Source organism: Halorubrum salsamenti (genome assembly GCF_007671685.1).
Classification (GTDB): domain Archaea; phylum Halobacteriota; class Halobacteria; order Halobacteriales; family Haloferacaceae; genus Halorubrum; species Halorubrum salsamenti.
This window is the reverse complement of sequence record NZ_VCNL01000003.1, coordinates 55,110-165,036: the sequence shown is the minus strand read 5'-3', so window position 1 is coordinate 165,036 and position 109,927 is coordinate 55,110. Positions and strand designations below refer to the sequence as shown.

The following is a 109,927-nucleotide window of genomic DNA, read 5'->3' as shown; positions in this document are numbered from 1 at the left end:
CTACGCCGTCGGCGCGATCCTGATCGGACTCTCGATGGAGTTCGTCAGCGCCGAGGCGGCGTTCTATCTGACCGCCATCCTGATGTTCCTCTCCGGCGCGGTTGTGTACGTCTGGATGGAAGAGACGCATCCCGAGTTCGGAACCCACGAGCCGCCCGCTCCAGTGCCGGAGCCGTCGTCGGACCCGATCGCACAGGACTAGCTGACGGCGGGATCCTTCGCGACCGCCGCCGATTCGACGTCTGTCGAACCTCAAAAACGACGACTGTAGGTCCTCTCCCGGCCGATCAGCGGCGAGAGATAGCAAGAACGTTAACGGCCGAGTTCGTTTCGGGGAGTGAGAGCTTTCACCACGCATGTCCGAGAACACTGATCTGATCATCGTCGGCGGGGGAATTAGCGGGGCGTCGCTGCTGTACACGGTCGCGAAGTTCACCGACATCGACGACGTAACGCTGATCGAGAAGGAGCGGGAGATCGCGGCGATCAACTCCCACCGGACGAACAACTCCCAGACGCTGCATTTCGGCGACATCGAGACGAACTACACCCTCGAGAAGGCCGAGGAGGTCAAGGAGGGCGCCGAGCTGCTCGCGGGCTACCTCGAAGGGACCGACCCGGACCGAGAGATGCACAGCAAGCGCAGCAAGATGGTGCTCGGTGTCGGCGACGAGGAGGTCGCCAAGCTGGAGGAGCGCTACCACGAGAACGGGTTCGGCGACCTCTTCCCCAAGCTGCGCGAGATCGGCCGCGAGGAGATCGAGGAGCTGGAGCCGAAGGTCGTCGAGGGCCGCGACCCGGGCACGGAGCTCAAGGCGCTCCAGACGCCCGACGGCTACGTCGTCGACTACGGCGCGGTCGCGAAGTCGTTCGTCGACGCCGCCCGCGACGAGGAGGGCGTCGGCGTCCACCTCGGCACCGCGGTCGAGAACGTCGACGAGGGCCGTGACGGGTTCACCGTCGAGACCGACGACGGCGACTTCGAGGCCGACGCGGTCGCCGTCGCCGCCGGCTCCCACAGCCTCCAGTTCGCGAAGGAGATGGGATACGGCGAGCACATGTCGCTGCTCCCGGTCGCGGGGAGTTTCTTCCTCGCCGACGACCTGCTGAACGGGAAGGTGTACACGCTTCAGATGAAGAAGCTCCCGTTCGCCGCGGTCCACGGCGACGCCGACGTCCACGACGACGGGATCACGCGCTTCGGTCCCACCGCGAAGCTCGTCCCGACGCTCGAACGCGGCCGGCTCTCCACCGTGGGCGACTTCGCCGACGTGTTCGGCTTCTCGCCGTCGTCGGTCCTGAGCTACGTCAACATCCTCTCGGACCGGATCCTGTTCCCCTACGTCGTGCGCAACCTCGTGTACGACCTCCCCGAGGTCGGCAAGCGCGCGTTCCTCCCGAACGTCCAGAAGGTCGTGCCGACGGTCGACGTCGACGACATCGAGCGCGCCAAGGGGTACGGCGGCGTGCGCCCGCAGATCGTCGACACGGAGAACAAGGAGCTCGACATGGGCGAGGCGAAGATCACCGGTGACGGGATCCTGTTCAACATCACGCCCTCGCCGGGGGCCTCGACCGCGCTGAAGAACGCGATGACCGACGTGCAGACGGTCCTCGACTTCTTCGACGAGGACCACGAGTTCGACGAGGAGGCCTTCCGCGAGGCGACGATCGAGAACTTCCCGCGGGTCGACGATGAGGGCGCCGAGTCCGAGGCTGAGGACGACGACGACTCCGACGATCGCGTCCCCGCCGAAGCCGACGACTGACCCGGTCGGGTCGACCCGCAGTTGTTGCTCGACGCGCGGATCGTCGTGCGACGCGCGGGACCAGTCGATCGTCGTGCGACGCGCGGATCGTCGTGCGACGCGCGGGACCAGTCGATCGTCGTGCGACGCGCGGAACAGCCCGGACCGTCGCTCGATATCGGTCACTGCCGGGCGCGACGCCGCTATCCGAGTTGAGCCGGATGTGACCGGCTTAACTCGGTTGAAATCGCACCTAACCGGGTGCAGGGCCATCCTCCCTTTTATTCAATCACCCGCTACGACGAGTTGCAATGTTCGAAGCAGATCCGGTCACGATGGCAACGCTCGCAACGGACGCGGCCCAGACGGTCCTGCAGGTTGGCCCGCCCGCGGACGCCGCCGGGCAGCCCCCCGCGTTCGTTCAAGACATCCTCGCCGAGGTCGGGTCCTCGGCCGGCGACGCGGCCGGCGGGATCGGCGAGACCGTCAGCGACCTGACGCCCGGCGGGAGCGACGTCGCTGCGGGCGCAAGCGACGCTTCCGAGGGCGCAGGCGACGCCGCCAACGGTGCCGCAGGCAATGCCCCCGGTCGATAACGCCGGCGCCCTGACCGGGAACCGTCACCCGATCTCCGATAGCGCCCTCCCCCGCCCAACGGGGTCTGATCGCTAACCGATTGCCGATCGCCGACGGAGGCTCGTCGATCCGCTTTGGCGTCGAGTGCAGCGTACGTCGCCCGTCGTGTCGCTCGACCATGTGAATATCGAGCAGTCGGCGGAACGCCCGTCCCGGATCAAGCCCCCGTCTCTTCGCCGACCTCCCGCTCGAACGCCTCACGAAGCACGCGGATCGCCCGCCGCTTCGCCCCGTCGGGGACGAACACGAAGGGGATCGGCACGTCGAACGCGCGGTCGCCGTACAGCCCCCAATCGCCGACGGACCGCGTCGTCCCGCCGTAGGCGATGGGGATGTCCTCCAGCTCGTCGGGGTCGTAGGCGGGCACGTACGAGCGGTCGATCCACACCTCGTGGACCGGCACGTCGAGGGCGTCGGCGAGGAGCCGCTCCAGCCGGTCGTCGCCCTCGGTGAGCCACGCCGTGAACTCGTCGAGGCGCCCGCCGTCGCTCTCCTCGCCGTCCCCACCGCCGTCTCCGCCGAGATCGCCGCCAACCCGGTCTGCCAGCGCGATCCGGTGTTTCCAGCAGGTGGCCGGGAAGCGCCGCCCGCGGAAGCGGTCGTACATCGACGCCAGCGTCGAGTCGGGGTTCTCGCGTGCGGCGATTCGGAGGCGTTCGAGCACCGCGTTGTCGTCGAGTTCTCGGTCGAGTATTCCGTCGACTGTGACGGGGCTTTCACCCGTCTCGGCCGCGTACTCGCCGAGCATCGCCTGTAGGAGCCGGTTGGCGTACACCGACTTGTGGTGTTGGGTGACCCACATGTACAGCGCGATCCGCCCTTCGAGGTAGTTGCCGATGGTCGACAGCGCCTTCTCGGTGAGCGCCAGCCCCTCCTCGGGGTGAGCGGTGTAGGCGTCGACCATGCGGTCGACGTCGAAGCTCAACACGCCGGCACCGGTCATGTAGTTGTCCCGGGTGATGTAGTCGAGCCGGTCCACGTCGATGGGGGAGTGGAGCAGCTGAGCGCCGACACCGTACTGCCACGGCTCACCGCGCTCGTACGCGAGGCTGTAGCCGAGCACGTACGCGCACACCTCGAAGGGGTCCACGCCGAACGCGCGGAGCGCGTCGCCGTACTCCTCGACGACGATCACGCAGCCGAGCAGCTCGTGCGGGCTCGCGGAGCGGAGCGGGGCGCCGCCGACGCCGGCCGAATCGAAGGCGTCGACCAGTCCGGTCTCCGCGACGCGCTCTCGGAGGACCCCCTCGTCGAGGAACCCCTCGGAGAGGTGCGAGAAGGGCGGGTGGCCGACGTCGTGGAGCAGGCAGGCGCACTCCAGCGTGCGCTGGATCTCCTCCAACTCGTCGGTCGTCGCGTCCCGCGCGAAGTACGACTGTCGGCGGAGGTTCTCGAAGACGGTTCGGCCGAGGTGGTAGACGCCGAGCGAGTGCTCGAACCGGGTGTGGTTCGCGCCCGGATACACGAGGTGCGTCGCCGAGAGCTGGCGGACGTACCGCAGCCGCTGGAACGGCCGGGTGTCGACGACGCCCTCGACGAGCGCGTCCGGCAGCTCGACGTAGCCGTGGACGGGGTCTTTGATCTGGGTGGTGGGCATCGACTGTGGACACGACACCGCCCCGAAACCTGCCTCTTTCGGTCCCCCTCTGGACGCAACCACGCTCCCTCTCTCCGAAACGCCCGATTCCGTCCTTATATATAGCGAGCGCGGCGATCCTTACGCATGGTATCGGACGCCGCCGACGGGACCGGATCCCCGGTCGTCGATCGGTGGACCGCGCTCGATCGCGGCTGGCAGGCGCTCGCGCTCGGACTCGGGATCGTCGCCGTTCACGCCGCGGGACAGGCCGCGGGCCTCTTCTGATGGGGGTCGTCGCCGCCGCTCGGCCGTACCTCCCCGGCCTCGCGCTGCTGGCCGTCGGCGCGCTCCTCTCGCACCTCGTCGCCGGCGCGGTCGACGGGCTCCAGCCGCTCGTCGTCGCGGTCGCGGTCGGCGTGCTCGTCGGCAACACCGTCGGGACGCCCGACGCGGCCGAGCCCGGCGTCGGCGTCGACAAGCTGTTCTTGGAGACCGGGATCGTCCTGCTGGGCGCGGCGGTCGTCGTCGAGGAGTTCCTCGCCGCGGGGCCGACCGTGCTCGGGCTCGTCGTCGCGACGGTCGCCGGCGGGATCCTGCTCGCGGAGCTGATCGCTCGGGGGCTGTTCCGGCTCGACGGGACGACGCCCTCGCTCCTGGCGGCGGGCGCGAGTATCTGCGGCGTCTCCGCGGTCGTCGCGATCGGGCGCGTGCTCGACTCCCGCGGGTCGGCGATCACGTTCGCCGCGGCGACGGTCCTCCTCTTCGACGCCGTCACGCTCGTCGCGTTCCCGGTCGCCGGCGAGTGGCTCGGGCTCACCGGCCGGCAGTTCGGCGTCTGGGCCGGCGTGAGCATGTTCTCGACCGGCCCCGTCGCGGCCGCGGGGTTCGCGCACTCGCCGGAGGCGGGACAGTGGGCGACCGTGACCAAGCTCGCGCGCAACTCCCTTTTAGGGGGCGTCGCGGTCGCCTACTCGCTGGCGTACACCGCGCGGTCGGCGACCGACCCGGGCGTGCGGCGGCTGTGGGCGGAGTTCCCGAAGTTCCTCCTCGGGTTCATCGCGGTCGCCGCGATCGCGAACAGCGGACTCCTCTCGCCGGCCGCGCTGGAGTCGATCGGGCGCGTCTCGGACGCCCTCTTCACGCTCGCGTTCGTCGGTCTCGGGCTCTCGATCCGGCTCCGGGAGATGCGTGAGGTCGGCGGGGCCGCCGTCGGCGCCGTCCTCGTCCACCTGCTCGTCGTGAGCGCGCTCGCGCTGGCGGCGGTGCGGTGGCTGCTGTAGCCCCCTTTTCACTCCTTATAAGTAGCGAGCGGGCGCAGTCCGGGTATGAGCACCATCGGCTTCATCGGCGGCAGCGGTATCTACGAGGCGCTCCCGCTCAACGACGTGCGCGAGGTCGAGTACGACACGCCCTACGGCGAGCCCAGCGACGCGATCACGATCGGCGAGTTCGCCGACACCGGGAAGGAGGTCGCGTTCCTCCCGCGTCACGGCTCGAACCACGGCGTCTCGCCCACCGACCTCCCGTACCGCGCGAACATGTACGCTTTAAAAAAGGCTGGCGTCACCCACGTCTTCGCGTCGAACGCGGTCGGAAGCCTGAAGGAGGAACTGGAGCCCGGCACCCTCGTCGTCCCCGACCAGATCTACGACCGGACGAAACACCGCGACCTCTCCTTCTACGGCGACGGCGTCGTCGTCCACCAGCCGTTCGCGGACCCCTACAGTCCGGAACTGGTCGATCACCTCACCGAGGCCGCGGAGTCGGCCGTGGACGGCGACGAGGGGGATGACGGCGACGACACGAAGGTCGTGAAGGGCGGCACCTACGTCTGCATCGAGGGCCCCCAGTACTCGACCCGCGCGGAGTCGGAGTTCTACAAGAGCCAGGGATGGGATCTCGTCGGCATGACCGCGATCCCGGAGGCGAAGCTCGCCCGCGAGGCCGAGATCGCGTACGCGACGATCGCCGGCGTCACCGACTACGACGTCTGGAAGGAGGACAGCGAGGTGACGCTCGAAGAGGTCCTCGAAAACGCCGAGCAGAACCAGAAAGCGATCAAGGCCGCCGTCGAGGAGGCCGTTCGGTCGCTTCCCGACGACCTCGAGTGCGAGGCGCACACCTCCCTCGAAGGCACCGTCAACACGCCGACCGAGGCGATTCCGGAGGACACCCGCGAGCGCGTCGATCCGCTGCTGGGCGACTACTTATAAACAGCCCCCGGTGCGGTGGCGCGTGCCGCCGAGCGCCCGCAGGGCGCGAGGTGCACGCGCGAGGGAGTCGGACCGGCACAACAGCGCCGGTCCGACGAGGCTGGGGTTTGGAGAATTTCACCACCGCTCTGCGGTATCCATTTATAAAAGGGAGAACTGGGCTCCGGTCTCGAACGCGTCTCAGTCCGCGATCGCTTCCGACTCCCCGGTCATCGCCGCCGGGTCCTTCACCCACAGGTCGCCGAACAGGTCGTCCTGCTGGAGCCGGACGGAACCGCGGTGGGCCATGAACAGCAGCGCGAGGTACGTCATGAAGGGCCGTCCACCGGCGCTCTCGATCTCGCCGAACAGCACCTCCGTGCGCCCGCGGTCGAAGTGGGTCCGGAGAGCGTTGTCGATCTCCACGATCACCTCCTCGATGTCCTCGTCGTGGGTGCGGTCGGTCGCCTCGCCCGCTGTCGGCTCGCCGTCCTGTCGGAACTCGTCGCCGGCGTGGTAATCGAGCGTCTGCGTGCCGCGGGCGTGCCCGTGCGGCGACTCCGAGGTGTCGTACTCGCGGGAGTCCTTCCACCACGAGCCGCGCTCGGCCTCGCGGAGCTCCCGGACCAGTTCGTCGAGCGTCTCCGGAGACCCTCGGGTGTTCTTCCGTTCGAGGCGGCGGTCCATCTCGGCCTCCAGCTCGTCGATGGGGTCGAAGTCGCCGTCGGCGGGGTCGGGCGCGCCGCCCTCCATCGCGACCTCCCACGGCTCCGGCTCGGGCTCCTCGTCGTCGTCGTCGTCGGCCAGCATCCCGTCGCTCTTCATCCGGAGCAGGACGCTGGCGTAGAACAGCGCCCGCCCGGTCGTCCGGAGGTCCGTCTCGTCGAGCTTCTCTAAGAACGCGTCGGTCACCTGCACGATGTCGATGTCCCACGGCTCGATCTCGCCCTCCTCGGCGAGCTGGACGAGGAGCTCGACGGGCTCGACCTCGTCGTCGTCGGTCTCGTCCGGAGGTGAGACGCCGGTCACGTCCGGTCCGGATTCGTCGGTCGAGTCGGGGTCGTCGTCCGGGGCGTCGTCGGCGAACGGGTCCGCCCCGTCGCGCTCGCTCGTCAGGTCGAGGTCCGGGACCCCGCCCGCAGACTCCGGGGGCTCAGTCATCCGCGGTCACCTCCCCGTCTCCGTCGTCGCCGAACTGCATCCCCGTTACCGCCGAGAGGTTGTCGCCCTGCATCGTGACGCCGATGGCGCGGTCGGAGCGCTCCAGCAGCGCCGACCGGTGGCCGACGACGACGAACTGGGCGTCCCCGGCCAGCTCCTCGATCATCTCGCCGACGCGCTCGGCGTTGACGGCGTCGAGGAACGCGTCGATCTCGTCGAGCGCGTAGAACGGCGCGGGGTTGTGCCGCTGGATCGCGAAGATGAAGGAGAGCGCGGTCAGCGACTTCTCGCCGCCGCTCATCGCGTCGAGCCGCTGGACCGGTTTGTCCGCGGGCTGGGCCTTCATCGTCAGCCCCTCCTCGAACGGGTCCTCGGGGTTCTCCAAGAGGAGCTCTCCGCTGCCGGCCGAGAGGCGCGCGAAGATGTCCTCGAAGTGGTCGTTGATCGACTCGAACGTCTCCATGAACGTCTCCTTCTTCGCCGCCTCGTACCCCTCGATGCGCTCCTCGATCGCGTCGCGCTCCTCGACGAGCACGTCCCGGCGCTCTTGGAGCGTGTCCAGCGCCTCCTCGACCTCGTCGTACTCGTCGATCGCGAGCATGTTGACGGGTTCGAGCGCCTCCATCTCCGCCTCCAGCTCCTCGATCCGCGACTCGACTTCGTCGAGGTCCGGAATCTCGTCGGCGTCGTACTCGCCGACCTGCGACTCCAGCTCGTCGATCTCCCACGCCAGCCGGTCGCGGCGGTCGGTGAGGCCCTCCAGGTCGGACTCCGCCTCCGAGACGAGCGAGCGCTGCTCGTCGCGCTCGCGGGTCGCCTCGGTGATCTCCTCGCGGAGGTCCTCGCGGTCCGCCTTCAGCTCCGTCAGCTCCTCCTCGAGCTCCGCGATCGCCTCGCGTTTCGACTCCAGCGTCTCCTCTTTCTCCTCGATCGCGGCCTCGTGCTCGGCCGCCGCCTCCTCGGCCTCCGCCTTCCGGTTCTGCGCCGTCTCGACGGTGTCGTGGAGGTCGTCGACCGCGTCCTCGGCGTACCCCTTCTCCAGCTCGAGCTCGTTGCGCCGCCCGTCGAGCGAGCTCATCCGGTCTTCCAGGTCCGAGATCTCTCCCCGGATCTCGTCGGCGCGCTCCGAGAGCTCCGGGATCTTCGAGTCGGCCAGCTCCGCCTCGATCTCGTCGATATCGGCGTCGAGTTCGTCTATCTCCGCGTTCAGCTCGTCGATCTCGGCGTCGAGTTCGCTCATCTCCGCGTCGACCGACTCGCGTTCAGCCTCCAGCTCTTCGAGCTCGGCCTCTAACTCCTCGATGCGGTCCTCGGCGTCGGTCAGCTCGTCTTCGGCGCGTTCGACGTCGGCCTCCAGCGACCGGACGCGCTCGGCCGCGTCGGCCTTCCGGTCGCGCGCGTCGTCGATGTCGGCTTCCAGCTCGTCGATCTCCGCCTGTAGCGCCTGCCGTTCGTCCTCCAGGTCCGAGATCTCGGTCGCGAGCCGTTCGAGCTTCCCCCCGCCGGACTTCGTGAACGCGTACCGGGAACCGCCGCCCGATCCGCCGGTCATCGCGCCGGACTTCTCGACGAGGTCGCCGTCGAGCGTCACCATCCGGTAGTCGCCCATCAGGTCGCGGGCGGTGTCCATGTCCTCGACGACCAGCGTGGAGCCGAGCACGTACGAGAAGATCCCCTCGTACTCGCCGTCGTAGTCGACGAGGTTGCGCGCGAAGTCGACGACGCCCGGCACCGAGGGCTTCCGCGGGAGGCTCCGGTCGTCCATCTCGGTGATCGGAAGGAACGTCGCCCGGCCCGCGTTGCGCCGCTTGAGGTAGTCGATACACGTCGAGCCCACGCCGTCGTCGTCGACGACGACGTTCGCGAGCCGACCGCCGGCCGCGGTCTCACACGCCTCGGCGTACTCGGCCTCGACGGAACCGAGTTCGCCGACCGCGCCGTGAACGCCGTCGATCCCGCCGTTCTTCACTTCGGTCACCGCGCGGGGCCACGAGGCGTCGCCGCGCTCGTCGGCCGCGGCCTCCAGCTTCGCGTACTCGTTCTGCTTCTCGCGGAGGTCCTCCTCGATCGCCTCCAGCCGCTCGCTCTTCTCGGCCTTCTCCGCGAACAGGTCGGCGACCGCGTCCTCGATCGTCTCCTCGTTCTTTTCCGCCTTGTCGAGCTCGCTGTGTAGCTCGGAGATCCGGGCTTTGTGCTCGGGGAGCGACTCGCGGGCCTCCTCCAGATCGTCCCGAGCCTCGCTCACCGCGTTCGAGCGTCGGCGGGCCTCGTCGAGCAGGCGGTCCTTCTCGCGCTGGAGTTCATTTTTCTCCTCGCGCAGCGACTCGATCGCCTCCTTCTTCTCCGCGAGCTCCGCTTTCAGCTCGTCGAATTCGGTGTCTGCGCCCTCGATCTCGGCCTCCACGTCGGCGAGCTCGGAGCGCTTCGTGGCGATCTCGGATTTCACCGAGGCCTTCTCGACTTTCACCTCGCGGATATCTTCGTCGAGCTCCTCGATCGTCTCCTCCTTGCGGTCGATCTGGACGAACGCGTCGCGGCGCTCGGTCTCGGCCTCCGCGGCGCGCTCCTCGGCGGCCTCGATCTTGTCCTCCAGCCGCGAGATCTCGCCTTTCACCTCCTCGATCTCCGAGCGGATCTCGATCTGCTCGTCCTCGCCTTTCGTCTCGATCTCGTGGTTGAGGTCGGCTAAGTCCTCTTCCAGCCGCGTGAGCTTCCCCTGTCTGGCGTCGAGCTCGGCGCGAAGGTCCTCGAGTTCGTCTTCGGCCTCGTCGATGTCGTCCTCGACGCCCGCGAGCGTCTCGCGCTTCTCCTCCAGCTCGGAGGCCTTGAGGAAGCCGCGGTACTCCTCGAGCTCGTCGCGGTACTCCTGATACCGGAGGGCGGTCTCGCGCTCGTCGGACAGCTGATCGAGCCGGTCCTGCTTCTCGCCGATCCGGAGATCGGCCTCCTCGATCCGGTCTTCGACCGTCTCCAACTCCTCGTAGGCGGCTTCCTTCTTCTCGTCGAACTCGGCGACGCCCGCGATCTCGTCGATGATTCCCCGGCGCTGGTAGGGAGTCATGTTGATGATCTCGGTCACGTCGCCCTGCATCACGACGTTGTACCCCTCCGGCGTGACGCCGGCGGCCGCGAGCAGGTCCTGCACGTCCGAGAGGTTCACCGAGCGCCCGTTGAGGTAGTAGTAGGAGTAGTAGTTGTCCTCGGTCTCCTTCACGCGGCGCTTGATCGTGATCTCGGAGACGTCGCCGACGTTCTCCGTGCCCGCCGCGGAGACGACCTGCGACCGGTCGAGTGTCCCGTCCTCGTTGGACAACACCACGGTCACCGACGCCTCGTTCGGGCCGTCCGAGCCCTCGCCGCCGTCGTGGCCGGGGTTGTAGATCAGGTCCGTGAGCTTCTTCGCCCGGATCCCCCGGGTGCGGGCCAGCCCGAGCGCAAAGAGGATCCCGTCGATGATGTTCGACTTCCCGGAGCCGTTCGGCCCAGTGACGACCGTGAAGTCGTCGTAAAAGGGGATCCTCGTCGTTCGTCCGAAGCTCTTGAACCCGTCTAAAACCACTTCTGTGATATGCATGTGCGCGGAGGGTGGGCGGCGGGTTACGCGACGATGATGTCGCTGTCGGACTCCTCGTCGCTCTCCGCGTCAGACCCCTCGGCGGCCTCGGCGTCGGGCGTCGTCGCCTCCTGTTCGGGGACGATCACGTCGTCGCCCGCGGACCCATCCGAGTCACCCTCGTCCGTCCCGGCGTCGTCGGCCGCGGGTCCGTCGTCGGTCCGTTCGACGACCTCGACGTGGTCGTCGGAGTGGGTCCGGCGCTCGCCGTCCGCCGCTTCGGACCCCTCTGCGGCTTCGTTCGGTGACCCGTCGTCCGTCGGTTCCGTTGACTCCGCCGACTCGGTCGCGTCGGTTGCGACGGCTACCTCCTGAGCGTCTTCCACCTGTCGGACGCGCTCTTTCATCTCGACGAGCTCCTCGGTGAGCCCGTTGACCGCCGCCTGTAGCTCCGCGACCTGTCGTTCGAGGTCCTCCACGCGGTTACTCATTATACACACGTATGCCCACGCGGGCCGTATAAATCTGCGTCAGACATGTGTGTCCATGTCGCATGATCCTCCATGTAAACCGCGGGATCCTGAACGATGGCGGGTGCGTACATTTCGAACCGCTGAAACGTGTCTGTCGATCGTCGGACACGAGGAGAAGATACTTGTAGTGAGAGTTGATATCGGTTCTGTATGAGCAAGATCACCTTCCGGGCCGACGACGACCTCGTCGAGCGGCTGGAAGCGTGTGACGCCTCCAAAAGCGAGGTGATGCGAGAGGCCCTCCGGACCCACCTCGACGGCGCGATCGAGGGGGACGAAGACGGCGGCGATACGGCCGCGTCGGACGCGTCGATCGACGCCGCGCTGGCCGAGCGGATCGACGACCTCATCGCCGATCGGCTCGACGCCGCGTTGGACGAGCGGCTCGGCGATCGATCGGCCGCTCCGTCGGCACCTCATACGGCGTATACGCCCGGAAGCGCCGGGGATATCAACGTAAACGTCTCGCTCGACGCTCCGGGTGCCGACGAGGACGACGCGAGTGTGACGCGTGAGACGACCGAGGACGCCGACGCGCAGACTCGTAAGACGCCCGGGGATCCGGACGTGCAAACGCGCGAAAATACCTGTGGCGGATGTGGTGAAAACGTTCCCTCTGACCATGTATACTGCCCGAACTGCGGTGAAAAGCAGTCGCATCGAGCGTTCTGCGAATGCGGTGACGAGCTCCGGACCGACTGGGCGTTCTGTCCCGGGTGCGGGCGCCGAACTCCCGCTGCCGACGTACTGAAGGATCGTTGATAGTCGCTTAAGGCCGCGTATCTCCCGCTGCCGACGTACTGAAGGATCGTTGATAGTCGCTTAAGGCCGCGTATACGTTCGAATTATGGCGTTTTCACGATCTGTCTTACACCCTCCGGTAGTTTTATAATGGTAGCCTCGGTGACTTCAATTGCGTAAGACGGTCGTCTTACAGCGACCGTCCGAGTCGGGGTGACCCTCCGTCGTCGGGCGATTCGTCGCTGTAAGACACGCGCGTCGCGTGGTCGCCGTCTTACCGGGGGAATACAATGGAGCGTGTGACACTACGAATCCCGAAACAGCAGATCGACGAAGTCGAACAGATGGTCGAGACGGGCGAGTTTCCGAACCGGAGCGAGGCGATCCGGTCGGCCGTCCGCGACATGTTAAACGAACAGGACGGCGAGCGCGACGAGCGCGGCCGCAACCGCAATTGGGCGAAGGTGTAAACTGATGCAAGATCTCGTTCAGGACGCCCTCGACAACGCGGAAGCGGAGAAGCGCGACATGGATGTCGACATGGACGACGACGAGTTCGGGGACCCCCGGATCGTCATCGTCGGTGCCGGCGGCGCCGGTAACAACACGGTCAACCGGCTGTACAACATCGGCGTCGACGGCGCCGACACCGTCGCGATCAACACGGACAAACAGCACCTCAAGATGGTCGAGGCCGACACCAAGATCCTCGTGGGCAAGTCGCTCACGCAGGGGCTCGGCGCCGGCGGCGACCCCAAGATGGGCGAGCGCGCCACCGAGATGGCCCAAGGGACGATCAAAGAGGTGCTCGGCGACGCCGACCTCGTCTTCGTCACCGCCGGGATGGGCGGCGGCACCGGTACCGGCGCCGCGCCCGTCGTCTCGAAGATCGCCAAGGATCAGGGCGCCATCGTCGTCGGGATGGTCTCGACCCCGTTCAACGTCGAGCGCGCCCGGACTGTGAAGGCTGAAGAGGGGTTAGAGGACCTCCGCAACGAGGCCGACTCGATCATCGTCCTCGACAACAACCGGCTGCTCGACTACGTGCCGAACCTGCCGATCGGGAAGGCGTTCTCCGTGATGGACCAGATCATCGCGGAGACGGTCAAGGGGATCTCCGAGACGATCACCCAGCCGAGCCTCATCAACCTCGACTACGCCGACATGTCGACGATCATGAACCAGGGCGGGGTCGCCGTCATGCTCGTCGGCGAGACCCAGGACAAGAACAAGACCCAAGAGGTGGTCAACGACGCGATGAACCACCCTCTCTTAGATGTCGATTACCGCGGTGCGTCCGGCGGGCTCGTCCACATCACGGGCGGTCCGGACCTCACGCTCAAAGAGGCCGAGGGCATCGCGAACAACATCACCGAACGGCTGGAGGCGAGCGCCAACGTGATCTGGGGCGCCCGCATTCAGGACGAGTACAAGGGGAAGGTCCGCGTCATGGCGATCATGACGGGTGTCCAGAGCGCGCAGGTCCTCGGCCCCTCCACCCAGAAGCAGGCCGACAAATCCCGCGCCGCGGTGGACGCTGACGACCTCGGCGACTCGCGCTCGCGGGCGGCCGAGACGAACGGCACAGCCGGCAACGCGGCGGTCTCGGGCAGTACCGAGGGCGGCGCGTGGGAGTCCGACGGTGGCAGCGAGCCGACCGAGAAGAACAACGGACTCGACGTCATCCGCTGACGCTCGCTCCGACCGATTCCGGCGTCGTCACCGGCCCCGGCGTCGTCGCATCGATCTGCTGACCGCGGTTTTTCCGTCCGACCGACTCTCCAGCTCTCCGCCTGCCGAGTTACGCCGCCTCGATCGAGTCGAGTAGCCGACACTTCCGGCAGACGTCGCGGCTCGTCTTCGAGCCGCAGCGATCGCACTCGCCGAGGTCGGGCGAGTCGGCGGCGGCGTCGCCGCCCTCGCGGTACGCCTCGGCGGCGAGCGCGGACAGCTCCTCGTAGCCGGCCATGATCGAGTGGCGGGCGCCGGGGTGGTTCTCCTCCAGCTCGTGGATCGTCGACTGGATCTCGCCGCGGTAGGCCTCCGAGGAGTGCGGACACTCCGCCATGTGGGTCGGGAGGTCGCGGACGTGACAGTAGAGGGCGATCTCCTTCTCGGGCACGTCCCGCAGCGGCTTGGCGCGCGGGACGAACGCGTCGGTTCCCTCCCGCTCGTCGAAGGGGCCGAGCGAGGCGTCGAAGTGTTTCGCCACCTGCCGCACGTCGCCCTCCAGGAAGTTCATCATCGCCGTCTGGGCCTCGTCGTCGAGGTTGTGGCCGGTGAGCAGCTTGTCGGCGTCGAACTCGGCGGCGTACTTCTCCAAGAGGTCGCGCCGGAACACGCCGCAGTACGCGCAGGCGGCCATGTTCTCCGGGTCGCTCTCGACTACGTCGTCCATCTGCACGTCGAACTCCTCCTCGTAGGAGACGACCTCGTGGCGGAGCGAGAGGTCCTCGGCGAGCTCGATCGTGGCGTCGATGCTCTCGTCGCGGTACCCCTCGATCCCCTCGTGGATCGTTAGCGCGAGCATCTCGACGCGCGGGTCCTTTCCGAACACGTCGTCTAAGATCTGCGTCAGCGCGACGCTGTCTTTCCCGCCCGAGAGGCCGATCACCCAGCGGTCGGGGTCGTCCGGCGTCGCGTCCGGGTCGAGGAGGCTGTCCTCGCGGACGCGGCGTTTCACGCGCTTCTCGACCGACCGGCGGAGGTGGTCGCCACAGAGGTGCGCCCCGGAGTAGGCGGCGTGGTGGATCGCGTCGTCTCCGCACCTGTCACACTCCATCGGTGTCGGATTGCGGTCGCGCGCGGATACCCGTTTCGGGCCGTGACGGGAACGCGTCTCTGTGATGACGAGAACGCGTCTCTGTGACTGAGTCCGTTCGTATCGACCCCGAACGCCGTCGAAGCCCCAATCGATCGCTTATAAACCGTTGCCAGCAACTCCGCGGCAAAGACCTCCAAAGCCCCAGTCGCGAGGGGATCGCGGCCTACCGGCCGCTCGCCAGTCGAGGGCTCCCTTCGGTCGTCCTCGCTCCTCGCGCGACTCGTTGCGCTCCTCGCGCGACTCGTTGCGCTCCTCGCTCGGTCGCTGGCGCTCCCTCGCTGCGGTGCTAACGTCGTCGTGCTTCGTCCTTCCGGGAGACTCCGTCTCCCGTCTTGCCGCTCGCTTCGCTCACGGAAATCGCGACTGCCCCTTCGAGTCCCAGCCGACCGCACCTCACGCCTCCCCAACCTCGTCGGTGGTCCTCCGCGTCGCTCCGGACCACCGACTCCCTCGCGCGCGCTGTTCGCGCCCGAAGGGCGCTCACAGGCGCGCGCCACCGCAGCCGGTGTGAGTGGACATCCGACATCGACAACCGCCCGCGCGTTGTCGCCGGTTCCGATACGGGTTTGACCGGGGCGCCGTCTCCTGTTGACGTGACCGAGTCCCCGACCGGCGTCGACCGCGATCCCGACCCGCGCCCCCTCCGAGAGGACCCGCCGGCGGAGAGCCTCCGCACCCGGCTGTGGCGCCACGGGTTCAACCTCTTACCGGCCTACCGCGGCACCGGCGCCCGAGTCGACCACATCGGCGCGGACTGGCGGTACGTCCGGATCCGGGTCCCGTTCAACTGGCGGACGCGCAACGCGGTCGGCACGATCTTCGGCGGGAGCCTCTACGCCGCTATCGACCCCGTTTACATGACGATGCTCCGCCGGACCCTCGGCGACGGGTTCACCGTCTGGGACAAGTCGGCCGCGATCGAGTTCCTCGAACCCGGCCGCGACACGCTGTACGCGGAGTTCTCGCTCACGGACGAGGAGATAGCGACGCTCCGCGAGGAGCTCGCGCCCGGCGAGTCGACCGACCGTCGGTACCGCGTCTCGCTGGTCGATGAGGCGGGGACGGTCCACGCGGCCTGCGAGAAGACGCTGTACGTCCGTCGGGACGAGTGAGCGACGTGGTCGAAGGTCGGCCACCGAGGTCCGCTTACGCCGTCGCGCCCGCGACGAGGGTCTCCTCGACGGTCTCGACGAACCGGTCCGGGTGTTCGACGTGCGGAAGCAGCTTGGCGCGGTCGAAGACGACGAGGCGAGCGCCGGACGCGTCGGCGAGCTCGCGCCCGTCGGCCAGCGGACTCACATCGGCCTCGCGGCCCCACACGATCGTCGGCGCCGCGTCCATCTCCGCGAGCGCCGCCGCGAGATCGAGGTCGCTGTTGAGGTACCCCGAGACGAACGACGCGGGCGCGAACCGCGCGTTCTCGACGTGGCTCGTCCGCCACTCGTAGTCGGTCCACTCGTCGCTCGGGTTCGTCGGGTCGTCGTAGCCGTGGTCGGCGTTGAAGTACCGGATCGACGGCTTCGAGGCGATCACGTTGAACAGCGCGTCGCCGACGAGCGGCGCCCGGATCAGCTCGCGCAGCCACGACTTCGGCGGGCTCGGTCCGGCGACGGTCGTCGGACAGACGCCGACGAACCCGCGGGTCTCGACGCCGTCCGCCGCCGAGCCGTCGACCGCCGCGGCCGCGTACGCCGCCGACAGCGACGAGGCGACGACTGCGGGCCGATCGAACTCGGCGAGGAAGTCGCGGACGAAGTCCTCGTACAGCGCCGCGGAGTAGCGCAGCGGCGGGCGGTCGGAGCGGCCGAATCCCGGCAGGTCGGGGGCGACGACGTGGTGCTCCGCGGCCAAATCGTCGAACACTTCGCGCCACTCGCCCGCGGAGCCGGCGGCGTTGACGCCGTGGAGGCACACGAGGTCGGGGTCGTCGGGGTCGCCCGCCTCGGTGTACGCCACGTCCATCCCGCGCCAGCGGAACGTGCCGTCGTCGCCGTCGAGCGGCGACTCTAACTCCCCTTCGTACCGGAGCCCGGTGTTGAGGGCGGCGATCGCGCCGACGCCGAGGAGGGCGGTCCCGGCGAGGTTCCTGAGCTTCATGGAAACCTGTTGGTCCGCGGGCGACTTATACCTCGTGGGCTCGCTAACCGGTCACGATCCACGGTATCGCGTCACGTCGCATCGCGGTCGACGCACTCCGCGATCGGCTCGACGATCTCCGCGGCGAGGCTGTACGGGTCCGTCTCCCGCCGTCGGACCGAGTCGGCGAGCGCGTCGATCCCGCCTCGGCGCTCGATCTCCGCGGTCGCGAGCGCGCCCACGTCCGAGCGAACCAGCGTGCGGATCTCCTCGGCGTAGCGCCGGCGCTCCGCCGACTCGATCGCGCCCGACTCGCGGAGGTGGATCGCGTGCGCGTCGAACGTCTCGATCAGCTCCGGGACGCCCTCGCCGGTGTTCGCGACGGTTCGGAGGACCGCCGGGGTCCACGTGGTCTCGTCGTCTCCACCGTCTCCGTCGTCCTGTCTCTCCTCGTCGTCCGGGTGGTCCGGGACCTCGAACCCGTGATGGCCGCCGTCGAGCCCCTTCGTCGGGCTCTCGCGTCGGTGGACCATCTCCTCTAGCTCGGCGAGGGTGCGCTCCGCGCCGTCCATGTCGGCCTTGTTGACGACGAACACGTCGCCGATCTCCAGGATGCCGGCCTTCAGGGTCTGCACGTCGTCGCCGGAGCCGGGCTGGACCAACACCGCGACGGTGTCCGCGGTGCGGACCACGTCGACCTCGTTCTGGCCGGCGCCGACCGTCTCGATGATGACGACATCTTTCCCGAAGGCGTCGAGCGCCTTCACGGCGTCCGCGGTCGCCATCGACAGCCCGCCGAGCTGTCCGCGCGCGCTCATCGATCGGAAGAACACGTCCATGTCACCGACGTTCGACGCCATCCGGATCCGATCGCCGAGCACCGCGCCGCCGGTGTACGGCGAGGAGGGGTCGACCGCGACCACGCCGACGGTGTCGCCGCGGTCGCGGTAGGCGGCCGCGAGCTTGTCGACGAGCGTCGACTTCCCGGCGCCGGGCGCTCCGGTGATCCCGATCACGTCGGCGTCGCCGGTGTGCTCGTGGAGCGCGGCGACGATCCCGCGGTAGCCGGCCGCCCGGTTCTCGATGCGGGTGATGACGCGGGCGAGGGCCCGGTGGCTCCCGGCGAGGAGGTCCTCGACGAGTTCGGCGTCGCCGTCGCCGAGCGCGGTTGCGTCCGTCCCGCCCATCTACGCTCGCTCCGGGAGGTTGTTCCGGATGAACTCGATCGTCTCCTCCATCGGCGTGCCCGGGCCGAACACCTCGGCGACGCCCAGCTCCTTGAGCTCCGTCTCGTCGTCGTCGGGGATGATCCCGCCGACCAACACGAGGGTGTCCTCGAACGCGTCGTACTCTTTGAGTCCCTCGATCACCTTCGGGACGAGCGTGTTGTGCGCCCCCGAGAGGATGGAGATACCAAGCACGTCCACGTCCTCTTGGACCGCCGCCTGTACGATCTCCTCGGGCGCGCGGTGGAGCCCGGAGTAGACGACCTCGAACCCGGCGTCCCGGAACGCCCGCGCGATCACGTGTGCTCCCCGGTCGTGGCCGTCGAGTCCCACCTTCGCGACCAGACAGCGGACGGCTCGCGTCTCCTGTTCGGCGCTCATGTCTGCCTCTCCGTCGCGTGACCGTTTGATTCTAACGGACGTTCAGGATGGTTCGGGTGAGCGGGAAGTGATGGATCCGAATCCTTCCGGGACCGACGCGTTCAACGCGCCGGCGACGGTACTGACCCGCATGGACATCGACGCCCCCGACCCTTCCGACGACCGACTCCCCGCTGAGACGCGGATCGGTCGCGCCGCGCTCCGGGTCGCCGACCTCGACGAGACGACCGCGTTCTACCGGGACGTGGTCGGCCTCGCGGTGATCGACCGCGACGACGACCGAGCGGCCCTCGGCGTCGACGGGACCACCCTGCTCGTCTTGGAGCGCGACAGCGACCGCCCGGAGCGGGGCCGGACCGACGCCGGCCTCTTTCACACCGCGTTCCGCGTCCCCTCTCGCGCCGCGCTCGGCGAGGCGCTGGCCCGCGTGCGGGACCGGTGGCGGCTCGACGGCGCCTCCGATCACCTCGTCAGCGAGGCGCTGTACCTCGACGACCCGGAGGGTAACGGCGTGGAGATCTACCGCGACCGCTCCCGCGAGGAGTGGCCCGTCGCCGACGACGGGACGGTGCAGATGGCGACCGAACCGCTCGACGTCGAGGGTGTCGTCGCGGCGGCGGATGAGTCGGGCCCCACCGACCACGCGCCGCCCGGCACCGACGTGGGTCACATGCACCTCGAAGTCACCTCGCTGTCGGCGTTCGAGGCCGTCTACGTCGACGGGCTCGGCTTCGAGGTCGGGATGACCGGGCCGAACGTCCGGTTCGTCGCGGCCGGCGGCTACCACCACCACCTCGGCGCGAACACGTGGCAGGGACGGACGACCCCGTCCGCGGGACGCGGCCTCGCGTGGTTCGAGGTGGTCGTCCCGGACGCGGCCGCGCTGGCGGCCGTCCGAGAGCGGCTCGACCGCGTCGAGGCGGCGGGCGAGGTCGATCTCGCCGTCGACGAGCGGGACGACGGGATCGCGGTCACCGACGCTGACGGGATCGAGGTTCGCGTCCGGACGGGATCGGAGTGAACTACCCCACCCTACCGCTCGGGCTGACGCCCTCGCGCTTGAGGGTGGGGCTTCCTGTTTCCACGACGCGCTTTGCATCCACAACCGAGGACACAGGGAGCGCAGTCTCCACAGGCGTTGATTCGGAGCGTCCCGATCCTAACCGCTTCCTGATACCGCGAGAAAGAATGTTCCACGCCGCGTTCGCGTCTCTGTCCGCCTCGAACCCACACGCCGGGCAGGAGTGTTTGCGCATCCACAACGGTTTCTCGGTCGAAACGCCGCAGGACGCACACTCTTTCGTCGTTCCGCGCGGATTCACAGCAACGAAGTGCGTTCCTTCGCGTTCGCACTTGTATTTGAGCATCCGCAGGAACGTCCCCCACGCCGCACCTGCCCGGTTCCGCGAATTGCCCGGTAGTTCGACCAACCCCTTCGCGTCCAAGTCCTCGACGGCCACGAAGTCGTACTCCCGAGCGTAGTAGTTCGAGAGTTTGTGAAGGAAGTCGCGGCGCTTGTTCTTCAACTCGGCGTGGCGTTCTGCCACGACCCGACGCTGTTTCTCCCAATTGTCCGACCCGTGCTGTTTCCGCGAGAGGTCGCGCTGTGCGCGTTCCAAACGTTCGCGTTCGTCGGACAGCTCGAGGGATTCGACGGCGGTTCCGTTGGTGTCGTGGGCGTACTTGAGAATCCCCACGTCGATACCGACGCAGTTCTCGGGATTCTCCGGCTTCTCCGGCGGGTCGTCGGGCGTCTCGATGCCGAGAATGGCGTACCACTTCCCGGTAGGTTCTTGCTTGACCGTGACGGTCTTAATGTCGGCGTCGGCGGGGATGTCGCGGTGGAAGGTGAGCGGGATTTCTCCGAGTTTCGAGAGCCACAGTCGGGTCCGACCGCCCGTGTTCTTGAGCTTGAAGCCGGATTGACTGTAGGTGAAACTGCGGTACTCGCCCGGTGCCTTCCACTTGAGCGTCCCGACGCGGTAGCCGTTCTCTTTGTGCCCTCGTAGTGTCGAGAGGTTGTCGTACAGCCGTTGCACGACCTTCTGTAGTACCTTCGAGTGAACGCCTTTCAGGTCGCTCCACCACTTCTTGAGACTCGGCAGGAGCTTCTGCTCGGAGTATGCCGCGGTGTCGTCGGTGCGGTTGAGTCGGTGGAGAAAGTGGTTGTAGACCTGTCTACAGGTATCGACAGTCCACGCTAACTGTTTTTCGAGAGCGTCGGACGGTCGGAGTCGATACCTGTAGTTGTAGTTCACGAGCGTTCTTCGATGAGTTCGTCAAGTTGTCCGCGAACGAACGACGAGAGGTTGAGGTGGTTCTCCTCGACCCACTCGGCTTGGTCTTCGCGGATGGTGATGTTCTTCCGCCTCACTACATACGCACTATGCGTATCTGTGCGCATAGTTGTTTCGATTGCGTGGGCCTGTGGACCGAGCGTCGAACGTGTTTGAGAACCGTGCGGCGCTGTATCCCCTCCCTACTCACTCGCTTCGCTCGTTCGTTGAGGAAGGGGCCTTAGCGCCTCAATTCAGGTAAAGAGAAGCAGCGGTCAGGCTTTCGCGTCCGAGGCCGTCATCGTCTCGAGCGGCGCGCCGTTACGCGAGCGCCGGTTCGGCGTCGTTTCCGACCCGTACGTTGGTCAGCGCCTCGACGTCCGCCCGGAGCGTCGTCTCGTCGTCGTCGAATCCGTACTGTTCGAGGGACGCGGGCTCCCCGGTCCGCAGCGCCTCGGCGCTCGGTGGGAGCGCGGCTCGGACCGCGCCGGCCGCGCGCTCGTTGACGACGGTCGGTCGGTCGCTGTCGGGATCGATCCCGATGCGGAGCTCGGCGAGCGGTTTCAGTTCGTCGTTCCGTTCCGCGGCGTCCACGACGCCGTGGAACCAGCGGGCGGCGAGGCGTTCGTTCGGCAGAACGACCAAGCCGGTCTCGCGATCGAAGCTCGTGTTGTGGCGTCGAATGCGACGCTCTAAGGTCTTGTTCATCTGCGATCAAGTAGGGCCTCTGTTCCGTTAAACGTTGGCCTTCAGGGTCTCTATCCGTCGATATTGATGATGTACGTTTAGTGCGCCGGTTCCGACCGGTCGGGGCGCGGTGAGGTCGCCTTCCCTTCGTCGTCCGCGCCGGTCGCGTTCGCGCTCCGCGAAGGCGGTCGCCATCTGGCTGCGTCCGGCGTTGCGGACGCAGACGAACGCGAGGGGGGTCCCAATCAGTAGATCAGCTCGTCGTCGTTCTCGACCATGTACAGGGTGCGCGCCGCCACGTTGACCGCGTGGTCGGCGACGCGTTCGAGGTCGCGCACCGCGAGCAGCGCGCGGGAGACCTCGTCGAGCGAGGCCTCCAGCGCCTCGGCATCGGCGTCGGCGTCGGTCTCGGCATCGGAGCCGCTCTCTGCGGCCGCCTCGTTGCGGGCGCGGTCGGCCTCCAACAGCTCGCGGACGACCGCCTCGCTCGCCTGCCGGCACCGCTCGTCGAACTCGTCGTCGCGGGCCGCGATCTCGCGGCAGGCCGCGGCGTCGCCCGCCTCGTAGGCGGCGACCGCGTCGGCCACCATCTCGCCGGCGTCCTCGCCCAGTTCGCGGAACGCCACGGCCGGGTGGACGCCCCCGTCGGGCCCGCCGTACCCCGCGAGGTTGGTCGCCAGATCGGCGACGCGTTCGAGGTCGGTGATCACCTTGAACGAGGCGGTCACTAACCGGAGGTCGCCCGCGACGGGCTGTTGGAGCGCGAGCAGCTCCGTGCAGTCGTCCTCCAGGGCGAGGTACGTCTCGTTCACCTCGTAGTCGCCCTCGATGACCTCGTCGGCGAGTTCGTCGTCGCCGGTCGCGGCCGCCTCGATCGCGGACGCGTACCGCTCGCCCACCAGCTCGCCCATCGCCACCACGTCGGCTCGAAGCTCGTCGAGCTTCTCCTGGTAGTTCTCGCGAGGCATTTACCCGAACTTCCCCGTGATGTAGTCCTCGACGCGCTGTTCTTCGGGGTCCTCGAATATCTTGGTCGTGTCGTCGTACTCGACGAGCCGACCGCCGGTGAGGAACACCGCGGTCCGGTCGGAGATACGCGCCGCCTGCTGCATGTTGTGAGTGACGATGATGACGGTGTACTCCTCCGCCAGATCGTCGATGAGGTCCTCGATCTTCGAGGCCGCGACGGGGTCGAGCGCCGAGGTCGGCTCGTCCATCAGGATGACCTCCGGGTCGGGCGCGATGGCCCGGGCGATACAGAGCCGCTGTTGCTGGCCGCCCGACAGCTCGAGCCCCGAGGAGCCGAGCTGGTCTTTCACCTCGTCCCAGAGGGCGGCCCCTTTCAGCGACTCCTCGACGCGCTCGTCGACATCGCCGTCGAACCCCTGTATCTTCAGGCCGTACGCGACGTTGTCGCGGATGGACTTCGGGAACGGATTGGGCTTCTGGAACACCATCCCGATCTTCCGGCGGAGGGCGACCGGGTCCACGTCGGCGTCGTACACGTTCTTGCCGCCGAACTCGACGTCTCCCTCGACCCGACAGATCTCGATCATGTCGTTCATCCGGTTAATACACCGGAGGAACGTGGACTTGCCGCAGCCGGAGGGACCGATCAGCGCGGTCACCCGATTTTCGGGGATCTCCATCGACACGCCGTCGATCGCCTGTTCGTCGCCGTAGTAGACGTCCAGGTCGCGCGCGGCGACCGCGGTCGCGTCCGTCGTCGCGCTCCGTTCGTTCGCTCCGGTCTCTACGTCCGTCGTGATGAGTGAGTCGCTTGTCTCTGTGTTACTCATGTTAGTTCCCCCGCTCCGCGCGGTTCCGCAGCAGTATCGCCGTGCCGTTCATGCCGACAAGAATGACTAGAAGCGTGATCACGCCGGCCGCGACGACACCGTACCGGAACTCCGCCTGCGGGAAGCCGGCCCACGCGTAGATCTGCATCGGCATCGCGCTGAATTTGCTAAAGAGGCTGTCCGGCGCGCTGAACACCGTCGTCGCCGCACCGATCATGATGAGCGGCGCGGTCTCGCCGATCGCTCGCCCGAGTGCGAGGATCGTCCCGGTCAGGATTCCGGGCAACGCCTCGGGGAGGACGACGTTTTTCGTCGTTTGCCAGCGCGTCGCACCCATCGCGTCCGAGCCCCGCCGGAGGTCCTCCGGCACCGACCGGATCGCCTCCTGTGCGGAGATGATCGTGATCGGTAGGATGAGAAGCGACAGCGTCAGCGACGCGGTCACCGCGGTCCCGAAGCCCAGCCCGAGGAGGTTCGCGAACAGTCCCAGCCCGAGCAGCCCGTAGACCACCGACGGGATCGCTGCGAGGTTCGCGATGTTGACCTGCAGCAGCCGCGTTAGCGATCCGATGAGGCCGCTCTCGGCCGTGTACTCCTCCAGGAAGATAGAGGTACCGACTCCGAGGACGAACGACAGCACGGCGACGAGCGCGATGATGATCACGGACCCGACGATCGCGGGATACAGCCCCGCATCCGCCGCGGTCCGCGAGGGAGACCCCGTGACGAATCCGACGTCGAGCCACGGGTCTGGCGCGGGGACGCCCCACGCCTCGACGACGAGCGCGCCGACGAGGGCGCCGACGACGAGCAGGAACGGCAGCCCGAGACCGATCAGTCCGTCGCCTTCGTCGATCGCCCGATGAACGTAGACCGCCGTCGGTACGCCGACCGCGATGAGGACGATCAGCGCGGTGGGGCCCGGGACGCCGAAGCCGCCGGCGAGGAACCCGCCGGCGGTCGCAACTGCGAGCGGAACGCCGCCGGCCGCGGCCGCCGCGATCCGGCTTCCGCGCCCGTCGACGACGACCGCGCCGACGACTGCGATCGGAACCGCGAGCGTCCAGATGTAGATGAGGAGGTCCGACGGGTACGTGGCGATAACGCCGCGAAGGAACACCGCGGCGACGATCCCGACGAGTCCGACGGGAGCCGCTGCGGTCATCGCTCGGCCGGCCGAGCGCCAGCGGCCGTACGCGTACAGCACCGCGGCCGGAAAGACACCCAGCGTGTACGCGAGGAACCACACCAGCTCGTCGAACACTAAGAACAGGGTCCCGACGGCGAGGCCGATCGCAGCCCCGCCGACGAGTCGGCCCACCAGTCCGAAGCCGACCGCGCCGACGCGCCCGCGGCTCCCGACGTACGCGAGGTACGCCGTGACCGGGGCGGCGACGACGAAGAGGTACGTGAGCTGCCAGGAGAGCCGCGGAATCTCCACGACGAACGCCTCGACCGCGGTGAAAAGCGCCGCGACGGCGACGAGGCCGCCGCCGAGGACGCCGAGCGCCCGTCGGGTCACCGCTCGATCGCCCGCGCTGTACAGGCAGAAGGCGAGGAACGGGACGACGAGCGTGAGGAAGTACGTCAACAGCCACTCCGGGCTGGCGTCCGCCAGATCGAAGGCGTCGATCGCGACGTACACTAAGAGGACGCCGAGCGCGACGAGGCCGGCGACGCTCGCGCCGAGCGAGAGGTACTCGAAGACGATCCCCCGGACCCGACTCACTTCGCCGAATCCGCCGTCGGTCGCGTTGTCCGTCGCCATCAGTACTCCTCCCGGTAGCGTTCCGCGATGATGTCACTTATCACGTTCATTACGAGCGTCACCACGAACAGCGAGAGACCGAGCGCGAACATCGAATCGTACGGGATCGTCCCGCCGGTGAGGTCGCTCTGGGCGATCTGTACCATCGCGACGGTGATCGTCATCCCCGACTCCAGGAGGATGTCCGCGGGGTTGATGTACGGGATCCCGAAAATCGCCTCTTGGACTGCGGGCATCCGCGCCTGTGCGCCCATCGCGACGACGACGATCATCGTCTCGCCGATGGCGCGCGAGACGGCGAGGATGTACGAGGAGGCGATCCCGGAGATCGACGCGGGGACGACGATCCCGGTCGACACCTCGAACTTGGTCGCGCCGAGCCCGTAGCCGGCCTGCCGCAGCTCGTCGGGCACCGCGCTCATCGCGTCCTCGGAGATCGACGACACCATCGGGATGGTCATGATCCCGACCATGATCGACGCCGACAGCGCGTTGAAGGTGCTCATCTCCGGGAACACCGTCGCCTTCAGCGCCGGCGTGATGTACACCAGCGCGAAGTACCCGTACACGACCGTCGGGATACCGGCGAGGACCTCCAACAGCGGCTTGAGTATCGAGCGCGCGTTCGGGCTCGCGTACTCGCTGAGGTAGATCGCCGTCAGCGTCCCGATGGGAAGAGCGATGCACGCCGCCGTGATGGTCACGGTGAGCGTCCCGATCAGAAGCGGGATGATTCCGAACGCCTGCCCGCCGCCCGCCGGATTCGGGCTCCAGTTGGTGCCGGTCAGGAACTCGGCGATCGCTATCTCTTGGAAAAAGACCACTGCGTCCGACAGCAGCGTCACGAAGATCGCGACTGTCGTGAGCAGGGTGACCGCCGCGCACGCGGCGAAGAACCCGCCGTAAGTTCCCTCTTTCAGTCGTCTGAGCCCGCTCCGCCGCTGGAGATCGGGACTCTCGGTACTATCTGTCACAACCGGTCGGGTATCGCACGCTGTCGTAAATCAATACACCGGTTCATCGCGCTCAGTCACCCCTGCGCCTGCTCGATCGCGTCCTCGAGGATCTCCATCTGCTCCTCTTGGGTCTCCTCGGTCACCGGGACGTACCCCACGTCGCCGGCGACGAGGTCCTCGTTCGTCGTCTGCCTGACGAAGTACCGGGCGAACTCCGCGATGTGCTCCTCGCCGAGCGACTCGATCGAGGGGTAGGTGTACAGCGACCGCGAGAGCGGGCTGTACTCGCCGCTCGACGCCGTATCGAGGCTCGGCTTGACCGGGCCGTTGCCGTCGTCGATTCCGAGCGCCTTGAGCTGGTCGGGGTTCTGGTAGTAGTACGCGAAGCCGAAGTAGCCGATCGCGTACTCGCTTCCCATGACGCCCTGGGCGATGCTGTTGTCCTGCTCGGTCGCCTGGTAGTCGCTGGTGTGGCCGCGCTCGCCCATGACGTTCTCGATGAAGTAATCGTACGTGCCCGAGGTGTCGGCCGCGCCGAACCGGTTGATCTCCTCGTTCGGGAACTCGTCGCGGACCTCGTCCCACGTCTCGACGGCGTCGGACTCCCAGATCGTCGCAAGCTCCTCGACGGTGAGCGAGTCGATCCAGTCCGCCTCGGGGTTGACGACGACCGTGAGGGCGTCGGTCGCCGCGATCAGCTCGATGTACTCGACGCCGTTGTCCGCACAGAGCTGCTCTTCTTCCTCCTGAATCTGCCGGCTCGCGTTGTTGAAGTCGGTCTCGCCGACACAGAAGTAGTTCGAGAAGCCGCCGCCCGACCCGGTCGAGCTGATATCGGGGTCCACGTCGGGGTGTTGTTCGCTGAAGTCCTCCGCGATCGCGCTCATCAGCGGGAAGACGGTCGAGGAGCCGGCGATGTTGATCGGGCCGGACAACGAGCCGTCGCCGCCCTCTCCGCCGTCTCCCGTGCTCTGCGTACAGCCCGCGAGCGCCAGCGCGCCCGCCCCGGCGATCGTCGCGAGCGATTTCCGACGAGTGATCCCCTCGGTATCCGCGTCGTGGCTTGATGCCATCACCTGACCGTGGGCGTTTTCCAGTTAAGTAGTATGCTATGAGCGGTACGACCGACCCAGTATCGCTCCCCGGTGCTATATACTCTATATAGATCGGCGAGCGGCACTCCCCGCGCGCCGCCGATCGACGGTCCGGGCGTATTTTTAAGCCCCTCCGTGCGAAGACCCGGACGATGACTCCACCGACGACCGGGGACCCAATCCCGCTCTCGCTCTCCCGCGAGGAGGCGTGGGTCGCCCATGCCGCGCTCCTCGACGCGGGCGCGGCCGCGGTCGACGCCGGCGACGACGCTCCCGCGCAGTGCCGACCGATCCGCCGCGTCGAGCGCGAGCGTCCGTTCGCGCCCGGCGACGCCGTCGTCCTCCGCGACGCGCTGATCGACTACCTCGGCGACGCGCCCGTGCGCGACCGAGCGCCGGGGCGGGCGCTGCTGCGCCGGGTCGACGACGCGGTCGAGTCGTCGTCGCCCCCCCGAGACGCGCATCGCGGCGCCTGACGCCGCTCGGTTTCCGCCGGTTCGTTCCGCCCGCGACTACGACCGCGCCTCCACCGCCTCGATCAACAGCTCCGCGACGTCGACGATCTCCACGTCCTCCTCGAAGTCGCCCGTCTTCCGGCCGTCCTCGAACATCGTCGTACACATCGGGCAGGCGACGACGAACTTCTCGATCGCCGCGCCCGCGTCGGTGTCTTCGACCGCCTCGCGGAGGCGCTCCTCGCTCGGCTTCACCGCCTCGTCGTGTTCGGTCCAGAGGCCGCCGCCGCCGCCGCCACAGCAGAACGACTCGTCCCGCGAGCGCGGCATCTCGTGGAGGTCCGCGCCGGTCGCGCGGATCAGCTCGCGGGGCGCCTCGTACTCGTCGTTGTACCGCCCGAGGTGACAGGGGTCGTGGTAGGTGACGGTGTAGTCGAGCTCGTCGCCGGACAGGCCGAGCCGCCCCTCGTCGACCAGTTCCTCCACCACCTGCGTCCAGTGGAACACGTCGACTGCGCCGTCGGCGTTCCACGGCTCCTCGCGGTCGAACGGCATCATCGGGTCGTCCGCGAACTCCGCGAAGTCGACCTCGGGGTACTCGTTTTCGATGGTGTTGTACGAGTGCGGGTCCGTACAGACGATCGAGTCGAACTCGCAGTCGGCGAACGTCTCGACGTGGTGGCCCGCGAGTTCGAGGTAGAGGAACTCCTCGCCGATCCGCCTGATGTCGTTGCCGTCGGTCTTCTCGTCGTCGAACAGGATTCCGAACGACACGTCGGCCTCGTCGAACAGGCGAGCGAGCGCGCGAGCGACCTTCTTGTTCCGGTCGTCGAAGCTCGGATAGTCGCCGACGTACCAGAGATACTCCACCTCGCGCTCGCGGGCATCCGGGACCTCCACGTCGTCGAGCTCGTCCGCCCAGTCGCCGCGGGCCGACTGCGACTCGCCGAAGGTGTTCCCCTTCTGCATCACGTCCTGGAACACGTCTTGGAGGTTCGAGTCGACCGCCCCCTCGTCGACGAGCTGGCGGTTCAGTTTCGTGAACGACGTGAGGTGTTCGATGTCGACGGGGCAGGCGTCCATGCAGGCCATACACGACATGCACGACTCCATCGACTCGCTGGCGATGACGCCGCCCTCGTCGGCGACGATGGGGACGGTGCCGCCGTCTGTTGCGATTCTGTCGCCGCGTCCGGCCACCGGGTCGTCGCTCACGGACTCGCGGTACGCCTTCAGGTCTAAGATCACGTCCCGCGGGTCGAGGTTCCGGCCGACGGTGTCGGCGGGGCAGGCGTCGGTACACCGCCCGCACTTCGTACAGGCGTCGCCGTCCATCAGCTCTTTCCACGTGAAGTCCTCGATGGATTCGGCGTTCGTGTGATCGAGGTCGGCGGGGACGTTGGGGAGCCGCGCGCCCGCCTTTTCGTCGCGGGCGACGACGTTCGCGAACGAGGAGATCATGTGGAACGGCTTCGCGTACGGGATCCACGCGATGAACGCGAAGGCGAGCAGCGAGTGGCTCCACCAGACGACGCCGTAGACCGCCTCCGCGCCGCCGGCCGTCAGCCCCAGCCACCGGAAGCCGGCCGCCATCGCCATCCCGACGAAGCTCACCGTCTCGTCGGCGCGGGCGGGCTGACCGACGATGCCGAGCGCCTGCACGACGAAGCCGCCGACGCCGAGGAGGAAGAGGGTCCAGACGAACGCGTCGTCCTCCAGCGAGGTGTGTTTCCCCCACAGCCGCCCGTCGCGGTCGCGGTACCGGCGGTACGCGGCCATGCCGACGCCGACGACGAACAGCAGGCCGAACGCGTCGACGACGAACTGGTAGGCTAAGTAGAACTCTCCCACCCAGAACGACTCGCCCGCGATCGGGCGGTACACGTCGATGTCGAACCCGAGGATCGTCGTCGCGACCAGCAGGGTGAGGAAGCCCCACAGCACGAACGTGTGCATCACGCCGGCGTACAGGTCCCGGTCGAACTGGTTCTCGTTCGAGAGCACCGTCTTCGTCGCCGCGACCGTCCGGGCGGGGAGGTTCGACAGGCGGTCGCGCGGGTCCTCACTCCCGCGCGCGTACGCCGCGAACCGGGCGTATACCCCGTACAGGAACACGAGGATCGCGACCGCGGCGAGCCAGTAGAACGCGGCCTTCCCGACCGGACCGATCGTCCAGAACGTCTCCCGGGTGGCCGCCTGCAAGGGAGTCATGATCGATCAGGCGGATACTGCGGGGTTAAAACTTGCCACAACGCGGGGCGCGTCGTCTGGCGTTTCCGTGAGGGCGACACGGCGGTCGCCGCTCGGACGCCCGGACTGCGGTCGCCGCTCGGGGCTACACCACGCTCGCCACGGCCGCCGCCGCCAGCCCCCCACCGACCGCGAGCGCCGGGTAGTCGGCGGGCCCGAGCGCGAGCCGCGGGAGCGTCGGATTCCACGCGAAACACCGAGCGTTCAGCGCGGTTCCCAGCCGGTCGGCCCGCCCGAACGCCCGGTTGATCCCCGCGACGGCGACGAGCCGCACGCGCTCGCGGACCGGGAGCGCACCGCCGCCGCGCGCCCGAACCGCCTCGCGGGCCGTCAGCAGGTCCCGCTTCAGGAGCGGGAGGAACCGGAACACGAGCGCGACTCCGGTTCCGAGGAACTGCCCGGGCTTGCCGGGGACCGCGCGCTGGATCGCCGCCCGCGAGTCGCGGACCGGCGTCGACCGCACGTAGCCGGCGGCGACGACGAGGATCAGCAGGACGCGGTAGCTCGCGAGCCCCGTGGTCGCGGCGCGCTCGACCCGGAACCACGGCGCCCCGAGCGTCGCGCCGGCGACGAGGGGAGCGAGGAGGAGCACCGGGAACGCGGCTCGGTAGGTCCACAGGTCGCGGGGGCCGCCGCCGGCGAGGGACAGGCAGGCGACGGCGAGGAGGGTGAGCGCGGCGAGCCCGCGGGGGGCCGTGTGCGCGTACGCCGCGGCCGCGAACCCGACCTGCACGAGGAGCTTCGACCGCGGATCGAGCCGGTGGGCGAGGGAGTCGCCGGGGACGTACGAGAGGGTCACGGGTCGTCGGCACCGCCGGTTCTGGCCGGCGGCGAGCCGTCCGTCTCGAACGACGCGGGCACTCGAACGTCGAGCCCCGGCAGCTCCGCGGCCGCCTCCCGAGGCGCGTCGTCGACGGCGACTCGTCCCGCCGACAGCCCCACCACCCGGTCCGCGAGCCCGAGCAGTTCGCGGAGGTCGTGGGTGACGACGATCACGCTCGTTCCGGCTGTGCGAAGTTCGCGCAGCCGATCGAGCACCGACCGCCGAGCCGGCTCGTCGAGGCCGGTGAACGGCTCGTCCAAGACGAGGTGGGCGGGCTCCATCGCGAGCGCGCCCGCGATCGCGACGCGCTCGCGCTCGCCCCCGGAGAGGCTCGCGATCCGGTCGGCCTCGCGGCCGTCCATGTTCACAGCGTCGAGCGCCGCCGCGACCCGCCGGTCGATCTCGGCGTGCGAGAGTCCGAGGTTCTCCGGGCCGAACGCCACGTCCGCGCCGACGGTGGCGGCGACCAGCTGGTCGCGGGGGTCCTGAAACACCATCCCGACCGCCGAGCGCGCGGCGACGAGGTCGTCGCTCACGGGGGTGCCGTTGACCGAGACCGTTCCGTCGTCGGGCTCGACGAGCCCGTTGAAGGTCCTGACGAGCGTGGTCTTGCCGGAGCCGTTCGCGCCGGCGACGACCAGGAGCTCGCCGTCGGGGACCGAGAGGGTCACGTCGTCGACGGCGACGACGCTGTCACCGTCGTCCGCGTCGCTCCCGCCGTCTCCGGTCCGGCCGTACCGACACGTGACGCCGTTCGCCTCGATCACGGTTTCACCTCCGAGTCCGTCACCGACCGCCTCACGCGGCCGCGACCGCGTCGGAGCGCACGATGCCGACCGCGGCGGCGACCTTCAGCACCTCCGCGGGGAGGAACGCGGCGGCACCGACGGTCACCGCCTCGACGGGACCGAGCGAGAGCACGTACGCGAGCCCGGTGACGCCGAGCGCGTAGATGACGGCGGTACCGAGGACCATCGCGCCCACGAGCGTCGGGAGCCCGACGGTGTCGAGGTCGCGGAGCGTCGCGCCGCGGTGGACGACCGCGCCGACCGCGGCGGCGGCCGGCGGGTACGACCAGAGGTAGCCCGCCGACTGGCCGACGAGCTGTCCGACCCCCGCGGATCCGCCCTGGAACACCGGGGCGCCGAGCGCGCCGGCCGCGAGGTAGAGGACGAGCGACGCGGCCCCCCACACCGGACCGAGGTAGATCCCGGCGAGGAACACGCCGAGCACCTGGAGCGTCACCGAGACGGGCGAGACGGGATTCGGGAACGTCACGTACGCGAACGCGCCGACGAGCGCGGCGAACAGCGCCGCGCGGGCGAGGTTCGTCGCGGCCTCGTCGCCGACGAGATCCACCGACTCCGTGCTGGTTGCCATGTCTCCGACACACTCGTAAACCGACTTGAAGGTACTGGTTGACGACACGGGAGAGGCTCCGACGATCTCCGTTCGACACCGCTGGAAACCGCTCAGACCGGACGCGAGGCTTATTTATCGTCGGCGCGTATCGCCCCGTCCATGGACGAGAAGACCTCCGAGCTCCGCGACATCTTCGTCGAGACCACCGGGTCCGAGACGGTCACCGAGCGGCAGGCGGAGTCGCGCGGGACGCTCACCGACCGCGACGAGGCGGCGGTCGACGAGCGGGTCCGCGAGCTCGTCGCCGCGATGCGCGACCGGTACGACTTCTCGACCGACCTCGACGACGCGACCTACGCCCGGATCGCCCGCGGCCGCTTCGAGGAGGGGGACGACGAAGCGATCGCGGCCGCGCTCGTCGAGGAGCGGGAGGCGGACGGGGACGGGGAGGGGGCGGGAGCCGGTGCTGGGGACGGCTCGGGAGTCCCGCCCGTCGTCGATCCCGCGACCGTCCGCGACGCCCGACTCGACCTCCACCTCGTCCGCGAGGCCGACCGCGAGGTCGACGACGCCTCGTTCGAGTACGACGACCTGAAGCAGCTGACCGCGGAGGGACGTTCTATCCCCGAGTGCGCCGAGGCCCTCGACGCCGACCCCGACGTCGTCGCGAAGCACGCCCGCGTCGCCCGCGTGGACCTGACCTCCACCCGCGCGAACGACCGGTTCCGCGACGAGTTCCGCGACCTCCTCACCGACGCCGAGATCGAGGACTCACACGCCGAGACAGCCCGCGACGACGGGCTCGAAGAGGCGACCGAGGATATGGAGACCGACGTTTCCTTATAAATCGTCTGCGGTGGCGCGTGCCGCCGAGCGCCCGGAGGGCGCGAGGTGCACGCGCGAGGGAGTCGGTGGTCCGGAGCGAAGCGGAGGACCACCGACAGGGCGAGAGCGAAGCTCTCGCTTGCAACCGGCGCTCCGCGCCGGTGACGAGGCTGGGGAGGCGTGAGGCTGTGCGGTGCCGTGCGGGGTGGGACTCAAAGGGGCAGTCGCCGGCGGCGCTGCCGCCGGCTGCCAGAGGCGCGAAGCGCCTCGCTGCCGTGAGGGCGAAGGCGCGGGACGTAAGGACCGCAAGGAGGGAGCGCTAGCGACTGACTGAGGACCGCAACGACCGCACCGAGCCCTCACGGCTGGGGCTTTGGAGGTCTTCACGGACGGTCCTCCGTCGACAGCTTATAAGCGAGTGACAGGGACTTTGGAGGCGTTCATCACCGATCTACCAGCAATCGCTTATAAGCGATCGACTGGAGCTTCGGAGCCGTTCCCCGTCGATCCGCCGTCAGCAACGTTCACTCATCAATACCTACCCGCGATCAACGCTTCAGAACGGCCCCTTGCCGCCGCCCATCATGTCGCCGAGGCCGCCGCCCTCGCCGCCGCCGCCCATCTTCTTCATCATGCGCTGCATGTCGCCCTCGCCCATCCCCTGGAACTGGCTGATCGTCTGCTCCATCATCGAGTGCTGCTCTAAGAGCTGCTGGACCGTCTCCTCGTCGGTGCCGGAGCCGCGCGCGATCCGCTGGGTGCGCGACTGCCCGACGACGCGGGGGTTCTCGAGTTCCTCCTCGGTCATCGAGTCCATGATGCGCTCGAACCGGCGCATCCGGTCCTGGGTCACGTCCATCGCGTCGTCGGGAAGTTGGTCCATCATCCCGCCGCCCATGCCGGGGATCATGTCCATCACCTGATCGAGGGGCCCCATCCGGTTCATCGCGTCCATCTGCTTTTTCATGTCCTTCAGGGTGAACTCGCCCTGCAGCATGTCCTCGGGGTCCCAGTCCTCGTCCTCCTCCTGAGCCTCCTGCATGGCGCGCTCGACGCGCTCCGAGAGCTGCTTGAGGTCGCCCATCCCGAGCAGCCGCGAGATGAACCCGGAGGGCTCGAACCGCTCGATGTCCTGGACCGTCTCGCCGGTCCCGAGGAAGGCGATGGAGGAGTCGGTCTCGTTGACCGCCGTCAGCGCGCCCCCGCCTTTCGCGGTCCCGTCGAGTTTGGTGATCATCACGCCCTCGATGCCGATCGACTCCTCGAACTGACGGGCCTGCTCCTTCGCGCCCTGCCCGATCGCGGCGTCGAGCACGAGGAGCGAGCGGTCGGGGTCGACCGCCGACTCGATCTCCTCGATCTCGGCGATGAGGTCGTCTTCGAGCGCGTGGCGCCCCGCCGTGTCCACGATGTGCACGTCGGCGTCCTCGGTCTCTTCGAGTCCCGTCCGCGCGATGTCGACCGGATCGTCGTTGTCGGGGTTCCCGTAGAAGTCGACCTCGGCGCGCTCGCACATCTGCTTGGCCTGGTCGTACGCGCCCGGCCGGAAGGTGTCCGTCTGGATGACGGCGGGGCGGAGCCCCTTCTTCGAGAACCACCACGCCATCTTGGCGGCGGAGGTGGTCTTCCCGGACCCCTGCAGGCCGGCGAGCAGGATCGTCTGGTTCTCGAGGGGGAGCTCGGTGGAGTCCCCGACCAGCTCGACCATCTCCTCGTAGACGATCTTGAGGACGTGGTCCTTTGCGGTCGTGCCGCCCGGCGGCTCCTCTTCGAGCGCGCGGGACTTGATCGAGTCCGACAGCTCCATCACGAGGGAGACGTCGACGTCGGCGGAGAGGAGCGAACGCTGGATCTCCTTGACGATCTCCTCGACGTCGCTCTCGGAGAGTCGGGACTTCCCCTGGAGCTTGTCGAGGCTGCTCCGGAGGGACGTACCGAGGTCGTCGAGTACCATTTGCCGGAGATAGGCGGTCGACGCGGTAAAGCTTTGTTCGTCGGCGGGCGCGGGATACGTTGCTGACTGTGGATCGAGGGTGGCCACTTTCAAAGGCCCAGCCGCTCGCTTATAAGCAGTCGACGGCGGATCGACCGTGAACACCGCCAAAGCCCCAGCCGTGAGGCGGGCGCACGCTCGTTGCGCGCTTCAGTCGCTCGCGTTGCTCGCTCCTTGCAGTGCTTACATCGCCTGCGCCCGCCTCACGGCTGCCCCTTTGAGTCCCACCCAACCGCACCTCCCCGCACCTCACGCTTCCCCAGCCTCGCCGCTCGCGCTTAAAAGCGCTCGCGGCGTCCCTCGCGCATGCACCTCGCGCCCTGGGGGCGCTCGGCGGCACGCGCCACCGCACAAGAACCTCACTGCTGCTCAACGAGCCGCGCGCCCGCGGCGTCGATCCGACAGACCTCCGGGTCGTAGCCCGCGTCGGAGAGCCCGGTGTCGAGCGCGAAGACGGTGCGGCCGAGCATCGCCATGGCGGCCTCGCCGCCGGCGGAGTTGACCGCCGCGATCGCCTCCGCGACCTCGGGAACGAGGAGGTCCGCCTCGCGGGCGAACGCGCGGGCCGCGTCCATCATCGTCGGAAGTCGGGGGTCCCCGCGGAGCCGGTCGAGGGCGTCCTCGCCGGCGGTCGAGAGGGCCGCCGTGTCCCCTCCCAACACGCCTTCGGTCGACAGCTCGCCGAACGTGACGTACTCGACGCGCGCGGTCGCCGGGATCCCGTCGAGCTCGCCGACTCCCGGGGCGCCCGGCTCCAGCCGGATCGGAACGCCGCCGCGCGCCTGCGCGACCACGTCGCCCAGCCCGGTCCCGCGACTGACCTCCGCCTCGTGGGCGATCCGGACCAGCTCGTTCTCCGAGCGCCCGCGGTCGAGGGCGTCGTTCGCGGCGAGCGCGGCCCCGAGCGCGGCCGCCCCCGACACGCCGAAGCCGGCGCCGATCGGGAGGTCCGCCTCCACCGCGACGTCGACATCCGAAGCTCCCAGTGCCGCGAGCACGTCCTCGACCGCCCCGATCGTCCCCGTCTCGCCGTCGATGGTGCGGGAGCCGGCCGGCTCGGGGGAGTCTCCGGAGTCGCCGCTCGCGTCCGCTTCGCCCGCCGCCGCCGTTACCCGGACCGTTACCCCGTCAGTGAGCGTCACCCCGACGCCACGCGAACCGGCGGCCGCGGGGCGCTCGGCCGGGTGCGCGCTGAAGAAGGCGGTGACGTGACCGGGAACGAACGCGGTCGCCCGCTGCCTGCTCATGCCGAGTCGGACGGGTGGCCGTCGATTAACGGTTGTTATCCGCGGCGGCGAGGCGGCGATCCGAATGCGGGAACCGACCGCCTCGCGGCCGGCGACGCCGACACCGCAGCCCTAAGTATCGTCCGGCCGAACCGGCGAGGTATGCGAGACCAGTTCCGCCCCCTTCTCGCCGCGCTGCTGGCGATGGCGCTGCCGGGACTCGGCCACCTCACCCTGCGCCGATGGGGGCGGGCGCTGCTGTGGCACCTGACGATCGTCGGCGGCAGCGTGGCGCTGTTCGCTCTGTACGACGTGCCCGTCGCGTCGACGATTTCACCGACGGAAGCCGTCGAGGCGGCCGCCGCGCTCCCGACGGAGGTGACACTGCCGATCGCCGTCCTGTACACGCTCTCCGCGGTCGACGCCTATCTCGTCGGACGGGCGGCTGTCGCCGAACGACGGCGTGCCGACGCGACCGCCGAGGCGATCCGACGCCGCACTGCGAGCGACGACGGCGAGAGCGGCGACGCCGACCTCTCTGGCGACTCCTCCGGCGCGAGTTCCCCGTCCCCGACGGTGACCGCTACCGGGAGCGACGCTCGGCCGGCGGAAGTGGAGTGCCCCCACTGCGGTAAAGAGACCGACGCCGATCTCGACTTCTGTCACTGGTGTACCGAGCCGCTCCCGTGGGCCGACAGCGGGTGAACCGGTCCGTTTGGGAGATCTCTTCCGATGGGGGAAGCCCGTCAGTGTGCGCTGGGGGTACGAGACCGGGACTGCCTGACGGCCAAGGTGCCTATTTGTTCTTTCGTCACGTGTGATCCGCATGGAACACGCTAGGTACGTATACACCAGCGGGATGTCCGAATCCGACATCGACGGCTACCTGCGAGCGGGCGAGTACGGCGTCCTCGGACTGGCAAATGATGACGACGCGTACGCCGTCCCGCTGAGCTATCACTACGACGGAGACCGGTTTCTCCTCCGAGTGAGCGAGCACGACGGCGAGAGCGAAAAGGTGGATTTCCTCGAAACGACCGAGACCGCCACGTTCGTGTGCTACGAGGCATCGACGAACGAGTCGTGGAGCGTCCATGTTCGCGGCCCGATCCGGAAGTGGCAGGGAGATGTCGATGAAACGACGCTCAATGAGTGGTTTCAGCCGTTTCGGCTGTTCGACGAAGCGGTCGAGAGCGTTGAATTCGACCTGTATACGCTGGAGATGGAGACCGTTGTCGGCCGGAGAACGGCCGAGTAGTTTCTCACATCTGATAACTGCGTGGTAACTATCATATATCCGTCCCCTGAGAGTATCGATACGGACGCGAACGACGGACGGAACATGAGTCTGAATCCACGGCAATACGACGTACGGGAACTGCGCCGGATCGCGGACGCACCGCGGGACGGCGTCGACGAAGCGCCTCGGGAGCGGTCGCTTCGTCAGCCGAACCGGAACCGAGCGGAGCAGGCGGCCCGCTCGGCCGCGTTCACCGAGCTGCTCCAGCGTCAGCGGGGGCTGCGGCTGTCCGGCGACGGAGACCGATCCGACGCCGGCGATCGACCGTACCTGACGGCGATTCCGGCCTCTCCGGAGGCGGAACACGAGATCGGCGAGTGGCTCGGCTACCTCGTCGACGTCGGCGGCCACGTGCGGAGCCGGGACGCGCTGTCGTACTACGCCGAGCTCGGCTGGGTCGACGACGACGCGGCCGAGGCCCTCCGACGCCGGTTAGCGGGATTCGACGCCCCGCGGTACGACCGGCCCTTCACCCCCGCGGACCACCGGATCAGCCTCGTCTCCATCGTCCGGATCGCTTCGTGTGCGAGTACATCATGAGCGACGACGACGAATCCACGGACATCAACGGTACAGACGGCCCCGAAGCGGTCGGCGTGAAACTCGGTAGCACCCGGACGGTGCTCGATCTCCCCGACGGGCGGGGCGGCCGCGAGCGACACTCGACGCTGACGTGTCTGGCGACCTACGAGGACGCCATCACGGGCGACGAGAAAGTCCTGTTCGGCCACGAGGCCGCGATCGAGTACCCCGACACGGTGCGCTTTATGCTCCGGTCGGGGCTCCCCGAGGACGACGAGAGCGTCGCCGACGCCGAGCGCTTCTTCGAGGCGCTCGTGGACGCCCACGACGTGCCCGCGGACAGCGCGGTCGTCTACGCGGTGCCCACGATCGACAACGAGGAGGGCGTGAACAACCTCAAGTCGGTGATCGAGGGATCCTCTATCGGACAGGTCGAGACGCGGAGCTACCCCGAGTCGCTGTGCGGGGCGATCCCCGCCTACGGCGACGACCTCTCCGCCATCGACGAGGTGTTCGTCTCGATCAACATGGGGTCGACGACGCTCGAGGCGTGCGCCTACCGGCGCGGCGAACAGCTCTCGCCGTTCTCGACCGGCTCGGTGACGGGTAACGAGGTCGACCGCCGGATCGTCGCCGCCGTCGAGGAGGAGAGCCAGGGCCGCGTCCACATCGACCGGACGACCGCCCGGGAATATAAAGAGGAACACGCCGACGTGGACGACTTCGAGCCGTTCACGGACGTGATCCAACAGCCCGGCGGCGGGAGCCACGAGTTCACCGTCGACCGCGGCGTGCGGGAGCCGGTCGACCGGTACATCGACGAGGCCGTCGACGCCGTCGCCAACGAGTTCCTCCCGGAGCTCGCGAACGACCACATGAAACCGTACCAGCTCGCGCTGGGCCGCCCCATCGCCGCCACCGGCGGGATGGCCTGCATCCCCGGGCTCACCGAGGAGTTCGAGACGCGGCTCTCCGCCGAACTCGACCGCGACGTCGAGGTCGTCTCCCCCGACGACCCCGCGACCGCCGCGGCCGAGGGCGCCGGTCGGATCGCCGAGCGCCTGATCTGAGCGGGCGACCGGTTTCCTGACGCCTCTCTACCCTTTAAACCTCGAACAGCCGCTCGGCGTCCTCGGCCTGTCTACGGTAGATCCCCCTGCCCTTCAGCCGCGGGACTTCGTGTCGGTGGAGCGTCTCTTCGTCGCAGTCGTACACGATCGGGAACACGTTGGTCCGGCGGTTGGCGACCGTGTACGACTTCGCCGCGTCGATGACTGACCGATCGGGGTCCGACACCGTGAAGACGACGTAGCCGAGCGGCGTCGTCGGCCCTCGTCGGTCGTCGACCTGCTCGACGAGCACGTCTCGGAACTCGTCGGCGGTCGCGGTGACGTCGTCGGGAGTGGGGTCCGACTCGTCGACGAGCGTGGCGAGCGCGACGCACTCGCCCACTGAGGGGTCGTCGTCGCGGGTCACCCACACCGGATCGAACCCCCTCGTGTACCCGTCGACCACCTCGAAGCCGTGTTCCCGCCGCTTCTCGACGACTGCGTCGCGGTACTGGTTCGGGCCCATGTCGGGATCCCACGAACTGAATGGTAAAAAATGACATACACGACGGAGGCGAAAGGGTCGGGTGAACGCGCACCGGGCGAGAGAACAGTCCCGGGCGGATATCGGACCTCGGTCACTCCGCGCCGCTCCGTTCTCTGGTTCGAATCCGCATTGCGACTGTTCGTCCTCACTTCGCTCGGAGAATAGTCCCGGGCGGATTCGAACCGCCGTCAATGGCTGACTTCGGGCATCCGACGGGCATCTCCGAAGAGACGGGCCGTGATCGCGTCTCGGCCGCTGACGCGGACGGATTCCCTCCAAAGGCCATTATGATTGGCCACTACACCACGGGACTGCACTCGACGGTTGCCCGCCCGCACTCAAGTAGGTTACTTTTCACTGACCCTCACCGACCGCCGATCGCGACGCACTCAGCGAATCGTCCGAGTGATGAGGAGTCAGTCCCCCCCGCCGAATGACCCGGAATCGCCGGCGCTGGGGTCGCGGCTGTCGCGCTCCCGACCGTCGGGCGTCGGCGTCGAACTCACGTCGGTGTCCACCCACGCCTCCCCGTCGTCGAGCGGCGACCCCGACTCGGTCCGCTCCGAGGCCGACAGTCGGTGGCCGGGGACGGTCCCCGGATCGTGTCCGGCGCGCGTCCACGCGCCGGCGAGGGTTACGTCGTCGTCGATCGCCGCGGAGCCGCCGGTCGCCTCGTCGGAGGCGGCCGCGCCGGCCGTCTCGCCGACTGCGCCGGCCGCCGCTCCTCCCCCGGCCCCCCCGCTCGTGTCACCGCGTTCGGCCGCGAGCGCCGGCGGGGTGTAGGTGTACACGAACTCGTCGGTCACGGCGTGGTACGCGTCCGTCGCCGGGTCTTCGACGACGCCGGTGTCGTTGTCGATCGCGAAGTCGACCAGATCCCGGAGGGTCGACGCTTCGGCCTCGGGGCGCTCGTGGACCGGTTCGGGGAGCCGGATCGAGGTGATCCACTCCGCGAACTCGGCGCGATCGTCCCGGTACGAGAGGTACTCGCGCTCGGCCGGCGTGAGCGCGAGGCCGACCTCGCGGCGGGCGTACGCCAGCCCGCCGGCCCCGGCGAGCCCCGCCAGGAACAGCAGCGGCCCGCCCACGGAACGGAGGGGCCCGTAGCTCCGCTCGACGGTGACCTGCTCGGACTGTTCCCGCGTGTTCGACTGGACTCCCGGCTCCGAGACGGTGTACGTGTCGCCGCCGTGTTCGATCGTCATCTCGATCGGCTGCGTGTACGAGGTCGCCTCGCCGTTGATCGTGCCCTCCACGGTCACGTCGGTCTCGACGAACGTCTCCGTCTCGCCGGGCGAGGTCCCGAGGTCCGACTCGATCTCGCTGGCCGTCGCGGCGACCTCGGAGCTGTTGAGCGCGAACGACGCGGTCGCCGGCTCTTCGGGCTCGACCCCCGAGACGGTCTCCGTCATTAGCGTCTCCCGCTCGTCCCAGTAGACGGTTTCCCCCTCGCCGCCGACGTTCTGGACGACGAGCACCGACTCGAAGGAGACGTCGACGTCGCTCGCGGCGTCGGCCGCGTAGCTCGTCTGCACGCCGACGTCGAGTACGGGCGCGATCCGCGTGAAGTACGTGTCTCGACCGTCGAGTACCGTTCCGGTGTCGAACACGGAGTTCGGCTCCGTCACCTCGGCGGAGTGGACGTACTCGGTCTCGACGGTCAGCGACGGGACGGTCCGCGTCTCGGTCTCGGTCCCCGGATCGACGTGGGTCGTGTAGACGAGCCCGCCCCCGACCGCCGCGGCGACGAGGCAGACGGCGAGGATCACGGTGAACTGTGCGTTCAGTACCGCTCGAAGGCGGAGCCGGGTTTCGCTGGGAGATGTCTGGCTCATTCGGTCACCTGTAGATCTCGCGGAGGACACGGCGGTACAGCGGGGGTTTGGCGCGTGACTCTCGAGACCGTATCCGCGCGGGCTCGCCCCGGAGCAACAGCAGTCCGAGTCCGACGATGCCGCCGCCGAGGAGCCCGTCGATCGCGACCAGCGGGGCCCACGGGTGGACCCCGTACAGCTCGTCGATCACGCCGGCCGGTAACACGGCGAGATATCGGTGCTCGGTGACGAACAGCCGGTAGTAGCCGGTCTCGTCGGGCGCCGTGAGCGTCACCGTCGTCGACGCCTCGCTCCGTCCGCCGACGGCGACGCGCTCGGGCTCGACATCGACGCCCGGGCTCTGCGGGGTGACGTACGCGTACACCGGGACCAGCCCGGCGTTGGGGACGACGTACTCCAGCTGCTGGCTCGTACCGCGCTCGATGACGGTCGGGTCCTCGGACTCGAACTCGGCGCTCACGACGCCGTACTCCTGGCTCCCGGCCGGAACGACCATCGCCGCGGTCGCCGTCGCCATCAACACCAGCGCGAGCACGCCGACGATCGCGAACACCGAGGTGCCGTCGTCGCGGGAGCGGTCGCGCTCCCGTGTTTCGCGGCTCCCCCTGTCGAGGTACCAGTCGACCGCGTACGCGACCCCGGAAAGCGCGAAGAGGATGTACGCGAGCCCCTGCGTCCCCTGCAGCGACCGGACTCCGAACGTGACCGCCAGCCACGTCTGGACGGAGTCGAGCGCCGACTGGAACCCCATCGCGACGGTGCCGAGGTGCGGAATGACGACCACGCTCCCGCCGACCGTGAGCGCCTTCGCGACGATGTCGGCCTCCTGGACGACGGGCTCCCCGCCGTCCTGATCGGTGAACGGGTTGTTGTCCCCCCGCGTGACGTACCCGCGTTCCGTCTCTTCGACGACGCGGTGGGTCGTTAGTCCGCCGCCCTCGATCTCTTGGGCGTCGAAGGTCACGACATCGCCGACGCCGATTCCGCCGGCGAGCGGCGCGGGGATCGCGATAAACCCGTCGCCCGGGTTGAGCACGGGCTGCATGCTGCCGGTCTCGACGTAGCTCAGAAGCACCGGCTGCCCGAGGTACTGCCCCACAATGAGCGAGGCGACGACGAGCACGGCCGCGACCTGTAGCGTTATCGAGAGCGTGCGTTTGAGGGACATGGGTCGTGTCTCGGTGGTCGGCCAAGCGGTTCCTCGTCGATCGGCCGCCGATCCGTTGCCGATCGATCGCCGATCAGTCGTCGATCTGTGAATGTCATCGATGCGTTATAAATTCGTGGTTCGGGGCAGCGCAGCGGTGAGGGATGCGGCGAGGTGCGCTCACCCCTCGAACGCCCCGGCCGCGAGCAGGGCGAACGGCCCGATGAACGCGAGGCAGAAGCCGAGCAGGTGGACGTACAGGTTCACCACGCTGCCCGGTCCCGTCGGATCACCGGGGAACCCGACGATCGGATAGCCGACGAGCAGGGCGACGCCGACCGCGAAGAGGTCGCCGTCACCCGGGTTCGACACCGTTGCCCGGCCCCCTCGTCGGACCGCCTGTCGGAGCCGGACCCCGGCGCTCGACGCGTACAGCAGGCCGAGCAGGACTCCCGCGACCGCGGTCGCGAGTCCGGCGACCCCGGCGCCGTCGAGGGTTCCCGGTGAGACCGGCAGCGCCAAGAGCGCCATCCACCCCACGAGCGGGAAGAAGGCCGCGGGGAGCGCGCGGACCGACGCCTCCGGGAAGAACCGTTCGCGAGCGTACACACCGAGTAAGAGCGGGAGCAGCCCGGCGAGCGCCATGTTGACCCCGGAGAAGCCGAAGCCGATCGCGTTCCGGGGGACGGCGAGGTTCAGCGCCGAGAGCGCGAACGGGAACGCCAGCAGGAACGCCGCGAGCGCGACCATGAAGAACCGCCGGTAGCCGGCCAACACCGCGAGGGCGTACCCGACGCCGGCGAGGAGGCCGTACCCGGCCACGTTGCCGGCGAGGTGGCCCGCGTCGAGATGGACGTAGTGGGCGGTGAAGGCGGTCCGCACCGTCGGGTCGGTGTACGCGAACGCGAGCGACCGTCGGATCGACTCCGGCAGCGCGAAGACGGCGCAGAGGATCGCGGGCACCGCCGCGAGTACGAGCAGGTCGACGAGCCGGACCCCCGCGACCAGCTCGCGGCGGAACCCGGCGTCGTCGGCGTCCCGCTCCGCCGCGGTCCGCTCGTCCCGCTCGTTCGAGGAAGCCGTCACGCCCCGACTCTCGCAGACCAGCGATTAAGACCTGTCGCCGGGGACATCTCACGACCGAGGTGTCCGGCGGACGAGCGCGATTCCGGCGACGACGAGCGCGACGAGCGCGAGCAGGCCGCCGAGGTCAATGAGGCCGATACTTCCCGGCTCCTCGGTCGGTCCGGCGCCCGAGTCCCCGGTTGACCTCCCGTCAGATCCCCCCGTCGCTCCGTCGCCGGTGCCGGCCGCGTCTCGAGTGTCCCCGTCGCCGTCGTCGCCCGCCGGGTCGCCGACGAGCAGGGTTCCGGCGTCCGTCCCGGCGACCGCGAGCTCGTACTCGCCGGCGCTCTCGAACGCGCTCACGAGCGCGACGGTTTCCGTCTCGTTCGGCGCCAGCGCGACGCTCTCGTTCGCGACCGGGTCGCCGTCGACCGTCAGCGTCACCGTCTCCTCGCCGGCCGCGCCGCCGCCGTTCTCCACGGTCGCTCGAACGGTCGCCTCGTCGCCGGGGTCGATCGCCTCGGGCGCAACCGTCGTCTCGGTCACGTCGAGTCGAGGGACGCGCTCCGCGACCGCGAACGTGGAGAACTCCTCGGTCGCCGCTCGGAAGTGCACCCGGTCCTCCGAGAGTCCCCGCATTCGGACCGCGTCCTCACCGACGACGGTGGCTCCCTTTTCGGTCCAGTTGCCCGCCTCCGTCTGGCGGTAGAGCGTGACGGTCTCCGGATCGATCCCGGCGTCGTCGAGCGCCTCGCGCGAGGCGCTGAAGCGGACCGTCATCGCGTCGACCCCGTCGGCGTCGAAGTCGTGGTCTACGGCGAGATACGCGATCGACCGCGGGGTCGTCGACGCGTCCAGCGCGCTCCCGTTCTCGAAGGGTTCGGGACTCCCGACCGCACTCACTGCGACGCGCTCGTTCCGGACGCCCGTCAGGTCGAGCCGGTCGAGGGTGACGTTCGCGCCGTCGAGGTGCATACCGTCGGCCCCGAAGCGGATCGTGTCGTCGTACCCGATGTCGCTCGCGTCGAACTCGCGCCGGCCGTCGCTCGGCGCGGTGACCATCGTCACCGGACCGGAGTCCCCGGTCGAAGACGAGGCGGCCGGGACCGACTCGGGCTCCGCGACCTCAGCGCGGATCGAGAACTCGTCGGCGCCGAGCCGCGTCCCGGCGACCTCGCCGCGCGCGTCGATCGCGATCCCGACCGACACCGTCTCGTTCGGGCCGAGGGTGACGTTGTTGTCCCTGTCCCCGATCGAGTCGCCGTCGGTCGTGAACGTCACCGCGTCGCCGCCGTCGTGTTCGATCCAGACGCGCGCGTACTCGTCGGCCGTGTACGTGATCTCGAACACGCCGTCCGCCGACGCGAGCGCGTCGGGGTTGACGCCCTCGAAGTCGGCCGGGAGGTTCGGGTTCGTCGGGGAGATGTCGACGACTATCTCGTCGTCGTCATTTAAATAGGCGTAGTTCCCGTTCGGCCCGTCGGCCGGCTGGACCGCGAGGTCGTCGTCCGCGAAGGTGTCGGCGTCGCCGTCGACCACCGCAGCGCCCGTGGTGAAGATGAGTGAGCCCGCGGCTATGAGGAAGAGGGCGAGGATCAGGGTGCGGCGGGCGGTGGGCATGGGTGACTTGTCAGAACCTTATGAGATATACAGGTATGGTTATGCTGTGCCTGAATTGTCTCATACTTCGCTTGATGAGGACATTCGGAACCAGACGAATGAAAATTGTGAAGATCACAATCCCAATTGCTACGATCGGTTCCATCAAGATCGATGTATACCGGAGACGAAGCGCGGGTACGCGTTCGTGTTATCAAGTGCGTCATTTCATACTAATTCGCTTGTGGGAACCCACCGACGGAGTTGAACCGCCGAACGATCAAAGTGGGTTATTCGCCGGGCTTTTCAGCGACGATGGTCAGCGTCTCGTCGAACTCACTGATGTGGGAACCGTGAGTGTCGATGTAGAGCCCGACATCGATGCTGTCGCCGACAGTGAGCGTTGGTGGGTCGTCTTTGAGGATACCGGAGTCGTTTACGAGCGCGAGATCGGAGAGACTGTCACCGTTGTAGGTACTGTATAGCTTGACTGGTTGCGTACCCTGATTGCTTACGCTGAATAGATCGTGGAACTCGTAAACTGAGTCGAGCCCAACACCTTTGCCATTCGAGTTTTCGCCATCCTCATCACCGGGAATCTCGAACGCAATCTCACTACCGTTGATGAACGACCGACCGGTGTTCTCGCCATCAATTCCTTCTTTCCCGATCTGCTCCATCCGAAGGAACGCACGGTAATCTTTGGCGACAGCGATAGAGACGCTTCGCTCGGCTTCGACGTTGGTGAAGGCCCCTGTACCAAGAGCTGCGCCCCCAGCACTGACGAGCCCGCCAACGCCTGCGAGGAATCTGCGCCGTCTCATAAATTAGTAGTCTAGTTAGTCTCTGTTCCCGCCAACACGCTCTGCGATGATCGTGACGGTGTAAGTAGTCTCACCGCTGATCGCGCTGGGATCAGTCACGTAGACGCCGATATTTTCGAGCGTCTCCCCGACACCTAGTGTGTGGTCCCAGTTGGGATCCTCAGGATAGTTACGAACAGCGAACCCTCCGCCGAGATCGTCATCAGTTCCCTGCACGTCCTCGGCGTAAATCCCGAGTTCACTGGGTTCCGTACTCAGGTCGACACCGATATTCACCTCCTGGGTTCCGTTATTCGTGACATCCACGAGGTTGTCGAAGATAGTCACTGCATCCTTGTTCACACCGGACCCACCCGTTTCACCCGTCCCAGCGGATTCATTCGTGTCGGTGAGATCGATGGCAAATGCACCATCAGTCGGGAGAGTTACATACTCTTGAGCGTTCGGAGTAACTCCCCCATCTTCTTCGGCCCTCGTAAACTGGAGGAACGCACTCGCGTCACCTGCAGTGTCTACGGTGATATCACGATCCGCACTCACACTCGTGAACGCGCCCGTACCCATTGCAGCTGCACTACCCGTAGCCAATGCGCCCAGACCGGCGATGAACTTGCGTCGGTTTGCCATTGTTGTTGACCTCGTTTAGTCCGCACGCGACCCGCGGGCCGTCGACGACGGGACGTCCCGCGTCACCCGGGGTCGCTCTACTTCACCCATGAGCCCTATCCCATATCGTTATGAATTTCCAGAAACAGTTCCGGGCGGGACTGAAGATCCGGTCGGTGGGTTCCGTCCCCGCCTGAACCCCGATCGATCGGTTCAGGCCCGGCCTGAGACCCACTCGCAACGCGTTCACGCCCGGCCTGAATCGGCAATCGTTGCTGCTGAGATGTCCCCGAAGCGAACAGAAACCTGATAAATAGTGAACGGGACATCTGAGATACTAATTCGCATAAACCCGTTTTCTTGGGGTTTCACACCAGTGAGAAAGGCGTATCGTCTGTCTTCACTGGACACTGTTTGAACGGCGAGAAAGTTTAGCTGAGTATCATAACCGCGGGATTTATGTTGGAGTATTCATATGTGTCTGACAGAAATGGCGTCGGTACAGCAGCTCGACGAGAGAGGAGCAGAACCGGCGACGGACGTGTCCGAGGACGAGTTGTTCGACGTATTGGCGAACCAGCGGCGGCGGTTCGCGGTCCATCTGCTGAAACGCGAAGCGGACGACTCGATCGCGATCGGCGATATGGCCGAGCAGATCGCGGCGTGGGAGAACGGGATCGACAGGGCGGAGATCACGGGCAACGAGCGCAAGCGCGTGTACACCGCGCTCCAGCAGTCGCACCTGCCGAAGATGGACGACGCGGGCGTCCTGGAGTTCAACAAGGACCGGGGCATCGTCGAGCCGACGCCGGCCCTAACCGACATCGACGTGTACATGGACGTGGTCGAGGGGAAGGAGATCCCTTGGAGCACCTACTATCTGGGGCTGTCGGGCGTCGCCGTCGCGCTCGTCGGCGCGGTGTGGCTCGGCGCGTGGCCGTTCACGCTCTTGCCCGACATGGCGTGGACGGTTGCGATCGTCGTCGCGTTCGCGTTCTCGGCGATCACGCACAAGTACTACACCGCGGAGATGAAGGTCGGCGAACCCGAGGAACCCCCGGAACTGACGTAAGTCAGTGGATTCAAGCGGCGCGTACCGGATTTCCGGCGCCGCATAACCTTACGGTCGGAACGCGTTGTGGCGAGTGAGCGAAGAGCGAATCCCAATTGGACATGAAACGACGAAACCTCATCCTCCTGCTCGGCGGCGCGAGTTCCGGTGCGATGAGCGTCGGCACCGGCGCGTTCAGCAGCGTCGAGGCCGAGCGCGGCGTGGAGGTGAACGTCGTCGAGGACGAGAACGCGTATCTGGGCCTGAAAGAGGACTCGGACGATGGGGTCGTACGGATCAAAAACCAGTTCGCTGGGGATCTCGAGTTGACCGTCACCGCAGCGTTGGCGTCAGGAAACGGCGCGGTTGAGGTCGAAGAGGACAGTGGCGACATCGAGATCGATATCGAGCCGGACAATCGAGAGGAAGGCGGTAACTCCTCACCCGACAACAGCGCCGATATCACGATCCCACTCGGGAATATCGCCGACGTGACCGCCGACGTGACTTCCACGTGTCACGGAGCCGGAACGGTGAGCCTCGAACTCACCTTCTCGGGTGCGGTTTCGGACACCGGAACGACCGTCGACAAGACGCGGACGTTTTCGATCGAGTACGAACCGGAAGACGACGCGACGGACCAAGTCACGAAAGTCAAGTTCCCGGGAAGCAGTAATAACGTGAAGATCCTCACGACCCAGAGCAACGGTAGTGGCGGCGGTCACAACGGCGAGGTTACTGCAAAACTGTACTGTGAGAACGGCGAGGGCGTAAGATCTAGCAGTGATTACGAGTGCGTTCCAGTGGACGAGGCGGTCGACGAGACCAATTTTGGCGGTGACTGTGAGGGGTCCATCGTCGGCGTTGGTATCAGGGATATCGGTGTCTTCGAAAAGTCCGACCGCGGTAACGGGAATACCGTCGACGAGGAGGCGGCCAGAGACGCTCCCTCTTGGGAGTAGTTCGCACCGTGCAAAACCGGCGGACCGGAGAGCGAGTACTGTTCCCGCTGTCGATTATCGCACTCCTTGACGTCGAGTCGTTCGGTCCACGCTTCGAGTCGGGCGCGGGAAAGCGCTTACCGAACCGAATGTCGCTTGAGTTCGACCGCACCGTTCAGGTGCGCTTATGTGTCCCCCGTACTGACCCTCGACTATGGACGACCACTCCCACGAGCCCGATCCGGACAAGCGCGTGACAGCCCCCATGCAGACGTTCGGCAGCCGCGAGGTCGGTATCGGCGCGGCCGTCACCCTCGTCGGTCTGCTCGTCGCGTACGTCATCCCGTTCCTGTTCACCTTCTGAGCGGCGCCGTCGCTCGCGATTTATAAACACACCGAGAACAGCGACGGCGACCCGCCTATCGCGGGTACCAGGCCAGCGGGTGAGCGGCGGTGAGTTCGAGGTTCACCGGCTCGTCGAGGTCGAACTCCTCGACGTGGTTGTGGAGGCAGTGGACGACCTCTCCGGAGTCGAGTTCGAACTCCTCGACGTGGTTGTGGAGGCAGTGGACGACCTCTCCGGAGTCGAGTTCGACCCGGTAGATGAACGAGGGACCGACGTACTGCCGCGAGACGATGGTTCCGTCGGCCAGTTCGGCGCTCGCGGGGGTCGCCCGGAGGTCGTCGGGCCGCACCAGCACGTCGACGGGCGCCCCGTCGTAGACGGTGTCGTACCCCTCCAGCGTGACGGCGTCGAACCGGCCGACTCCCGTCTCGACTTTCCCGTCGCGGAGGTGCCCCTCGAGGAACGACGCCCGTCCGAGGAAGGAGGCGACGAACTTCGACTCGGGGCGTTCGAACACCGACTCGGGACGGCCGACCTGCTCGATCTGGCCGTCGTTCATCACGGCGACGCGGTCGGAGATGGAGAGCGCCTCCTCCTGGTCGTGGGTGACGGAGACGGCGGTGACGCCGGCCGCCTTCAGGATCTGTCGGACTTCCTCGCGCATCTCGACGCGGAGCCGCACGTCGAGGTTCGAGAACGGCTCGTCGAGGAGGAGTATGTCGGGCTCGGGCGCGAGCGACCGCGCGAGCGCGACGCGCTGCTTTTGTCCCCCGGAGAGCTGGTCCGGCGTCTTCTCGCCGTGTTCGGGCAAGTCGACGAGGTCGAGCATCTCGTCGACGCGGGCCGCGTTCGCGTCGGCGCCGTCGTCGAGCCCGAACGCGATGTTCTCCCGGACGGTGAGGTGGGGGAACAGCGCGAAGTTCTGGAAGACGATCCCCACGTCGCGCTGCTCGGGCGGGACGAACGCGCCGTCGCCGGAGACGGTCTCGTCGCCGAGCGTGATCTGCCCCTCGGTCGGCTCCTCCAACCCGGCGATGGTCCGGAGCGTGGTCGTCTTCCCGCAGCCGGACGGGCCGAGGAAGGTGAGCAGCTCTCCCGGCTTGACGTCGAGGGAGACGCCGTCGACGGCGGTCTCCGGGCCGAAATCCTTCGTCACGCCGGACAGCGACAGCACGGGGTCCGCGGACGCCGCGGCGGGCGATTCGCCCGCGTCGGTACCCGATTCGTTCGTGTCCGCGGGCGACTCGCTCGCGTCCCGAGCCGACTGCGTCCGTTCGACTGATTGCGTGTGAGACATCGGTGTGTCGGGCGCCGGGCCGGCCGGCGTCCCGTAACTGGGACTACGTATTTTAGGAAAACCTAAAAACGTATCGCTCGCTCCCTCTCGGTGATAACGCGGGGGCGACGACCGCCCCGATCGTGGCGACCGGGCGATCGTCCGCGAGGTCGATTCAGGCGAGTTCGCGCTCGATGACGCCGCGGAGTTCCCGGATCGCGTCGGCGTCGAGCGCGACCGCGTCGCCGTCGACCGAGAGGGAGAGCGTCCCGTCGGTCGTCACTTCGCCGAGCCGGAGGACGGGGAGGTCGCCCGCGATCTCGGCGACCGCCTCGGGTTCGGTCGTCTGGACGACGAGGCGGCCGGGCGTCTCCTCGAAGGCCGCGACGCGGTCGGGAAGGGTCACGTCGGCGCCCGCGTCGCCGGTCACCAGCTCCGCGAGCGCGACCGCGAGCCCGCCGTCGCTCACGTCGTGGGCCGCGAGCGTCGACTCGTGGCGGGCGACCGCCGCGAGCGACGCAACGAGGTCGCCGAGACCGTCGACCCCCCCGGTGTCCGAGTCCGGGAGCGCCGGGAACCGGTCGGTTCCGCCGGTCTGCGCGAGGTACTCGGAGCCGCCGAGCGCGCCGCCGTCGGCGCCGCCGGCGCCGACTAACAGGAGTTCGGAGTCGCCCGCGCGGTCGGCGTCGAGGGCGGCGGGCGGCGCGTCGTACCCCTTCCGGGTGCCGATCACCGCGAGCGTCGGCGTCGGCGGGATCGGGCCTTCGACGCTGTCGTTGTACAGCGAGACGTTGCCGCCGACCACCGGGGCGTCGAGGTCGGCGCAGGCGTCGGCGAGCCCGTCGACGATTCCCTTGAAGCCGCCGTACACGTCGGGCTTCTCCGGGTTGCCGCCGTTGAGGCAGTCGACCGCGGCCAGCGGGACCGCGCCCTTCGCGGCGAGGTTGGTCGCGTTCTCGAGGGCGACGGCGCGAGCGCCCTCGTAGGGGGCGGTCTCGGTCCAGTTCGGGTTCGCCCCGGAGGAGAGCGCGAGGCCGACGCCTTCGGGGCGCTCACCCTCGGCACTGTCCCCGTCCGCCGCCGTCTCCCGGATCGCCATTATCGCGGCGTCGTCGCCGGGTTTCATCGCGGTGCGGACGCCGACCTCGTGGTCGTACTGGCGGTACACCCAGCGCTTGCTCGCGGTCGAGGGGGCCGAGACGACCGCCTCGACCGCCTCGTCGAGGGACGGCTCGGGCTCCGGGAGGTCCCGGTCCGGCTGGGTCGGGGCCTCGCTCGCGAGGTCGTTCATCGGGGCGCCGTCGGCGAGGTACTCGGCGTCCACGTCGACGACGACCTCGGACTCGGCGTCGGCGGCGTCCGCGTCTCCCCCCTCGCTGTCGCCCGCGAACTCGCAGACGTAGTTCCCGTCGGTCACCTCGCCGATGACGGAGCAGCCGAGGTCGAACCGCTCGGCGAGCGCCGCGACGCGGTCCACGTCCTCGGGCGCGACCTCGTAGCACATCCGCTCCTGGCTCTCGGCCAGCAGGATCTCCATCGCGTTCATGTTCGGCTCGCGCTGGTGGACGGAATCGAGGTCGATCCGGGCGCCGAGCCCGCCCTTCGCGACCAGCTCGGAGGAGGCGCCGCCGAGGCCCGCCGCGCCGAGGTCGCGGGCGGAGAGGACCAGCTCCTCGTCGATCAGCGCCTCGTTGCACTCGATCAGCCGCTTCTCGGCGTAGGGGTCGCCCACCTGCACCGCGGGACGGTCCTCGGTCTCCGCGTCCTCGGCGAGGTCCTCGCTGGCGAAGGAGGCGCCGCCGAGCCCGTCGCGGCCGGTGCCGTTGCCGACCAAGACGAGCTTGTTCCCGGGCTCCTGTGCGGTCGCGGTCACGAGACGCTCCTCGTTCGTGAGGCCGACGCAGGCGACGTTGACGAGGGGGTTCCCCTCGTAGCCGCCGTGGAAGGCGACGCTGCCGCCGACCGTGGGGACCCCGATGCAGTTGCCGTAGTGGGAGATCCCCTCGACGACGCCCTCGAAGAGGTAGCGGGAGCGCTCGCGGTCGAAGTCGCCGAAGTACAGCGAGTCGAGCAGGGCGATGGGGTACGCGCCCATCGACATGGTGTCGCGGACGATGCCGCCGACTCCCGTCGCCGCCCCGTCGAACGGATCGACGAAGGAGGGGTGGTTGTGGCTCTCGACGCCGAAGGTGACGTACTGATCGCTGTAGTCGTCGGCGTCGCGCTCCGACGCGGGCGCGTCCGCGGCGTCCGGCTCGGGCAGCGCGAGGACCGCCGCGTCGTCGCCGGGGCCGACGACGACCTGGTCGCCCTCGCTCTCGAACGCCGACAGCAGGGGCCGCGAGGAGCGGTACGCGCAGTGCTCGCTCCAGAGGTTCTCGAACAGCGCGGTCTCGGCCGCCGTCGGCTCCCGGCCGAGCTCCGCGACGACGAGCTCGTGGTCCGGCTCGGACAGACTCATTCACTTACGTGGTTATCGAGACGGTTCTAATGCTTTTCTATGTGCACGTTCGTGTGGTCAGAAGCGACTTCGACGGCGACGTGGATCGGGGTGCTGTGCGGTGGCGCGCGCCTCCGAGCGCCCACCGGGCGCGAGTAGTGAGGGACCGAAGGTCCCTCTGACAGCCGGCGGCGAAGCCGCCGGCGAGAGCGCGTGCGGGGGACGCCGCAAGCGCTTTTAAGCGCGAGTCGTCGCGGCTGGGGCTTTGGAGGTGGTCACCGCCGATCTACGACTGGACAGCCCCCTACAAAACCGCGAGCGACACGCCGTAGATCACCAGCGATCCGACCGCGCCGACGGCCAGCGACTTCGTGTTCAGCCGCACCGCGCGCCGTCGGTCCGCTTCGAGCGCTTCCTCGTTGGCCACTTCTTGGGTCCCCCCGCCGACGTCGAAGACGCCGATCCCGGCGAAGCCGACGCAGAACCGCTCGCGGTACTGGAAGTACCCCATCGCGGCGCCGTACAGCGGGAACAGCGAGGCGATCAGCGTCCAGCGCGGCCACCCCATCGCGAGGATCGCGGCGACGGTGACGGCCGCGAGCAGCAGCGACCCGACGCCGAGGAGGAGCCGCCGTCGCTGTTGGGCCGGTCCGATGTTGCACACGCCCGGTTGGTACTCCATGCGGTATCATCGGCGTGAGGCGACGAAAACACACCGGATCCGCGCGGGAATCGCGCTGTTTCCGGTGAGACGAGCGATCGAGGGACGAGCGCGCGAGCGACAGCGCGACGTCCCGTCCGGCCACGCAAGCGACGGCCACGACGGCCCATTTATTACTGCACAGTTGAAACGAACGCACAAGAGAAGCTATGACGGAACGGTCACCCCGGGACAGGGAGTTACGGCGGTACGAGACGATCCTCGACTCGCTCGACGACGCCGTCTACGCCGTGCGTCCCGACGGGACCATCGCGTACGTCAACGATCGCTACGCCGAGATGAAGGGCGTGAGCCGCGAGGAGCTGATCGGAACGGACATCTACGACTGGGTGACCGAGGAGGCCGCGGCGAAGGCCAGACGGATCCGCCGCGAGATCGAAGCCGGAGAGCGGGAGACCGGCGCGGTCGAGTACGAGTTCCTCACCGCGGACGGCGACCGATTCCCGGTGGAGATGCGGTTCAATCGGCTCGTGGACGGGCAGAACGGGGACGGGGCGTCCGACCTCGACCGCGTCGGTGTCATCCGAGACGTTCGCGAGCGAAAGCGGCGCGAGGAGGCGCTTCGAGAGAACAACGAACGGCTCGAGGAGTTCGCCAGCATCGTCTCGCACGACCTCCGGAACCCCCTCAACGTCGCGCAGGGGCGGTTGGACATCGCCCGCGAAGCGCACGACTCCGAGCACCTCGACGCCGTCGCCGACGCCCACGACCGGATGGAGACGCTCATCGACGACCTCCTGACGCTCGCCCGCGACGGCGAGGGGGTCGAGGAGACGGAGCGGGTTCCCCTCCGCGAGCTCGCGGAGGCGTGCTGGGAGGGCGTCGAGACCGCGGCGGCCTCGCTTCGGGTCGAGACCGATCGCGCGGTCAGCGCGGACCGGAGCCGGCTCAGACAGCTCTTCGAGAACCTCATGCGAAACGCGGTCGAGCACGCGGGCGACGATGTCACCGTGACCGTCGGCGGTGTCGACGGCGGCTTCTACGTCGCCGACGACGGCCCGGGAATCCCCGAGAGCGACCGCGAGACGGTGTTCGAGACGGGGTACTCCACGAACGAGGACGGGACCGGGTTCGGCCTCGAAATCGTCGAGACCGTCGCGGCGGCTCACGGCTGGGACGTTCGCGTCACCGACGCCGCGGGCGGCGGCGCCCGGTTCGAGTTCACCGGGGTCGACGCGACCGACTGAGCGCTCCCCGGGTCGACACCGTCCCCGCGCTCACCGCTCTGCCTTCCGCGGTGGCAACCCTCAAAAGGGCTCCCGACGACCCTCCCGTGTGAAACGGATCCAGCTCGGCAACACCGTCTTCGAGGGCGAGAACGACGCGTACCTGCTCGACGGCGAGACGACCGCGCTCGTCGACACCGGCGTCGCGCTCCCGGACGTGCGCGCGGAGCTGGAGGCCGGCCTCGCCGAGCACGGGGTCGCGTTCGCCGACGTCGACGCGATCGCGCTCACCCACTGGCACCCCGACCACGCGGGGCTGGCCGGCGAGATTCAGGCCGAGGGCGACGCCGACGTGTACGTCCACGAGGCGGACGTGTCGCTCGTCGACGGCACCGAGTCGCCGCTGTTCCTCGACCGCGACCTCCAGCGCGAGACGTTCGACCGGTGGGGGATGCCCGAGCCCGACCGGGAGCGGCTGACCGCCTACTTCGACGCGGTGAGCGCCGATCTCAGCGGCAGACCCGCCGACGTGACGACGTTCGCCGACGGCGACGCGATCGACGCCGGCGGCGTCGCCCTCGAAGCGGTCCATCTGCCGGGTCACACCGCCGGGCTCACCGGGTTCGCCTTCGACCCTCGCGAGGCCCCTGACCACGAGCCGGTCGGTTCCGACCGGGGTCGCGCCGGTCCCGGCGAGGAGCTGTTCGCCGGCGACGCGCTCCTCCCGAGGTACACCCCGAACGTCGGCGGCGCGGACGTTCGCGTCAAGGGGGCGCTCGCCGCCTACGCCGAGAGCCTCGCGCGGATCGTCGCACGCGACTTCGACGCGGCCCACCCGGGCCACCGCGAGCGGATCGACGACCCGAGCCGGCGGGCCGCGACGATCCTCGACCACCACCGGCACCGCACCCGACGGGTGCTCGACGTTCTCGCCGGCGGGGGACCGGCGACCGCGTGGGAGGTCTCGGCCGCGCTGTTCGGCGAGCTCTCGGAGATCCACGTCCTCCACGGTCCCGGCGAGGCGTTCGCGCACCTCGACCACCTCGCGGACGCCGGCGTCGTCGAGTCCGACGGGACCGCCTACCGACTGGTCGATCCGGAGCCGGACGTCGACGCGCTGTTCCCGACCACGCCTCTCGACGACGCGGTCGACGGCTCGGAGGGGTAGTCGGCAGGCCTGTGCGGTCCGGGGAGTCCGAGGGCTTTCGTCGCTCCCGCGTCGATCGCCTCGCCGCCGATCGCGAGTCCTTTTGTACTCCCTCGCCGACGCTTCGATATGCACACCGCAGCGACCGCAGGGACCGCACGGATCGCGGCGACCGCGACGGCTGCGTCGGCGAGGTGGTCGGCGTGACGGACCTCGTGACGTTCGGCGAGACGATGCTCCGACTCTCGCCGCCGCGCGGCGAGCGGCTGGAGACCACCGAGGCCCTCGACGTGCAGGCGGGCGGCGCGGAGAGCAACGTCGCGGTCGGCGCCGCGCGGCTCGGCGCCGACGCCGTCTGGTTCTCGAAGCTCCCGGAGTCGCCGCTCGGTCGTCGAATCGTCGGCGAGCTCCGGAGCCACGGCGTCCGGACGGGAGTGGCGTGGGCCGACCCCGAGACGAGCCGACTGGGCACGTACTACCTCGAACACGGCGGCGAGCCGCGCGGAACGAACGTGATCTACGACCGCACGGACGCCGCGATCACGACGGTCACGCCCGCGGAGCTGCCGACCGGGGCGCTGGAGGCGGCCGAGCGCTTCCACACGACCGGGATCACGCCCGCGCTCTCGGAGCGGGCCGCGGAGACGACGACGGCCCTCCTCCGCGCCGCCGGCGAGGCCGGCGCGACGCGCTCGTTCGACCTCAACTACCGGGCGAAGCTCTGGGAGCCGGAGACCGCCCGCGCCGCCTACGAGGACCTCTTCGAACACGTCGACACCCTGTTCGTCCCCCGGCGAGACGCCCGCGAGGTGCTTGGCCGCGAGGGCGACGCGGTCGAGATCGCTCACGGGCTCGCGTCCGCGTTCGGCTTCGAGACGGTGGTCGTCACCCGCGGCACGGAGGGGGCGGTCGCGCTCCGCGACGGCGAGGTGTACGAGCAGGGCGTCTTCGAGGCCGACACCTACGACGCGATCGGCACCGGCGACGCGTTCGTCGCCGGCTACCTCGCGAAGCGGATCGACGGGGGCAGCGTGGCCGATTCGCTGGAGTGGGCGGCCGCGGCCGCCGCCCTGAAGCGCACCGTCGACGGCGACCTCGCGGTGATCACGCCCGGCGACGTCGAGAGCGTCGTCGACGGCCCGAGCGGGATCGACCGGTAGCGACCCTTATAAACAACGCTGCGGTGGCGCACGCCTCCGAGTGGCCGCCCTCGGCGGCCACGAGGAGCCCGTGCGAGGGACGCCGCGAGCGCTTTTAAGCGCGAGCGGCAAGGCTGGGGAGGCGTGAGGTGCTGAGCGGTGCGGGTGGGACTCAAAGGGGCAGCCGGTGAGGCTTTGGCGGTGTTCACCGGCGATCCGCAGTCAGCTACTTATAAGCGAGTGGCTGGGACTCTAACGGTGTTCTTGACCGTCCCGTCGAGCGCGACGACTACATATAGATGGTCGATACAGGTCCCGCCCGCGTCGAACACCCACTCAAAAACCCCTTACAGCCGCTCGCCGTCGTAGTACCGCTCCTCGATACGCCGATCGAACAGTCGCGAGAGCAGCGCGGTCAGCGGCCCCTCGACGCCCTCGCCGTCGCCGTCGACCGCGATACCGTCCACCGTCTCGACCGGCCGGATCTCCCACGTCGAGTTAGTCAAAAACACCTCGTCGGCCTCGCGCACCGCGTCCGGCGCGTACGTCCCCTCCTCGACCGGAATCCCCTCCTCCCCGGCGATCTCGATCACGGTGCGACGCGTCACGCCCGGGAGGATCGGCCCGCCGAGCGAGGGCGTCTTGAGGGCGGTGCCGTCGGCGAAGAAGAGGTTCGAGGTCGCTCCCTCGGCGACGTTGCCCTCGGGATCGAGCATGAGCGCCTCGTCGGCGCCGGTCACGCGCAGCTCCAGCCGAGCGAGGATCCCGTTGAGGTAGTTGTGCGTCTTCGCGTCGGCCGGGAGCGCCCGCGAGGAGGGTTTGCGGGTCTTCGTCGTCTGGAGCGCGGCGGGGCCGTCGTGGACCGGTGCCGAGTCGACGCCGCCGCGGAGGAGCGGCTTCGCGATCACGACGACGGTGTGGTCGACCTCGGGCCCCGGGTCGAGTGTGTCGGGTTGGACCCCCCGAGTTATCGAGAGTTTCACGTACGCGTCCGCGAGGTCGTTGGCCGCGAGCGTCTCGTCGATCCGGGCCTTCAGGTCCGAATCAGCGAGCCCGTGGTCGAGCCCGAGCGTCTCGCAGGTGTCCGCGAGCCGCGCCGCGTGGTCGTCCCACCGGAACACGTCGCCGCCGTACGCGCGCAGGGTCTCGAAGGCGGCGTCGCCGTAGGCGAACCCGCGGTCCTCGACCGAAACGGTCGCGTCCGAGGCGGGGACGAGCTCGCCGTCGACGTGGTAGCGGCGTTCCTCGCCCGCGCCGTCCACGTCGCCTCCACCCCGTTCCTCACCCATCCTCGCACACCTCCACGAAGCGCTCCACCATCGCCGTCCCCCGCGGCGTCAGGACGCTCTCCGGGTGGAACTGCACGCCGATGTGGGGCCTCTCGCGGTGGCGAACCCCCATCACGACCCCGCGCTCGTCCTCGGTGCGCGCGGTCTCGACCAGCTCGTCGGGGAGGGCCTCGCGCTCGACCGGAACCCGGGCACCCGCGGGCGCCGCGGCGGCGACCTCGCGGAATCGGGCCCGGCCGGTGTGTACCGATCGCTGCATGCCTCCCGGTTCGGCGGGGTCGACGAAACAGTTGCGGTCGGCCGTCTCAGAAACAGGCGCGGTCGGCGACCTCAGAACTCCTTGGCGCGGTCGATCCACGTCGCGGCCCGCTTCTCGCCGACGCTCGCCCCCTCGGCGACCGCCTCGGCGTCGGCGGCCGCGAGGTCCGCGACGGTCTCGATCCCGATCTCGGCGAGCCGCTCCGCGTAGGCCGGCCCGATCCCCTTCAGCTCGTCGACGTCGACGCCGGTCTCGCCGTCGTCTCCGCCCGCCTCGTCGTCGTCCGCGTCCGCCTCGGTGTCGGCCTCGGCCGTTTCATCGGCGATCCCCGCGGCCTCCGCCGGCTCGGCCGCCTCGGCCGGGTCCTCTGTGGTCCCCTCCTCGTCGACCAGCGAGTCGGTCGAGGCGGCCGCCTCCGTCTCGGTAGCGACGGGCTCGTCGTCGACCGATTCCTCGCCGGCGGCGGACTCCTCGTCCGCATCCGTCTCGGCGTCGTCACCGCCGTCACCGTCGTCGTCCGCCATCTCCTCGTGAGCGATCCCCGCGGCCTCCGCCGGCTCGGCCGCCTCGGCCGGGTCCTCGGCGGCACCCTCCTCGTCGACCAGCGAGTCGGTCGAGGCGGCCGCCTCCGTCTCAGTGGCGACCGCTTCGTCGGCGTCGTCCGTCGGTTCTGATTCCGGTTCCGCCTCGGATTCCGGATCCGGTTCGTGCTCGACGGTCACTTCCGGGTCCGTTTCCTCGCGTTCGGCGGGACCGCTTCCGAACCCGAGCTTCTCTTTGATCTTCTGCAGTAGGGCCATCGACGGCAGATACGAACGTCGGATATTTAAAAGCCCTCGCCGCCGCGACATCTCGCCACTTCCAGTCGCGCCGACCGTCCTTCTCACCCGCCGACCGCGTCTCGCCGATTTATAAGGATCACCGGCGCGTACGGGAGGTATGAACGCTCTCAACCCGGTCATGTGGTCGGTCCACGTCGCCTTCGCGGTGCTGTGGACCGGCGGCGTGTTGTTCGTCGCGCTGGCGGTGCTTCCGCCCGCGCTCCGCGGCGAGATAGACGGCGGCGCCCTCGGCTCGATCGTCGGTCGACTCCGGTGGATCAGCCGGATCGCCGCGCTCGCGTTCCTCGCCTCCGGCGGCCACATGGCGGGCACGCTCTACACGTTCGAGTCGCTCACCGGGAGCGCCCGCGGGTACCTCGTGTTGACGATGATCGCCCTGTGGTTCCTGATCACCGGCCTCGTCGAGGTCGGCAGCGGGAAGATCCTCGACGGCGTCGACGCCGGGAAGCTCCGCGAGCCCGCCCGCGACGCGAAGCCGTTCCTCTACGGCGCCGCCGGGCTCTCCGTCGCGCTCATCGTCGCGGCCGGCCTGCTCGCGAGCCCGACGCTGTTCTGAGGCGCTCGCGGTCCACCGTTTTCGTCGCCCGTTTCCCTACTCCAGCTCCGCCCGCAGCGCCGCGTTCATCGCCTCCACCGGCGCGTCGGCGCCGGTCCAGATCTCGAACGCCTCGACGCCCTGGAACAGCAGCATCCACGCCCCGTCGACCGTCGTCGCGCCCGCGTCGGCCGCCTCCCGCAGGAGCCGGGTCTCGATCGGCGCGTACACCGCGTCGAGCACGGCGAGGTCGCCGTGGAGATAGTCGGCGGGCACCGGGGTCGCCTCCGGCTCGTCCATCCCGACGCTTGTCGCGTTGACCAGCACGTCGGCACCTGCGACGCGGTCGCCGAGGTCGTCGAGCCCGCCGCCGGTCGCGTCGGGGACCGCGTCGGCCAGCTCGACCGCCCGCTCCGCGGTGCGGTTCGCGACGTGGACCGCCGCGCCCGCGTCGGCCAGCGCGAACGCGGCCGCTCGCCCCGCGCCCCCCGCCCCGACGACGACCGCGTCCCGCCCGTCCAGTTCGACGCCGTGGTGAGAAAACGCGCGTTTCACTCCCGCCGCGTCGGTGTTGTGGCCGCGCGGCCGGTCGGCGTCGCCGTCGCGGACCGGCGCGAAGTCGACCGTGTTGACCGCGCCGATCCGCTTCGCGAGGGGCGCGGGGTCCACCGCCTCCAGCGCGTCCCGTTTGAACGGGACCGTGACGTTGAGCCCGGCGACCCCGAGCGCGCCGGCCCCCTCGATCGCCGCGGCGGCGTCGTCGGGGGCCGGCTCGAACGTCACGTAGCGCGCGTCGATCCCGAGCGACCCGTAGCCGGCCTCGTGCATCGGCGGCGACAGCGAGTGGCCGACCGGGTTCCCGATCAGTCCGTAAACCTGCATGGCGAGTCACGCGGCCGCGACCGACAAAAGAAGCGCGGTCGTCCGGGAGAACAGCGGGAACACCTCGGCGAGTCGTCCCCGCCTCACTCCCCGTCCGTCTCCCGGTCCGCGTCGATCACGTCCTCCAGCGTCTCCGTGCCCACGTCGCTCGCGAGCTTGACGCCCACGAGCGAGACCACGATGCCGCCGACGATGAACGCCGCGAGCTGCTGGACCGGGCTGACGGCGACGCCTCCCATCTGGAAGGGATCGATGATCGCCTCCTGCGCGAGGAAGTAGCCGGCGAACCCGCGGACGACGAGGGCGACCGCGGCGATGACGAACGGGAGGTTGAGGTAGGGCGTCCGGATCCCCTCGTCGCGGATCAGCTCGTCGAGCAGCCGCCCGACCGCCGCGGTCACGCCCGCGACCGCGAACCACGGGACCGCGGCGTAGACGAACTCGACCGCGCCCACGAGCGCCGGGGCCTCGCCCAGCTCCGACGCGGAGAGCACCCCGAAGAAGCCGCCGACCAGCGCGAGCCCCCCGGCGACGACGTACGTCACGATCGACACCTGGCCGGCGTACAGCGCCTCGCGGACGCGTTCGGGCATCCCCGCGACGAACCGGTCGATGGCGAGCCCCTTGTACAGGAGCGCGGCCCCGAGCAGCCCGGCGACGCCCGCGACCGCCTCGCCGGCGGAGAACCAGTAGAACAGCGCCGGCACCAACAGGAGGGCGATCCCGAACGGAACGAGGATCGTCGACCGGAGCTGCTCGTCGGCGAGGAACTGTTTCAGCAGGTAGTAGGTCGACTCGATGTCGCGGGCCTGCCGGACCACCACGCGGTCGACCGAGTCGACGGGCATCCGCGACTCGACGATCGGAAGCACCTGCTCGTCCTCCGCGGAGTCGACGACGACGATCGCGGCCCGGGGGTCGTACCGGTCCACGAGGTCGTCGAGCTGTGCGGCGATGGAGCGGTCGGCGCCGACCGCGCTGTCGCTCTCGGCCGACACGACCGCGACGACCGCCTCCTCGCGCTCGTCTCGGAGGTCGCGGGCGACTCGTAACGATTCGAGCAGACAGTTGACGCTGGCGTCTTCCGGGTCGCTCAGCCCGGCGTCCGTGACGAGCGAGCGGACCGCCTCCCAGCCGGCGACCGGCATGGGGACGTTGGTGGCCCGCCCGATCGCCCCGGATCGGTCGATACAGATGACCAGCGTCGTCACGTCCCGACACTCGATCCGCCCGGATAAAAAGCTCCCCGTCGCCGGGGGATCGGTCCGGCCGGGACTGGGGCCGCCGACCGCGACGACCTACCGCAGCTCGACGTCGACGTCGCCGCCCTCGCTCGCGAACACGCTCGCGACGCCGCTTCCGGCCGCGAACGCGACGCGCTCGGCCCCGATTCCGAGCCGCTCCGCGATCCCCCGGTCGGGCGTGAACTCGCGGACCTCGGGCTCCGCGTCGATCAGCGCTTCGAGCCGATCTTCCACGTCGTCTTCGGTGCCGAGCTCGTCGACGAGCCCGATCTCGGCGGCGTCGCTACCGAGGTAGACCCGGGCCTCGGTCTCCCGGATCGCCTCGGGATCCATGTCTCGGCCCTCGCTGACCGTCTCGACGAACTGCTCGTAGTACCCGTCGATGATCCCCTGGAGGTACTCCCGTTCGTCCTCCTCGATCTCCCGCAGCGGGACGCCGGCGTCCTTGTACTCGCCGGCGGTGAACTGCTCGTAGGAGACGCCGAGCTTGTCGGCGAGGCCGGCCGCGTTCGGGCGGGAGCCGACGACGCCGATCGACCCGACGAGGCTCGCGTCGCGCGCCCACAGCTCGTCGCAGCCGCTCGCGATCCAGTAGCCGCCGGACGCGCAGGTGTCGGTGGCGTACGCGAGCGTCGGGCCGTCGAACTCGGCCGCCGCGCGCCGGATGTCGTCGCTCGGGAGCACCTCGCCGCCCGGGGTGTTGAGTTCGACGACGAGCGCTTCCACGTCCTCGTCCTCGTCGGCCGCCTCGATCTGCTCCACCACGTCGTCCGCGGTCGCCCCGCCCGGTCCCGAAAGCGGGGACGGGCGGCCGGTGTCGCGGGTGATCGGTCCCGAGACCGTCACCTTCGCCGCGTTGTACTCCTCGGTCTCGCCGAACCGACCGCGGGTGAGTCGGGCGATGAGGCGCTTGCCCGCCACCGTCGCCGTCGCTCCGATCATGGCGGCCGCGAGGAGGTTCCGTCCGGTCGAACGCGCGTCGCTTGCCATACCGTCGGTAGGGCGTGCGGCCGTTTATATATACTGTCGGCGACGGAACCCGCACGTCGTCGCGGACCGGGCCGCGGGTCCGATCGCCCGAGGGCTCGACTCGCGGATTCCTCGTCGCCCGTCGGCGCCTCGGCCGGCTCGGTCCCGAATCGCGAGACCGAAGCCCTCGTCTGGCACGTCTCGAAGGCCGAATTTTTGTAGCCCTGTGTCGATGGGCGCCACAAGGATGGGAGGCAACGACGACGGAGACTCGTTCGTTCGGTACGGCATCGATGACAGACCGCCGCTCGGGAAGTCGCTCCTTCTGGGCGCTCAGCACTATCTCACGATGGTAGGCGCGAACATCGCCGTGCCCCTCCTCCTCGCCGGCGCGATGGGGATGCCCGACGAAGTCATTCCCCGTTTCGTCGGCACGTTCTTCGTCGTCTCGGGGATCGCGACTCTCGCGCAGACGACGTTCGGCAACCGCTACCCGATCGTACAGGGCGCACCGTTCTCGATGCTCGCGCCCGCGCTCGCGGTCATCGGCGTCGTGACGGCAAACCCGCCGGAGGGTATCGTCGCCTGGCGTGCGGCGCTACTCCAACTCCAGGGCGCGATCATCGTCTCCGCGCTCGCCGAGGTCGCGATCGGCTATCTCGGACTCGTCGGACGGTTGCGGAAACACCTCTCACCGGTCGTCATCGTGCCGGTCATCGTCCTCATCGGCCTGTCACTATTCAACGCGCCCGAGATCACGACGACCGATCAGAACTGGTGGATCGTCGGTCTGACGCTGGTCACCATCGTTCTGTTCTCGCAGTACTTCGGGGAGAAGTCCAAGGTCTTCCAGTTGTTTCCGGTCCTTCTCGGTATCGTGGTCGCGTGGATACTCGCCGCGGCCCTGTCGGTCCTCGGCGTCTTCGGGGCGGACGCACCCGGTTACGTCGACCTGGCGAGCGTCGCCGCGGCCGACTCGTTCCACCTCATTTATCCGCTTCAGTGGGGCGTCCCGAGCGTTACGCCCGCGTTCGTCATCGGCATGCTCGCCGGCATCGCCGCCTCGATCGTCGAATCCATCGGCGATTACCACGCCGTCGCCCGCCTCTCCGGCATGGGCGCACCCAGCAGCGAACGGATGAATCACGGGATCGGCATGGAGGGACTCATGAACGTCTTCTCCGGGGTGATGGGAACCGGCGGGTCGACCTCGTACTCCGAGAACATCGGAGCGATCGGTCTCACCGGCGTGGCCTCACGGTACGTCGTCCAGATCGGTGCCGCGCTCATGATCCTCGTCGGGTTCGTCGGCTACTTCGGACAGCTCGTCGCCACCATCCCGAACCCGATCATCGGTGGTCTCTACATCGCCATGTTCGCCCAGATCGTCGGTGTCGGTCTCTCGAACCTCAAGTACGTCGACCTCGACTCGTCGCGTAACATCTTCATCATCGGAATCGCGCTCTTCTCCGGACTCGCCGTCCCGGAGTACCTTCGGAGCGTCGGGAGCGCGACCGCCCTCCAACAGGGACTGGCCGACAGCTTCCTGCTCGGCCCCCTCCTCGGTGCCGACGTCGTCGCGAACACGCTCTACGTCATCGGGTCGACGGGTATGGCCGTCGGTGGACTCGTCGCGTTTTTCCTCGACAACTCGATCGCGGGGACGGCCGCTGAACGCGGGCTCACCGCGTGGGAGGAGGCGACCGAAGCGGACGCGGAGTTCACGTCCGCGTACGACCGCTTCGTCTCCGACGAGGAACCGACCCGCACCGACTGATCGGCTTCGAAGCGACTTCGCTCGAACGGGAACCGGTGCGATCCGTCGGCGACACGGACTCACAGCGACACGGACTCAGCGTGACCGCGCGCTGAGCCGACGCTCGGCGCGTCGCGAAAGAGCCGCAGAAACGTCTATTTACCCGAGACTTACAGCAGGCCGGTCTTCTGGAGCTTCATCAGGTCCTCGGTGTCGAGCGTCTCGCCCTCCTTGAACTTCTGGTAGATCTCCTCGGCCTCTTCCTTCTCTTCCTCGCGCTTCTCGGCGCGCTCGTCCTTGCGCTCCTCCTCCTCTTCCTTGTCGAGCTCGCGCAGGCGCTTCTGGACGCGCACGAAGTCCTCGTGGTGCTGGTCGGCGGCCTCCTGGGCCTCGACGAACAGCTCGTGCATCTCGTCGGCCTCGTCCCGGATGTCGTCGGCCTCGCGGTAGGCCTCGATCATCTGGTTGTGGTGCTCCTGGGCCTTGTCGGCGAGCTCCGTCACCTTCTGGTGGTGCTGGGACGCCTCGGAACGGACCTCCTCGGCCTCCTCGACGAGGTCGTCGAGCTCGCTGGTGTCGTCGACCTTCTCCTTCTTCTCGGCGAGCTTCTCGCGCTTCTCGTCGATCTTCTCGATGAGTTCGCGCTCGTCCTCGGCGTCGAGGACTTCCGTCTGCTGACGGAACTCGAGGTCCTCGATCTCCTCTTTGAGCTCCTCGATGGACTTGCCGGAGCCGAGCTCCATGTCCGATTTGAGCTCCTCGACCTCGTCGAACAGCTCGTTGGCCTCGGCGTTGAGCTCGTTGCGCTTGTCCTTGTGCTCCTGGACCTGCTCGTTGAGCTCGTCGCGCTTCTCGCGGTGTTCCTGGGCCTCGTCGACCTTTTCGCGCGTCTTCGCGTTGAGGTCGTCGCGCTTGGAGGCGCGCTCGGAGGCCATCTGGTTCAGCTCGTTGCGTCGGTCGCGCAGCTGACCGGCGCGTTTGATGAGCTGTCCTTTCGACCCGTTGTCAAGGTCGTCCTCAGAAAGGTCCACGTTGTCCGCCTCGTCCATCGCCTCGATATCGTACTGTTCGATGACTTCTTCTTTCGTTACCATTTTTTATCTCTCCATCACCGCTCCGGGGATAGCGAGCGCTCGCCGTCGTGCGTCGAGCCGTACACAAGAGCTCCCGTTCATTTCAGCGTGCGATCCCACCAGCGCCGGAGGCGTTCTGGTACCAGATCCTACCGCGGGCCGACATATAAATACTTCGGTGATTCGGGTGTACGACGGTAGCACGGACCGTCTACTCCTGGATCCGTGATTATCGATCACACACCAATCAATACGTATCAGCCGTCCCCGACCTCGTACGAGAGCACGATCCCGTCGTCGAGCCGTTCGGTGTCGACCAGATCGAGCCGCGGGAACGACTCCGTGAACCCCTCGCCGTCGGCGAGCGTCGGCGCGTCGCGACCGCCGATCACCATCGAGCCCACGTACACGTGGAGCTCGTCGACGAGTCCGGCGGCGAAACACGAGTGGATGATCTCGCCGCCGCCCTCGACCATCAGCCGGTCGACGCCCCGCTCCGCCAGCGCGTCGATTCCGGCCGCGAGGTCGACGTGGCCCCCGTCATCGCCCGTCTCGCCCCCCTCCGATTCGCCCTCGACCACGACGACCTCGGCGCCGGCGCCCTCGAGGGCCTCGCGGCGCTCGGCGGGCGTCGCCGGGGAGACGAGCAGGTAGGTCGTCGCCGCGTCGTCGAGGATCCGGGCGTCGGTCGGCGTCCGCCCGGTCGAGTCGACGACGACGCGGGCGGGGTTGCCGGGACGGCCGTTCCGGAGGCGTTCGACGCGCCGGTCCTCCACGTCGAGCGTGAGGTGCGGATCGTCCGCGAGGACGGTCCCGACCCCGACCAACACCGCGTCTGCGGCCGCCCTGACGCGGTCGACCCGGTCGAAGTCCTCCGGCCCCGAGATCCGGAGCTGCGTCCGGCGCCGCGTCGCGAGCTTCCCGTCGACGCTCTGGGCCGCGTTGACGACGACGTGCATACGCGAGGGTCGCCCGCGTGGGGAATGGTCGTTTCGGTTGTCCCTCCCCGGCCCTACTCGGTGACCGACAGTCCCGCCGCCACGACCGCCGCGAGCGCGAGCGCCCCGGCGAGCAGCCCGAACGCGGGCCGGAACCCGGACGCGTCGGCGACGGCGCCGACGGTCGCGGGGGCGAGCGCGCCGGCCGCCATCAACAGGGTTCGGATCGCCCCGAGCCCGCCGCCTGCGAGTCGGTCGGGAAGGGATTCGATCAGGTACGCGGCGCGGACGGGACGGAACCCGTGCGATCCGAGGCCGAACGCGACGACGAAGACGCCGAGAACGATCGGTCCGGTTTCCGCGAGGGCGACGGCGCCGACGAGTGCCGCGGCCGCGAGCGCGAGCGCAGCGACCATCACGGGGAAGCGACCGAGGCGGTCGGAGAGGTCGCCGGAGACGAGCTGGACGAAGGTGACCGCGAACAGCGCTGAGTACAGCAGGTTCGCGGTCGCGGTCGACAGCCCGGCCGCCTGCGAGAGGTACAGCGGGAGGAAGGCGACGGCCCCGTTGTACGCGAACGAGAAGGCGACCGTCACGAGCGCGAACGCCGCGAGTCGACGGTCCTCGAACAGCGCGAGGTAGTCGCGCGCGCTCGGCTCCGGCCCATCTCGTTCCGGGCCGCGGTCGGCGCCGGCCGGAAGCCGACCCGGGACGTGGAGGCGGAACGCCGCCGCCAGCGCGAGCGCGACGACGCCCGTGACGACGAACAGGGCGCGCCAGTCCGCGCCCGGGAGCCGCGAGAGGAGCGCGGCGAGCGCGGGCGGCGCGGCGACGAAGAGGGTGACCGCCGCGGGAGCCGCCACCCCGCCGAGCGCGCCGAAGGTGTCGTGGGCGCCGAGCACGCGCCCGGTCCGGAGCGGGTGAACCCGCGAGAGCAGCCGCACCGCCACCGTCTTGTGCGCGCCCGTCCCCGCGCCGATCACGAGCATCACCCCCGCCAGCACCGCGAAGGGGGTGTCGACGAGCAGCGCGAGGGCGCCGACGCCCGCCACCGCCGCGCCCGCCGCGATCACCCGGACCGCGCCGACCCGGTCGGCGATCGCCCCGCTCGGGAACTGCAGGAGGGCGTAGACGGCCATGAAGCCCGAGAACGCCGCGCCGACGGCGGCGTTGCTCACCCCGTAGCTCGCCTGCAGAGGTCCGAACAGCGGGGGGAACGCGTACCGCACGAACTTCCCGAGAAACCAGATCAGGGCCGTGAGCGCGAGCACGTCGTACTCCCGGACCCGGCCGAGGTTCATCGCCCGTTGATACCCCGGTGACGCTTAAAAACGGACGGAACCGCCCGGATGCCGCCGGTCGCCGATCGGCGGCGTTCCGGCGGCAACAGCGACTTATAAATCAGAATGCGGCGGCGCGTGCCACCGAGCGCCCGCAGGGCGCGAGGGACACGCGCGAGTCCTCGCGGCTGGGGCTTTGACGGTCTTCACCACAGAGTCACTATCAACCACTTATCAGTCTCTCACGTACGAGGGTCGACATCGTTTTCTCGCCGACCAGCGATCCACGGACCGTGTCCGATCCAACCGCTCACCACGTCGGAATCACCGTCGCCGACCTCGATCGCGCCGTCGACTTCTACACCGAGACGTTCGATCTCGACGTCCTGACCGAGTTCACGGTCGGGGGCGACGCCTTCGCCGAGGCGGTCGCCGTCGAGGGCGCGTCGGCCGAGTTCGCACATCTCGACGCCGACGGCGCCCGCATCGAACTCGTCGCGTACGACCCCGCCGCCGAGTCGGCCACTGATCCGGAACTGAACCGTCAGGGGGCGACCCACCTCGGGCTGTCCGTCGACGACGTGGAGGCCTTCTACGCCGACCTCGCTGACGACGTGGAGACGCTGAGCCCGCCCCGAACGACCGAGAGCGGGACGACGATCCTGTTCGTCAGGGACCCGGAGGGGAACCTGATCGAAGTGCTCGACGCCTAAGCGCGCGGTATCGCTCGCTTCCGTCTCACTTCACCTTCGTGCCCGGCCCGGCGTCCCCGTAGGTGGTGAGGAGGTCGGCCTCCTCCCCGGCGGCCAGCACCATGCCGTTCGACTCGACGCCGAACAGCTCCGCCTTCTCCATGTTGGCGAGCACGACGACCTTCGTTCCGGGCAGGTCGTCGACGTCGTGGAGCTGTTTGAGCCCCGCGACGATCGTCCGGGTCTCCGCGCCGAGGTCGACGCGGAGCTTCAGGAGGTCGTCGGCGCCCTCGATGCCCTCGGCCTCCTCGATCCGGCCGATCCGGATGTCCAGCTCTTGGAAGTCCTCGAAGCCGATGCGGTCGTCGCTGAGGGGTTCGATGTCGGTCATGTCGTCGGTGGTGTCGTCGTCGCTCTCGTCGGCGTCACCGCTCTCGCTCTCGTCGCCGCCATCTGCGTCGTCGCTCTCGCCGCCGTCTTCCGCCTCGGCGACGCGCGCCTCCAGCTTCTCGTTCAGCGCCTCGACGCGCTCGTCTTCGATCTGCTCGAACAGCTCCGTCGGCTCCGCGAGGTCGCCGGCGGGTCCCTCGCGGGCCGCCTCGACGGTGACCTCGTGGACCGAGCCGTCCTCGCCGAGCTGGTCCCAGAGCCGCTCGGCCTTCTCGGGCGCGATCGGCTCGAACAGGACCGCGATCGCCTTCGCGATGGCGACGCAGTCGTGGATGACCTGCGCGGCCTCCTCCGGGTCGTCGTCGACGAGCTTCCACGGCTCGCTGCGCTGGATGTACTCGTTCCCGTATCGCGCGAGGTCGGTGACGGCGTCGCCGACCGCGCGCACGGAGTAGTCGTTGACGGCGGCCTCGAACGCCTCGATCGCCTCCTCGATCGCCTCCTCGACCTCGTCGCTCGTCCCGTCCGCGATGGGCGCGTCGTCGTAGTTGCGGTGGGCGAACAGCAGCGAGCGGTAGAGGAAGTTGCCGACCGTGCCCACCAGCTCGGTGTTAACCCGGTCGCGGAACTTCTCCCACGAGAAGTCAACGTCCTGCTGGAACCCGCCGTTGGTCGCGAGGTAGTAGCGCAGCGGGTCCGGGTGGAACCCCTCGTCGAGGTACTCGTCGGCCCAGACCGCGCGGTCGCGGCTGGTGGAAAAGCCCTTCCCGCCGAGGGTGACGAAGCCGGACGCCATCACGGCGCGCGGCTCCGTGTGGTCGGTCGCCTCCAGCATCGCGGGCCAGAAGATCGTGTGGTGTTGGATGATGTCGCGACCGATCACGTGGACGATTTCGCCGCCCTCCGGCTGTTCCTCGCTCGCGCCCTCCTTCCACGCCGCCTCCCAGTCGAACTCGTCGGCGCCGACGCGGTCGGTGTACTGCTTCGTCGAGGAGATGTACTCGATCGGGGCGTCGACCCAGACGTAGAGGACCAGATCCTGCGGGTTCTCGCCGGGCAGGTCGATCCCCCAGTCCATGTCGCGGGTGATACACCAGTCCTGCAGCCCCTGCTCGATCCACTCGCGGGGCTGGTTCCGGGCGTTCGAGGTCCCCTCGAGCCGGTCGAGGAAGCCGGAGAGGTACTCCGAGAACTCGGAGACCTCGAAGAACTTGTGGGTGCGCTCGCGGTACTCCGCGGGGTTGCCCGTGATCGTCGACTCGGGGTTCTCGATCTCGCCGGGCTCGAGGTGGCGCTGGCACCCCTCGTCGCACTCGTCGCCGCGGGCGTGCGCGCCGCAGTACGGGCAGGTCCCCTCGACGTACCGGTCCGGGAGGAACTGGTCGTCGACAGGGTCGTACGCGACCATGATCTCCTTCTCGTAGAGGTGGCCGGCCTCGTCGAGATCGCGCACCAGCTGCTGGGTCAGCTCCGTGTTCGTCTCGTCGTGGGTGTGGCCGTAGTTGTCGAACTCGACGTTGAACTTCGGGAACGTCGCGGCGTACCGCTCGTGCCAGTCGAGCGCGAACCGCTCGGGGGAGACTCCCTCCTGCTCGGCGTTGACCGCGACGGGGGTGCCGTGCATGTCGGAGCCGGAGACGAACGCGGTCTCCTGTCCGAGCCGTTCGAGCGCGCGCCGGTACACGTCGCCGCCGACGTAGGTTCGGAGGTGGCCGATGTGGAGGTCGCCGTTGGCGTACGGCAGTCCACAGGTCACCACCGCCGGGTCGTCGGTGGGGAAGTCGTCGTGGCTCATGTGGTGTGTGTATCGAAGTGTCGTGGATACGGGCCTAAAGCCCGCTGATTTTCGGGTGAGATCGAGACGGACCGATCGCGTCAGCGGGAAGCCGTGCCCGATCGACAGAACGGTGTTCGCACGGCCCCTCGGCACCGGTCCCGAGGGGAGGTGACTCAGGAGTCCAACGACCGTTCGACGCGGCCGGTGAGCCGGTCCGGATCGAGCCGGTAAAACTGGAACTCCACCTGACTCGTCGGCTCGCCGAAGATGTCGACTATCGGTATCTGCTTCGTGCGTTCGAGCCCGGCGAGCGACTCCGTGGAAAGGGACTCGTCGGTCGTCGACACCAACCGACCGCTTGCCACCACGCTCTTCCACCGCCCGTCGCGTTCGCCGTAGGTGACGAACGTGGTTCCGCGGTCGGTGGGGTTCGCCTTTCCGCTCTCTCCCCCGACGGCGAGCCGGAAGTAAAACACCTCATCGACCGGGTCGTACCCGTACGACACCGGGACCGAGTGCGGGGGGTCGTCGCTGGCCGTCGACAGGGAGAGAACCCCCGTCCCGGATCGCCCGAGGAACTCGTCGCGCTCGTCGTCTTCCATCTGAACCGCGTCGGGACCGGTCATACGTGACATTGGACGGGCACGATAATGAAGACCGGCCACGGACCGCGAAGGGAGGGGAATGCGTCGGCCCGTTACGCCTCACCTATGCGTCGGCCCGTTACGACTCGCCTACACGATCGCGCGGACGATCGCGGCCGCCTCCGACGCGGTCGGTGCGAGGACGTACACGATCGGCTCGATGCCGACCGCACCGGTCTGATAGAGGACGAGCGTGTCGTTCGGATCGGCGTCGGCGACCGCGTCTGTGACCGCCTCCCGAGTGGGGCGCTCGGGGTCGAACTCCACCGTCGGATGGTCGGCGGCGAGCGCCTCGACGGTCTCGGGGGCGTACCGCACGTTCACTGCGCCGCGAGCGGTCGCGCCCGCCTCGCGCGCGGCGAGCAGGACCGTCGCGACGTGCTCGCTCACGCCGAACTCGGGCTCTCCCGGGACCATCGCCTGCCCCTTCACGTCGACGAGCCGACCGGGCACGGCCGCCACGTCGTCGATCGTCTGCGCGCCGTCGAGGCACTCAGCGACGTTGGCGCCGACGTTCGGGATGAGCCCGGCGAACCCGGAGGCGTTCGTCAGGGTCCGGAGCCCGCGCCGGACCGACGAGAGGACGCGCTCGCGCTCGCGGAGCCCGCTGTCCGGGTCGTGGACCGAGAACTCCACCTCGGCGTCGGCGAGCGCGGGCATCGCCTCCTCGTGGAGGTCCGCGAGGAGGTCGCCCTCCTCCAGCCGGCGGATCAGCACCTCGATCTCGACGAGCGCCGCGACCGGGGTCATCTCGCCCGCCGCGAGCCCCTCGCCCACGCGCTCCACGAGCTCGCGGACGCGCTCGTCGGCGACGATCCGGTCGTGGCGCGCCACGTCGCCGTGGGCGTACTTCGAGACGGCCGACTGGGAGATGCCGAGCGCGTCGGCGACCTCGCGCTGGGTGAAGCCGCGCTCGCGGAGGTCCTCCGCCAGCATCGAGCGCACGGTCGGGAGGAACTCGTCGACGACGACCTCCTCGATGAACTTCATCTGTCCTCCTCCACGTTCCTCCCGGCCTCCTCGCCGCTCTCGTCCCCGTCGAACTCCGGATCGGAGCCGATCCGGGAGGCCTGCGGGCCGTCCTGGTCCTGGTACTTCGAGCCGCGCTCGACCCCGTACGGGCGGTTCGCGGGCGACTTGAGTTCCGTGAAGATGAGCTGCGAGACGCGCATCCCGGGCGTGAGCGCGACGGGCGCGGTGCCGAGGTTCGACAGCTCCAGCGTGATCTGGCCCTTGTACCCCGGGTCGACGATCCCCGCGGTGGCGTGGATGACGATCGCGAGCCGGCCGAGCGAGGACCGGCCCTGCACGGTCGCGAGCAGGTCCGGCGGGATCTCGACGCGCTCCGTGGTGGTCCCGAGCACGAAGTCGCCCGGATGGAGGATGAACTCCTCGCCCTCTGGCACCCGCGTCTCCGTGACGTAGTCGCCGACCTCGTCGGCCTCGGTCGGGTGGATACAGGGGATGTTCGTGCGCTGGAACTCTAAGAAGCGCTCGCCGAGCCGCAGGTCGACGCTCGCGGGCTGGACCTGCTGGTCGACGTCGTCGAGCGGCTCGACCACCAGGTCCCCGTCCGCGAGGCGGTCGAGGATGTCCGCGTCCGACAGGATCATGTCGGGAGAGGGGCCCCGACCGGGTTAAAAACTCCCGAATCCGCGGACGCCCGGGGCGCCGGGGGCACCGCCGGTCGCGCGGACGCCCGTCACACCGCCGCGAGCAGGACCCCGAGCAGCGCGAAGACGCCCGCGACCGCGCCGGCGATCCCCCGATCGAGGTCGTGGTACGCCTCCAGCCCGCCGACGACCACGACCCACTGGACCGCGATCACGACCGCCGAGGCGGCCAGCAGCGGCCCCTGCATCGCGGAGATGGCCGCGACGATCTCGTTCGCGATCGCCTCCAGCGTGGTCCCGTCGACGGTCGCCGTCGAAAGCGCGTACCAGATCGCGGCGAGCCCGGCGACCAGTCGGGCCACCTCCGCCGCGATCGCCCACGCCGCGATGACGAACGAGTCGCCGAGGGAGCCGGCGCCGCCCGCGACGCGCGCCCCGCCGTGGAGCGCGAGCGCGAAGACCGCCCACCAGATCGGCACGCCGATAAGCGCGTAGCCGACGTAGCCGTTCGCCGCGCTCCGCAACTCTTCGCCCACGTCTACCTCGATCCGCTCGGGCCGGTCGCACTGCCCGGCGAAGACGGAGTCGTCGTCCTCGTCGAACGTCTCGCAGGTCGCCTCCGGTGGCCGGTCGGGGTTGTCGACCGTCACCTCGCGGTCGATCGCCGCGTCGAAGGCGGCGCCGAGCGCGACGACCCCGAGGATCGTGGCGAGGGTGACGACAACGACGACGCCGACCGCGAGTCCCTTTCCTCCCGGTTTGAGCCGACGGAAGCCGGCGCGCGAGCGATCGAGGAGGCCACCGACGAGTCCGGACAGCGGGGCGAGCGGGGAGGGCATACGCGGGGGATCCGTGAGATCCGACAAGTGTCTTGCCCATCGACGGTTCGGGACCGGGTGACTGCAGCTCTTTATAAGTCGTTCTGCGGTGGCGCGTGCCACCGAGCGCCCATCGGGCGCGAGGTGCACGCGCGAGGGATGCGGTGAGCGCTCGAAGAGCGCGAACCGCGAGGCTGGGGAGGTGTGAGGCTGTGCGGTTGCGGTGCGGGGGTGGGACTCAAAGGGGCAGCCGCGAGGGCGGCATAGGCGACGTAAGCACCACAGGGAGCGAACGGAGTGAGCGACTGAGGAGCGCAGCGAGCGTACGCCGCCCTCGCGGCTGGGGCTTTGGCGGAGTTCACCGAACGAGCGTCGATCACGTACGACCGAGCGGCTGGGGCTTTGGCGGAGTTCATCGAGGATCCGTCGTCAACAGCTATTTATAAGCGAGCGCCCGCGGCCTTGACTGTCCTCGCCGCCAACCCACCGTCGACCGCTTATAAACGACAACGATCAGACCGCGATCGATCTACCCCGATCGCTCTCACTTATTAGTACCGCGCGGTCGAACCGTCACCCAATGAGCCGTAACGACGAGGTCGCCGGTCTCTTAGAGGAGTTCGCCGACCGGCTCGAAGCGACCGGCGTCGAGTACAAGCCGACCGCCTACCGCCGCGCCGCGGAGAACGTCCGCGAGCACACCGCGCCGATCGAGAACCTCGCGGGGGAGGGCGAGGACGCGGTCGCCGAGATCGACCGCGTCGGCGACGCGATCGCGTCGAAGATCGTCGAGTACTTCGAGACCGGCGAGATCGAGGAGCTGGAGGAGCTCCGCTCGGAGCTGCCCGCCGACATCGAGGCGCTGACCGCGGTCGAGGGCGTCGGGCCGAAGACGGTCGGGAGCCTCTACGAGGCGCTCGGAATCACCACCCTCGACGAACTGGAGGAGGCGGCCGAGGCGGAGCGGATCCGCGAGGTCTCCGGCTTCGGCGCCAAGACCGAGGAGAACATCCTCGACAACATCCCGTTCGCGCGCGAGGCCCGGAAGCGCACCCGCCTCGGGGACGCCCGCCCGGTCGCGGACGCGGCCCTCGCCTACCTCGCCGACCTCGACGCGGTCGCCGAGGCGGAGGTGTGCGGCTCGATCCGGCGCTGGAAGGACACCATCGGCGACGTCGACCTGCTCGTCGCCAGCGACGTGCGCGAGCCCATCGTCGAGGCGTTCACCGACTGGCCCGAGGCGGACGCGACGATCGAGGCGGGCACCGGGAAGGCGAGCGTCCGCGCGAGCGGCACCCGGGTGGACCTCCGGATCGTCGACGGCGAGGAGTTCGGCGCCGCGCTCCAGTACTTCACCGGCTCGCGCGCCCACAACGTCGCGGTGCGCAACCGCGCGATCGACCGCGACCTGAAGCTCAACGAGTACGGGCTGTTCGATATCTCTGACGTCGCCGATCCGGACGCCGCCGACGAGACCGACGGCCAGCGGGTCGGCGAGCGCGTCGCGGGCGCGACCGAGGACGGCGTCTACGAGGCGCTCGACATGGAGCCCGTGCCGCCCGAACTCCGCGAGGACAACGGCGAGGTCGCGGCGGCCGCGGACGGCGACCTCCCCGACCTCGTGGCGACCGATGAACTCCGCGGCGACCTCCACACCCACACCGACTGGTCGGACGGCGGGTTCTCGATCGCGGAGATGATCGAGGCGGCCGCGGAGCGCAGCTACGACGCCCACGCGGTCACCGACCACGCCGCCGGCCCGGGGATCTTCGGCAACACCGGGCTCGACGAGGCCGAGATCGCGGAGCAGGCCGAGGCCGTCGCGGAGGCAATCGACGCGGTCGACGGCGCGGTCGCGGCCGGCGATGGGGACGCCGCCGCCGCCGACATCGAAGTCCTCCACGGCATCGAGGCCAACATCGACGCCGAGGGGGCGATCACCACCGACGACGAGACGCTCGCCGACCTCGACATCGTCGTCGCCTCGCCGCACTCCGCGCTGGGCCAGGACTCCGCCGCCGCCACGGAACGGCTGATCCGGGCGGTCGAACACCCGCACGTCGACGTTCTCGGCCACCCGACCGGACGGATCATCAACAGCCGGCCGGGAATCGCGCCCGACGTGAAGGCCGTGGTCGAGGCGGCCGCGGCCGCCGGCACCGCGATCGAGGTGAACGCGAACCCCGCCCGGCTCGACGCCGACGGAGATATGGTCCGGGCCGCGATCGACGCGGGCGCGACGATCGCCGTCGACACCGACGCGCACTCGCCCCGAGAGCTCGACAACGCCCGGTACGGGGTCCACACCGCTCGACGCGGCTGGGCCGAGACGGCGGACGTGCTCAACGCGCGCTCGCCCGTGGTGATCCGGGCGTTCCTCGACGACTGATGCCGACCGACGGCGGGACGGGCGCCGGCGACGACGAACCGACCGCCGCCGACGGCGACCCCCCTCGCGTCCTCCTCGACGCGATGTGCGGCAAACTCGCCACCTACCTCCGGATGTGCGGCTACGACGCCGCCTACGCGCTCGACCGCGGGATCGAGGACGACGACCGGATTCTGGCGCTCGCGGCCACCGAAGATCGGACCCTGATCACCCGCGACCGCGAACTCGCCGCCCGCGCCGACGACGCGGTCCTCCTCGCCGAGCGCGACGTGCTCGACCAGCTCCGCGAGGTCGCCGCCGCGGGATACCCCGTCGCGCTCGCCGACGAGCCGACGCGCTGTGGCGCCTGTAACGGGCGCGTCGAGCGGATCTCGGCCTCGGCCGGACCCGATCCCGACGACCGCCCCGAGTACGTCCCCGACGACGTGGGAGTGTCGCCGGCGGGCGAATCCGAATCCGACGTCGACGCCCGCCCCGCGTGGCGCTGTTGCGACTGCGGGCGCTGGTTCTGGAAGGGGAGCCACTGGGAGTCGGTCTCCGAGCGCCTCGACGCGGTCTGACCCCCCGCCCACCGAGCGAAACCGGTTTGGCCGCGACTCGCCTACGGTCCCGCAATGGATCGCGAGCAGGCCGTCGCCCGGTTAGAGACCCTCGTCGACCGCGTCGAACGCGAGACCATGCCGGTCCCCGTCCGCGAGGTGTGGGCGTTCGGCGACGTGGCGCTCGGGCTCGACCCGGTCGAGCGCCTCGACGTGTACGTCACGAAGGACGTGATCATGGGCGGCGACACCGAGGCGGCCGCCGACTTCGCGGCCGAGTACGGCGTCAAGGGCGTCGGCACCTCCGTGCGCGCCGAGTGGGCCGAGGCCCATCCCGATCGCGTGCGAGCGAGCGACAACGGGTACGCCGCGCCCGAGAAGTGCCTCGCGGCCGAGCTCGTCGCGGACGACGAGCCCATTCACCTCGAAGTGTGCAACGCGAGCTTCGAGGACAACGTGCGCCAGCGCCTGAAGGGCGCCCTCGCCCGCGACGCCTACGAGGAGGTGCTCGACCCCCGCGGGGTCTGCCTGTGGGTCGACGGCACCCGCGACGAGGAGGCGTTCGACCGGCTGCGGGAGGCCTCCCTCGCGATGCCGACGCTCCCCGCCGCGCTCGGGATGCTCGGCGCCGACGAGGACGTGGCCAACGAGGCCGCGGACGTGCTCAAGCGGCAGCGAGCCGAGCAGGAGGGGGCGTCGGTGCGCGGCGATATGGTGTGACTCGACGGGAGTAGGTGAAACAGATCGCTACCGACGGTCGCTTATAAGTGAACGATGCGGTGGCGCGTGCCGACGAGCGCCTTGGTAAGGGCGCGAGTCGCACGCGCGAGGGACGCGGCGAACGAAGTGAGCCGCGAGGCTGGGGAGGTGTGAGGCGCGGTTGCGGTGCGGTCGGGACGCAAAGGGGCAGTCGCGATTTCCGCGAGCGTAGCGAGCGGAAAGACGGGAGACGAAGTCTCCCGGAAGGACGAAGACGGGCGTTCACGAGAGCAACGCTCCCGTGAGCCAATCAGAACGCTCCGCGTTCTGATGACGACGTAAGGACCACAGGGAGCGAGCAACGCGAGCGACCGAGGACCGCAGCGAGCCCATCGAGTCGTCGCGGCTGGGGCTTTGGCGGTGTTCACCGCCGATTGTCAGTCACCCGTTTATAAGCGAGCGGCTGAGGCTTTGCAGGCCTCACCGTAGAGTCGTCAATCGCTTATAAACAGCCGCCGACAACACCTCAACTCGACTTATAAACAACCACTCGACCGATCCGCTTCACGTACTCTCTCACGCCACTCGTCCCGCGGTCACGTCGAAGGGGACGCGCTCGACGCGCTCGTACTCCTCGGCTCCGATCGCGTCGACCACCTCCCGACCCATCTCGCGCCAGCGCCGTCGGAGGTCGTCGTACGCGCGCTCGGAGGTCGCCGCGACCAGCTCCTCGCGGTGGTCGGCCAGCCCCGCGCCCGAGGCCTTCCGCGCCGCGGCGGTCAGCGCCGGCTCCGCGTACGGCGCCGCGACCCGCTTCTCGTGGACGTAGCGCCGGGTCCGAACCTCGTCCAGCCCCGCCGCCGCGAACGCCTCGCGGACGCGGTCGCCGAGCGCCACGTCGGTGTCGACTCCCCGCAGGTACGCCTCCCGCGCCTCCCGCTCCAAGCGCTCCTCGGCGTCGACGGTGGAGGCCACCGTCACGTCGGCGTTGTCGGGCTCGATCGCGGCCACCAGCTCAGAGGAAACCCGAGAAAACTCCCGGACCGCGGCGGCCGGGTCGGGGAGGTTGATGAGGAGGGCCTGACAGACGACGAGATCGACGGCGTCGTCCGGGAGGGGGAGCCGCGTCGCGTCGCCGGCGACGTACGGGAGCCCGGTCTCCTCGCGGGCGACCCCCAACAGCTCCGGGTCCGCGTCGACGCCGATCACGGTCGCGTCGGGCCCCGTCTCCGCGTCGAGGACCCGGGTCAGCTCCCCGGTGCCGCAGCCGACGTCGAGGACGCGGCGGCGGCTCGGCAGGTCGAGGTCCGTCAGCGCCTCCCGGCCGTCGGCCCACATCCCGCGACGGGTGTGTTCGAGATACTCCGCGGAGAAGCGTCGCACGCTCCCGCGTTCGACGCAGAGGAGAATAAACGTACGGAACTCGGTCGTCCGGGCAGGACCGTCCCTCACTCCGCGCCGTCCGTCTCGTCGCCGCCACCACCCTCGCCGTCGCCCCCGCCGATCCCCGCGAGGTCCGCGAGGAGAGCGGCGGTGACGCCGGCACAGTAGCCGACGAACGCCCCGCTCAACCCGACGAGCGCGAACGACATCGTCACCCCGCCCAGCGGCGCGTCGCCGCCGCCCACGCCGGGGACGCCGAACACGGTGCCGACGACTACGAGCGCGGCGAACACGAGGGCGGGCACGACGCCCACGGTCAGACACGCCGGTCCGCCGCAGCGCGCGTACGCCCCGGCGGCCGCGATCGGCGCCGGCGCGTAGAACACCAACAGCGGGACGAGTCGGTCCGTCACCGCCGCCGCGGTCTGGATGTCCGCGCGCTCGGCGAAGACCGCGACCGCCAGCGCCAGCGCCACGAGGCCGGCGAACCCCCCGACCATCGTGAGGGCCAACCGACGCCGCTGCCCGATCAGCAGCGCTTTCGTGGTGGTCATATCCGTGGATCAGGCTCTTGATATATAAAGGCGCGTCGGACGCTTTAAATGCCTCCGAACGACCCGATATTCGTCTGCTAACGGCCTACTCGCCCCAGGCTCACTCCGCCCGCAGCTCGCGGACGCGGTCGATGTTCCACGCGAAGCTCTTGCCGTTCTCGGTCGGCGTCTCCAGCGCGAGCGGCACGTCCGCCAGGTCCGGGTGATTGAGGAACCGCTCCATCCCGTCTTCGCCGATGAGCCCCTCGCCGATGTGGGCGTGCTCGTCTTTGTTGGTGCCGCAGGCGTGCTTCGAGTCGTTGAGGTGAATGTACTGAAGGTGCTCTAACCCGACCACGTCGTCGAACTCCGCGATCGTCTCGTCGACCGCTTCGGGCGTCGAGAGGTCGTAGCCCGCCGCGAACGCGTGAGCGGTGTCGACGCAGACGTCGATGTCCGTCTCCGTGCGGTCGATGATCCCGGCCAGATGCTCGAACTCGCCGCCGAGCTTCGTGCCCGCGCCCGCGTCGCTCTCGACCAGGATCGTGACCCCGTCGGGCACGTCGATGTCGTCGATCACCGACGCGGCGTTGTCGAGGCCGCCCTCGACGCCCGCTCCCGTGTGCGCGCCGAGGTGGACGTTGACGTACGGGATCCCGAGCTTGTCGGCCGCGTCGACCTCCTTCTGCATCGAGTCGAGCGACTTCTCGCGGAGCCCCTCCTTGGGCGTACAGAGGTTGACGAGGTAGGAGGTGTGGATCATCCACGGACCTTCCAGATCGCGTTCGGTGCCTTCTCGGAACCGCTCGGCCTCCTCGTCGCCGATGTTCGGGTCCTGCCACACCTGCGGGGAGTGGGTGAATATCTGTCCGCAGTTGCCGCCGACCTCCACCTGATTCTCGACCGCGTTGTCCACGCCGCCCGCGATCGAGACGTGCGCGCCGACCTTGAGGCTCATACCGTTTCCACGCGAGCGCCGGAAAAAGCCCCTTCGGAACCGGAGCGATCGCCGCCTGCGATCTGTCACGGCGGTCCTGCGTCTCCGACCCCCCGGGACGCTACGCGTGCCCGTTCCCGGGCTGTGTCCGGACCCACCCCTCGTCCCGGTACTTCGTCTCGACGAGCTCCTCCGCGCGCCGGAGTTCCGCGTCGGTCCACGAACCGTCGCGGTCGAGAGCGACGCCCTCGCGATCGTCGCCCTCCCCCGCCACCCACGCGACGAGCGCCGCCTCCACCGCCGCCACCGCGTCCGCCCGATCGATATCGGCGAGTTCGTCCATTCCGACGACCCGATCACGGAACTCGGCGGGCGTCACGGGCGGGTCTGCGAACGTCCCGAGGTGGCGCTCCGCCTCGACCGAGAACGTCAGCGAGCCGTGCTGAATGACGGCGTCTCGCTTCCGGTACTGGGCGTTGCCGGCGATCTTCCGTCGACGGTCGCCGCTGTCGACGGAGTCGCCGGAGGCGTCGGAGCCGCCGGAACCGCCGGCGACCACGTCGTGTGCCGGGTGCAGCTCCCGCAGGTAGCAGGCCGGGTGGTACAGCTCTGGCACCTCCTCCTCGACGTAGCCCGCGTCGATCCCGAGCCGATCGAAGGCGTCGAGGACGGGCTTACACAGCAGGTGGTAGCAGTCGAGCAGTTCGCCCGGCACGTCGGCGGCGGGGACGGCTATCGAGTACGCGATGTCACCGCGCCCGTCGTGGTAGATCCCGCCGCCGCCGGTCTGGCGTCGGGTCACGTCGATCCCCTCGCGCTCGCAGAACGCCCAGTCGACCGTCTCCGGGTCCTGTCGGTAGCCGAGGGAGAGACAGCTCGGGTCCCACCGGTACGTCCGCACGGTGGCCGGGCCGCCGGCGGCCGCCGTCTCCGCCGCCACCTCGTCGAGCGCCATCTGCATCGGGCCCGGCCGCGGCTCCTCCCGGATCAGCCGCCAGTCGCCCGCCGGCGCGGTCACCGTCCACCACCCGCGCTCCGCGATCGGCCACCGTCCGCGCTTCCCGATCGACTATCGCCCTCGTCCTGCGCTCCGTCCGCGTGCATACGACCCACGTCGGCGTCCCGTCCGAAAGCGGTTGCGTTCGAGGGGCCGTGATTCGATCCGCCCAGTCGATTTGATATCGTACAATATGATTTATACCGTCGCTCACCGGACGCGCGTCCCTTTTAGGAATCGCCGGAGTAGGGGCGCGTATGGTTCGAAACGTCGCCGGCGACATGGCCGAGCTCGATCCCGAGGACTTCTATCTCCTCTCGGGCGTCGAGCAGGGAATGCGCTTCTCGGAGTGGGTCCGCCGGGACAAGCTCCCCGATTACGCCGACCTGACGCGCGAGGAGGTCGACTACCGGATCGATCGGTGTCTCGACCGCGAGCTGATCGAACGGAAGACGATCCAGTACGAGGGGTACCAGCTCACCTTCGAGGGGTACGACGCGTTGGCGCTCCGGACGTTCGCCGAGCGCGAGACCATCGACGGCGTGGGCTCGCCCCTGGGGTTCGGTAAGGAGGGCGACGTGTACGAGGCGCAGTCGTTCAAACCCCTCGCTCTGAAATACCACCGCGAGGGGTACACGAACTTCCGCGAGGTGAACCGCGAGCGCGAGTACACCGCGGATCGCGACCACGTCTCCTGGCTGTACACCGCGCGCAAGGCGGCGGAACGGGAGTACGAGGCGATGGAGGCGCTGTACCCCGACGTGTCGGTGCCGCGGCCGGTCGACCACAACCGCCACGCCATCGTGATGGACAAGTTCGACGGCGTCGAGCTCGCGCGCGCGAAGCTCGATCCCGAACAGGCGATCGGCGTCCTCGACCTCGTCCTCCGAGAGCTGGTGACCGCTTACGACCTCGGGTGGGTCCACGCGGACATGTCCGAGCACAACGTCGCGGTCGCCGAGAGTGGGATCACGATCTTCGACTGGCCGCAGGCGGTCCCCGTCGACCACGAGAACGCCCGCGAGTTCCTCGAACGCGACGTGGAGAACCTCCTTCGATACTTCGGGCGGAAGTATCCCCACGAGGTGCCGCGTGGCGGGGACGTCGACGGGATAGCGGACGCGATCGTCGACGGCTCTTTTAAGTCGATTCGGGCGTTCGGCGGAGAATAAACCGCACTCGACTATATCGAATTGGTTAGCGACCGTATCGACCGTCCCGGTTGCGATCTCGTGCGAGGTGCCGCGGCACTGGTGTTCCGGATCCGTAATTGATTTATATTTTTAGGGAGACCTAAAATCATGGCGCACGTCGGCGAACCGGGCTCCACGCGGAGGGTCCGGTACCTCCTCGCGCTGTACATCGCGGAACACCGGGCGGGGACGCCGATCTCCCCCGGGCGGATCGCCGAGATGCTCGATCGTTCTCCGGCGGCGACGACGGAGATGCTCCAGCGGCTCGCGGCCGACGGGCTCGTCGCTCGCGAGCCGTACGAGGGGGTGACGCTCACCGACACCGGCCGGGAGCGCGCGAGCGATCTCCACGAGACGTACGTCGCGCTCTCGTGGTTCTTCCGCGACGTACTCGACCTCGACGCGCACGAGCGCGAGGCGATGGAGATGGCCGGACTGATCAGTCCCGAGGTCGCCGAACGGCTCGCCCACCTGCTGTTCGAGGACCTCGACGTCGACGCCGAGGGCCGTCCCGATGGCCTCGGCGTCTCGCCGAGCCGCGCGGAGTGACTCGGTGCCGACCGCATCCTTTTTATTTTAGGTCCACCTAAAGACTCTCAATGTCAGCAGGCGCCCGGTCCCGCACCGACTCTCGTCGCGAATCGGAATTCGAACAGAACCCGTCAGTCACCGTCTGTGAGGGGTGTCCCGGCCGGTCGGTGTTCATGGAGTCCGAGAACACGGACGGGTGGATCGCGAGCGACCACGTCGTCGACGTGACTCGGTGAGATGACGGACGAATCCCCCTCGGACGGGTCGGCGTCCTCGACGGACGACGACCGGACGGTCATTGCGGGTCGGAACTTCGAACAGGAGTATCGGGTTGACGCGAGCGAGGCCGGCGAGTTTCTGATCGCGCTCGGCGAGCAACTCCGCGACGGCGACGACCTCCGGATCGAGACGGAGGAGTGGGAGCTCCCCTTCGCGTTCGGCGAGCCCGTGGAACTCGACGTCGACTACGAGGGCGTCGGCGAACCGGAGTTAGAAATCGAAGTGACGCTGCCGGGTCGGACCGACCAGACGGCGCCGGACGTTCGTTAAAAGGGTAGCCGGTTTTCGGTCACTTCGTCGCGGACTCCACGACGAGCGTGTCGTCCTCGAGGTAGTGCTCGATGTGGTGCGCGTGCTCCTCGATCCCCTCCAGCTGCTCGCGGAGCATCTCCGCGGTCGCGTAGTCGCCGAGGCCCTCCGCGAGCTCGATGTGCTCCCGGTAGCTCTCGATGATGTCGCCCATCATCTCTAGGTCGTTCCCGAGCGACGTGCGGACGTCGTACACGTCCTCGTCTTCCGCCTCGACGGTGGCGTTCTCAGCGAGCGTCGTCATGCTGGCGTGCGGCACGCCGCCGAGCGCCTGCAGCCGCTCGGCGAGTTCGTCGGCGGCCGCCTCGACGTCCTCGTACACCTCTTGGAGGAACACGTGGACGTCGAGGAACTCCGCGCCCTCGACGTTCCAGTGGTGTTTGTGGAGCTGGTGGTAGAGGACGTACGCGTCCGCGAGGTCGACGTTCAGCGCCTCGATGATCTGTTCCGCCTTCTCGGGTTCGAGTCTGAGGGCGTTCTCTTCGACGGTGCCGGCGTGCTGCCGAGTCTCCTTCTGCGTGTTCATAACACTACGTCGTACGTCCTCTACCTACTTATAAGTTATCAATATTAAAACACTTTTTCGTACGACCTAAAACTCTACTACACCTCCGATAGGCGTCTTATCGGCGCCGTATTCTGACTTCTTGTCTGATCTTTTGAATTTATTCGACCGGCCGATGGCTCGGCGGGACGAGGGCAGGAACTCGCCGATCACCCTGATTTAGGCTTCCCTAAGATTCGAAAGCAATTTAATGCTTTAGGGAGGCCTAAACTATATGGGAAAGCACGCGGACCGGACCACGTCGACGCGCCGTACCACGTCGACGCGCCGTAACGCGATCAGGTACGGCGGCGCGGTCGCGGGGGCGGGACTGCTCGCGGGATGTCTCGGAGCGGGATCGGGCGCTCCCGGCTCGGACGGCGGCTCCGGCGGCCCTGACGGCACCGACGGATCGGACGACGCCGAGGCCGGAGGACCGGCCGGTTCCGACGGCGAGGGGACGGACGGCGACGGGTCCGCGGGCTCGTACTCCGTCGAGATGGCGCCGGTCGGCGAAGTGACGCTCGATACGGTTCCCGGGGACGTGATGGTCTACAGCCTCCTGTACGCGGACATGGCGGTCGCGTTCGGCCACGGCGACGCGGTGAACTCGCTCGGCTTCGACGCCGACGCCGGCGGGAACACGCTCGACGCCTACTACGCCGAGCTCGACGGCGTCGAGTTCGACCGGGAGGGGATCCGACAGCTCAACACGGGCTCCGGCGACGGGATCTCGGTCGACCGGGAGCTGCTCTACGAGCTCGACTCCGACCTCCACCTGGCGGACCCCTGCCTGTTCGCCTCCTTCGAGGGGTGGGACGAGGGCGACGTGGCGGAGGTCCGCGACAACGTCGCGCCGTGGTTCGGCAACGTGTTCAGCCGCCGGAACTCCGAGCCCCCGGAGTCGTGTCGCGACGGGTACGAGTACTACGGCCTCTGGGAGATCGCCGAGCGAGTCGCCGGCGTGTTTCGGGAGCCGGAGCGCTTCGAGGCGCTCTCGTCGGTCCACGACGGCCTGATCGAGACGGTGCAGGCGGACCTGCCGCCGGAGGGGGAGCGCCCGGCCGTCGGCACGCTCCTCTACATGGACGGGACCTACTACCCCTCGCGGCTCGACGACCCGGGGTTCGCCAACGCCCACGTGCGCCCCTTCGGCGTGGTCGACGCGTTCGGCGCCGACGACGTGACTTACGAGACCGCCTACGACCACGAACAGCTGCTGGAGGTCGACCCCGACGTAATCTTACACCAGTACGGGGTCGAGTCCTACTACGACGTGGCCGGCGTCCGCGAGGAGCTCGCCGACCACCCCGTCGCCGGCGAGCTCTCCGCGATCGAGAACGACCGGTTCTACCCCTCGGGGAACCCGGTACAGGGCCCGATCATGAACCTCTTCCAGATCGAGATGACCGCCAAACAGCTGTTCCCCGAGCGGTTCGGCGAGTGGCCGGCCTACGAACTCGGCGACGGCTACCCCGAGATCCCCGAGTCCGAGCGCCTCTTCGACCGCGGCCGAGTCGCGGAGATAGTCGCCGGTGATTCGGAATGAGCGACGACCTCGACCTCGACCTCGACGAGGCCGCCGGGGAGGTCGACTACGACGCGGTCGTGGTCGGCGGCGGTCCCGCCGGCTGCTCGGCCGCCGTCTTCCTCGCCCGCGAGGGGGGCGACGTCGCCGTGTTCGACCGCGGTCGGTCGTCGATCGCGCGCTGTGCGCACCTCGGGAACTACCTCGGTTTCCCGGCCGGGATCGACGTCGAGACGTTCTACGACCTCCTGCACGACCACGTCGACCGCGCGGGCGGCGCGCTCGTCGACGACCTCGTCGAGTCGGTCGAACGGCGGCATGAGGACGGGGAGGAGACGCGCTTCCGCGTCACCCCGCAGGAGGGCGAGCCGGTCACCGCCCGACGCGTGGTGGCGGCGACCCGGTACGACGGCGAGTACCTCCGCGGCCTCGACGACGACGCGGCGATGTTCGAGACCCACGACCACGGCGGCGAGGTCCACGAGCACTTCGACCGGGAGTACGCCGATCCCGACGGGACGACGCCGGTCGAGGGGCTCTACGTCGCCTCTCCCTCCGAGGCCGACCGACAGGCGGTCACGGCGGCCGGACGCGGCGCCCGCGTCGCCCGCCGGGTCGTCACGGACGCGCGGATCGCGGACGGCTGGTGGCCCGCGGCGGCCGAGGGCGTCGACTGGGTGCGCCGCGAGGCCGAGCGCGACGAGGAGTGGGCCGACCGCGAGCGCTGGGTCGAGTGGTTCGACGAACGACACGCCGACGCCCCCGTCGATCCGGACGCGGAGCGGTTCTCCCGTGTCCGCGAGGCGGCGATCGATTCGGCGCTGTCGGCGTACGTCGACGCCGACGAGGCGGAGGCGCGGGCGGCCGAGGGCCGGCGCGCGCTCGCCGGTCACCTCGACCCGGACGCCGTCGTCGACGCGCACGGCGCCGAGGCGCTGCTCGACGCGATGGACGACGAGGATATCGCCGCGTACGCGGAGGGGGCGCGATGAGCGGCGGGGGGTCGGTCGCCGGTGAGAGCGCCGCGCGCCGGGCGTCGGAGGGCCGGATCGGGTGGCTGTTCGATCCGAAGCTGGTCTCGGTCGCGCTCGCCAGCGTCGCGGTCGTCGTCGCCGGCGGGCTCGTGCAGGTGAGCTTCGGCGCGTACTCGATGACGGTCGGCGAGGCGTGGCGCGCCGTCCTCGATCCCGCGGTCCTCCTCGACCCCCGCTGGCTGTTGAACTTCGTCGTCGGCGAGGGACTGATGCGCTCGATCACCGGCTTTCAGGGGGAGCTGCCCGAGCTGGCGCACGGGACGCTCATCGTCTGGAACATCCGGCTCCCGCGGGTGTTCGTGGCCGCCATCGTCGGAATGAACCTCGGAATTTCGGGGGCCATCTTCCAGGCGGTCACCAGGAACGAGCTGGCGAGCCCGTTCATCCTCGGCGTCTCCTCGGGCGCGGGGCTGATGATCCTGCTGACGCTCGTGGTGTTCGGGGGGCTCTCGGCGTTCCTCCCACTGATCGCGGCGCTCGGCGGCGCGGTCGCGTTCCTGGTCGTCTACGCCATCGCGTGGAAGAACGGGACGAGCCCGGTCCGGCTCGTGCTCGCGGGCGTGATCGTCGGGACCGTCTTCAACAGCCTCCAGACGGGGCTGTTCTTCTTCGCGAACGACATCGGTGTCGTCCAGTCGGCGATCCAGTGGACGACGGGGTCGCTGACGGGGACCGACTGGGAGCAGGTCCGGATGGCGCTCCCGTGGACGGTCGCGGCGGTGGCGTTATCGCTCGCGGGGTCGCGGCAGCTGAACCTCCTCCTCCTCGGCGAGCAGACGGCGAAGTCGCTGGGGATGTCGATCGAGAGGGTCCGGTTCGCGCTCTCCGGCGTCGCCGTGCTGGCGGCGGCAGCCAGCATCGCGGTGGCGGGGATCGTCAGCTTCGTGGGGCTGATCGTCCCCCACATGGTCCGGAACCTCGTCGGCAGCGACTACAAGCGGGTGATCGTGGGCTGCCTGTTCGTCGGCCCGGCGCTGATGGTCGCGGCCGACGTGGGCGCGCGCCTCGGAATGGGCGTGATCACGGGCGCGGACTCGCAGATCCCGGTCGGGATCGTCACCGGGCTGATCGGCGGCCCGTACTTCCTGTACCTGATGCGGCGGCAGCAGAACATGGGTGAGCTCTGAATGGCAACGGAACACGTAGACACGACGCGGACGGACGCGACGGACGGACCGGACGGATCGAACGGCGCCGACGCCCCGGGGGCGGGAACTCCGGGCGAATCCGCCGAGACGGACGCGAGCGACCTCGACGGCGAGGACCTCGTCTTGGGGTACCCGAACGCCCCGGAGCCCGTCATCGACGGCGAGTCGATCGCGGCGGAGCCCGGCGCGGTAACCGCGCTCGTCGGCCCGAACGGGTCCGGGAAGAGCACCCTGCTGAAGGGGTTGGCGACGCAGCTCGCGCCGGACGACGGCTCCGTGCTGGTCGACGGCCGCGACGTGCACGCGATGGACACGAAGGCGCTCGCCCGGAAGCTCGGGCTGCTCTCGCAGGAGAGCACCTCGCCCGACAGCATCACGGTCGAGGACTTGGTGTACCACGGCCGGTACCCGCACCGCGGGTTCTTCGAGCGGACGACCGACGAGGACGCGCGCGCCGTCGAGGAGGCGATCGAACTGGCCGGCTGCGGTCACCTTCGCGAGCGCGAGGTCGGAAGCCTCAGCGGCGGGCAGAAGCAGCTGGCGTGGATCGCGATGGTGTTAGCGCAGGACACCGACGTGCTCCTCCTCGACGAGCCGACGACGTTCCTCGACCTCCACCACCAGATGGAGGTGATGGAGATCATCGAGACGCTGCGTTCGGAGAGCGACGTGACCGTCGTCGTCGTCCTCCACGACATCGAGCAGGCCGCCCGGCTCGCGGACCGGATGGTCGCGCTCAAGGACGGCGAGATCCGCGCCCGCGGCGCCCCCGAGGAGATCGTCACCGAGGAGCTGCTCGCGGACGTGTTCCGCGTCGACGCCGACGTGGCGCAGACCGAGAACGGCCCGCGCGTCACCCCGATTCGGGCGCGACACGAGGGAGCGGAGTAGAGCGCGAAATCGACCGCACACGACCCGCTCGTCGAGGGTCCGTCGGACGACGGGCGCGATCCGTCGCCCGACCGGTCGTCCGATCTATATTTTAGGCCGACCTAAAGATCGGAACGATTTTAATTGTTTAGGCTAGCCTAAAAACATGGTCAGGGACGATGCGGCACACGGGGAATCGACCCGCAGAGCGTTCGCGAAGTACGGCGGCACCGTCGCCCTCGGCGGTCTCCTCGCCGGTTGCACCGGCGGAACCGACAGCGGTAACAGTAGCGACGGCGCGGAGGAGGGTGACGGCGACGGGGACACGGAGACCGCCTCGACGACCTCGACCGAATCGGACGACGGGACCGAGGGGTCGGAGGAACTCCCGTACACCGCCGCCATGGAACCCGTCGGTGAGGTGACCTTCGAGGCGGTCCCGGAGCGGTGGGTCGCGTACGACGGCGGCTTCGCGGACATGGCCGTCGCGCTCGGGAAAGGCGACGGGTTGGCCGGCATCGGCAACGCCGATCGGTACTACACGTACGTCTACGACGAACTTCCGGGAGTCGACATCGATCGGAGCCCGATCGAGTCGCACCCGGAGGTCAGGACGAAAGAGCAGTTCTACGAGATCGACGCCGACGTCCATCTGTACGACCCCCAAATGCTCGTCAATTGGTTCGACTGGGGGGAGGCTGACGTCACGGAGATCCGTGACAACGTCGCCCCGTTCTTCGGCAACCTGATCTTTCGCCGCTCAGATGAGTGGCACGACTACCGGTACTACACGCTGTACGAGGCGTTCGAGCGGATCGCGGCGGCGTTCGACGAGCGCGAGCGCTACGAGGCGTTCGCCGAGCTCCACGAGTCGTTCATCGCCGACGTGCAGGGGCGCCTTCCCCCGGTCGACGAGCGGCCCAACGTGTTTCTGACGTTCGAGGGAACCGACGAACCGGAGACCTTCTCACCGTATCGGCTGGTCGACAAAGGGACGAGCAAGAAGCAGTGGCTCGATCTGGGCGTGACCGACGCGCTCGCGGGAACGGACGTCGAGAACCTCAGCACCACGAACCGCGGAGAGCTCGACTACGAGAACATGCTCGAAGTAGATCCGGACGTCATCCTCGTCCGCGGACACGAGCGCAAATCACCGACGGAGTTCCGCGACACGGTCCTCGCCTATATGGAGGATCACCCCGTCGGAAGCGAGCTCACGGCGGTCCAGAACGGTCGCGTGTACCGCGGCGGCTACCTCTATCAGGGACCGATCCACAACCTCTTTTTGACGGAACGGGCCGCGAAGCAGCTGTATCCGGATGAGTTCGGGCCAGTCACCGGCGACGAGGAGCTGTTCGACCGCCAGCGCGTTGCGGATATTATCAACGGGGAGTTCTGATAATGGACACCAACGACACGACTGACCGCGAGACGCCGACGCGAAGAGAGACGATCAAGTACGGCGGCACCGTCGCCCTCGGCGGTCTCCTCGCCGGGTGCACCGGCGGCGACGGCGCCGAACCCGATTCGTCCGACGACGGCGCGACCGAGAACGGCTCGGCCGACGACGCTTCGACCGACGACGGCTCGGAGGACTCACAGTCCGAAGGCGACGCGAGCTACACGGCGTCGATCTCGCCGACGGGCGAGGTGACCTTCGAGTCGCCGCCGGAGACGGTGTTCACGCGGCTCACCCACCACGCGGACATGGCGTTCGCGCTCGGGCGGGGGGACGACGTCACCGCGCTGCACGCGCCCGACTACTACGACGGGCTCTGGAACCAGTACGTCGAGCGCCTGCCGGGCGTCTCGCTCGACTGGTCCGGGCTCTACTCCTCGTGGGAGCCGGACAAGGAGAAGCTGTACGAGCTCGACAGCGATATCCACCTCGCGGATCCCGCGTGGGTGACGCAACTGGAGGGGTGGGACCGAGAAGATATCGACGAGATCGCCGAGAACGTCTCGCCGTGGTTCGGCAACTCCCTCAGCGACCGCCATCAGGAGCCCGCCGAGGAGTGGGCCGACGGCTACCAGTACTACGGGCTGTGGGAGCAGTTCGAGCGCGTCGCCGAGGCGTTCCGGGAGCGCGAGCGGTACGAGGCGCTCGCCGAGGTCCGCGAGGGCCTCCTGTCGACGATCGAGGACCGCCTACCGCCGGAGGAGGAGCGCCCGACCGCGATCATGATCGCCGCGGCCGACATCGAACAGATCTACGCGTACACCCTGAGCAACCCCGGGTTCCTCACGTCGCACACGCGCCCGCTCGGGCCGCGCGACGCGTTCGAGGGGAGCGTCGAGTCCGGGACGGTCGTCGACTTCGAGACGATACTCGAGGCCGACCCCGACGTGATCCTCTACCTCGGCGGCATGGAGCCGGGAACGGATATGGCCGGGCGGCGGGCCGCCTTCGAGGAGGACGCCGTCGGCTCGCAGGTCACGGCGGTTCAGAACGACCGCATCCACCCGCAGGGCGCCCGGTATCAGGGGCCGATACTCAACCTCTTCCAGCTGGAGATGACGGCGAAGCAGCTCTACCCCGACGAGTTCGGCGCGTGGCCGCGGTACGAGTCGGGACCGTACCCGGAGATCCCCGAGGACGAACGGCTGTTCGACCGCGGGCGCGTCGCGGACGTCATCAACGGGGACCTGTAGATGCGGGCCCGCGAGTGGACGGTCGCGGCCGCATTCGGCGACCCGACGGCGTACGACGTGCCGGATCTCCCGACGTGGCGGGTCGAACGCGGCGCCGACGGCGACCTCGCGTTCGCAGCCGCCGACAGCGACGAGCCGTTCATCGCGGCGGAACGACCGGTTCGGGTGCGGCGATGAGCGCGCGGTGCCCCCGTCCCGACGAGGCCGCGGGAGCAACCGAAGTCGAACCGGTCCCGGACCGAAGCGACTACGACGGCTCGCGCGCGCCGAGGGATATGGCGATCGACAGCGACGATCCGCGACTCGCACGGGGGATCGACCGATGAACGGTGACGAGATGTCCGCGGACGACGAGACCGACCCGCACCGCTCTCGCGACGTGGTCGTCGTCGGCGGCGGCGTCGCCGGCCTCTCCGCGGCCGTGTTCACGGCCCGGCAGGGGCTCGACACGCTCGTGGTCGATGACGGCGGGTCGCTCCTGCGCCGGAACGCGCACCTGGAGAACTTCCCCGGCTTCCCGCTCGGCGTGGACGCCCGGCGCCTGCTCGACCTCCTCGCCGAGCAGGCCGCGACCGCGGGCGCAGACCGGCTCGACGACCGAGCGACGCGCGTCTCGGCGGTCGACTCCGGCGGCGCGGGCGGTTCCGACCCGGACGACGACGCCCGGTTCGCCGTCGAAGTCGACGCTGACGGCGCGGGCGACGGCGACGGCGCGGGCGACGGCGACGACCCCCGCGCCCCGATCCGGACCCGGTACGTCGTCGCGGCGACGAAGAACGAAGTCGGCTATCTCGCGGACGTCGAGGGGGTCGGCATCCTCGACCGCGGGAAGTCGTACGTCGACACCGACGAGCGCGGGCGGACCGGCGTCGACGGGCTGTACGCGGCCGGTCGACTCGCGGAGAAGCCGCATCAGGCGGCGGTGTGCGCGGGCCACGGCGCCGAGGTCGGCGTGACGATCTTGGAGGAGGACGACCGCGGGTTCTACCACGACTGGGTCGCGCCCGAGGGGTACTTCACCGACCGGGACCGTCAGGTGCCGCCGGGCTGCGAGGAGATAGACGCGGACGAACGCCGCGAGCGCGAGGAGCAGTCGCGCGAGGCGATCCGAGAGCGGTTCGCGGCGCCGCACCCGGACCCGCAGGAGACCCACCCGAGTCTGGAGGAGTGAGCCGCGCGCGGAGGTGACACACGTGATCGGAACGACGCTACTCGAGATCAGCGACCACATCGAATCGCTCGCGAGCGAGACGGGCGAGTACTCGCTCGTCTGCGCGCGGTACGGCGACCGACCGGTCCCGGCCGCCGGGCTCCGGTTCGAGAGCCGGCCAGTCGCGCGTGCCGCGGCGCGCGCCACCGAGCAGTACCGCGACGCGCTTCGCCGGTACGACCCGCGGCTGCCGTACTACGACGTGATCGTTCGACAGGAGTTCGCGGACGACGGTTCGGCGGTCGAGTCCGCCGGCGACGCCCGCGGGCCGGACGGACCCGACGAGCCGTCCAACGACCCGCACGACGTACGCCGATTCTCGGCCGCGGAGGCGTCCGAGTGGAGCCTCTCCGACCCCGTGGTGGAGGGGGTGGAGGGAGTAGGGGGAACCGACGGTCGGGACGGTCGGGACGACCCGGGCGAGCCGAGCGGCCGCGACACCGACCGCGGGCGAGACCGCGTCGAGTTCTGCCACGAGGCGGCGGCCGCGGTGTTCGAGGCGCTGTCGGCCGGCGGTCACGCCGACGCCGAGTCGGCGGTGATGGACGCGTACTTCGACCTCGCCGAGCGCGTGAGCGATCCGGACGACCTCTGTCTGTGCCTCCTCGAAGCGATGGCCGAGGCCCTCCACCGGCGGCTTACCCCCGACGAACAGGCGGCGGTGCTGGCGGCCGCGGCGGCGGGGCTCCCGCCCGTCTCCGCGGACGATCCGGTCTCCGGCGCGTTCGAGCGCCTCGCGGGGGCCGGCGTCGTCGACGGGTACGCCCGCGATCCCGATTCGACGGCCGAGAGCGCGACCGTCCTGGTGACCGACTGCGCGCTCACGGCTCGCGACGGGCGGTTCCCGACGCTGCCGCTGGTCCTCGAACTGTACCGCAGAACGGAGCCGGACCGCCGCCACGACGCGGTCCGGATCGCCTCCGTCGACGAGGGCTGGCAGGTCAGCCTCTCCGTCGGTTCCGACGGCGAGCCGGTCGGGATCGCCAGCGCGGCGATCCGGTCGTAACCTGTGTGTGTCGCCGCCGGGCGGCGGGGCCGTCGACGGCCCTGACGCGAGTTCGCCGTTACTCGTCGTCTGCCTCGTCCGTCCCGTCCGTCTCTTCGGAGTCCTCACCGTCCGCCTCGATCCGCACGAGATCCGCCTCGATGTCCTCCACGAAGGCGCCCTGTCCCCCCACTGTGACGGTCTCGCCGTCGTCGGTCTCGACGACGAGCGAGTGTTGGACCGGGAACTCGTTGTTCGTCGGCTCCACCATCCCCTGTTTCGACTCGACGACGCGACCGCTGATCTCGGCCGGCTCGTCGGCGTCGGTCCACCGGCCGCCCACGGTGACGTGCGGCGTCTCCCCGGCTCGGAGCCGGAGCGTGGTCTGGAAGACGGTGTGCCTGAAGTTCGCGTACTCGACCGGGAGCGACGCGGGCGGCGCCGTCGCGAGCTCGTTCGCGGCCGGCCAGTAGTTCCCGAGGAACGAGCCGACGATCACGGGCGCGAGCTGCTCCTGCGAGAAGTGGATCGCCTGCCGGTCGGTGTTGGACCGGCGCAACAGCTCCGGCGGGGCGACGACGCCGGCCGCGGAGTCGACCGTGAGCAGCGTCGGCATCGCCTCGCTCCACGTCCGGACGACGCTGGCGACGCCGTCGAGCTCCCCGGCGAAACCGCCCGGAACCTCGCTCGCGTCGGAGACGATGAGCAGCACCAGCACGCCGCGGTCGACCGCCTCGACGAGGGAGTCGCGGATCTCGGCGAGGTGTTCGGCCGTGATCGACAGCGCCACCTCGTCCTCGGCTCCGGCGAGCAGCGAGCGGATCCGCTTTATCACTGTCACCCGCGATTTGATCACCTCGAACTGCTCGGTCTGTCGCTCCGCCCGCGAGAAGCGCTCTTCGAGACCGGGGCGGATCGCGTCGACGTCCGAGCGGAGCCGGTTTATCACCTCGTCCGGCGGGTTCGCGCGGATCGTCGTCGGCACGACGTGGTCGTTCACCTCGACGAAGCCGCGCTCCGCGAGCGACTCGCTCACGCTGTAGACGTAGCGTTTCGACACGCCGGCGGCGTCGGCGACGGTGCTCGCCTTCGCCTCGCCGTGCTCCAAGAGACTGAGGTACGTGTCGACCTCCTTGTCCGAGAGCCCGAACCGGCGGAGAAGATCGTTCAGCGTCCGGTCGTCCATATGACAGGGATGCGCGAGGGAATCACTTATAAGGGTCGCCTCGCCCGTCGCGGCGGCGAGCGCCTCGAAGACGATTCTCCTACCGCAGGACCGCGACGGTCTCGACCGGGACCGTCCTCCCGATCGGTGTCCCGTCGGTCGGCTCGCTATCGGTCGACTCGCCACCGACCGACCCATCGTCGTCGCCCGCGAACAGGTCGGCCTCGAACTCCGGCGGAACCGCCACGGTCGCCGGTCGGTCCGCGAAGTTGACGACGACGAGGAGGGGGTCGGCGTCCGCGACCGGGTCGTCGCCCTCGGAACCGCCGGTCGCCGGCGTGCGTTCGTACGCAGTCACGCGCTCGGGGTCGCCGTCGACGACCGACACGTCGGCGGCGCGCCCCCCGAAGTCGACGGCGCCGTCTCGGAGGATCGGCTCGTACTCCCGGAGCGCGGCGAGGTCGCGGTGGAAGTCGGTCAGGGCGTTGTCGCCGTCGTGCCACCGGATCGGCCCCCGGTACGTCTCGTTGCCGCGCTCCTGTCCGGCGTAGACCATCGGCGCCCCGGGGAGCGTGAACGTCGCCGCGGCGGCCGCCTTCAGCGCCCCTCGGCCGTACTCCGCGAGGTAGCGCTCCTCGTCGTGGTTCTCCACGTAGCGCATCTGGAGGCTCGGGTCGCCGAACCCGAGCCACTCGGCGCGAGCGAACGCGTCGGCGATCGAGTCGGCAGGCGAATCGCCCGCCCCGATATCCCGGAGCACGTCGTACAGGGAGGTGTCGTAGTGGAGGTCGAACTCTCCCTCGCCGTAGAAGGGGTCGTGCGGGAGCGTCTCGTCGAGCAGGAGGACGTCGTCGGTCACGCGCTCGCCGACCTCCTTCCAGAAGCCGTGGGGGACGCCCCACGCCACGTCGGCGCGGAAGCCGTCGACGACCGCGCTCCACTCGTCGACCACGTCGAGCAGCCACTCGCGGACCGCCGGACTGTCGAAGTTGAGGTTCGGGATCCGGCGCCAGTTGAAGTAGTACTCCGGCATGTCGCCGTCGGCGAGCTCCGCCCAGTCGGTGCCGGTCACGTCGAAGTCGCCGTCGGCCCGCCGGTAGTGGTCGGCGTATTCATCCACGCCGGCGGCGTGCATCTGGAAGGCGGGGTGGTCGCGGGAGGTGTGGTTGATGACGAGGTCGAAGATCACCCTGATCCCCGACTCGTGGCAGGTCGCGACCAGGGACTCGAACGCCTCGCGGGAACCGAGGTCGGCGGCGGTGTCGTAGTAGTCGGTGACGTGGTAGCCGTGCTCCGTCGGCGAGGCGAGCACGGGGGTGAGCCACAGCGCGTCGACGCCGAGGCTCTCGATGTAAGGAACCCGACGCTCGATCTCGCGGAACGTCGTCGGGAGGGTGTCGCCCGCGAACGACCGGACGAAGGCCTCGTAGATCGTCGGCGAGTCGGCCCACTCCGGAGGCGCGTGGGGGTCGGAAACGGTCGCGTTACCCTCTTTGTCCCGTCCGATTCGCACCGTCTCAGCCGCGCCGTACCGGTCTCCGTGCGGGACGACGTGGATCCGGACTCCGTCCGAGCGGTCGCCGGGAAGCTCCGAGACCGGGACCGAGAGAGTGCCGTCCGCGGCCAGCGACTCGATCCGCGCGACCGCCTCGGGGGACGCGTCCCGGTCGTCGACGAGGAAGTCGACGGCGACGGGCGACTCGCCGCCGTTTCGTCCGGCACCGCCTTCGCCGTCGATGTCGGGCGGCGCCGCGGCGTCGGCGGCGATCCGGACAGACGGACCATCTCCCGCTCCGCTATCGACGACGCTCGCCGACACCGAGACGCGCGGTCGGCCCGGGCCCGGCACGACCGCCTCGTCGCCGTGCTCGTTGGACGGGTCGTCGTTGGCGACGAAGCTGAACCCGTGGCGGCCGGGCGGAACGCGGACCTCGCAGACCCAGTCGTCGCCGTCGCGCTCCGGGCGGTCGCGGGCGAGCAGGCGGTCGTTGTGGGGCCACATCAGCGAGACCCGGTCCACGTCGCCGTCGTCGACCGGCAGGTCCGCGGCGGGGACGCGGAGCTCGACCGACCGCCGCTCGTCGGGGTAGGCGCGCACGCGCTGGCGGTGGGTCCCGTCCGGGGCGTCGAGCGTCAGGACGTACGTGCCGGGCGCGTCGGGACGGAGGTGAATCACCGGTGCGTCCGGGCGACTCGTCTGGCCGGGGACGAGGACGTCTCCGTCACCACTGTCCCCGCCAACCCGGCCTCCGTCGTCGCGCGCGTCGCTCTCGGTCGGTGCGTCGCGGAGCGTCCACTCGTAGGACCCGTCGGGATCGGGGCTCCGCGGAGCCAGCTCGACGGATTCGCCGACGCTCGTCGTGCGCGGCGGACCGGGTTCGTGCATACGGAGTCCCGACGGCGGCTCGGCTTGAGGGTTTCCGTTCTTCAAACGCATGAATAATAATTACACCAAAACTTCATACGCGGAGGGGTCGTTTACCCGCGTAATGCAACTCCGCGACGCGCTCGACGACTACAAGCGAAACACCGGGCACGCCACCCGGTTCCCCGGCGAACGCCGGACCGTCACCGGTCGCTTCTCGGGCGGTGAGGGGCGACTCGTCCACGTCGATGCCGGCGGTGAGATCCGCGACTTCGGCTACCCGCTGACCGGTCAGACGGGACTCGTCCGCTCGCGCCTCGGCCTCGCGGTCGGCGACGAGGTCACGTGGCTCGACGAGGTCGCGACCCGGCAGCGCTACGTCGGCGATGCGACCCTGATCGAGACCGTCCACGAGACCGGCCACGGGACGGTGACCAGACACGACGCGACGCTCGGCGACGCCCACCTCACGCGCGCGACGATCGACGTCGGCGACGACGGGCACGCGAACGTCGACCCCGCCGACCTCTCGCTCGTCGTGTACGCCCGGTTCGCGCCCGACGGGCGCGACGACCGGGTGGGGCAGCTCCGGTACGACGACGCCGTCGAGGTGTACCACGCCGACGAGCGCGACTTCCTCGCGAGCGACACCGGCTTCGCCGACCTGCGCGGCCAGCTTCCGGCGACGTTCCCCGAACTGATCGACGACGCGCCGACGGATCTCCCCCGGGACCGCGCCAGCGACCGTTACGAGGAGGAGCGCCTCTCCGGCGAGGTCATCGCCGACGTGCCCTTCGAAGGCGGCGTCGCCACGGTCGCGTCGCTGCTGACCGACCGCGAGGAGACGACGCGCGAGGCCGCTCGCGACCGACTCGACGAGCTGTTCGAGTCCCTCGACGACCCCGACGCGCTCGCCGCGGCCGCGGGCGAGACGACCCCCTCGGTCCCCGAGTCCGTTCCGGCTCGGGAGTCGATCGTCGCCGACCTCCGGGTGCTCTCGCTGCTCTCAGCCGAGTCCGGGCTCCGAATCGCCGGTCCAGACTTCGACCCCTTCTACGCGACCTCCGGCGGCTACGGCTACACGTGGTTCCGCGACGACGCCGAGATTTCGACGTTCGCGCTCGACGCCGACGACCGGCTCGGGCTCGGGCTCGACGACTGGCACGCCCGCTCGGCCGAGATGTACGTCGCCACCCAGCGCCCCGACGGCTCGTGGCCCCACCGGGTGTGGCCCCGGAACGGCGCGCTCGCGCCCGGCTGGGCGAACGCGCGCATCGAAGACGGCCCCGACGTGGACTACCAGGCGGACCAGACCGGCAGCGTCATCGCCTACCTCGCGCAGGCGCGCGCCGCGGGCGTCGACGCCGAGGGGCTCGATCGGACCCTCGTCGCCGCGCTCGCCGGGCTCGACGAGACGCTGGAGGACGACGGCCGCCCGGTCGTCTGCCAGAACGCGTGGGAGGACAGCGCGGGGCGCTTCGCGCACACGACCGCGACGTTCTTGGAGGCGTACAGCGAGCTCGCGCTCCACGGCGAGGGGCTGGGCGCGTCCGATATCGATCCCGACGGCGACCTCGATCCCCTCCCCGACGACCTCGCCGGCCACGCCCGCGATCAGGCGGCGCGGGTGTACGACGCCCTCGACGACCTGTGGGTGCCCGAGCGCGGCTGCTACGCGCTCCGCGAGACGCCCGAGGGCGCGATCGACGACCGGCTCGACTCCTCGACGCTGTCGCTGGCGAGCGCGCACCGCTCGTTCGACGCGCTCGGAGGGGACGAGGTGGCCGGCGACGGCGCCGGCGATGGGACGGCGGAGGCCGGCGCGGTCGACGCCGAGCGCCTCGACCGGCTGGTCTCGCACGTCGAGACGGTCGTGGACGGGCTCGCTCACGAGAGCGACGAGATCGCGGGGCTGATCCGGTACGAGGGCGACGGCTGGCGACGGGCCGGCCAGCGCTCCGAGAAGGTGTGGACCGTCTCGACCGCGTGGGGCGCGAACGCCTGCGCCGAACTCGCCGTCCTGCTCGCCGACCGCGACGACCCGCGCGCGGCCGAGATGGTCGAGCGCGCCCGCGAACTGCTCGCGCACGTCTCGCCCGGCGGGACGCTCTGCGAGCCGACGAGCTACCTCCCCGAGCAGTTCTTCGACGACGGGACGCCCGACAGCGCGACGCCGCTCGGATGGCCTCACGCGATCCGGCTGGCGACCGTGGCGCTGCTCGACGACGAACTCCCGCAGTTCGCCGACCGCGTCGCCGCTGACGACTGATTCGACGTGCCGTGTCTTCGCTTCGATATTCAAATCCGCCGAGCGTGTGCGATCCGGGCTTATAAGTCGAGTGCGGTGGCGCGTGTCGCCGAGCGGCCGCCGGCGAGAGCACGCGCGAGGGAGTCGGCCGGGGCTTTGGAAGTGTCCGTTATCGATCCCTCGGCAGCCAATATAAACGCACACTGGGACCTCACCGCTCACGCACACGGCGTCCCACCGACAACGCGTGAAAAACCGAGAGACACCGAACTTATCGCCACTCGTCCGCCGGCACGCAGTCCGCCGCGCGGACCGTGATCCACCGGGTCGTCCGCTCGTCGGGATCGCGGTCCCGCTCGAAGAACGTCACCTCCTCGCCGTCGGAGTCGCCGTCAGTCCGCTTACAGACGAGCTCCGACCGCTCGGCACGGACCTGCGTCGATGACGTGGACATACGTCACGATTCGTTCCCGATCAAATAATAAGTATTGGTTTTCAGTCGCGATCGACGGAACAACCGCCGTAGATATCGGAAATTAACCGGCCCTCGAGTAAAACCACAGACCGGATTCCGTCCCCCTACAACCGGACGGGCACACCGCGCTCGTCGAGGTACTCCTTCGTCTCCTCGATCGAGTAGTCGCCGAAGTGGAAGATGGAGGCCGCGAGCCCGGCGTCGGCGTTCGCCTCGGTGAACACGTCGTACATGTCCTCGGGCGAGCCGCAGCCCGAGGAGGCGATGACGGGCGTCGAGACGGCGTCGCACACCGCTTTCATCAGGGGAATGTCGTAGCCGTCCTTCGTCCCGTCCTTGTCGATGGAGTTGACGAACAGCTCGCCCGCGCCGCGCTCCTCGGCCTCTTTCGCCCACGAGACGGCGTCGATACCCGTTCCCTCGCGGCCGCCCTTCTTGGTGCACTCGAACCACACCGTCTCGCCGTCCTCGTCCTCGTAGAAGTGCTCGCCCTCGTCGTCGTACCGGCGGCGCGCGTCGACGGAGATGACGATACACTGGCTGCCGAACGCCGCGGCGCCCTCCTCGATGAGCTCGGGGCGCTCTAAGGCGCCGGTCGTGATCGACACCTTGTCCGCGCCCGCCCGGAGCGTCTCCTTGATGTCGGCTTTGGTGCGGATGCCGCCGCCGACCGTCAGCGGGATGAAACACTCGTCGGCGACCGCGTTCACCACGTCGAGCATCGTCTCGCGGCCGTCCGCGCTCGCGGTGATGTCGAGGAAGACGAACTCGTCGGCGCCCGCGGCGTTGTACTTCTTCGCCAGCTCGACCGGGTCGCCGGTGTACTCCAAGTTCTCGAAGTTGACGCCCGTGTACACCGCCGCGTCCCCGTCGTCGTCGAGGTCGACGTCGATACAGGGGATGATCCGCTTCGTGAGTCCCATTCGTTACCGGTCGTTGGCGACGGCTGGGGTTAAAAGGCGCGGGGACGGGCGGCCGGTCCGCGCCGGCGGTCGATCGCGGGCCGACTCCGGGCGGTCCGTCACTCCTCCGGCGCTCGCCGGTCGTACTTCGCGACGGCGCGGTCGGCGCGCTTCGAGATGCCGTTCGGGTTCCGAGCCGGGCTCCGGTCTCGGCTCCGCGCGACGAGCCCGTCGGAGCTCCCGCCGGCGAGCCCGAAAATCACGTCGCGGCCGGTGGCGATCCACCGCGACGGGGTCGACTCGCCGCGGATCACGTCGCCCGCGGCTCCGAGCGCGTCCGTCGCCGCGTGCGTCCCGGCCCGCGCGATGGCAGTCGGGTGGACTCCGTAGTTCTTCGAAAGTCGGTACGCGAGCGCCCGGTACTTCCACCCCCACTCGCGGGCGCTGCGCCCGCCGTCGGCCGCCGTCGGGCTCGGGAGCGCCTTGGCGACCGCCATGCCCTCGCGCCACGCCACGGTTCGGCCCATCTGCGCCAACCGGTGGGCTGCGTCCCGTGCGCCGCCGGTGTGGAGGTACTCGTCGAAGCCGTCCAGGTCCCGAAGCGCCTCGCGCCGGAAGGCGACGTTGCCGCCCTCGAAGTAGGTCACCTCGGTGCCCGCGATGCTCCGGCGCTCCGGGCCGTCGCGGGGCTCGTCGGCGTCGACTTCCCTGTCGTGTTCCCTCTCTTCCGGCTCGATCGGCGTCACCGGCCCCGTCACGGCGTCCGCGACGTCGAGTCCGGTGCGGACGGCGTCGAGCCAGCCCGCTTCGATCCGGTTATCGTAGTCTACGAGGGCGACCACCTCGCCCGTCGCGACCTCGACGCCGGCGTTGCGGGCGACGTTGACTGTGCGGTCCGATATCTCCACTAACACGTCCACGTCGTCGCGGTCTCGTACCATCCCGGTGGTGCCGTCGGCGGAGGGGCCGTTGGCGACGACCACCTCCGCGTCGGGGGCGTGGGCCGCCAGCGCGTCGAGGCAGGCGGCCAACCGGTCTCGCCCGTTAAGGGTGGGAACGACGACCGAGAGGTCCATACGGTCAGCTATCGGGGCCAAGGATTAAAAAGGGCTCCGTGCGGGGCCGACCGTGCGGCCGAGCCGAGAATCGGTCGGCGAGCGTTCGGACTGTCAGGTCGGCGAGCGTTCAGACCGTCAGGTAGTACACCTGCTTGCGCGCGTCCTTGAAGCTGTAGCGAGAGTCGACGAGGCCCTCCTCCTCGAGGCGGTTGAGCGCGTAGCGGACGGTCCGGTCGGGGAGCAGCGACTCGTCGGCGAGGCCGCCCTGCGAGAGGGGGGCGTCACCCTCTAACACCTTCGCGACGAGCTTAGCGCTCGGGGGGAGTTCGCGTAAGCGGTCGCGGTACTCCGACTCCGACAAACGATCCTGGTCAGCGGTCTCCGCGGGACTGGTACTCATGTCTCATGTGCAGTCCGCGCCTATTGGTAAAGGTTGGCTACATATAGGGCAATTCGATTGCAATAATATAATGTGTTAATATCACATCTCGGAGAACCATCAATCTTGATCGATCAGGCAGATTTTGACGCGGTGGCGCGTACGGTCCACCGCGGTCCCCGAGTCTCACGTCGACGTCCCCGAGTCCGAATCGTACGCTCACTTCGCGACGGTGATGCCGGACGGGACGCCGCACGTGACACCGGTGTGGGTAGACCACGGGGACCGCGAGTACGTGTCCGTCAACACGGCACGCGGCCGCCAGAAGGTGCGGAACGTCCGCCGGAGCCCGAAGGTGGGCGTGAGCGTACTCGACTCGCCGGACCCGTACCGGTACGTCTCGGTGCGCGGCGAGGCGGAGCTCACCGAGGAGGGAGCGACCGAGCACATCGACGAGCTCGCGCGGCGGTACTTCGACGGCGACGAGTATCCGCACCACGGCGAGGAGTCCGGTCCGCGAGTGCCGGTGAAAATCCCGGCCGAGAACGTCACGACGAGCGGCTGATCGGGTCGACTCGTCGAGCGAATCGCCGACCGTATCCAGTACGGTTTTGTCGGTCGGGTGTGCAGTACGGACAACGTGAAGGGACAGGACTGGTACCAGGCCGACGAGGTCGCGGAGGAGTACGAGGACGTACGGTTCTCCGGCGGCGGGGAGCTCATCGATCGCCGCGAGAAGGAGGCGGTCCTCTCGGCGCTCGGACCGATCGAGGAGGGACAGCGCGTGCTGGAGGTCGCCTGCGGCACCGGCCGGTTCACGACGATGCTCGCGGATCAGGGGGCCAACATCGTCGGGATCGACATCTCTCGCGAGATGCTCGAACAGGGGCGGCAGAAGGCGGCGACGGCAGGGCTGTCCGACACGGTCGAGTTCGTCCGCGGGGACGCCTCCCGGCTCCCGTTCCCGGACGACCACTTCGACTCGGTGGTCGCGATGCGGTTTTTCCACCTGATGGACGACCCGGTCCCGTTCCTCTCGGAGCTGTGCCGCGTCAGCGCGGATCAGGTGTTCTTCGACACGTTCAACAGCCGCAGCTTGCGGACGCTGTACACCTGGCTCCTCCCGATGGGCTCTCGGCTCTACTCCGAGCGACAGGTCGCGGCCATGCTCGGCGAGGCGGACCTCACGCTCGCGGGAGAGGAACACGACTTCGTGCTTCCGTACGGCTTCTACCGCGAGCTTCCCGGTCCCGTCGCGAAGCCGTTCCGGGTGCTAGACGAGCTCGTCGGAGACACGATACCGGGCGATTACGTGGCGTCCGTCTCCTACTGGGACGCTCGGGTCCCCGCGGACGGCGCCGGCGACGACGGGGCCGCCGCCGAGTGAGCTAGGTCGACTCCTCGACGACTTCGCCGACCGCGAAGTTCGATTTGACCTCCGTTACCTCGATTTTCACCCGCTCGCCGACCTCCGTGTCCGGGACGATGATCACGTACCCACGCTCGACTCGGGCGATTCCGTCGCCCTGCTTCCCGAGGTCCTCGATCTCGACGTAGCGCATCTCCCCGGGCTCGACCGGCGGCTGCGGCCCGTCGTCGGCGCGGGACGCCGAGGCGTCGATGCCCTCGTCGGTCGCCCCAGGCGCGTCGGACTCGGATCGGGAGATGAGCGCGACGCGGTACGTCTCGCCCGGCTCCAGCGAGCCGGTCTCGACCTCGCGTCGCGGGACTTCCACGACGTACTCGCCGTTCTCCTCGCGAACGTCGGCGCTGAACAGACAAAGGAGCTTCTCTGAGATCTCCATAGTAGACTCCAGCGAAACGTGGAGACGGACCAGTATAGTTGTACCGCCGACACGCGCGGATCACCCGTCGAGGCAGGCGTCGACCAGCGCCGCCTCTCCCTTGCGGAGGTTGGTGCCCGCCGTCGACGGCGAACACTCGATGGCCGCGGCTACGTCGGCGACCGACCCGGTCCGGCGACGGGCGAGCGCCCCGAGCACGTCCTCTTCCCGTTCGGCGGGGGACCGCGTCACCGCATCGGGATGCGCTTCGCGCGAGGGGAACTGTCGGCTCGCGGTCGCGACGCTGCTCCGTCGCGTGCGGTTAGAGTCGGTGACACCGGAGCTGTCACTCCGCGCGAGCGCACACACCCGGCCCGGTGCGTGTGCGTGTCTCGACGCGAGACGAGTCGCCCCAGCCGGACGGCCCCCGAAACGAGTTGACGAATAAACATATGTACTTCGACAGAGATCCCTTCGATATGGTCTCCTCGGACAGCAGCACGCGTCGTCGCATCGCCGTCGCGCTCGCGATCATGGCGCTCCTCTCGCCGCTGGCGACGGGGCTCGCGGCCGCCCAGTCCGCCCCGGGCGCGTCCGGAGCCATCGTCGTCGACGAGGGAGAGACGGTCGACGGCCTCGAGGGCGCGGCCGCGACCATCGTCGTCCGCGGAACCGTCGAGGGCGACCTCTCCGGTGCGGCCGGCTCGGTCCGGATCGCGGAGACGGGGCGGGTCGACGGGAACGTCCAGGTCGCCGCCGGGACCGTACTCGTCGCCGGCGCGGTCGGCGGGGACGCCGAGGTCGGTGCCGGCTCCTTCGATCTGATGGAGACGGGTCGAATCGACGGCTCGCTCGATGTCGGCGCGGGCTCGATAACCGTCGACGGCGCGGTCGGCGGGGACGTTCGCGCGGCCGCCGACTCGGTCGCCATCGGCCCCAACGCGGACGTCGGCGGCGAGTTCCGGTACGACGCCGACGAGTTCACCCGGAGCCCGGACGCGACCGTCGCCGGCGGCGTCGTGGAGGACACCAGCCTCGGCGGCGACACCGGGGTCGGCTTCGGTGGTGACCTCGTCCCGTCGTGGTTCGGGCCCGTGTACGGCGTCGCGGTCAACCTCGCATTGGGCGCGGTCCTCCTGCTCGCGTTCCCCCGGTTCTCGCGTGGCGTCGCGCACCGGATCGGCGACCGGCCGCTCGCCAGCGGCGGGGTCGGGCTCCTCGCGTTAATCGTCGTTCCGATCCTCCTCGCCCTCGTGGCGATCACGGTCGTCGGCATTCCGCTGGCGCTCGCCGGGATCGCGGCCTACGTCGTCGCGCTCTGGGTCGGCTCCGTGTACGGTCAGTACGCGCTCGGATCGCGGGCGCTCGACCGGATCGACAGGCCGAACCGGTGGGCCGCGCTCCTGCTCGGCGTCGTCGGGGTCGCCCTGATCGGGCTGGTCCCGTGGGTCGGCGGGCTCGTCGACCTGCTCGTCCTCCTGTTCGGGCTCGGCGCGCTCGCGTTCGGACTCAGAGACCGGTACCGGGGGCGGAACGACGCGATCGCCGCCGACGGCGACCCGGTCGAGATGGACTGACCCCGGCTCCGCGTCGCGCGATTCTCCCTGTCTGCGTCGCTCCCGCCTCCGGCAACTGCCGCCACCGCACCAAAGCCTTTCTCGCGGCCCGTCGAACCGTGACCCATGAGCGATCCATCGTTCCAGTACGGAGCCGTCTCGTCACCGATCGTAACGCCGTTCGACGCCGACGGCGGCGTCGACACCGACGCGCTCGCGAATCACGTCGAGACGCTCGTCGACGCCGGTCTCGACGGGATCGTCCCCTGCGGGACGACCGGGGAGTTCGCCAGTCTCACCGACGAGGAGCGTCGGACGGCGATCGAGACCGTCGTCGAGGCGGCCGACGGCCGCGTTTCCGTGGTCGCCGGCGCGGCGGACACGACCGTCTCGGGCGTGCGCGATCGGCTGCGCTTCGCCGCCGACGCGGGCGCCGACGCGGGACTCATCACGCTCCCGTACTACCAGACCTCGACGGGTCCCGACGGCCAGCGTGCCTTTTTCGAACAGGTCGCGGACGACGCGGCGCTCCCGATCTACCTGTACGACATCCCGGCCGCGGTCGGCGAAGCGATCGACCCCGAGGTCGCCGCCGACCTCGCCGCGCACGAGTCGATCGTCGGGCTGAAGGACACGTCGGGCGACGTCTCCGGGATCGACGCCGCCCTCAGCCGGACCCCCGACTCCTTCACCGTCTTCCAGGGCGTCGACGCCCTGCTGTACCCGAGCGTGTCGCTCGGCGTCGACGGCGGGATCAACGCGCTCTCGCAGGTGATCCCCGAGGTGTTCGTCGCGTTCCGCGAGGCGATCCGCGCCGGCGACGACGGCCGCGCGCTGGCGCTCCACCGGGAGGCGATCGCCCCGCTTTTCGCCGGGTGTGCCGAGTACGGCTTCGCGCCCGCCGCGAAAGTCGCGGCCGCGCACCGCGGGTTCATCCCGAACCCCCGGGTCCGCCCGCCGCTCACGCTTCCCGACGCGGCGGGACGCGAGGCGATCGCCGACGACGTCGACGCGGCGCTGGACGCCGTTTGAAAACCGTCGGGCCCGGTATCGGGCTCAGTCCCCGTCTATCGGCGTTCCGTCGGCCTCTTTCGGCCCCTCGGAGTCGAAGACGACCACGTCGCCGTCGGCGCGCTCGGCGGCGGTCGGGTCGTAGTTATCGCGGACGCCGATCGCCTCCTCCAGTTCGCGGACCGCGCGCTCCTTCAGCGACGCGGCCAGTTCCTCGGCGTCCTCGCGGGAGATGTCGCGGCCGAGCCCCTCGCACTCGTGGGCGCGGACGACGCCCTCGGCGTCGACAGCCTCGCCCATCGGCTGGCTCGTCCCGTCGAGCGCGACGCTGAACGGGTACGTCTGACAGATGAGGGGTCGGGCGTCGTGGACGGTACAGGCCCCTTGCCCGTCCGCCTCCTCGTAGAAGGTGCAGTCGCCGCAGTCGTCGGTCGCAAGCGCCCACTCGAACGTCTCGCCCGCGGGCTCGCCGTCGTCGCCCGCGGAGAGCCCGAAGGGCATGGGCCGGGCCGCGTCGCGCCAGTCGTACGACTCGCCGAACTCCGCCTCGGCGGCGTCGGCGACGGCGCGGACCTCGTCCGGGAAGACGGTGGCCGTGTGGGGTTCGCGGTCGGGATCATCCGCTCCCGCTGCCTCTCCTTCCCCCATCCCCGCCGGTGCGCCTCCGGGCTCGTCGGGGGCGTAGCCCGTACAGCAGCCGCCACAGCGCGTGCACTCGAAGCCGATCGACTCGATGGCGTCGGCGAGCTCGTCGGCGTCGAGGTCGCGGGCGCGTTCGAGCTCGGCTTCGAGCGATTCCATGGGATCGCTTGCGGTGCGGGCGGGTTAACCTCGTTCCTTCGGGGCGAAGGAGCGAAGTGCGACCGCCCCCAACCGACCGGGCGTGAAGGAGTACGAGCGGAAGGGGCTCCTCGAGCGCGTCAACCGCGAGGCGTCGACGGTGGGCGCGGAGATCCCCGAGGAGATCGAGATCCAGGGGGAGCCGATCGAGCTGCGGTCGTTCGTCTTCGAGATCAAGCGCCGCGACACGGTTCCCCCCGGCGAGCGCGACCGGGTCGAGCGGGCGAAGCGGAACCTCCGGCGCGAGCGCCTAGAGCGGCTCGAACCCATCGAGGAGAACGAGGTCGACTACGACCGCGGCGAGGAGTTGGCGGCCTCGATCATCGGGATCGACCGCGCGCTCGACGCCTTGGAGGGGCTCGACGCGCCCGACCCGGAGACGGAGGCGAAGCGACAGGAGGCGGCCGACCAGAAGCGCTGGATGAGCTTCCTGAAGAAGGCGCTCGGACGGGACGACGCGGGCGGCGCGAGCGGGCGGACGCGGTTCTGACGAAGCTGACCGCCGGACGCGGTTCTACGGAGCCCCGTCGCTGGCGGCCGGCAGAAACCGGAGCCGGTAGTCGTAGTACCGGTCCTCGTAGCGGACCCGCTCCGACCCCGACTCGCTCCACCCCGCGTCCTTCCGAATGTTGCCGTCGAGGTACGGGCGCTCGTGTAACCCCCGGAGCACCTCCGCGTAGCCCTCGGAGTACGGGTGCGACTCCTCGTACCCGTCGTGTCTCGCGGCCTCGATCACCTGCCGCGCGTCGTCCGAGAGGTCGTCGCGGTCGATCCGCGCGCCGACCGTGCGCGCTCGGAGGATCGCCTCCATCCGCTCCGGCGACTCCGCGACCGGCTCGGCGACGGCGCGGTGCACGGGCTCGTGGAACCGCTCGCGCGTGACCTCGACCCGGTAGACGGTGTCTCGGTACGTGACGCGACTCGGCCCGTCCGTCGCGAGCAGCTCGCTCGCGTCGATAGCGCCCTCGTCGCGGTAGACGTAGCCGCCGCGCTCCACCAGTCCGATCGGCACGCCGCCCGAGTTCCCCCGCGCCCGCGCCGAGCGGTGCGCGATCTCGACGGCGCGGCGGTCGCCCTCGGGGAGGGCCGTTTGCTCGACGGGGTCGGAGTCGTCACCACTGTCGGTTCCGTTGCCGTCGTCGGCCTCGTCGGTCCCGGCGGCCTCGTCGACATCGAACAGCCGGAGCACGGGGCGTGTCGCTTCCGCCTCGTCGACGACGACCGAGCTCAGCCGGTAGTACGTCCCCTCGTGGCGGGCGTACGTCGGGTCGTCGCCCGCGGACGGGAACGGCGTCCGGTACTGCGTGGTGTACTCCTCCCCGTCGCGGGCGGCCGCGAACGCCGCCTCGTCCCACCCCGGGTCCGTCTCCGCGGGATCGACGACGGCGCCGTCCCGGAGGGTCTCTCCGAGGTCACTGAGGGAGAGGGCGAGAACGCGGTCGTCGTCATCGCCGTTCGCGGGACCGCCGGTCACTGACCCGTCGAGGCACCCGGCGACCGCGCCCGCCGCCGCGGCGAGGCCGCCGGCGAGCACCCGGCGTCGGGAGGGCTTCGAATCGCTCATACGGGTCGTTCGTCGGCCTGACATAAATGCGTCGGCGTTGCACAAAGAGCCGCTGTCGTCTCCGGGGCCCTCGGGGTCGGCCTCGTCGTCGGCTTCGGTCGGCCCGATCACCCCTCAGTTCCCGGTGAAGTCGATCCGCGAGTCGCCGGCGTCGCCGTCGCGGTTCGAGTGACCGAGCCGGACGAACTCGTAGGCGGCGTCGGCGAGGTACACCGCGTCGCCCTCGACGGTCACGTCGACAGACTCCAGCACGGCCCCCTCGCAGGGCCCGAAGTTGCAGTAGCCGCCGTCGGCCTCGAAGGTGGCGCCGTGCTTCTGGCAGAACACCTCGCCGTCCCGGACGAACGCCCCGTCGTCCTTGTCGAGGCGCACGTCGGTCCAGTGTTGGCAGTAGTTGCGGAACGCGCGCACCCCGCCGGCCGCCCGCGTGAGGATCGCCTCGGCCTCGGGCGTTCCGTCCTCTCCCTCGCCCACGTCGCCGTCGCCGTCGTCGACCGCGCCGGCGTCGACCGGTCGCAGCGTCACGAGCAGCGTGCTGTCCTCGGGAACCTCCTCGACGGCGGCGATCCGACGGTCCGCGTCCATACGCGTCCGTGGCCGGCGTCGCGTTTCAACTGATCGATAGCGCAGAGTTCTGTGGTGACTTCCGACGCCCGGTCGGCCGCTTATAAGTAATTGAGAGGAGATCGACGGTGAGCACGGCCAAAGCCCCAGCCTCGCCGGCTGCCCCTTTGCGTCCCACTCGTACCGCGACCGCAGCCTCACCCCCTCCCCAGCCTCGTCGGTTTATAAATAATCGTCGTCGTCACTCAGCCGTTTAAATACGTGATCGATTCCCCGTCGCGATCACTCGCGTTCGGTTTCAGTTTCGGCCTCGGTCTCTCGCTCGTCGCCGTCTGCGCTCGCTTCGGTCTCCCGCCGCGCCTCCTTCCGC

At 69.1% G+C, this 109,927-nt stretch carries 110 protein-coding genes, 1 tRNA gene and 1 pseudogene (2 of these 112 only partly in view); 49 read left to right on the top strand and 63 right to left on the bottom strand.

From position 1 onward, the window contains the following. The 3 genes from FGL94_RS09860 to FGL94_RS09850 form a co-directional block, all read left to right on the top strand. Positions 1-202, top strand: the 3' end of a protein-coding gene (locus FGL94_RS09860) for an MFS transporter (RefSeq protein ID WP_144924201.1). 1,088 nt of this gene lie to the left of the window's left edge; the window shows 202 of its 1,290 coding nt (coding positions 1,089-1,290); the start codon falls outside the window, past its left edge; its stop codon occupies positions 200-202. A gap of 154 nt (positions 203-356) precedes the next feature. Then, the gene (locus FGL94_RS09855; RefSeq protein WP_144924198.1) at positions 357-1,769 is read left to right on the top strand and encodes an FAD-dependent oxidoreductase; all 1,413 of its coding nucleotides are present in this window, start codon (positions 357-359) and stop codon (positions 1,767-1,769) included. 290 nt (positions 1,770-2,059) lie between these two features. Then, on the top strand, positions 2,060-2,344 hold the full coding sequence (locus FGL94_RS09850; protein ID WP_144924195.1) for a hypothetical protein: 285 nt from the start codon (positions 2,060-2,062) through the stop codon (positions 2,342-2,344). Between the two features lie 197 nt (positions 2,345-2,541). Here FGL94_RS09850 and FGL94_RS09845 read toward each other — a convergent pair whose 3' ends face one another. Further along, positions 2,542-3,981, bottom strand: a complete 1,440-nt coding sequence (locus FGL94_RS09845; RefSeq protein ID WP_144924192.1) for an HD domain-containing protein — start codon at positions 3,979-3,981, stop codon at positions 2,542-2,544. 126 nt (positions 3,982-4,107) lie between these two features. On the opposite strand from FGL94_RS09845, the gene FGL94_RS18290 reads away from it, so the two are divergent. From FGL94_RS18290 to mtnP, 3 genes are read left to right on the top strand one after another with little or no spacing between them, the layout of a single operon-like run. Beyond that, positions 4,108-4,248, top strand: coding sequence for a hypothetical protein (locus FGL94_RS18290; RefSeq protein WP_186313379.1), 141 nt, complete (start codon positions 4,108-4,110; stop codon positions 4,246-4,248). Further along, positions 4,248-5,243: a YeiH family protein gene (locus FGL94_RS09840; RefSeq protein WP_144924190.1), complete on the top strand. Its 996-nt coding sequence runs from the start codon at positions 4,248-4,250 to the stop codon at positions 5,241-5,243. Before FGL94_RS18290 ends, FGL94_RS09840 begins: the two co-directional genes overlap by 1 nt. A gap of 45 nt (positions 5,244-5,288) precedes the next feature. Further along, positions 5,289-6,176, top strand: coding sequence for an S-methyl-5'-thioadenosine phosphorylase (gene mtnP / locus FGL94_RS09835; protein WP_144924187.1), 888 nt, complete (start codon positions 5,289-5,291; stop codon positions 6,174-6,176). Between the two features lie 180 nt (positions 6,177-6,356). Here mtnP and FGL94_RS09830 read toward each other — a convergent pair whose 3' ends face one another. The 3 genes from FGL94_RS09830 to FGL94_RS09820 are packed head-to-tail and all read right to left on the bottom strand — an operon-like array spanning position 6,357 to position 11,360. Next, a complete protein-coding gene (locus FGL94_RS09830) occupies positions 6,357-7,316 on the bottom strand; it encodes a segregation and condensation protein A (protein WP_144924184.1) in 960 nt (319 codons plus the stop codon). Beyond that, positions 7,309-10,890, bottom strand: a complete 3,582-nt coding sequence (gene smc, locus FGL94_RS09825; RefSeq protein ID WP_144924181.1) for a chromosome segregation protein SMC — start codon at positions 10,888-10,890, stop codon at positions 7,309-7,311. Before smc ends, FGL94_RS09830 begins: the two co-directional genes overlap by 8 nt. Positions 10,891-10,913: 23 nt before the next feature. Further along, positions 10,914-11,360, bottom strand: coding sequence for a DUF7518 family protein (locus FGL94_RS09820; protein WP_144924178.1), 447 nt, complete (start codon positions 11,358-11,360; stop codon positions 10,914-10,916). Positions 11,361-11,552: 192 nt separating this feature from the next. Between FGL94_RS09820 and FGL94_RS09815 the strand changes: the two genes are divergently transcribed. From FGL94_RS09815 to ftsZ, 3 genes are all read left to right on the top strand, one after another. Further along, entirely contained in the window at positions 11,553-12,164 is a 612-nt protein-coding gene (locus FGL94_RS09815) for a double zinc ribbon domain-containing protein (RefSeq protein WP_144924175.1), read from the top strand. Positions 12,165-12,433: 269 nt separating this feature from the next. After that, positions 12,434-12,613 carry a ribbon-helix-helix domain-containing protein gene (locus tag FGL94_RS09810; RefSeq protein ID WP_004595187.1) on the top strand — a complete coding sequence of 60 codons (180 nt, stop codon included), beginning with the start codon at positions 12,434-12,436 and terminating at the stop codon, positions 12,611-12,613. Positions 12,614-12,617: 4 nt separating this feature from the next. Next, positions 12,618-13,835 carry a cell division protein FtsZ gene (gene ftsZ, locus FGL94_RS09805; protein ID WP_144924172.1) on the top strand — a complete coding sequence of 406 codons (1,218 nt, stop codon included), beginning with the start codon at positions 12,618-12,620 and terminating at the stop codon, positions 13,833-13,835. Positions 13,836-13,944: 109 nt separating this feature from the next. On the opposite strand, the gene ncsA is transcribed toward ftsZ, so the two are convergent. Continuing rightward, the gene (gene ncsA, locus FGL94_RS09800; protein ID WP_144924169.1) at positions 13,945-14,925 is read right to left on the bottom strand and encodes a tRNA 2-thiolation protein NcsA; all 981 of its coding nucleotides are present in this window, start codon (positions 14,923-14,925) and stop codon (positions 13,945-13,947) included. A 635-nt stretch (positions 14,926-15,560) separates the two neighbouring features. Between ncsA and FGL94_RS09795 the strand changes: the two genes are divergently transcribed. Next, positions 15,561-16,079, top strand: coding sequence for a DUF4442 domain-containing protein (locus tag FGL94_RS09795; RefSeq protein ID WP_144924166.1), 519 nt, complete (start codon positions 15,561-15,563; stop codon positions 16,077-16,079). A 34-nt stretch (positions 16,080-16,113) separates the two neighbouring features. Here FGL94_RS09795 and FGL94_RS09790 read toward each other — a convergent pair whose 3' ends face one another. From FGL94_RS09790 to FGL94_RS09780, 3 genes are all read right to left on the bottom strand, one after another. Beyond that, entirely contained in the window at positions 16,114-17,064 is a 951-nt protein-coding gene (locus tag FGL94_RS09790; protein ID WP_144924163.1) for an alpha/beta fold hydrolase, read from the bottom strand. A 71-nt stretch (positions 17,065-17,135) separates the two neighbouring features. Then, positions 17,136-18,230, bottom strand: coding sequence for a methylmalonyl Co-A mutase-associated GTPase MeaB (gene meaB, locus FGL94_RS09785; protein WP_144924160.1), 1,095 nt, complete (start codon positions 18,228-18,230; stop codon positions 17,136-17,138). After that, positions 18,231-18,650 carry a cobalamin B12-binding domain-containing protein gene (locus tag FGL94_RS09780; RefSeq protein WP_008849079.1) on the bottom strand — a complete coding sequence of 140 codons (420 nt, stop codon included), beginning with the start codon at positions 18,648-18,650 and terminating at the stop codon, positions 18,231-18,233. 130 nt (positions 18,651-18,780) lie between these two features. Here FGL94_RS09780 and FGL94_RS09775 point away from each other — a divergent pair, with 130 nt between their 5' ends. After that, the gene (locus FGL94_RS09775; protein ID WP_144925011.1) at positions 18,781-19,671 is read left to right on the top strand and encodes a VOC family protein; all 891 of its coding nucleotides are present in this window, start codon (positions 18,781-18,783) and stop codon (positions 19,669-19,671) included. A 1-nt stretch (position 19,672) separates the two neighbouring features. Here the strand turns inward: FGL94_RS09775 and FGL94_RS09770 are convergent, their stop codons facing one another. The 7 genes from FGL94_RS09770 to FGL94_RS09740 form a co-directional block, all read right to left on the bottom strand. Further along, the gene (locus tag FGL94_RS09770; RefSeq protein ID WP_144924157.1) at positions 19,673-20,908 is read right to left on the bottom strand and encodes an RNA-guided endonuclease InsQ/TnpB family protein; all 1,236 of its coding nucleotides are present in this window, start codon (positions 20,906-20,908) and stop codon (positions 19,673-19,675) included. A gap of 339 nt (positions 20,909-21,247) precedes the next feature. Next, positions 21,248-21,634: a hypothetical protein gene (locus FGL94_RS09765; RefSeq protein ID WP_144924154.1), complete on the bottom strand. Its 387-nt coding sequence runs from the start codon at positions 21,632-21,634 to the stop codon at positions 21,248-21,250. Positions 21,635-21,858: 224 nt separating this feature from the next. Continuing rightward, positions 21,859-22,581 (bottom strand): phosphate signaling complex protein PhoU, encoded by a 723-nt coding sequence (gene phoU, locus FGL94_RS09760; protein WP_144924151.1) that lies wholly within the window; start codon positions 22,579-22,581, stop codon positions 21,859-21,861. After that, on the bottom strand, positions 22,582-23,412 hold the full coding sequence (gene pstB / locus FGL94_RS09755) for a phosphate ABC transporter ATP-binding protein PstB (RefSeq protein WP_144924148.1): 831 nt from the start codon (positions 23,410-23,412) through the stop codon (positions 22,582-22,584). Between the two features lies 1 nt (position 23,413). After that, complete coding sequence (gene pstA, locus FGL94_RS09750; RefSeq protein WP_144924145.1) at positions 23,414-25,180, bottom strand: phosphate ABC transporter permease PstA; 1,767 nt, start codon at positions 25,178-25,180, stop codon at positions 23,414-23,416. Continuing rightward, positions 25,180-26,154, bottom strand: a complete 975-nt coding sequence (pstC, locus tag FGL94_RS09745) for a phosphate ABC transporter permease subunit PstC (protein WP_144924142.1) — start codon at positions 26,152-26,154, stop codon at positions 25,180-25,182. The genes pstA and pstC overlap by 1 nt, the downstream gene beginning before the upstream one ends. A 56-nt stretch (positions 26,155-26,210) precedes the next feature. Further along, positions 26,211-27,209, bottom strand: coding sequence for a PstS family phosphate ABC transporter substrate-binding protein (locus FGL94_RS09740; protein WP_144924139.1), 999 nt, complete (start codon positions 27,207-27,209; stop codon positions 26,211-26,213). 173 nt (positions 27,210-27,382) lie between these two features. Here FGL94_RS09740 and FGL94_RS09735 point away from each other — a divergent pair, with 173 nt between their 5' ends. Next, positions 27,383-27,706, top strand: a complete 324-nt coding sequence (locus tag FGL94_RS09735; RefSeq protein WP_144924136.1) for a DUF7853 family protein — start codon at positions 27,383-27,385, stop codon at positions 27,704-27,706. A 36-nt stretch (positions 27,707-27,742) separates the two neighbouring features. Here the strand turns inward: FGL94_RS09735 and FGL94_RS09730 are convergent, their stop codons facing one another. From FGL94_RS09730 to FGL94_RS09715, 4 genes are all read right to left on the bottom strand, one after another. Next, a complete protein-coding gene (locus FGL94_RS09730; protein WP_144924134.1) occupies positions 27,743-29,896 on the bottom strand; it encodes a (Fe-S)-binding protein in 2,154 nt (717 codons plus the stop codon). A 124-nt stretch (positions 29,897-30,020) separates the two neighbouring features. Then, positions 30,021-30,734: an energy-coupling factor transporter transmembrane component T family protein gene (locus FGL94_RS09725; RefSeq protein WP_144924131.1), complete on the bottom strand. Its 714-nt coding sequence runs from the start codon at positions 30,732-30,734 to the stop codon at positions 30,021-30,023. Further along, positions 30,731-31,525 carry an energy-coupling factor ABC transporter ATP-binding protein gene (locus tag FGL94_RS09720; RefSeq protein WP_144924128.1) on the bottom strand — a complete coding sequence of 265 codons (795 nt, stop codon included), beginning with the start codon at positions 31,523-31,525 and terminating at the stop codon, positions 30,731-30,733. Before FGL94_RS09720 ends, FGL94_RS09725 begins: the two co-directional genes overlap by 4 nt. Positions 31,526-31,556: 31 nt before the next feature. After that, entirely contained in the window at positions 31,557-32,138 is a 582-nt protein-coding gene (locus FGL94_RS09715) for a biotin transporter BioY (protein ID WP_144924126.1), read from the bottom strand. A 141-nt stretch (positions 32,139-32,279) separates the two neighbouring features. On the opposite strand from FGL94_RS09715, the gene FGL94_RS09710 reads away from it, so the two are divergent. Beyond that, positions 32,280-32,966 (top strand): hypothetical protein, encoded by a 687-nt coding sequence (locus FGL94_RS09710; protein WP_144924123.1) that lies wholly within the window; start codon positions 32,280-32,282, stop codon positions 32,964-32,966. A gap of 535 nt (positions 32,967-33,501) precedes the next feature. On the opposite strand, the gene FGL94_RS09705 is transcribed toward FGL94_RS09710, so the two are convergent. Together FGL94_RS09705 and FGL94_RS09700 are read right to left on the bottom strand one after the other, a co-directional pair. Further along, entirely contained in the window at positions 33,502-34,899 is a 1,398-nt protein-coding gene (locus FGL94_RS09705; protein WP_144924120.1) for a signal recognition particle protein Srp54, read from the bottom strand. Between the two features lie 398 nt (positions 34,900-35,297). Beyond that, complete coding sequence (locus tag FGL94_RS09700) at positions 35,298-36,185, bottom strand: pantoate kinase (RefSeq protein WP_144924118.1); 888 nt, start codon at positions 36,183-36,185, stop codon at positions 35,298-35,300. A gap of 141 nt (positions 36,186-36,326) precedes the next feature. On the opposite strand from FGL94_RS09700, the gene FGL94_RS09695 reads away from it, so the two are divergent. From FGL94_RS09695 to FGL94_RS09680, 4 genes are all read left to right on the top strand, one after another. Then, positions 36,327-36,869, top strand: a complete 543-nt coding sequence (locus tag FGL94_RS09695; RefSeq protein WP_144924115.1) for a zinc ribbon domain-containing protein — start codon at positions 36,327-36,329, stop codon at positions 36,867-36,869. Between the two features lie 121 nt (positions 36,870-36,990). Next, positions 36,991-37,422: a pyridoxamine 5'-phosphate oxidase family protein gene (locus tag FGL94_RS09690; protein WP_144924112.1), complete on the top strand. Its 432-nt coding sequence runs from the start codon at positions 36,991-36,993 to the stop codon at positions 37,420-37,422. A gap of 84 nt (positions 37,423-37,506) precedes the next feature. Then, on the top strand, positions 37,507-38,004 hold the full coding sequence (locus tag FGL94_RS09685; RefSeq protein WP_144924109.1) for a FlaD/FlaE family flagellar protein: 498 nt from the start codon (positions 37,507-37,509) through the stop codon (positions 38,002-38,004). Then, a complete protein-coding gene (locus FGL94_RS09680; RefSeq protein ID WP_144924106.1) occupies positions 38,001-39,056 on the top strand; it encodes an acetate and sugar kinases/Hsc70/actin family protein in 1,056 nt (351 codons plus the stop codon). Before FGL94_RS09685 ends, FGL94_RS09680 begins: the two co-directional genes overlap by 4 nt. A 34-nt stretch (positions 39,057-39,090) precedes the next feature. Here the strand turns inward: FGL94_RS09680 and FGL94_RS09675 are convergent, their stop codons facing one another. The 8 genes from FGL94_RS09675 to FGL94_RS09640 form a co-directional block, all read right to left on the bottom strand. Beyond that, positions 39,091-39,561: a hypothetical protein gene (locus FGL94_RS09675; protein ID WP_144924103.1), complete on the bottom strand. Its 471-nt coding sequence runs from the start codon at positions 39,559-39,561 to the stop codon at positions 39,091-39,093. Positions 39,562-39,744: 183 nt separating this feature from the next. Then, positions 39,745-39,895: transfer RNA gene (locus FGL94_RS09670), tRNA-Gln, on the bottom strand. A 103-nt stretch (positions 39,896-39,998) separates the two neighbouring features. Continuing rightward, positions 39,999-41,417 (bottom strand): DUF5305 domain-containing protein, encoded by a 1,419-nt coding sequence (locus FGL94_RS09665; protein WP_186313378.1) that lies wholly within the window; start codon positions 41,415-41,417, stop codon positions 39,999-40,001. A gap of 4 nt (positions 41,418-41,421) precedes the next feature. Further along, complete coding sequence (locus tag FGL94_RS09660; RefSeq protein WP_144924100.1) at positions 41,422-42,585, bottom strand: signal peptidase I; 1,164 nt, start codon at positions 42,583-42,585, stop codon at positions 41,422-41,424. 159 nt (positions 42,586-42,744) lie between these two features. After that, complete coding sequence (locus FGL94_RS09655) at positions 42,745-43,650, bottom strand: hypothetical protein (protein WP_144924097.1); 906 nt, start codon at positions 43,648-43,650, stop codon at positions 42,745-42,747. Between the two features lie 48 nt (positions 43,651-43,698). Continuing rightward, on the bottom strand, positions 43,699-45,249 hold the full coding sequence (locus tag FGL94_RS09650) for a CARDB domain-containing protein (RefSeq protein ID WP_144924094.1): 1,551 nt from the start codon (positions 45,247-45,249) through the stop codon (positions 43,699-43,701). A 269-nt stretch (positions 45,250-45,518) separates the two neighbouring features. Then, positions 45,519-46,052, bottom strand: a complete 534-nt coding sequence (locus FGL94_RS09645) for a hypothetical protein (protein ID WP_144924091.1) — start codon at positions 46,050-46,052, stop codon at positions 45,519-45,521. A gap of 15 nt (positions 46,053-46,067) precedes the next feature. Next, the gene (locus FGL94_RS09640; RefSeq protein WP_186313377.1) at positions 46,068-46,679 is read right to left on the bottom strand and encodes a DUF1102 domain-containing protein; all 612 of its coding nucleotides are present in this window, start codon (positions 46,677-46,679) and stop codon (positions 46,068-46,070) included. 469 nt (positions 46,680-47,148) lie between these two features. Between FGL94_RS09640 and FGL94_RS09635 the strand changes: the two genes are divergently transcribed. The 3 genes from FGL94_RS09635 to FGL94_RS18285 all read left to right on the top strand — a co-directional run bounded on the left by FGL94_RS09635 (position 47,149) and on the right by FGL94_RS18285 (position 49,014). Then, on the top strand, positions 47,149-47,730 hold the full coding sequence (locus FGL94_RS09635) for a DUF7344 domain-containing protein (protein ID WP_144925006.1): 582 nt from the start codon (positions 47,149-47,151) through the stop codon (positions 47,728-47,730). 200 nt (positions 47,731-47,930) lie between these two features. After that, positions 47,931-48,671 (top strand): hypothetical protein, encoded by a 741-nt coding sequence (locus FGL94_RS09630; protein WP_144924088.1) that lies wholly within the window; start codon positions 47,931-47,933, stop codon positions 48,669-48,671. A 193-nt stretch (positions 48,672-48,864) separates the two neighbouring features. Further along, positions 48,865-49,014, top strand: coding sequence for a DUF7550 family protein (locus FGL94_RS18285; protein ID WP_186313376.1), 150 nt, complete (start codon positions 48,865-48,867; stop codon positions 49,012-49,014). Positions 49,015-49,069: 55 nt separating this feature from the next. On the opposite strand, the gene FGL94_RS09625 is transcribed toward FGL94_RS18285, so the two are convergent. From FGL94_RS09625 to FGL94_RS09615, 3 genes are all read right to left on the bottom strand, one after another. After that, positions 49,070-50,293, bottom strand: coding sequence for an ABC transporter ATP-binding protein (locus FGL94_RS09625; RefSeq protein WP_144924085.1), 1,224 nt, complete (start codon positions 50,291-50,293; stop codon positions 49,070-49,072). 154 nt (positions 50,294-50,447) lie between these two features. Then, positions 50,448-52,733 carry a phosphoribosylformylglycinamidine synthase subunit PurL gene (gene purL, locus FGL94_RS09620; RefSeq protein ID WP_144924082.1) on the bottom strand — a complete coding sequence of 762 codons (2,286 nt, stop codon included), beginning with the start codon at positions 52,731-52,733 and terminating at the stop codon, positions 50,448-50,450. A gap of 283 nt (positions 52,734-53,016) precedes the next feature. After that, a complete protein-coding gene (locus FGL94_RS09615) occupies positions 53,017-53,394 on the bottom strand; it encodes a hypothetical protein (protein WP_144924080.1) in 378 nt (125 codons plus the stop codon). Positions 53,395-53,582: 188 nt separating this feature from the next. Here FGL94_RS09615 and FGL94_RS09610 point away from each other — a divergent pair, with 188 nt between their 5' ends. The 3 genes from FGL94_RS09610 (at position 53,583) to kdgK1 (ending at position 56,906) form a co-directional block, all read left to right on the top strand. Then, positions 53,583-54,620 (top strand): two-component system sensor histidine kinase NtrB, encoded by a 1,038-nt coding sequence (locus FGL94_RS09610; protein ID WP_144924077.1) that lies wholly within the window; start codon positions 53,583-53,585, stop codon positions 54,618-54,620. Positions 54,621-54,708: 88 nt separating this feature from the next. Further along, positions 54,709-55,767, top strand: a complete 1,059-nt coding sequence (locus FGL94_RS09605) for an MBL fold metallo-hydrolase (RefSeq protein WP_144924074.1) — start codon at positions 54,709-54,711, stop codon at positions 55,765-55,767. Between the two features lie 173 nt (positions 55,768-55,940). Beyond that, positions 55,941-56,906 carry a bifunctional 2-dehydro-3-deoxygluconokinase/2-dehydro-3-deoxygalactonokinase gene (gene kdgK1 / locus FGL94_RS09600; RefSeq protein WP_186313375.1) on the top strand — a complete coding sequence of 322 codons (966 nt, stop codon included), beginning with the start codon at positions 55,941-55,943 and terminating at the stop codon, positions 56,904-56,906. A gap of 326 nt (positions 56,907-57,232) precedes the next feature. On the opposite strand, the gene FGL94_RS09595 is transcribed toward kdgK1, so the two are convergent. The 3 genes and pseudogenes from FGL94_RS09595 to FGL94_RS09585 all read right to left on the bottom strand — a co-directional run bounded on the left by FGL94_RS09595 (position 57,233) and on the right by FGL94_RS09585 (position 59,233). Then, positions 57,233-58,174 (bottom strand): aminotransferase class IV, encoded by a 942-nt coding sequence (locus FGL94_RS09595; RefSeq protein WP_144924068.1) that lies wholly within the window; start codon positions 58,172-58,174, stop codon positions 57,233-57,235. Beyond that, positions 58,167-58,358, bottom strand: a pseudogene (locus FGL94_RS09590) (glutamine amidotransferase-related protein); the annotation flags it as partial. The pseudogene FGL94_RS09590 and the gene FGL94_RS09595, both read right to left, overlap by 8 nt. 146 nt (positions 58,359-58,504) lie before the next feature. Then, complete coding sequence (locus FGL94_RS09585) at positions 58,505-59,233, bottom strand: helix-hairpin-helix domain-containing protein (protein WP_144924065.1); 729 nt, start codon at positions 59,231-59,233, stop codon at positions 58,505-58,507. Between the two features lie 139 nt (positions 59,234-59,372). Between FGL94_RS09585 and FGL94_RS09580 the strand changes: the two genes are divergently transcribed. Further along, on the top strand, positions 59,373-59,831 hold the full coding sequence (locus tag FGL94_RS09580) for a transporter (protein ID WP_144924062.1): 459 nt from the start codon (positions 59,373-59,375) through the stop codon (positions 59,829-59,831). Between the two features lie 36 nt (positions 59,832-59,867). On the opposite strand, the gene FGL94_RS09575 is transcribed toward FGL94_RS09580, so the two are convergent. The 3 genes from FGL94_RS09575 to sppA form a co-directional block, all read right to left on the bottom strand. Then, complete coding sequence (locus FGL94_RS09575; RefSeq protein ID WP_144924059.1) at positions 59,868-60,692, bottom strand: shikimate dehydrogenase; 825 nt, start codon at positions 60,690-60,692, stop codon at positions 59,868-59,870. A gap of 83 nt (positions 60,693-60,775) precedes the next feature. Then, entirely contained in the window at positions 60,776-61,903 is a 1,128-nt protein-coding gene (locus FGL94_RS09570) for a DUF373 family protein (protein ID WP_144924056.1), read from the bottom strand. Positions 61,904-61,990: 87 nt separating this feature from the next. Then, complete coding sequence (sppA, locus tag FGL94_RS09565; RefSeq protein ID WP_144924053.1) at positions 61,991-62,926, bottom strand: signal peptide peptidase SppA; 936 nt, start codon at positions 62,924-62,926, stop codon at positions 61,991-61,993. Between the two features lie 226 nt (positions 62,927-63,152). Here sppA and FGL94_RS09560 point away from each other — a divergent pair, with 226 nt between their 5' ends. After that, complete coding sequence (locus FGL94_RS09560) at positions 63,153-64,682, top strand: uracil-xanthine permease family protein (RefSeq protein WP_144924050.1); 1,530 nt, start codon at positions 63,153-63,155, stop codon at positions 64,680-64,682. Between the two features lie 149 nt (positions 64,683-64,831). On the opposite strand, the gene FGL94_RS09555 is transcribed toward FGL94_RS09560, so the two are convergent. The 3 genes from FGL94_RS09555 to FGL94_RS09545 all read right to left on the bottom strand — a co-directional run bounded on the left by FGL94_RS09555 (position 64,832) and on the right by FGL94_RS09545 (position 67,973). Beyond that, positions 64,832-65,755, bottom strand: coding sequence for a coiled-coil protein (locus FGL94_RS09555; RefSeq protein ID WP_144924047.1), 924 nt, complete (start codon positions 65,753-65,755; stop codon positions 64,832-64,834). Positions 65,756-65,991: 236 nt separating this feature from the next. Continuing rightward, positions 65,992-66,693, bottom strand: coding sequence for a 2,5-diamino-6-(ribosylamino)-4(3H)-pyrimidinone 5'-phosphate reductase (locus tag FGL94_RS09550; RefSeq protein ID WP_144924044.1), 702 nt, complete (start codon positions 66,691-66,693; stop codon positions 65,992-65,994). 53 nt (positions 66,694-66,746) lie between these two features. Further along, the gene (locus tag FGL94_RS09545; protein WP_144924041.1) at positions 66,747-67,973 is read right to left on the bottom strand and encodes an MFS transporter; all 1,227 of its coding nucleotides are present in this window, start codon (positions 67,971-67,973) and stop codon (positions 66,747-66,749) included. A 272-nt stretch (positions 67,974-68,245) separates the two neighbouring features. Here FGL94_RS09545 and FGL94_RS09540 point away from each other — a divergent pair, with 272 nt between their 5' ends. Next, entirely contained in the window at positions 68,246-68,665 is a 420-nt protein-coding gene (locus FGL94_RS09540; RefSeq protein WP_144924038.1) for a VOC family protein, read from the top strand. A 25-nt stretch (positions 68,666-68,690) separates the two neighbouring features. Here FGL94_RS09540 and metG read toward each other — a convergent pair whose 3' ends face one another. The 5 genes from metG to FGL94_RS09515 all read right to left on the bottom strand — a co-directional run bounded on the left by metG (position 68,691) and on the right by FGL94_RS09515 (position 73,907). Further along, positions 68,691-70,829: a methionine--tRNA ligase gene (gene metG / locus FGL94_RS09535; RefSeq protein ID WP_144924035.1), complete on the bottom strand. Its 2,139-nt coding sequence runs from the start codon at positions 70,827-70,829 to the stop codon at positions 68,691-68,693. A gap of 155 nt (positions 70,830-70,984) precedes the next feature. Beyond that, entirely contained in the window at positions 70,985-71,437 is a 453-nt protein-coding gene (locus FGL94_RS09530) for a pyridoxamine 5'-phosphate oxidase family protein (protein WP_144924032.1), read from the bottom strand. Between the two features lie 108 nt (positions 71,438-71,545). Further along, positions 71,546-72,445, bottom strand: a complete 900-nt coding sequence (locus FGL94_RS09525; protein WP_144924030.1) for a thiamine-phosphate synthase family protein — start codon at positions 72,443-72,445, stop codon at positions 71,546-71,548. Next, a complete protein-coding gene (gene dcd, locus FGL94_RS09520; protein ID WP_144924027.1) occupies positions 72,442-73,068 on the bottom strand; it encodes a dCTP deaminase in 627 nt (208 codons plus the stop codon). Before dcd ends, FGL94_RS09525 begins: the two co-directional genes overlap by 4 nt. A gap of 89 nt (positions 73,069-73,157) precedes the next feature. Continuing rightward, positions 73,158-73,907 carry a YIP1 family protein gene (locus FGL94_RS09515; RefSeq protein WP_144924024.1) on the bottom strand — a complete coding sequence of 250 codons (750 nt, stop codon included), beginning with the start codon at positions 73,905-73,907 and terminating at the stop codon, positions 73,158-73,160. Between the two features lie 559 nt (positions 73,908-74,466). On the opposite strand from FGL94_RS09515, the gene FGL94_RS09505 reads away from it, so the two are divergent. From FGL94_RS09505 to FGL94_RS09495, 3 genes are read left to right on the top strand one after another with little or no spacing between them, the layout of a single operon-like run. After that, the gene (locus FGL94_RS09505; RefSeq protein ID WP_144924018.1) at positions 74,467-76,275 is read left to right on the top strand and encodes a helix-hairpin-helix domain-containing protein; all 1,809 of its coding nucleotides are present in this window, start codon (positions 74,467-74,469) and stop codon (positions 76,273-76,275) included. After that, a complete protein-coding gene (locus FGL94_RS09500; RefSeq protein ID WP_144924015.1) occupies positions 76,275-76,835 on the top strand; it encodes a Mut7-C RNAse domain-containing protein in 561 nt (186 codons plus the stop codon). Before FGL94_RS09505 ends, FGL94_RS09500 begins: the two co-directional genes overlap by 1 nt. A gap of 54 nt (positions 76,836-76,889) precedes the next feature. Next, positions 76,890-77,534: a DUF7095 family protein gene (locus FGL94_RS09495; protein ID WP_144924012.1), complete on the top strand. Its 645-nt coding sequence runs from the start codon at positions 76,890-76,892 to the stop codon at positions 77,532-77,534. A gap of 555 nt (positions 77,535-78,089) precedes the next feature. Here the strand turns inward: FGL94_RS09495 and FGL94_RS09490 are convergent. From FGL94_RS09490 to FGL94_RS09475, 4 genes are all read right to left on the bottom strand, one after another. Continuing rightward, complete coding sequence (locus tag FGL94_RS09490; protein ID WP_144924010.1) at positions 78,090-78,896, bottom strand: class I SAM-dependent methyltransferase; 807 nt, start codon at positions 78,894-78,896, stop codon at positions 78,090-78,092. A 65-nt stretch (positions 78,897-78,961) separates the two neighbouring features. Continuing rightward, positions 78,962-79,450: a hypothetical protein gene (locus FGL94_RS09485; protein WP_144924008.1), complete on the bottom strand. Its 489-nt coding sequence runs from the start codon at positions 79,448-79,450 to the stop codon at positions 78,962-78,964. A 100-nt stretch (positions 79,451-79,550) separates the two neighbouring features. Next, the gene (locus FGL94_RS09480; RefSeq protein WP_144924005.1) at positions 79,551-80,387 is read right to left on the bottom strand and encodes a deoxyribonuclease IV; all 837 of its coding nucleotides are present in this window, start codon (positions 80,385-80,387) and stop codon (positions 79,551-79,553) included. A gap of 100 nt (positions 80,388-80,487) precedes the next feature. After that, positions 80,488-81,384, bottom strand: coding sequence for a lipoate--protein ligase family protein (locus FGL94_RS09475; protein ID WP_144924002.1), 897 nt, complete (start codon positions 81,382-81,384; stop codon positions 80,488-80,490). A gap of 236 nt (positions 81,385-81,620) precedes the next feature. Here FGL94_RS09475 and FGL94_RS09470 point away from each other — a divergent pair, with 236 nt between their 5' ends. The 4 genes from FGL94_RS09470 to FGL94_RS09460 all read left to right on the top strand — a co-directional run bounded on the left by FGL94_RS09470 (position 81,621) and on the right by FGL94_RS09460 (position 83,636). After that, positions 81,621-82,535 (top strand): serine/threonine-protein kinase RIO2, encoded by a 915-nt coding sequence (locus FGL94_RS09470; protein WP_144923999.1) that lies wholly within the window; start codon positions 81,621-81,623, stop codon positions 82,533-82,535. 129 nt (positions 82,536-82,664) lie between these two features. Beyond that, complete coding sequence (locus tag FGL94_RS09465; RefSeq protein ID WP_144923996.1) at positions 82,665-83,105, top strand: metal-dependent transcriptional regulator; 441 nt, start codon at positions 82,665-82,667, stop codon at positions 83,103-83,105. A 50-nt stretch (positions 83,106-83,155) separates the two neighbouring features. Beyond that, positions 83,156-83,323, top strand: coding sequence for a hypothetical protein (locus FGL94_RS18280; RefSeq protein ID WP_186313374.1), 168 nt, complete (start codon positions 83,156-83,158; stop codon positions 83,321-83,323). Between the two features lies 1 nt (position 83,324). Further along, complete coding sequence (locus FGL94_RS09460; protein WP_144923993.1) at positions 83,325-83,636, top strand: amphi-Trp domain-containing protein; 312 nt, start codon at positions 83,325-83,327, stop codon at positions 83,634-83,636. A 19-nt stretch (positions 83,637-83,655) separates the two neighbouring features. Here FGL94_RS09460 and dpsA read toward each other — a convergent pair whose 3' ends face one another. After that, positions 83,656-84,201 (bottom strand): DNA starvation/stationary phase protection protein DpsA, encoded by a 546-nt coding sequence (gene dpsA, locus FGL94_RS09455; RefSeq protein ID WP_144923990.1) that lies wholly within the window; start codon positions 84,199-84,201, stop codon positions 83,656-83,658. Between the two features lie 253 nt (positions 84,202-84,454). On the opposite strand from dpsA, the gene FGL94_RS09450 reads away from it, so the two are divergent. From FGL94_RS09450 to FGL94_RS09415, 10 genes are all read left to right on the top strand, one after another. Continuing rightward, entirely contained in the window at positions 84,455-85,768 is a 1,314-nt protein-coding gene (locus FGL94_RS09450; protein ID WP_144923987.1) for an ABC transporter substrate-binding protein, read from the top strand. Further along, on the top strand, positions 85,765-86,739 hold the full coding sequence (locus tag FGL94_RS09445; protein ID WP_144923985.1) for an FAD-dependent oxidoreductase: 975 nt from the start codon (positions 85,765-85,767) through the stop codon (positions 86,737-86,739). Before FGL94_RS09450 ends, FGL94_RS09445 begins: the two co-directional genes overlap by 4 nt. Continuing rightward, entirely contained in the window at positions 86,736-87,908 is a 1,173-nt protein-coding gene (locus FGL94_RS09440; RefSeq protein ID WP_144923982.1) for a FecCD family ABC transporter permease, read from the top strand. The genes FGL94_RS09445 and FGL94_RS09440 overlap by 4 nt, the downstream gene beginning before the upstream one ends. Beyond that, entirely contained in the window at positions 87,909-88,820 is a 912-nt protein-coding gene (locus tag FGL94_RS09435; RefSeq protein ID WP_144923979.1) for an ABC transporter ATP-binding protein, read from the top strand. Between the two features lie 145 nt (positions 88,821-88,965). Continuing rightward, positions 88,966-90,198, top strand: coding sequence for an ABC transporter substrate-binding protein (locus tag FGL94_RS09430; RefSeq protein ID WP_144923975.1), 1,233 nt, complete (start codon positions 88,966-88,968; stop codon positions 90,196-90,198). Positions 90,199-90,200: 2 nt separating this feature from the next. Next, complete coding sequence (locus FGL94_RS09425) at positions 90,201-91,451, top strand: ABC transporter substrate-binding protein (RefSeq protein WP_144923972.1); 1,251 nt, start codon at positions 90,201-90,203, stop codon at positions 91,449-91,451. After that, positions 91,452-91,628 carry a hypothetical protein gene (locus FGL94_RS18275; RefSeq protein WP_186313373.1) on the top strand — a complete coding sequence of 59 codons (177 nt, stop codon included), beginning with the start codon at positions 91,452-91,454 and terminating at the stop codon, positions 91,626-91,628. It begins immediately after the preceding gene. Further along, entirely contained in the window at positions 91,625-91,777 is a 153-nt protein-coding gene (locus tag FGL94_RS18270; protein ID WP_186313372.1) for a hypothetical protein, read from the top strand. Before FGL94_RS18275 ends, FGL94_RS18270 begins: the two co-directional genes overlap by 4 nt. After that, positions 91,774-92,622, top strand: a complete 849-nt coding sequence (locus tag FGL94_RS09420) for an FAD-dependent oxidoreductase (protein ID WP_144923969.1) — start codon at positions 91,774-91,776, stop codon at positions 92,620-92,622. Before FGL94_RS18270 ends, FGL94_RS09420 begins: the two co-directional genes overlap by 4 nt. A 22-nt stretch (positions 92,623-92,644) precedes the next feature. Beyond that, the gene (locus tag FGL94_RS09415; RefSeq protein WP_144923966.1) at positions 92,645-93,667 is read left to right on the top strand and encodes a DUF7551 domain-containing protein; all 1,023 of its coding nucleotides are present in this window, start codon (positions 92,645-92,647) and stop codon (positions 93,665-93,667) included. A gap of 58 nt (positions 93,668-93,725) precedes the next feature. On the opposite strand, the gene FGL94_RS09410 is transcribed toward FGL94_RS09415, so the two are convergent. Beyond that, positions 93,726-94,832, bottom strand: a complete 1,107-nt coding sequence (locus FGL94_RS09410) for a TrmB family transcriptional regulator (RefSeq protein WP_144923963.1) — start codon at positions 94,830-94,832, stop codon at positions 93,726-93,728. 79 nt (positions 94,833-94,911) lie between these two features. Beyond that, a complete protein-coding gene (locus tag FGL94_RS09405; RefSeq protein WP_144923960.1) occupies positions 94,912-97,197 on the bottom strand; it encodes an alpha-amylase family glycosyl hydrolase in 2,286 nt (761 codons plus the stop codon). A gap of 103 nt (positions 97,198-97,300) precedes the next feature. Between FGL94_RS09405 and FGL94_RS09400 the strand changes: the two genes are divergently transcribed. Further along, positions 97,301-99,445, top strand: coding sequence for a glycoside hydrolase family 15 protein (locus FGL94_RS09400; protein ID WP_144923958.1), 2,145 nt, complete (start codon positions 97,301-97,303; stop codon positions 99,443-99,445). 250 nt (positions 99,446-99,695) lie between these two features. Here FGL94_RS09400 and FGL94_RS09395 read toward each other — a convergent pair whose 3' ends face one another. From FGL94_RS09395 to FGL94_RS09380, 4 genes are all read right to left on the bottom strand, one after another. Further along, entirely contained in the window at positions 99,696-99,878 is a 183-nt protein-coding gene (locus FGL94_RS09395) for a DUF7511 domain-containing protein (RefSeq protein WP_144923956.1), read from the bottom strand. A 125-nt stretch (positions 99,879-100,003) separates the two neighbouring features. Then, positions 100,004-100,822, bottom strand: coding sequence for an imidazole glycerol phosphate synthase subunit HisF (gene hisF, locus FGL94_RS09390; RefSeq protein WP_144923954.1), 819 nt, complete (start codon positions 100,820-100,822; stop codon positions 100,004-100,006). Between the two features lie 98 nt (positions 100,823-100,920). Further along, positions 100,921-101,877, bottom strand: a complete 957-nt coding sequence (locus tag FGL94_RS09385) for a glycosyltransferase (protein WP_144923952.1) — start codon at positions 101,875-101,877, stop codon at positions 100,921-100,923. 109 nt (positions 101,878-101,986) lie between these two features. Then, positions 101,987-102,259: a MarR family transcriptional regulator gene (locus FGL94_RS09380; protein ID WP_008004753.1), complete on the bottom strand. Its 273-nt coding sequence runs from the start codon at positions 102,257-102,259 to the stop codon at positions 101,987-101,989. A 124-nt stretch (positions 102,260-102,383) separates the two neighbouring features. Here FGL94_RS09380 and FGL94_RS09375 point away from each other — a divergent pair, with 124 nt between their 5' ends. Both FGL94_RS09375 and FGL94_RS09370 read left to right on the top strand, forming a co-directional pair. Further along, positions 102,384-102,803, top strand: a complete 420-nt coding sequence (locus FGL94_RS09375; RefSeq protein WP_144923950.1) for a pyridoxamine 5'-phosphate oxidase family protein — start codon at positions 102,384-102,386, stop codon at positions 102,801-102,803. A 75-nt stretch (positions 102,804-102,878) separates the two neighbouring features. After that, positions 102,879-103,625 carry a class I SAM-dependent methyltransferase gene (locus FGL94_RS09370; RefSeq protein WP_144923948.1) on the top strand — a complete coding sequence of 249 codons (747 nt, stop codon included), beginning with the start codon at positions 102,879-102,881 and terminating at the stop codon, positions 103,623-103,625. Position 103,626: 1 nt separating this feature from the next. Here FGL94_RS09370 and FGL94_RS09365 read toward each other — a convergent pair whose 3' ends face one another. Together FGL94_RS09365 and FGL94_RS09360 are read right to left on the bottom strand one after the other, a co-directional pair. Beyond that, a complete protein-coding gene (locus FGL94_RS09365) occupies positions 103,627-104,043 on the bottom strand; it encodes a TRAM domain-containing protein (protein ID WP_144923946.1) in 417 nt (138 codons plus the stop codon). A gap of 60 nt (positions 104,044-104,103) precedes the next feature. Beyond that, positions 104,104-104,274 carry a hypothetical protein gene (locus FGL94_RS09360; RefSeq protein ID WP_345775941.1) on the bottom strand — a complete coding sequence of 57 codons (171 nt, stop codon included), beginning with the start codon at positions 104,272-104,274 and terminating at the stop codon, positions 104,104-104,106. Positions 104,275-104,501: 227 nt separating this feature from the next. On the opposite strand from FGL94_RS09360, the gene FGL94_RS09350 reads away from it, so the two are divergent. Both FGL94_RS09350 and FGL94_RS09345 read left to right on the top strand, forming a co-directional pair. Then, positions 104,502-105,599, top strand: coding sequence for a bactofilin family protein (locus FGL94_RS09350; protein WP_144925003.1), 1,098 nt, complete (start codon positions 104,502-104,504; stop codon positions 105,597-105,599). Between the two features lie 105 nt (positions 105,600-105,704). Beyond that, entirely contained in the window at positions 105,705-106,610 is a 906-nt protein-coding gene (locus FGL94_RS09345; protein WP_144923944.1) for a dihydrodipicolinate synthase family protein, read from the top strand. Positions 106,611-106,634: 24 nt separating this feature from the next. Here the strand turns inward: FGL94_RS09345 and FGL94_RS09340 are convergent, their stop codons facing one another. After that, complete coding sequence (locus FGL94_RS09340) at positions 106,635-107,390, bottom strand: YkgJ family cysteine cluster protein (protein WP_144923941.1); 756 nt, start codon at positions 107,388-107,390, stop codon at positions 106,635-106,637. An 82-nt stretch (positions 107,391-107,472) separates the two neighbouring features. Here FGL94_RS09340 and FGL94_RS09335 point away from each other — a divergent pair, with 82 nt between their 5' ends. Next, the gene (locus tag FGL94_RS09335; protein WP_144923938.1) at positions 107,473-107,919 is read left to right on the top strand and encodes a DUF5788 family protein; all 447 of its coding nucleotides are present in this window, start codon (positions 107,473-107,475) and stop codon (positions 107,917-107,919) included. Between the two features lie 24 nt (positions 107,920-107,943). Here FGL94_RS09335 and FGL94_RS09330 read toward each other — a convergent pair whose 3' ends face one another. The 3 genes from FGL94_RS09330 to FGL94_RS09320 all read right to left on the bottom strand — a co-directional run. Beyond that, positions 107,944-108,993, bottom strand: coding sequence for a hypothetical protein (locus FGL94_RS09330; RefSeq protein WP_144923935.1), 1,050 nt, complete (start codon positions 108,991-108,993; stop codon positions 107,944-107,946). A 114-nt stretch (positions 108,994-109,107) separates the two neighbouring features. After that, the gene (locus tag FGL94_RS09325; protein ID WP_144923931.1) at positions 109,108-109,578 is read right to left on the bottom strand and encodes a Rieske (2Fe-2S) protein; all 471 of its coding nucleotides are present in this window, start codon (positions 109,576-109,578) and stop codon (positions 109,108-109,110) included. A gap of 261 nt (positions 109,579-109,839) precedes the next feature. Next, positions 109,840-109,927 carry the 3' portion of an NfeD family protein gene (locus tag FGL94_RS09320; protein WP_144923929.1) on the bottom strand. 539 nt of this gene lie beyond the right edge of the window, so only the last 88 of its 627 coding nucleotides appear in the window; its start codon lies beyond the right edge, outside the window — the gene reads right to left on this strand; it ends in the stop codon at positions 109,840-109,842.

Excerpts from the sequence above, each read along its gene's own strand:
- FGL94_RS09855 (WP_144924198.1), top strand. The coding sequence starts at position 357 with ATGTCCGAGAACACTGATCTGATCATCGTCGGCGGGGGAATTAGCGGG.
- FGL94_RS09850 (WP_144924195.1), top strand. The coding sequence starts at position 2,060 with ATGTTCGAAGCAGATCCGGTCACGATGGCAACGCTCGCAACGGACGCG.
- FGL94_RS09845 (WP_144924192.1), bottom strand. The coding sequence starts at position 3,981 with ATGCCCACCACCCAGATCAAAGACCCCGTCCACGGCTACGTCGAGCTG.
- FGL94_RS18290 (WP_186313379.1), top strand. The coding sequence starts at position 4,108 with ATGGTATCGGACGCCGCCGACGGGACCGGATCCCCGGTCGTCGATCGG.
- FGL94_RS09840 (WP_144924190.1), top strand. The coding sequence starts at position 4,248 with ATGGGGGTCGTCGCCGCCGCTCGGCCGTACCTCCCCGGCCTCGCGCTG.
- mtnP (WP_144924187.1), top strand. The coding sequence starts at position 5,289 with ATGAGCACCATCGGCTTCATCGGCGGCAGCGGTATCTACGAGGCGCTC.
- FGL94_RS09830 (WP_144924184.1), bottom strand. The coding sequence starts at position 7,316 with ATGACTGAGCCCCCGGAGTCTGCGGGCGGGGTCCCGGACCTCGACCTG.
- smc (WP_144924181.1), bottom strand. The coding sequence starts at position 10,890 with ATGCATATCACAGAAGTGGTTTTAGACGGGTTCAAGAGCTTCGGACGA.
- FGL94_RS09820 (WP_144924178.1), bottom strand. The coding sequence starts at position 11,360 with ATGAGTAACCGCGTGGAGGACCTCGAACGACAGGTCGCGGAGCTACAG.
- FGL94_RS09815 (WP_144924175.1), top strand. The coding sequence starts at position 11,553 with ATGAGCAAGATCACCTTCCGGGCCGACGACGACCTCGTCGAGCGGCTG.
- FGL94_RS09810 (WP_004595187.1), top strand. The coding sequence starts at position 12,434 with ATGGAGCGTGTGACACTACGAATCCCGAAACAGCAGATCGACGAAGTC.
- ftsZ (WP_144924172.1), top strand. The coding sequence starts at position 12,618 with ATGCAAGATCTCGTTCAGGACGCCCTCGACAACGCGGAAGCGGAGAAG.
- ncsA (WP_144924169.1), bottom strand. The coding sequence starts at position 14,925 with ATGGAGTGTGACAGGTGCGGAGACGACGCGATCCACCACGCCGCCTAC.
- FGL94_RS09790 (WP_144924163.1), bottom strand. The coding sequence starts at position 17,064 with ATGAAGCTCAGGAACCTCGCCGGGACCGCCCTCCTCGGCGTCGGCGCG.
- meaB (WP_144924160.1), bottom strand. The coding sequence starts at position 18,230 with ATGGGCGGGACGGACGCAACCGCGCTCGGCGACGGCGACGCCGAACTC.
- FGL94_RS09780 (WP_008849079.1), bottom strand. The coding sequence starts at position 18,650 with ATGAGCGCCGAACAGGAGACGCGAGCCGTCCGCTGTCTGGTCGCGAAG.
- FGL94_RS09775 (WP_144925011.1), top strand. The coding sequence starts at position 18,781 with ATGGACATCGACGCCCCCGACCCTTCCGACGACCGACTCCCCGCTGAG.
- FGL94_RS09765 (WP_144924154.1), bottom strand. The coding sequence starts at position 21,634 with ATGAACAAGACCTTAGAGCGTCGCATTCGACGCCACAACACGAGCTTC.
- phoU (WP_144924151.1), bottom strand. The coding sequence starts at position 22,581 with ATGCCTCGCGAGAACTACCAGGAGAAGCTCGACGAGCTTCGAGCCGAC.
- pstB (WP_144924148.1), bottom strand. The coding sequence starts at position 23,412 with ATGAGTAACACAGAGACAAGCGACTCACTCATCACGACGGACGTAGAG.
- pstA (WP_144924145.1), bottom strand. The coding sequence starts at position 25,180 with ATGGCGACGGACAACGCGACCGACGGCGGATTCGGCGAAGTGAGTCGG.
- FGL94_RS09740 (WP_144924139.1), bottom strand. The coding sequence starts at position 27,209 with ATGGCATCAAGCCACGACGCGGATACCGAGGGGATCACTCGTCGGAAA.
- FGL94_RS09735 (WP_144924136.1), top strand. The coding sequence starts at position 27,383 with ATGACTCCACCGACGACCGGGGACCCAATCCCGCTCTCGCTCTCCCGC.
- FGL94_RS09730 (WP_144924134.1), bottom strand. The coding sequence starts at position 29,896 with ATGACTCCCTTGCAGGCGGCCACCCGGGAGACGTTCTGGACGATCGGT.
- FGL94_RS09715 (WP_144924126.1), bottom strand. The coding sequence starts at position 32,138 with ATGGCAACCAGCACGGAGTCGGTGGATCTCGTCGGCGACGAGGCCGCG.
- FGL94_RS09710 (WP_144924123.1), top strand. The coding sequence starts at position 32,280 with ATGGACGAGAAGACCTCCGAGCTCCGCGACATCTTCGTCGAGACCACC.
- FGL94_RS09705 (WP_144924120.1), bottom strand. The coding sequence starts at position 34,899 with ATGGTACTCGACGACCTCGGTACGTCCCTCCGGAGCAGCCTCGACAAG.
- FGL94_RS09700 (WP_144924118.1), bottom strand. The coding sequence starts at position 36,185 with ATGAGCAGGCAGCGGGCGACCGCGTTCGTTCCCGGTCACGTCACCGCC.
- FGL94_RS09695 (WP_144924115.1), top strand. The coding sequence starts at position 36,327 with ATGCGAGACCAGTTCCGCCCCCTTCTCGCCGCGCTGCTGGCGATGGCG.
- FGL94_RS09690 (WP_144924112.1), top strand. The coding sequence starts at position 36,991 with ATGGAACACGCTAGGTACGTATACACCAGCGGGATGTCCGAATCCGAC.
- FGL94_RS09685 (WP_144924109.1), top strand. The coding sequence starts at position 37,507 with ATGAGTCTGAATCCACGGCAATACGACGTACGGGAACTGCGCCGGATC.
- FGL94_RS09680 (WP_144924106.1), top strand. The coding sequence starts at position 38,001 with ATGAGCGACGACGACGAATCCACGGACATCAACGGTACAGACGGCCCC.
- FGL94_RS09675 (WP_144924103.1), bottom strand. The coding sequence starts at position 39,561 with ATGGGCCCGAACCAGTACCGCGACGCAGTCGTCGAGAAGCGGCGGGAA.
- FGL94_RS09665 (WP_186313378.1), bottom strand. The coding sequence starts at position 41,417 with ATGAGCCAGACATCTCCCAGCGAAACCCGGCTCCGCCTTCGAGCGGTA.
- FGL94_RS09660 (WP_144924100.1), bottom strand. The coding sequence starts at position 42,585 with ATGTCCCTCAAACGCACGCTCTCGATAACGCTACAGGTCGCGGCCGTG.
- FGL94_RS09650 (WP_144924094.1), bottom strand. The coding sequence starts at position 45,249 with ATGCCCACCGCCCGCCGCACCCTGATCCTCGCCCTCTTCCTCATAGCC.
- FGL94_RS09645 (WP_144924091.1), bottom strand. The coding sequence starts at position 46,052 with ATGAGACGGCGCAGATTCCTCGCAGGCGTTGGCGGGCTCGTCAGTGCT.
- FGL94_RS09640 (WP_186313377.1), bottom strand. The coding sequence starts at position 46,679 with ATGGCAAACCGACGCAAGTTCATCGCCGGTCTGGGCGCATTGGCTACG.
- FGL94_RS09635 (WP_144925006.1), top strand. The coding sequence starts at position 47,149 with ATGGCGTCGGTACAGCAGCTCGACGAGAGAGGAGCAGAACCGGCGACG.
- FGL94_RS18285 (WP_186313376.1), top strand. The coding sequence starts at position 48,865 with ATGGACGACCACTCCCACGAGCCCGATCCGGACAAGCGCGTGACAGCC.
- FGL94_RS09625 (WP_144924085.1), bottom strand. The coding sequence starts at position 50,293 with ATGTCTCACACGCAATCAGTCGAACGGACGCAGTCGGCTCGGGACGCG.
- purL (WP_144924082.1), bottom strand. The coding sequence starts at position 52,733 with ATGAGTCTGTCCGAGCCGGACCACGAGCTCGTCGTCGCGGAGCTCGGC.
- FGL94_RS09615 (WP_144924080.1), bottom strand. The coding sequence starts at position 53,394 with ATGGAGTACCAACCGGGCGTGTGCAACATCGGACCGGCCCAACAGCGA.
- FGL94_RS09610 (WP_144924077.1), top strand. The coding sequence starts at position 53,583 with ATGACGGAACGGTCACCCCGGGACAGGGAGTTACGGCGGTACGAGACG.
- FGL94_RS09595 (WP_144924068.1), bottom strand. The coding sequence starts at position 58,174 with ATGGGTGAGGAACGGGGTGGAGGCGACGTGGACGGCGCGGGCGAGGAA.
- FGL94_RS09585 (WP_144924065.1), bottom strand. The coding sequence starts at position 59,233 with ATGGCCCTACTGCAGAAGATCAAAGAGAAGCTCGGGTTCGGAAGCGGT.
- FGL94_RS09580 (WP_144924062.1), top strand. The coding sequence starts at position 59,373 with ATGAACGCTCTCAACCCGGTCATGTGGTCGGTCCACGTCGCCTTCGCG.
- FGL94_RS09575 (WP_144924059.1), bottom strand. The coding sequence starts at position 60,692 with ATGCAGGTTTACGGACTGATCGGGAACCCGGTCGGCCACTCGCTGTCG.
- sppA (WP_144924053.1), bottom strand. The coding sequence starts at position 62,926 with ATGGCAAGCGACGCGCGTTCGACCGGACGGAACCTCCTCGCGGCCGCC.
- FGL94_RS09560 (WP_144924050.1), top strand. The coding sequence starts at position 63,153 with ATGGGAGGCAACGACGACGGAGACTCGTTCGTTCGGTACGGCATCGAT.
- FGL94_RS09555 (WP_144924047.1), bottom strand. The coding sequence starts at position 65,755 with ATGGTAACGAAAGAAGAAGTCATCGAACAGTACGATATCGAGGCGATG.
- FGL94_RS09550 (WP_144924044.1), bottom strand. The coding sequence starts at position 66,693 with ATGCACGTCGTCGTCAACGCGGCCCAGAGCGTCGACGGGAAGCTCGCG.
- FGL94_RS09545 (WP_144924041.1), bottom strand. The coding sequence starts at position 67,973 with ATGAACCTCGGCCGGGTCCGGGAGTACGACGTGCTCGCGCTCACGGCC.
- metG (WP_144924035.1), bottom strand. The coding sequence starts at position 70,829 with ATGAGCCACGACGACTTCCCCACCGACGACCCGGCGGTGGTGACCTGT.
- FGL94_RS09530 (WP_144924032.1), bottom strand. The coding sequence starts at position 71,437 with ATGACCGGTCCCGACGCGGTTCAGATGGAAGACGACGAGCGCGACGAG.
- FGL94_RS09525 (WP_144924030.1), bottom strand. The coding sequence starts at position 72,445 with ATGAAGTTCATCGAGGAGGTCGTCGTCGACGAGTTCCTCCCGACCGTG.
- dcd (WP_144924027.1), bottom strand. The coding sequence starts at position 73,068 with ATGATCCTGTCGGACGCGGACATCCTCGACCGCCTCGCGGACGGGGAC.
- FGL94_RS09515 (WP_144924024.1), bottom strand. The coding sequence starts at position 73,907 with ATGCCCTCCCCGCTCGCCCCGCTGTCCGGACTCGTCGGTGGCCTCCTC.
- FGL94_RS09505 (WP_144924018.1), top strand. The coding sequence starts at position 74,467 with ATGAGCCGTAACGACGAGGTCGCCGGTCTCTTAGAGGAGTTCGCCGAC.
- FGL94_RS09500 (WP_144924015.1), top strand. The coding sequence starts at position 76,275 with ATGCCGACCGACGGCGGGACGGGCGCCGGCGACGACGAACCGACCGCC.
- FGL94_RS09495 (WP_144924012.1), top strand. The coding sequence starts at position 76,890 with ATGGATCGCGAGCAGGCCGTCGCCCGGTTAGAGACCCTCGTCGACCGC.
- FGL94_RS09485 (WP_144924008.1), bottom strand. The coding sequence starts at position 79,450 with ATGACCACCACGAAAGCGCTGCTGATCGGGCAGCGGCGTCGGTTGGCC.
- FGL94_RS09480 (WP_144924005.1), bottom strand. The coding sequence starts at position 80,387 with ATGAGCCTCAAGGTCGGCGCGCACGTCTCGATCGCGGGCGGCGTGGAC.
- FGL94_RS09470 (WP_144923999.1), top strand. The coding sequence starts at position 81,621 with ATGGTTCGAAACGTCGCCGGCGACATGGCCGAGCTCGATCCCGAGGAC.
- FGL94_RS09465 (WP_144923996.1), top strand. The coding sequence starts at position 82,665 with ATGGCGCACGTCGGCGAACCGGGCTCCACGCGGAGGGTCCGGTACCTC.
- FGL94_RS18280 (WP_186313374.1), top strand. The coding sequence starts at position 83,156 with ATGTCAGCAGGCGCCCGGTCCCGCACCGACTCTCGTCGCGAATCGGAA.
- FGL94_RS09460 (WP_144923993.1), top strand. The coding sequence starts at position 83,325 with ATGACGGACGAATCCCCCTCGGACGGGTCGGCGTCCTCGACGGACGAC.
- dpsA (WP_144923990.1), bottom strand. The coding sequence starts at position 84,201 with ATGAACACGCAGAAGGAGACTCGGCAGCACGCCGGCACCGTCGAAGAG.
- FGL94_RS09450 (WP_144923987.1), top strand. The coding sequence starts at position 84,455 with ATGGGAAAGCACGCGGACCGGACCACGTCGACGCGCCGTACCACGTCG.
- FGL94_RS09445 (WP_144923985.1), top strand. The coding sequence starts at position 85,765 with ATGAGCGACGACCTCGACCTCGACCTCGACGAGGCCGCCGGGGAGGTC.
- FGL94_RS09440 (WP_144923982.1), top strand. The coding sequence starts at position 86,736 with ATGAGCGGCGGGGGGTCGGTCGCCGGTGAGAGCGCCGCGCGCCGGGCG.
- FGL94_RS09435 (WP_144923979.1), top strand. The coding sequence starts at position 87,909 with ATGGCAACGGAACACGTAGACACGACGCGGACGGACGCGACGGACGGA.
- FGL94_RS09430 (WP_144923975.1), top strand. The coding sequence starts at position 88,966 with ATGGTCAGGGACGATGCGGCACACGGGGAATCGACCCGCAGAGCGTTC.
- FGL94_RS09425 (WP_144923972.1), top strand. The coding sequence starts at position 90,201 with ATGGACACCAACGACACGACTGACCGCGAGACGCCGACGCGAAGAGAG.
- FGL94_RS18275 (WP_186313373.1), top strand. The coding sequence starts at position 91,452 with ATGCGGGCCCGCGAGTGGACGGTCGCGGCCGCATTCGGCGACCCGACG.
- FGL94_RS18270 (WP_186313372.1), top strand. The coding sequence starts at position 91,625 with ATGAGCGCGCGGTGCCCCCGTCCCGACGAGGCCGCGGGAGCAACCGAA.
- FGL94_RS09420 (WP_144923969.1), top strand. The coding sequence starts at position 91,774 with ATGAACGGTGACGAGATGTCCGCGGACGACGAGACCGACCCGCACCGC.
- FGL94_RS09410 (WP_144923963.1), bottom strand. The coding sequence starts at position 94,832 with ATGGACGACCGGACGCTGAACGATCTTCTCCGCCGGTTCGGGCTCTCG.
- FGL94_RS09405 (WP_144923960.1), bottom strand. The coding sequence starts at position 97,197 with ATGCACGAACCCGGTCCGCCGCGCACGACGAGCGTCGGCGAATCCGTC.
- FGL94_RS09400 (WP_144923958.1), top strand. The coding sequence starts at position 97,301 with ATGCAACTCCGCGACGCGCTCGACGACTACAAGCGAAACACCGGGCAC.
- FGL94_RS09395 (WP_144923956.1), bottom strand. The coding sequence starts at position 99,878 with ATGTCCACGTCATCGACGCAGGTCCGTGCCGAGCGGTCGGAGCTCGTC.
- hisF (WP_144923954.1), bottom strand. The coding sequence starts at position 100,822 with ATGGGACTCACGAAGCGGATCATCCCCTGTATCGACGTCGACCTCGAC.
- FGL94_RS09385 (WP_144923952.1), bottom strand. The coding sequence starts at position 101,877 with ATGGACCTCTCGGTCGTCGTTCCCACCCTTAACGGGCGAGACCGGTTG.
- FGL94_RS09380 (WP_008004753.1), bottom strand. The coding sequence starts at position 102,259 with ATGAGTACCAGTCCCGCGGAGACCGCTGACCAGGATCGTTTGTCGGAG.
- FGL94_RS09365 (WP_144923946.1), bottom strand. The coding sequence starts at position 104,043 with ATGGAGATCTCAGAGAAGCTCCTTTGTCTGTTCAGCGCCGACGTTCGC.
- FGL94_RS09350 (WP_144925003.1), top strand. The coding sequence starts at position 104,502 with ATGGTCTCCTCGGACAGCAGCACGCGTCGTCGCATCGCCGTCGCGCTC.
- FGL94_RS09345 (WP_144923944.1), top strand. The coding sequence starts at position 105,705 with ATGAGCGATCCATCGTTCCAGTACGGAGCCGTCTCGTCACCGATCGTA.
- FGL94_RS09340 (WP_144923941.1), bottom strand. The coding sequence starts at position 107,390 with ATGGAATCGCTCGAAGCCGAGCTCGAACGCGCCCGCGACCTCGACGCC.
- FGL94_RS09330 (WP_144923935.1), bottom strand. The coding sequence starts at position 108,993 with ATGAGCGATTCGAAGCCCTCCCGACGCCGGGTGCTCGCCGGCGGCCTC.
- FGL94_RS09325 (WP_144923931.1), bottom strand. The coding sequence starts at position 109,578 with ATGGACGCGGACCGTCGGATCGCCGCCGTCGAGGAGGTTCCCGAGGAC.